Raw genomic sequence first — 115,343 nt, 5'->3', positions numbered from 1 at the left:
TGTAAAGTTCTAATAATTTTTGGCTTACCAATTGCTCTGAAATACGACGTGCCTCATCTTGGTTTGACAATACACGGGCCGCAATATCATCCAATTCTTTATCAGAAGGATTCATTTGGCCGAACTGCGCCATTTGGGCTTTAATCATTTCACGGGCATGGTTTTTAATATCGTCCATGGTTACTTTGATGTCGTTCTCCTCAATCAACTTGCCTTCAATCAATTGGTAACGTAAGCTTTTTTCAGACTTCTCGTATTCTTCTCTAGCTTGATCGGAATCCAATTCCTTTTCTCCGGCAGTTTGCAACCACTTGGTTAAGAATTCGGCCGGCAAATCGAATTTGGTGTTTTCTACCAAGTATTCAGTAACGTCGTTCAATAATTTTTGATCGGCTTGCTGAACGAATTGCTTCTCGGCATCTTCTTTTATTTTCGCTTTCATTTCGGTTACTGAAGTTACTTCTCCCTCCCCGAATAGTTTATCGAACAATTCTTGGTCTAAATCGGCCAATTGACGCTCGTTGATTTCAGTGATTTCAAAAGTCACTTCAATATCCAATCCGTGCACATCGTCATGACCTAATTTTAAGGCATGCATCAATTCGTGCTCGTCGTCATAAAGTCCTTTGGTTTGTAAAGTGATAACATCACCAACTTTAGCCCCGATGAATTGTTTTTCGGTAGCGTTGCCTTTAAATTTATCTAAAGTTAAAGTCACCGTGTTTTCAATTTCTTTTTCTTCGTTTTTGAAGGTTCCGGTAATCTCACTTTCTTTTTCAACGGCGTCTTGAGGAACTAGTTTACCGTATTGTTTCTGGATACGCTCTACTTGCTCATCAATCATTTTATCATCAGCAACAATATTGTATTGCGTGATAGCGTCTTTACCTTTTAATTCCACTTCGAATTCCGGGGCCAATCCTAATTCAAACTCAAAAGAAAATTTCTCTGCATCCCAATCAATTTCTTCTTGAGTTTTTGGAAGCGGTTGCCCTAAAACATCCAATTTTTCCTCGGTTAAATATTTGTTCAAGGCATCTTGCAACAATTTATTCACCTCATCAACCAAAACGGCTTTACCGTATTGTTTTTTTACCATGCCCATTGGCACGTGCCCTTTTCTAAACCCAGGAATGTTTGCTGTTTTACGGTAATCTGATAGGATTTTTTCTACCTTATCGCTGTAATCTTCTTTAGCGATATCTACTTTCACAACAGCATTTAATGCATCAACGTTTTCTCTTGTAATATTCATTTTCAAATGATATAAAGCCTTTTAGGCAATTAACACTAATAGGTTTTTGTGAAACCTAAAAATTATGTAACTAAAATTGGGTGGCAAAAGTACAATATTTTTACCACCCAACAAAGTTTTTAAACCCTTGATTTTTAGAGCCTGTTTAAGTTTTTATCAATTATTTTCTACGCCCCTTTTTGCGCATAATTTTGTTAAAACTTCACCAAGCAGCCCAGCTATTATCTTCAATTTTAACTCATTCTGCATCAAAAATGAACAATACAAAACTTAATCATAAAAATTTAAACAGGCTCTTGGCTATTTTTTATCTTCTTTAAACAAAGAATGAAGAATGGATTGCAGAATGGAAAGTAGAATACTAAAAAACAATGCCCACCAAAAATTATTGACCGAAAAACCGCTTATTAATTGATCGGCCAGCAGAATAATTATGGCATTGATTACCAAAAGGAACAAGCCTAAAGTTAAGATGGTGGCCGGCAAGGTGAATATAACCAAAATAGGCTTTACCAGTAAATTGAGTATCGCCAAAACTAGCGCCACCACAATAGCCGTTAAGTAATTATCAACATTTACGCCCGATAGCGCATAAGCTAAAATAAATACGGCTGCAGCGTTTAATAGAAGTCTTAAAATGAGATTCATATATTTTGTTTTTAAGGAAATATACGAAATTTATTATTTCACAAACCGCTCTACAGCCTCAAAAAAGTCTTTGGGGTTTTCGGCATGCAGCCAATGCCCTGAGTTGGCAATGGTAACAATTTCTGAATTTGGGAAATGGCTTTTTATGATATTCTCGTCGTCAACACCAATGTATTCCGAACGATCGCCTCGAAGGAATAAGGTATCTTTTTCGAAAGTAGCATGTGCGGGAAGTGACTCTCCAACTTCGGCCACTTCGTTTTTCAAAACCTCTAAGTTAATGCGCAGTCCCAATTGACCTTTTTCAACCCAATACAGATTTTTTAAAAGGAATTGACGTGTACCAAAATCGGACACATATTCACTCAACACTTTATCAGCTTGGCCGCGACTTTTTATTTCACTAAAATCCAATTGGCTCAATCCGTTTAAAATAGTGTCGTGGTGCACGGGATAGAATCGTGGTGAGATATCGGCCACCAATAATTTAGACACCAATTCAGGATACAATGCAGAAAATAACATCGCGGTTTTTCCGCCCATGGAATGCCCGAGCAATACAATATCTTCCAGTTTATTGGTCTCACAGTAATTCTTTAAATCTTCAGCTAAAAGCTCGTAACTAAATTGGTCGCTGTGGAAACTCCGCCCATGGTTACGCTGATCCACCAAATGTACCTCGAAACCCAATTCACTGAACTGTCCGCCCAAAGTTTTCCAATTATCGCTCATGCCCAAAAAACCATGCAGAATTACAAATGGTTTTCCTTCACCTATGATGTTTGAATGTAATACCATGAATTTGATTTACGATTTTTGATTAATAATTTCCGATTTTCAAACAATCTGCAACTAACGAAGTTTACGCAAATACATCTGAATAACATTTTCTACGCCCAAGTACAAACTTTCGGCCACTAAAGCATGCCCAATAGACACCTCCAACAAACCGGGGATATTCTTTTTGAAAAACTCAATGTTATCTAACGACAAATCGTGCCCTGCATTCAGTCCCAACCCGAGTTCATTAGCCAGCTTAGCACTTTCAGCATAGGGCTTAACACCTTCTAAATTCCCCAAACCGTATTGATGCGCAAAACCTTCGGTGTACAACTCTACTCTATCTGTTCCGGTTGCTTTGGCACCTTCAATTTGCTTTAAAACTGGATCGACAAAAATGGACGTTCGAATGCCGTTTTGTTGAAATTCCTTAATCACATCAACCAAAAAATCTTTATGCTTTAAAGTATCCCATCCGGCGTTGCTGGTAATGGCATCTTCGGCATCTGGCACCAAAGTCACCTGTGTAGGTTTCACCTCCAAAACCAAATCCATAAACGACTTTATAGGGTTGCCCTCAATATTATATTCGGTGTAAACTACCGGTTTTAAATCGCGCGCATCTTGGTAGCGGATGTGCCGTTCGTCTGGCCTTGGATGAATGGTAACTCCTTCGGCACCAAAACGCTGTACATCTTTGGCAAATTGCACCACATTGGGCACATTGCCACCCCTTGAATTCCGCAACGTGGCAATCTTATTAATATTAACGCTTAACTTGGTCATAAATCGGTTTTATTCAGCAAAAATACAAAGTAGAACACGCCTACATAGTATTTTTTTGATTAATTTGCAGTACCATTAAACAAAGATTATGCGACTTTCGGAATACATAATTAACGATGTAAAACCCTTAAACATTAACAGTAAGGCTAGTGAGCTGCAACTCCTTTTTAACCAGCTTACGTTTTCGCACATTCCGGTGAAGGACGATAATGGCGCGTACCTCGGCTGTTTTTCTGAAACCGACGCCCATTGCTTTGATGGTGAAAAACCGCTAAAAGAATATGTGTACGCCCTTGAGGATTTTTATGTTCGAGACAATACCGTTTGGTTGGATATTTTAGAAGAATTTGCCGTACACTCCAACAACATCATGCCCGTTCTGGACGCTAAAAACCGCTATTTGGGTTACTATGAACTTAATGACGTTATCAGCCTGTTCAGTGAATCGCCTTTCTTCTCTGAAGCAGGAGGCATTTTGGTGATTGAAAAAGGTATTAATGATTATTCGTTTAGCGAAATTAGCCAAATTGTAGAATCGAACGACGGTAAACTTTTGGGCGCATTTGTTTCTAAGATGAACAGCGACCTGATACAAATCACTTTAAAAATAGGCAATACCGGCCTAAACGAAATCATTCAAACATTCAGAAGATACAGCTACAACATTGTTTCTGGCCACGAAGAAGATGGCTATTTAGAAACCTTGAAAGAACGCTCTAATTACTTAAAAAGATATTTAAACATATGATGAAGGTTGCCATTTTCGGACGTTTTTACAACAAAACCACATCAGCTTCCGTCGAAACCCTGTTTCAATATTTACTAAAAAAAGATATTGACGCTTATATTGAAAGTCATTTTTTCGAAATCATAAGCGATAATTCGCCGAACATAAAAGATTTTAATTCGTTTAAAACCTTCGACACACTCGACACCTCTTTCGATTTGCTGGTAAGTGTGGGCGGCGATGGTACCATTTTACGCGCCATTACTTTTGTAAAGGATATCAACATACCCATTATTGGCATCAACACCGGAAGGCTCGGTTTCCTGGCCACCATTCAGGTGGACGATATCGAGCGTGCCATGCAAAGCATTATTGATGGCAAATACAACATTTCGGAACGCAGTTTGCTTTCGGTGGAAACATCGCCTGAAAACCCAGATATCAAATCGCTCAATTTTGCACTCAACGAAATTGCCGTAAGCAGAAAAAACACCACCTCGATGATTACCGTGGAAACGCATTTGGATGGCGAATACCTCACCTCGTATTGGAGTGACGGATTAATCGTATCAACGCCCACGGGTTCTACCGGCTATTCGCTGAGTTGTGGCGGCCCGGTAATTACACCAAGCACCAACAGTTTTGCCCTTACGCCCATTGCTCCTCATAACCTGAGTGCGCGTCCGTTAATCATCCCTGATTCTACTGTAATTGAGCTTCGGGTAGATGGTCGTGAAGAACAGCATTTGGTGTCTTTAGATTCCAGAATTGCTACTTTGGACAATGGCACGCTTATAAAAATCAAAAAGGCCGATTTTAAAATTAAAATGATTGACCTCCTGGACGAAAGCTTTCTGGACACCCTTCGAAAAAAACTCCTTTGGGGCGAAGACAAACGCAATTAAAACAATAATTTAAGAGATTTTCTGTTTTAAAACCAGACAATTTTGTTCATATTACCCAGAACACATCTTATTTATTATATTTGCAAACTTTCGAACATTTATGAGGCATTTAACCCTGTTGATTATTAGCATTTTAAGCATTCAATTAAGCTACTCCCAAATTTTTGAAATTGGTGGTTTTGCAGGCGGAAGCAATTTAATTGGTGATGTTGGTGCCACAGACTACATAAAACCTAACGCACCTGCACTAGGGCTGCTATTTAAATGGAACCGAAGCAAAAGGCACTCTTGGCGAGCATCGTTAACCTATTCCGATTTAAAAGCTTATGATAGCAAATCGGACGACCCAAGAAGAATCCAACGGGATTATGATTTCGATTCCAACTTATTGGAAATATCGGCAGGCATGGAATTTACGTTCATGGATTTCAATCTGCACTCCGGCAAAACAGTAGCTACACCCTACCTCTATTCTGGAATTAGCGTAGCAAAACACGATAATTTTTATTACCTAAATGGCGTACAATCCCCCGAAAACACCTCCAGTTGGGCTTACGGCATACCTATGGCATTAGGGTTTAAAACCAACGTGTTAGGCAATTTTATTCTGGGCCTTGAAGTGGGTGCGCGTTATACGTTTTCAGATGAAATTGACGGCAGTATGCCAGACGACCAATGGAGAAACCAATACCGTTTTGGAAACATAAACAACAACGATTGGTATGTGTTCTCAGGAATTACCTTAACTTACACCTTTGGTGAAAACCCTTGCTATTGTGTAGAATAAAATGGATTTAAAAAGCAACATAAACGAAAAAAGATTACCCAAACATATCGCCGTAATTATGGATGGCAACGGGCGTTGGGCCAAACAACAAGGTATGGCTCGTGCTTTTGGCCACGAAAACGGCACCAAATCGGTTAGGGAAACCGTTGAAGCCTGTGCCGAATTGGGCATTGAAAACTTAACGCTTTATGCCTTCTCCACCGAAAACTGGAAACGCCCCAAATTAGAAGTGCAAACCCTTATGAAGCTTTTGGTGTCTTCATTGAAAAAAGAAATCAAAACCCTTCAGGACAACAACATTAGGTTAAACGCCATTGGAGCTTTAAGTACATTACCCAAAAAAGTGCACAAAGAGCTTTTTGAGGTTATAAAAAGTACCGAAAACAATAGCAGAATGACTTTAACGCTGGCTTTAAGCTACGGATCGAGGGAAGAATTGATAAACTCCGTAAAAGAAATTAGCATTAAAGTTAAAAATAATATAATTTCGCCCGATAAAATTGATGAATCAATTATAAATGAGCATCTTTACACGCATAATTTACCAGATGTAGATTTGCTTATTAGAACTAGCGGAGAGCAGCGCATAAGCAACTTTTTACTATGGCAAATAGCTTATGCTGAATTATTTTTTGCAAGTGTACTGTGGCCAGACTTTAAAAGACAACATTTGTACGAAGCTATTATTGAATATCAAAAAAGAGAACGAAGATTTGGGAAAACAAGTGAACAACTTAGTTAAGTTACCTGCAACAACATATTTAAAGTACTTTTTTACTATAGCCTTTTTTGCAGGGTGCATGGCCGTTCAAGCACAAGATGTTAATTACATAAAAGGCAAAAAATACATTTTGGAAGATATTTCGGTTTTGGGAAACACCTCGTTTGGCGACCAAACCATTATCACTTATTCCGGGCTTAGAAAAGGTGAAGAAATTACCATTCCCGGTGAAGATATCGCCAACGCCATTAAAAAACTCTGGAACTCCAAACTCTTCAGCGATATTGAAGTTTACGTGACTAAAATTGAAGACGACAAAGCCTTTCTTCAAATTCAACTTTCCGATTTACCGCAACTTAACGACATAAAAATAAACGGTGTTAAAAAAGGAAAAGTTGAAGGTATTATTAACGACAACAAACTAAAAAAAGGTACTAAAGTTACCGAAAACCTGATTACCACAACCAAAAACCATTTGGTGAAAAAGTATAAAAAAGACGGTTATTACAACACCAAAGTGCACATCAACACTATCGATATAAAGGATTCCATTCAAACCGCTAGAGTGAATATGGTGGTTAATATCGACAAGGGTGAAAAGGTAAAAATTAAAGACATTGTGTTTTCTGGCAATGATGTTTTAAGTGACAAAAGGCTTAGAAAAGCTATGAAAAGCACTAAGAAAATCAACCGTCTGCGCATATTAAAGCGTTCAAAATATATCGATTCGGCCTACCAAGCCGATTTGGGCCACATTGTTGACACTTACAAAGAAAACGGTTATCGCGATGCCCGAATTGTATCCGACAGTTTAGTTGTTAACAACGATAAAACCATATCGCTTTTCATTGATGTTACCGAAGGCGAGCAGTACTCCTTTGGCGATATAAAGTTTATTGGAAACACTGTATATTCCAACGAATATTTAAGCAGATTACTGCGTATAAGAAAAGGTGACACCTACAACGGCGTTTTGCTTCAAAAACGTATTGCAGACAACTCTAAACCTGATGCTTTCGATATTACCAACGAATACCAAAACAACGGTTATTTGTTTTCCAGCATTAACCCTGTTGAGGTGAGTGCCGAAAACAATGTGATTGATATGGAAATTAGGATTTCCGAAGGGAAACCAGCCTATTTCAACACCGTTTCGGTAGTGGGTAACGACAAAACGAACGACCACGTTATTTACCGTGAATTACGCACGCGCCCTGGTCAATTGTACAGCAAAGCCAATGTAGTGCGTACCGTAAGGGAATTGGGGCAATTGGGCTTTTTTGATGCCCAGGAAATCTCGCCCGACTTTAAAAATGCCAACCCCATGGAAGGCACCATCGATATGGAGTACTCGGTAAAGGAAACCGGTTCTAGCCAAATCGAGTTACAGGGTGGCTACGGTGGTGGCGGTTTTATTGGAACTTTAGGCTTATCGTTCAACAACTTTTCAATTAAAGACATCTTTAAAAAGGAGGCCTATAAACCTATCCCTATGGGCGACGGACAAAAATTAGCGCTCCGTTTACAGGCCAGCCGCTTTTTCCAAACCTATAGTTTTTCGTTTTCAGAACCTTGGATGGGGGGCAAGCGTCCCGTACAGTTTTCAACATCAATATCGCACACCAAGCAATTTACGTATGGAGCAAATTTCCAACCAGATAGAAGCAGAAGTTTTAACATCACTGGAATCACTTTTGGTTTGGCCAAACGATTAACGGTTCCCGACGATTTCTTTACGCTTTCACAGGCCATCAGTTACCAACGTTATGATTTAAACAACTACAACACGGGATTATTTAGCTTTGGCGATGGGCATTCCAATAACTTATCCTACACCGTAGGTTTAAGCAGAAACAACACCAATGTCGATCCTATTTTCCCAACAGGAGGCTCGAAGTTTTCGGTAACCGGTAAATTCTCATTGCCGTACTCCCTTTTTAACGGCGTGGATTACGAACAACTTTCTGATGAATACGACGCCGCACAGCAACAGGCTGCTAATGCAGAAAGTACTTTATCTCCTGAATATATTGCTGCAAACGAAAAAATTACAGAAATAGACCAAAAACGTTTTAATTGGTTAGAGTTTTATAAAATCAACTTTAAAGGTGAATGGTACACCGAAATTACCAAAAACTTGGTGTTGCGTCCCCTTGTAGAATTCGGGTTTTTAGGAGCATACAACCAAGACCGTGGCGTGATTCCTTTTGAAAGATTCTTTGTAGGTGGTGATGGATTGGGCAATTACAGTTTAGATGGCCGTGAAGCCATACAACTGCGTGGTTACCCCAACCAATCGCTAACACCTCTTGACGAAAATACTGGCCGCGCTTCAAATGACGGTGGAACTATTTACAATAAATATTCATTGGAATTGCGTTACCCTATCACTTTAAAAGCATCTGCTAAAATTTATGCTTTGGCTTTTTTGGAAGCTGGTGGCTCGTATAACAATTTTAGGGACTTTAGTCCGTTTAACGTAAATCGTTCCGCAGGTTTAGGTATTCGTATTTTCATGCCAGCCTTTGGTTTATTGGGTATCGATTTTGGTCACGGATTCGATCCTTTACCTGGCGAATCTACCAAGCACGGTTGGGAAACCCACTTTATTATTGGACAACAATTTTAAGCGCTTAATTTATTTTGGCACGATATTTTCTATTTACACCATGATGATTTGCACGAGAATAAAATTTTTAAGATTAAAATTCGTTAATTTTGAAGACCGAATTCAACAAGGCAGCCAAACCATCTGCCTGATTTAGAATTTGCAATCCATAATTAAAAAAATTAAACCGATGCAAAACAACGTTCTTTTTTTACTGACATTAGTCGCTATGCTTAGCCTCTCTTCCCTCAACGCGCAGCGCGGGGTAAGGATTGCTTACATAGATACTGAATACATTTTAGAGAATGTTCCGGAATATCAAGAGGCCACACAACAATTAAATGCCAAAGCCCAAAAGTGGAAAAACGAAATCCAACAAAAACTGGCTGCGGTAGAACAAAAACGCGATGCTTTAAATAACGAAAAAGCCTTATTGACCACCGAACTGATTGAAGAACGCCAAGAAGATATCGATTTTGAAGAAGCCGAAATATTGGATTATCAACAAAAACGATTTGGACCCAACGGCGATTTGTTCATTCAGAAAAAACAATTGATGCAGCCGGTGCAAGATCAAATATTCGCAGCCGTTCAAGATTTGGCAGAAGGCAGAAAGTATGATTTTATTTTCGATAAATCTTCTGATGCCACCATGCTATTTTCGGCAAAACAGTACGATTTGAGCGAGCAGGTATTACGAAGCATTACCCGTACCGCCAAACGTACGCAAGCCCAAAACCGGGCTGAGCGAAAAGCTGCCGAGCAAGAAGAATTGATTCCTGAAGTAAACGAAGAATTAGACGCTCGCGAAAAAGCCCTGGAAGAAAAAAAGCAAGCCAGAGCCGATGCGGTTGAACAACGCCGACAGGAAATTCTTGCGGCACGCGAAGCCAAGAAAAAAGAAGCTGAAGAAAAACGCCAAAAAATATTGGAAGAAAGGGAAAAAGCTAAGCAAGCCAAATTAGATGCCAGAAACGGCACAAATACCGAAACTGATGAACCATCTGAAGAAGTAGAGAGCAGTGCAAAGTCAACAGAAACCGCTTCAGAAAAAACAGAAGAGGCACCAAAAACACAAGCCGAACTGATTGAAAAAAACAGACAACGCAAACTAGCAGAAAGAGCTGCGCGCCAAAAAGAACTTGAAGAAAGAAAACAAAAAATATTAGAAGAACGCCAAAGACGAAGAGATAGCATTATAAATGCTAGAAAAAATTAAACAAAAATAAATTTATAACACACTTAACATTAATTAAAAATGAAACAATTTAGAACTCTATTATTAGCAACCGCATTATGTCTCGTAACTGTAAGTTTTGCACAAGCGCAAAAGGTTGCCCATATAAACACGCAAGAATTGATTGCTGCCATGCCAGAAGCCAAGGCAGCACAAGCCGAAATTGAGGCCTTAGGCAAAACCTACCAAACCGATATTCAAGCGTCTATCACAGAGTACCAAAACACCGTGAAGCAATACGAATCTGAAGCAGGAACCAAAACCGACGAAGAAAACCAAAAAAGAGGATTAGAGCTTCAAGAAAAGCAACAGCGCATCCAACAATTTAGAGCTGATGCACAAAAGGATTTAGCTCAAAAAGAAGCTGAATTGTTTAAGCCTATCCAAGAAAAAGCCATGAACGCTATTAACGAAGTGGCCAAAGAACAAGGTTACGAATATGTTTTGGATAGAGCGACTTTAATTGTTGCCGATGGTAAAGACATTCTTGCCGATGTTAAAAAGAAAATGGGCATCTAAAAACAGTCGAAATAAAAATTTCAAAAGCTGTCTTTTTAAAAGGCAGCTTTTTTATTTTTGTGTAACTATGAGCGAACAACCTATTGGTATTTTTGATTCCGGTGTTGGCGGCACTTCCATCTGGAAAGAAATACATGCGCTAATGCCATATGAAAATTCTATTTATTTAGCCGATAGCAAAAATGCTCCCTACGGCCCCAAAGGCAAAAAGGCCATCACGGAACTCAGTATAAAAAACACCGAATATTTAATCAATCAAGGTTGTAAAATAATTGTAGTGGCCTGCAATACCGCCACGACCAATGCTATTGATTATTTGCGGAAAAACTATAATGTTCCGTTTATTGGTATCGAGCCAGCTATTAAACCGGCCGCCCTGCAAACACAAACCCATGCCGTAGGCATCTTAGCTACCGAAGGCACCCTGAGCAGCGAACTCTTCCATAAGACCTCATTATTATTTGCCAAAAACGTTACCGTTTTGGAACAAATTGGCGATGGTATTGTGGAGTTGATTGAAAGCGGACAATTGCATTCAGAGGAAATGAAAACGCTTTTAAAACTCTATTTACAACCAATGATTGATGCTAACATCGATTACTTGGTATTGGGCTGTACGCACTACCCCTATTTAATCCCCATTCTTATCGATTTGTTGCCTAAGCATGTAAAAATAATCGATTCTGGGCAAGCCGTAGCCAAACAGACCAAAGCCGTTTTGGAAAAACTCGAATTATTGAACCTTTCAACAACCCAGCCTAATTTACAGTTCTTCACTAACGGCAATCCACAAATCATGCAATCGCTACTTTCTAAAAAATTCAAGGTTAAAATTCTAGATTTTTAATTTCATTTTAGAGCACAAAAAAGCACAGTTAAAAAACTGTGCCCTTCAAACAAAAACTAACTAAAAAAACTCAATCTTCAATCAACTCTTTATTCTTTTGTTTTGCAATATTACTTTTTCAGGATAATCTGTTATGATGCCATCTACACCCAAATCAATTTGCTCCTTTATCGCTAAAGAATCATTTACGGTCCATGGTATCAATTTCATTTGTTTTGCTTTTACAGAATCTATAAATGCTTTGTTTTTTACTAATTTATAGTTAGGACTATAAATTGGGGGTGTAAAATTCAATAGTTTCAAATTATCTTCAACACCTCCTTTACTTACCAAATAGGCCAATTCAACCTCTGGATAAGATTTATGCATTTCGTTGAGAATTGCTGGGTCGAAAGATTGAATATTCCATTGTCCTGCTATGGCTTTGCTATTTAAAACCTGCATAACAAGCTCGACCATTTTATCGGGTTGCGGCTGATATTCTCCATATTGCGATGGCACCGATTTAATTTCGATATTGTACCCAACAGCTGGTAATTGTCGTTTTTTCAAAAAGGTTTCTACGCTGTCAATAACTTCAGACAACAAAGGTTTGTATGCTGAAATTCGCTTTTGCTGAGGAAATTTAACATTGCCTTTTAGTCCAACTTCAAAGGTTTTAATACTATCATACGTCATTTTATACAGATTAAACTGCTTTTCTTCGGCCTTAGAAATACTGTCGCCCGTTGGGGCCAACACATATAGTGATGACATGTAAGGCTCGTGGGAAACAACCACTTGATTATCTTTTGAAACCACTACATCCAATTCAATAACATCCACGCCTTTTAAGATGGCATTTTTAAAGCCAACAATGGTATTTTCGGGGCTGTGCCCACGTTCACCCCTGTGACCCTGTACCTGAACTCGTTTCGCTTCAGCCTTTTCTTCTTTTTGGATTGAGGTTTTAGCCTGTTCTTTGCATCCTAAAATCACTACAAACAGTAGCAAGAACTTTAAATACTTCATTTTATTTAAATTATTATTTTAAAATTTAGGTTCTTCAACCCGATACTTTTTACTGGCAAAATGTTCTTTGCCAAACATATCTTTTGCTTTTACTTCTATGGTATGCACACCCGCTTCGAGATTTGAAAGCACCTTCCCTCGCCATAAATGTGTACTATCAATTGGGTTTGAACCACGCTTGCCTGGTATTAAAGTTTCAGATTCATCCCAATTAATTATTTGGGAAACATACGATGGATCAACTTCATTAACGTATTCCATGGTTTTCCAATCGCCATTATCAATACGGTATAGCACCTCATCGTTTTGGCTTCCCATGAAAAAATTCACATAAATACCCGACTTGGTTCGTTTGGCTTTTGCGACTACTTTGGGAGCGAAAATTTCCATTTGATAGGTCTTTGGTTTCCCCGCCACTTTATAATCTATACTATACGAATTACCGTTAAAGTTTATAAACGCATAACCTTTTGGCGTGCCGTCGCGCATGGTTGAAACAGGAATTTTATTTTCATCCAATCTGCCCGAATACCAATCGCCACTTGTTGTGCCTACATTGTAATGATGGTGGGGTTTTTCTTGGTGCCAACCGTCGCTTTTTGTAAAGAAATCTTGACGTTGTATATGTGTGTGCGCCGATAACGACAACGTATTTTGGAACGGTTTCAGTAAGTCGAACAATCGTTTACGGTCTTCATCTCTAAACGTATCTTCGTTTACGGGTTCGCTCAATGGAATATGCATGGCCAACACAATTAAATAATCTTTGGCAACGTGTTTTAAATCGTTTTCAATAAACTGAAGCTGGTCTTCCCTAAAACCACCCCAGTATTTTGTTTCGTTTCGCGGATCGGGATACAGCACATCATCCAAAACAATAAAGTGTACTTTACCGTAATTGAAAGCATAATTTGCAGGCCCAAAATGCGCTTCATAAGTTTCATCGGAAAGCTCATCGGTTTTGGCATCAAAATTAATATCGTGGTTGCCCAACACGTTATACCAAGGTATTCCTGCTTTTTTTGTCGCTTGAATGTACGGATTGAACAAGTCCAAATCATTTCCAACCAAATCGCCAAGACTTAAACCGAACGGCACATTTTCAATATTGGCCACTTCTTCTACAACGCCTTTTGCGAAATAGTCAACCTCTTCTTGTGTATATGGTTGTGGATCGCCAAAAATCAAGGCGGTAAAAACGTCTTTTTCTTCGGAAGGCATTAAAGGAAAATTAAGCAGTCGCGGTAATTTGCCCGTTGCTTCAACACCTTTGAATTTTAATTTTGGCGATCCTTTTGGTTTATGATTATAAAAAAACTGTGGTAAATTATCGGTGTTTGATGCAACGGCATAGTCACTTGGTTTTATCACAGAAATGATGTTATCGTCTCCCAAAGGCAATTCGTACTTTCCTTTTTTATCGGTAAGCACAACATCAACGCCGTTTGTTACGGCAACATTAGCAATTCCTTTTTCTCTCGACTCTTTTTTGCCATTTTTATTGGCATCGCTAAACACATAACCAGCTACTTTTTCTTGTGCTAAAGCTTGAAAACTTATAGTTGCAAAAAGTACTAGCGTTAACGATTGTTTTATGTATAATGATTTCATTTTTATTAATATTTTTTATTTCATATCTAAGGTTAGCGCTTTGGGGCGCACCATATTTTCGGTGTAAACATTGCCAAATCTATCAGTTACTTTTATACTTAAAGTGGCATCTGGCGTAGCTGCCGTTACTTTAAAAAAGTGAGCCGTTTTATTCGTTACAAACGCACTGGTCGGGGTTGCTCCTGCATTTAAACGCAAAGCATCATAAGAAATAATATGTAACGGATCTTTAGCACTTACTCGTGAAATTTCTAAGGGCGTATTGCCTTCTAAAACTTCAATTTGCCATTGCGAATCGTAACCCCAAACGTTTATTAAAACATCGTTGTTTGCACTTGGACTGGCGTAGACATCGGCATAATCGGCTAAATCGGTATCATTTGAATTTGGGGCGTAATTGGCCGCTGTAATATGAATACTATTTAGATCGTAAGTTCTAAACTGGTAATCTTCATCATAACCAATCCCTTTAAAACGCCATTTTATATCGCGGTTATTCATCTCCCAAATACCATATCCGCCTGGGCTTCCATCTTTACAAATATGATTACCGGCATAACCGTTTCTACCGGTCCACCACCACGTTGCACACAATGCAGCTGTGTTATGCTCCATAATGTTATGCTCTTCAACCGAAAAATTAACATGTGTATGCCCAGATAAAACATGAACGGTTGCAAATTCGCTCAATGCATTTTTTAAGGTGCTTGCGTTTAACAAATCGGTTGTATTCACCTGACTTCCGTTAGCATCTAAGGACGGATGTTTGTGCAATGGTGTATGCATTGCCAGTACAATTGGCGTACTTTTATCTGTAATGGTTGCCAAATCCTTTTTTAACCATTCTATTTGATCGTTGGTTAAACGCTCGTTGTAATTTCTGCTGCCTACGGTTCCTTGGGAACCTCCAGAATTGATATACTCCACGCTATCCAATACCACATAATGCACTTTTCCTAAGTTGAAGGAATAGTACGTTGGCCCAATAATATCGCGGTATTTATTTTCGGCTTCCCAGTCGTTAGCATAATAAGGATCGTTATCGTGATTCCCGATTAAGTTGAATACCGGAGCATTTATTTTATTCATGTAAGGCACGTAATCGTTAAGTCCGAAATTATTGTTGTACCAATACGCATCCCAAGTTAAATCGCCCAAGGTTAACGCATAAACTTTTGTTCCGTTTGCGGAATATTTATCTATGGTATTGTTAATGTCCGGCAACACTTTAGATGTAAATTGCTCTAAATCGTTATTTCTATTTGCCAAATGCCAATCGGCCAAAGACAACACCACATGATTATCGTTATTCACTTGAATGAGCGAGAAGTCTTTTTGTTCAACCGTTTCGGTGCTGTTGCTAACGCGCTTAAAAAACTGAGGTGCGCTACCAACATTGGTAACTTCGTAATTTCCTGGAACGGAAATAAAAACAAATCCGGTTTTTTTAAGTGACGCTAAATAATATCGCCCTTCTGCATCGGTAACAGTTACTTCGTAACCATCGGAAACCGTTACATTAGCTATACCTTCGCCATTGCAATACACCACACCTTTTATGTTTTTGCCTGCAACATCAGGAATATTGGTATTCGCAATTACATTACACAAAATATTACCCAACAATAGTTTATTGGTATTACGCAAAACACTTACAGCGTAATTTCCTGATTCAAAATTAGACGGAATCGCAAAGGTGAATGTGCTATCTGAAACTTCAACAACTGTTCCTGAAAAGCTCTGTGAAGTAGTTGAAGATACAAACTCAATGGTATCTCCAACTTTAAATCCTTTTCCTGTTAATGTGGTTTGTCCATCTCTGCTAACATCTAACGACGAAGGAATTGAAACACCAGAAATATTTAAGTCGTTATTTTCATCAATTTCAACCTCATCATTACTTTCACAATTAAGCAAGGTAAAGCCTAAACCACTAACACTTGCAAGTGTTGTTAAACCACTTAGCTTAATAAATTTTCTTCGTGACTGATTATTCATTATTTATTTTTTTTAAACCTATTCATATTTGTAAAAATGAACTGCAAAAATGCATCGGTTAATTTGACTGCCATTGGCTGCTCCTGCATTAGGTTCCCATTCTGTTAAACTCCATAGATAATCATATTCTGCTTCATAATACAAAGATTCCGATCCATATGGCCAACGATAACGTACTGTATTTGAAGCACCGTCTGTATATCGTGCCAATCTTGCTTTTGACCCATATGACTCTGATGGAGCTCCTGAACAAGACAACCATATTCTATTTCCTTTTCTAAAAACACCCTGCATACCATGTGCATGATCGTCATCGAAAAGCGAATTTTTAGGAATTATTTCCTCAATACCAGAATTAAGAACTGTTCCGCCAGAATCTATTGGAAAACCATAAACCTTTGGAACGACACTAGCGCTCGAGCTACCAGAAGAATATTGAGCCGTCCAAAGTTCAGTGCCTTCATCATTAATTTGAACTGTTGAAAACGGATTAGCACCCCCATTAATATCATAATATTCTATTTGAGGCAAAATATACCTGTAGTTAAAGGCATATAAGTTTCCGCTAGAATCCTTACCACATTTTGTACTTGCGCCTGCTCCAGTTGACACTTCTATAATCTTGTTTAAATCAAATACCCTCATACCCAAATTTGTGCTTGCTATATATACTTTATCATTATAATAAGCTACACCTCCTGCATGAATATCTAAAGGTGCGTAAGTATTGTATTGCGTGTAACCACTAACAGTAGAAGGAACTGAAGAATGCACTAAAAGTATATGCCTGTATTTAAGATATGTACTTGAACTCGGACTGATATCAAGCAAAGTTATACGCGAACCTTTATGGTCTGAACCTTCTCGCCCATACCAAGTAATTAAAAGATATCTAACTCCATTTTTTTTAAAACCCGTTATTCCTTGTGGTCTCCATTCGTTTGTGGTTTCATCACCACTGTTCCATCGTATGCCCCTTGCCCTATTTTCTTCCGGCACGTTAAAACCATAAACTTCAGTATACGAACTTCCTCCTATGGCCTCTCTATTTTTATTTATTTGTGTAGGATTAAGAAAAGTAAAACCACTATTTACATAACTACTTACATCACTATAGTTAACACTAATACCCGTAGCAACGGCAGAATAACCAATAGGTTTTTGTTCTAAAATATTTTTATCGTCTTCAATTGTAGAATCACTGGTGCAGTTTGATAAAAAAACACAAACTATTAACAAAAAAGAATAGATTCTAACATTTGCAGTAACATATATTGATGGGCTAAAATTATTTTTTTTTAACATATCAACTGTCTTTTAAGGTATAATTTCAACTTTAATATCATCTAAGAAAATGCGGTTTTTACCTTTACCCACACCTTTAAGTTCAAAATCACCTCCAAGTAATTGTAATTGGGTTTCGGCAGTAGCACCAGTAATTGTAAAGGTGTAAGTTGCCGAAGCATCTTCCCAAATGGCTGTACAATCAGGATCGGCATCGTAATCTGGCCAATTGCTAATGGTAAACGCGTCTACACTTGTCGTTCCAGGGCCAATAACCCCAACATTTAAAGTATTATCGTCTTGTGTACCGCCTTTGGTTTGGTAAGGCACCGCCTTAAACGTAACCTTAACATTGGTTTCTTCGTCTAGAATTAAAAATTTTGGAGAAACCAAATCTCCACCGTAACCCGTTTTTCCTAGTTTTACAAAGCCTGTTCTGGCATACACCACTTGCTGATTGTTTGAACTTGTATTTGGTGTGCTTGTCCAGCCTCTATCCATTTCGTCTTGCGTCCAAGAATCCATACGCTTTTCGCCAGATGTGGTGTAAAAAATCGTGCTTCCGTAGGTTAACCAATCGAAATGTTCTTCCAAAACAATACTTCCATCCAATTGTGTAATGGTAACACTTTTGCTTAAAGCCGGATGATTTGCAGAACTCACGGTTAAAGTCGCCGAACGCTCTGTGCCTTTATTTTTTTCTGCGGAAAGTTTTATTGATGTTTCGGTGGTTTCAATGTCTTGAATCCAATCGCCATTGGTGATTTGGAAAGTCCACTCAACGTTGGTGCTTAAATTAATTTGAAAGTTGCCACCAGCAGAAGCAACACTAACACCTTCTTCGGCGTTTTGCACCGTAATAAATGGTACGTTGGCCTCTTGCTCTACTCGAAACAAAGCGGGCTGTTCTTTGCCATTTACCAAGAATGCAAAGTTCATAACTCGAGCATCAAACGTATTGTTTTCTTCAACAATAAATTTAAAGATGCCATCGTCGTCACCTTTATTCGGAAACGCTTTTACCCACTCACCTTCGCTTTGTGCTACGACTTCCCATGACTGATTGGAACGTACCACATAGCTTTGGGTAATTCCGTTGATATCTACCGACAATCCGGTTGGGTTTTCTTCAATTGTGAAATATGGATCACCCATGGTTTCCTCGTCATCATTACATGAAACTGACACCAATAACAGCGCTATTAATGCAAACAACCTCGATATTTTGTTTGTATGAATTTTATTTAGTGTATTCATTATTTTCAATGTTTTTTTTATTGTTTTTTAGTTTCCGCTTTCAATAGCTTGTTTACTCCACCAAACAGGAGTTTTCATATTGTTTTCACCACCCATTCGTACCAATGCCTCTTGTGCATTGGCGTTGTTTGTTGCCATTGTTGTATTGGGGTAAGCAAAACGCGTTGGCAATACATAATCGTTGAACACCGTACCACGACCAATGGTTAACTCTGGATATCCCGTACGTCGGTATTCGTGATAAGCTTCCATACCAATCCAGAATAGACTTAAGAATTTTTGATTTGCAATAAGTTCTGCCTTATTTGCAGCGTTATCCCAAGATGCCAAATCTGAAGCTAAAAATGCTTCAATATTTTCTGCTGAAATTTCCACTGGCGTTTCACTATACTGCCCCAATTCTGCCCATTTTTCAATGGAAGCGGTTACAGCATTTTCGTAGTATTGTTTTGCTGCCAATTCGCCACCAGCAATACTACCTTTTAAAGCAGCTTCGGCTAAAATGAATTGAACCTCGGCATAATCCATATAACTTGCTGGCATTTCGGCTCTACAAAAAACAGCAGCGTTTAACCACGATGTTCCAGCATCTGCAGCGCTTTGCTCAGTTTCGGTGCAACCTGCAATGGTTCCTTTCCAAGCATTTACACCATTTACCAAATAGTTTGGGTTTTTCTTTCCGTAGATAGCCAAACGGGGATCTTCATAGGTTTGATTTCCAAAATCATCGGCAATAACCGTCATTTTAATTAGCTGCTCGGTCAATTTTCTACCAGAACTTGTAAATCCGTTTTCGTTGGTATTTGCAAACTGACTGCGGTAAGGATCGGAACCAGAGAATTGAACCGTAGCATTATCTTCATTCGATTCGAATAATGGATATTTACTTGGGTTGTTTAACATCATTGTCATTTTAGCTGCTGTATTCATTTCGTCACGACCACTAACACGGCACAACAAACGTAGGTACAAAGCATTATTAAATTTTCTCCACTGTTGGATATTACCGCCATACATACCATCTAAAGCGGGTTTTATGAACACGGGGTTTTCCGCATATAGACTGTTTGCCGTTTCTAAATCGGCAAACATTTGCTCGTAAACTTCCTTTTGAGAATCGAACTTTGGCTCTGTTGTACCACCTTCGCGTGCTTGAAAGGCCTCAGAATATGGTACATCACCAAACATATCGGTCAAGTTAGACATGTAAAGCACCTTTAAAGTTAAGGCTACCGCTTGCAATGATTGGTCGTTTTGTGCTACACTTAAATCGTACATGTGCAGCGCATTGTTTGTGTAGCGAGCATAAGTATTCCATACGCTTTGCCAGTTTTGATCGCCAATAAAATAGCGATGTTCTTGGCGTGTGCCACCACCCGTAAATGCCGTAAACTGAATTAATTCGTTGTTCCAAAACCAAGTATAGTTTTGCCAAGCGTTAATACCGTTGTACAACAATGGTTCGAACAAACCGCTGGCCTTAATATCGCCAACATTGGTTCGGTTTGGGTTTGTATTTATATCTTCAAAATCGGAAGTACAAGCAAACAATAAGCTTACTAACCCGATGGTTAATAGTTTTCTTAAATAAGTCATAACAGTGTTTTTAGAATGAAAGTTTAACGTTTAATCCGTAAGTTCTTGTCATTGGGAAAGTCATCGACTCGATACCTTTGTAAATGTTAGAGCCGTTTAGCATACCCGTATCCGGATCGTACTGCGGAAAATCTGTAATACTGAATACATTGGTAGCGTAGGCCCCAAAACTTACATCTTTAAATGCCCCGATTTTGCTTATTAATTTTGCCGGTAATTGATAATCTAAACGTAATTCTCTTAGTTTTAAATAAGAAGTATCGAAGGTGTTCATTTCGGTATTGTTACGGTTCCAAACGTAGGTGTTGTAATAGGTTTGAATACTGTTGGTTACCGTGTTGTTTTTGGTGTAAGTGATAGAACCATCTGTGTTTTCAACGGCATTAACACCAGGGTGCACTATGCCATCGTAGCGCCCTTCAACTGAGTTATTAAGTTTACCTTGGTAAGACAAAGCAAAGTTGGTTACCGAAAATGCATTTCCGCCCAATTGTCCTGCAAAAGTTGCCGAAAGCATTAAGTTTTTATACTTAAAACGTTGCACCATTCCTGCTCGCCAATCTGGGTTTACGTTACCAATTCTTGTTTCTGGTGAATTATCCAATACCGGATAGCCTTCAGAATTTACAATGTGCATGCCCGAAGCATCTTGCTCTTCACCATTTTCATCAATGTAAGTAGCGCCTTCCGGTGCTCTTTGAAACCCACGACCGTAAATAACGTGCATCTCTTCACCTACATAAGAATACACATAAGTTCTGCTTCCAATAGTAGTTCCCATATCGGTTTGTAGTGGTACCGTAGGGTCCCAACCATCCTGTAAGCTCACTAACTTATTAATGTTTTTAGACCATGTGACATCAAAATCCCATTTAAAATCTTTGGTTCTTACAGGCACAAAATTCGCAGAAACTTCTAATCCTTTATTGGAAATTTCACCGGCATTAATGGTCATCCCCGTTGCACCGGTAATCTGATCCACATCAACAGAAACTATTTGGTTTGTGGTTGAAGAATGATAAGCCGTAACATCAAAAGATAGTCTGTTTTTAAACAGCTTGGCTTCAATTCCAGCCTCCCAGCTTTCTACATTTTCTGGTTGAATTAACGGATCTGGAATATTTCCTGGTAACGTGTAACCTCCCGGATATGAAGTTGTACCATACACTTGATCTAGAGAATACGCCGACGTATCGTTACCTACATTTGCCCAAGATGCACGAACTTTTAACATATCTACCCACGGCGCATTTTCTTGAAAGTTGAATGTTTTATCCAACAGAACACTTGCAGAAACCGATGGATAAAAATACGACCAATTACCTCTGGATAAAGTACTGGACCAATCGTTACGCGCGGTAACATCCAAAAAGTAGGCATCGTCCCAACTTAATGATAGCAAACCATACAAACTATTTACTACTTTCTCGCTACGGTAGTTATACGGGTCTGGATTTACTCCCGTTGGCAAGTTTGTAGTGTGGTAAATATCTTCTTCGCCCAACTCACTTAATGTAATCTTGCTGTTGTAATATTCGTTAACACGATTATTGCCACCAACCATAGCCGAAAGCCCAAAACGGCCATTACTAAACGTGTTGTTGTAGCGCAGCATAAAATCGTTGTTGTTTTCTAAAACTCTAACGGTTTGCTCTCGATAAAATCCGTTTTGATAACCCGCTGTGTAGTAAGGTTTACGTTGGGTTCTATATTCATCAGACCAATCTAAACCAGAACGCAAATCGAGTGTTAGGTTTTTAAGCAAATCGAAAGTTAAACCAATACTCCCGAAAACACGGTTTTTATCTTGCGTGTTCAACGCCTCATAAAGTGTACGATATGGGTTAAAGGAGTTTGCTGAAGGAAACACAAGCCCCATACCATTTTCGCCACCGGCACTCCAATTGGCGTAGTTGTAACGTCCGTTAAAATATTCGTCTTTCCAATCTTGAATACTATTAACATTGAATCCCCAAACCAAAGCGTACATTGGGTTGGTTTCGTCGTAACCACTAACCGGCATGTTATCACTTTTCTTTTTGTAATAATTAACCTTAGTGTTCAATTTTATCTTATCTGAAACAGGCGTATTTATAGCAAGGGAAACGGTGTTTCTATTAAAACCCGTGTTAGGCAAAATCCATTCGTTTTTAAAATCGGTTACCGAAAAACGTGTTGATGTTCCTTTGCCGTTATTTCCGTTAATACTAACCGTATTACTTGTTGTTACACCGGTTTGGAATAAGCCCGTGTACCAATCGTCTTGATATACCCATGGTAATTTGGTGTAGGTATCATTATCCCAATTTTTAGAGGCGTACAAATAACGCATTTTGTTTGCATCGAATGCCTCCCCAAATGTATAGCGCGAATAGTGCCTTGGTTGCTCTACGCCATCCGGAGCCATTTCTGACGTAAGGTTCCAAAGTGAATATTCACTAGCGCCCATGTCGGAACCATTACCAAATTGCGTTTGAAAATCCGGAAAAAAACCAGCCTGCTCGAAAGTTACCGAAGAGTTTACCGTAATACCCAAACCTTTATTTTTTTTGCCCGATTTGGTGGTAATCATAATGGCGCCATTGGCTGCACGCGAACCGTACAAGGCCGCAGCCGCTGGTCCTTTTAAAACTGAAACCGATTCGATATCATCTGGATTAATATCACTCATTCCATCACCGTAATCTACAGGTGCATCGGCCTGTGCATAATTACTAACACTTCGGGTAGCCGTTGCCCCAGAATTTACAGGCACACCATCAATAACAAATAGCGCTTCGTTATTACCGTAATTTAACGATTGGTCTCCTCTCAAAGTAACCCGGATGGAGCTACTGGGTCCTGAATTTGCCGAAGTAAACGTCAACCCCGCAACTTTACCGCCTAAACTGTTCAGCCAGTTTCCCGAAACGGTTTTGGTTATTTCGTCGCTTTCAATTTTGGCCACAGAATATCCCAAAGATTTTTCCTCACGAGTAATATTCAATGCCGTTACCACAACTTCATCCATGGCGACCACATCCTCTTGCATGGTGATATTGAACAGCCCCCCATTTCTGATTGAAGTTTCAACACTGTTCATTCCCATAAAAGAAAACAGAAGAGTACTATTTTCAGGTGCCTGCAGGTTATAGTTCCCGTCAAAATCGGTAAGCACTCCAACCTTGGTACCTTTCAAAATAACATTTACCCCAACTAAAGGCATGCCTTGCTCGTCTTTAACTTGACCGTAAACCTTTACCTTTTTTAAACCGCTTAGCGTAATGGTAGAACCGCTTACCAAGTAGTTTAATTCAGCATCTTTACTAATTTGGTCTAAAATGGTTTGTAATTTCTCGTTGGTGAAATTATAGGTGAATACCTTTTTGTTATTTAGTATATCGTCTGAATAACTAAACCGATACGGTGTGTTTTTCTCTAATTGATTGAATAACTGATTTAGAGTTACATTTTTTACTTTAAGGGTTGTGGTTTTTTCAAGATTGTTTTGTGCTGAAACACATTGGGTAGATAGCCCAAAAAGTGTAATGGTAGCGATAAATACCATCAAAACCTTGTCGGAAAAAAATTTCCTTTTTTGGTATAAATTTAATTTCATAATTTAGTGTTACTTTTTTAGTAAATAGGATTTTAAAAAATTCTGAGAAGCTGGAGCTGGTGACGCAGTTCCAGTTTTTTTTATTGTTTTCGATTGCGTTTTTATTCTTATAACTTATTTTATTATTATCGTATCGTTTTCAATTTCGTACTTTAAGCCTATCATGAATTCCAAACTTTTAAATACTTTTTCAAGAGGTTCATCACTGTAGGCTGCCCGTATTTTTCTATTTAAAATGGAATCAGCTTCACAATAAATTTTAACATTGTACCACTTTTCAATTTTGCTAAAAGCTTCTTTGGCGGTAATCGCATCGAAACGCAGCAAGTTTTTATGCCAATCGGTTACGTATTCGGAATTTACAGTAGATTTTTCCAGTTCCCCATCCTCAGCATTAAAAGCGACTTGGGTGTTTTTTATAAGTATGAATTGTTTTTTGGTGATATTGTTTTCAACCTTAACCTTTCCGGTTTTTACGACCACTTGAAAGTCGTTCTCGTCATTATTGCTCACACTGAATGAAGTTCCCAAAACGGTAGTTTTAAAATTCCCCGAAATAACCGTAAAAGGTTTATCAACGTTTCGTTTTACTTTAAAAAAGGCTTCGCCCTTCAATTCTACATCTCTCTGGTTGCTTAGAAATTTTTCAGGGTAACGGATAGTAGCTCCAGAATTTAAATACACGATTGAGCTATCGGGTAGAAGGATTTCTGTACGTTGGCCTGCCATACTGGTCACAGAAACATAGTTAACTGGTTTTGGCACAAAAAAATCATTGTTAAAAAGTATCCCCAGTCCCAACAGAACTACCAAAGACGCAGCAATGGCCATTATTTTTCTATTTGAAAAGAAATTATCGCTCTCGGCCTGCTTTATTTTATAACGTAGTTTTTTAAGCCCGCGATTAAGGTTGAATTCTTGAAAAGCTTCGGCAGGGTGATTTTTAAGCACATCGGCAAGTTCATCATACTTGGCTTGATATTCGGGAAGTAAAAGGTATCGTTTTAACTGCGCCCTCTCTTCTTCAGAAGATTCATTTGTTAAATTCTTTATAGCGATTTCGTAAAAAACTTCATCGTTCATATTATCTGATCTTTTACTATTAAGACCAGTATGAGGCGTTTAATCTACCATTGAAACTTGTTAACAAATCGTTATCTAAATGTCAATAAAACTCAAACAAAAAGAAATAACAAACGTTATAAATTGCGATTCGTATTGGGAAACATGTTTTATGGCTTCAATCATTTGCTTTTGCACAGTACTAACCGAAATACCTAACTTTTCGGCTATTTCTTTGTATTTAAGTCCGTCTATTCTATTAAGCTTAAAAATGATTTTTCGTTGCGGCGGGAGTTCTTCTATAATCTGGTCTATTTGTATTTTAACCTCATTATAGTGTAAAGATTCATCGGTATTAAGATGTGAAAAATCGGCACTAATTTCTGGAATCTCCTGTTTTAAATAATCGCTTTTTGCTTTATTGACAACATTGATGGACAGGTTTTTAGTCGCCACAAACAAATATGATTTTAACGACGTATTGATTTGGAGCGTCTTTCTGTTTTGCCAAATTTTAAAGAACACATCGGCCACTACTTCTTCGGCCAAATCTGCACTCACCACATATTTTTTAGCATACAGACACAAGTTAAAATAATACTTTTGAAATAACTGTTCCAAAGCACGCTGGTTGTCCTTTTTAACACATTCAAAAAGTATTCTGTCTTCTTTCATCGAACTAAAATAGCTAAGATTTTTGCCGATAAAACTATTGCTTCTACAATGGTTGACTGTTATAAAAAAATTAAATTAATATTATTTTTAATAGACAGGCCCCAACTTAAAACATTCCTCAAAAACAAACTGTTTAATAAATATGTAGTAACTAAAAGTGGTTAACTAACGAAGATATTGCATTAAAACAAAAAAAGCCTCTCAAATCTGAGAAGCTTTTTCGAGGTGCGGGCGGAGAGACTCGAACTCTCACACCTCGCGGCACTAGATCCTAAGTCTAGCGTGTCTACCAATTCCACCACGCCCGCAATATGTCCTATCCCGATTACTATCGGGAATTGGGATGCAAATATAAACAAGATTTTTAAATTGCAAACACCAAAGCCCTAAAAACATTCTTTTTTTATACTTTTGAAAAGAAAGATTATCCTTTTTATGAAAAACATTCCATCATATATAAAAGAACACAAAGAGCGATTTTTAAACGAACTTATCGAATTACTTAAAATTCCGTCGATAAGTGCCGACTCCGCATACAAATCCGATGTTTTAAAAACTGCCGAAGCTATTAAATCCAGCTTAGAAAAAGCAGGATGCGATACGGTTGAAATATGCCCTACAGCAGGCTACCCCATTGTATATGGTGAAAAAATCATCGACAAAAACCTTCCTACTGTTTTAGTTTACGGGCATTACGACGTACAACCACCAGACCCATTAAATTTATGGAATTCCCCGCCTTTTGAACCGGTAATTAAAACTACGGAAAAACATCCCGACGGTGCCATTTTTGCACGTGGTGCTTGCGACGACAAAGGCCAAATGTACATGCACGTTAAGGCTTTCGAGCTTATGGTAAAAACTAACCAGCTGCCCTGCAACGTAAAATTTATGATTGAAGGCGAAGAGGAAGTGGGGAGCGCCAATCTGGGTGATTTTGTTAAAAGTAATCGCGAAAAACTAAAAAATGATGTGATCCTTATTTCCGACACTGGGATGATAGCTAACGACACCCCGTCAATAACTACCGGGCTTCGCGGCTTAAGCTACGTTGAGGTGGAAGTTACAGGCCCCAACCGCGATTTGCACTCCGGTTTGTACGGTGGCGCTGTAGCCAACCCCATCAACATTTTAACCAAAATGATTGCCTCATTGCATGACGAAAACAATCATATTACCATTCCTGGGTTTTACGATAAAGTTGAAGAACTTTCAGTCGAAGAACGCGCGGAAATGGCCAAAGCGCCTTTCAGTTTAGAAAACTATAAAAAAGCTTTGGATATTGATGCCGTTCATAGCGAAAAAGGATTCACCACCAACGAACGGAATTCCATCCGTCCAACACTCGATGTTAATGGCATTTGGGGAGGCTACATTGGTGAAGGGGCAAAAACCGTAATCCCTAGCAAAGCTTTTGCAAAAATATCAATGCGTTTGGTTCCCAACCAAGATTGGCAGGAAATCACAAAACTTTTCACCTCTCATTTCGAAAGTATCGCTCCTAAAAGCGTTAAAGTAAAAGTTACGCCCCACCACGGCGGACAAGGCTACGTTACCCCGATTAGCAGTATTGGGTATCAAGCCGCTAGCAAGGCTTACGAGCAAACTTTCGGAAAAAAACCCATTCCGCAGCGTAGTGGTGGTAGTATTCCCATTGTATCACTTTTCGAGCAAGAACTGGAAAGCAAAATTATACTTATGGGCTTCGGGCTAGATAGCGATGCCATACACTCCCCTAACGAGCATTTCGGCATTTGGAACTATTTAAAAGGCATTGAAACTATTCCATATTTTTATAAATATTTCACCGAACTATCAGAGTAACTGGATCGCTACCGCAAGGGGCGTACTGTAGTTTACCCTGAGCGCAGTCGAAGGGCTACAAGCCCTCGCTCCTTTGTCGATGTGGGCTTTTCTCTACTATCCTTAGCGCAAATCCACTAATGCCCATAATCATTAACATGAAAAACCAGCACAGCAACCATCTTCTTCAACTTATTCTTGCCACGCTTTTTATTAGTGCTTCGGGAGCTTTAGGCCGTTATATCGATATGCCCACGCCAGTAGTGGTCTGGTGGCGCAGTATTTTAGGCGGTTTGTTTTTATTGGGGTTCTGCCTTTATAAAAAGTTCAATTTAAAAATACTATCCCAACAAGATGGCGTTTCCATTGGCGTTAGTGCCCTTTTAATGGGCGGACATTGGCTGTTTTATTTCTATGCTCTTAAATTATCGAACGTGGCCATTGGGATGCTTTCCCTATTCGTATTCCCAATTTTCACCGCGTTTTTAGAACCATTATTTATAAAAATAAAATTCGACCCCATTTATATTCTCTTGGGGCTTATGGTTTTAGTTGGCATGTACATTATGGCTCCTGAATTCAACCTTGAAAACACCTATTTTAAAGGCATACTTTTTGGCTTGCTTTCGGCACTATGCTATGCCCTGCGTAATATTATTTCAAAAAAACTTACGAGCAGTTACAATCCTACCAGTATCATGTTTTATCAAGCCAGTATTTTAACGGCTGTGTTTTTGCCCGCTTTATTTTTTATGGACACTTCAAATATTGTTACGCAGTATCCCTACATTATTTTGTTAGCTGTTGTTGTAACGGCTATCGGGCATACCCTGTTAATTTACAGTTTAAAACACTTTTCGGCCAGTACGGCAAGTATTATAAATAGTATTCAACCAATCTTCGGAATTATCATTGCTTTTATTTTTTTAAACGAAATACCGAATAAAAATACCATGCTTGGTGGTTCGCTAATTTTAGCTACAGTTTTGATTGAAAGCGTTCGGTCTCGAAAAAAATAGAGCATTTTAAGCTGATTTATGTAACAAACAAACTGCTTTAACGTTCTAATAGTCAGACTGTGTTCTGCACAGCCTTAACATCAATCAAAAAAATCACTCATCATGTTAAAGCAATTTTTCATCATCTGCTCGGGCTCAGACACCCATATTTTAAATGATTGTTCTGTCGGCGAACAGAATAAATATGCCGGCATTGGAGCCACTGTATTCTTTACTGCCATCATGGCTTTTATTGCCTCCAGCTACACGCTATTCATCATTTTTGAAAACTTATACTCGGCAATATTTTTCGGGCTCATTTGGGGTTTGCTCATTTTCAATTTGGACCGCTACATTGTTTCTACCATAAAAAAAACAGGACAACCATTAAATGAATTTACTCAGGCTATACCACGAATTATTTTGGCAATTATAATTGCAGTGGTGATTTCAAAACCTTTGGAGTTGAAAATTTTTGAGAAAGAAATTAACCAAGTGCTTTTGGAGCAAAAAAATGAGTTGACCTTAGCCAATAAAAGTCAAATAGCCGAACAATTTAAACCCGAAATTAAAAATCTTCAAAATGAAATTTCCCAATTACAAAATCAAATAAACACCAAAGAAACGGAGGTGAATGCGCTTTACGATACGTACATAGCCGAAGCCGAAGGTACAGCCGGCACAAAACTTTTGGGAAAAGGCCCGGTTTACCAAGAAAAACGAGAAAAGCACGATGCCGCTTTAGCTGAATTCCAACAACTAAAAACCGTAAACAAAGCCAAAATTGTTTCGATTAAAAACCAAATAGAGCAGCTTCAAAGCAATTACAAGAACGAAGTGACCAACACACAGCCCATCATCAATAATTTTGATGGTTTGATGGCACGCGTTAATGCCTTGGGCAAATTGCCCCTACTGCCTTCATTGTTTATCTTTTTACTATTTCTGGCTATTGAAACGGCTCCTGTTTTTGTAAAACTCCTCGCGCCACAAGGCGCTTACGATTACAAACTTGAGGATCAAGAGGAAGCCATAAAAGCCCATACAGCTCAAAACAAAAGCCAAAGGAAATCCTTAATCAAAACCGATATTTCGATAAATAACAGGATTTATACCGACATTGAACAAGAAAACGAGCTCTACCAATATAAGCGCAAAAAAGCCAGGACGCTCATGCAATTACAGGCAGACGCCTTTTTCAATAAACAGAAAAATGCACTTTAAAGTTAAGCGGCCGTATTCGTTTGAAAATGGTCGTAAAGCTCTTTGCAACCAAACCCAACAATAGAGAATCTCTTATTTTTCACCAAGGCTTCATTGTGCAGTTTGGCTATAGCTTCAACACCAAATTTATCCATGCTATCAATGTCTTGAACACTGATAGTGACATCTTTGGCTCGGTCAAAAATGTTTTTGAATTCTTTGTTAAACAAACCAATATTGGCCTTGTTTAAGGTGCCTTTAATTTTAAAGAAGTTGTTACAATTAGTAATTTTTAAATCCATAATACACGAGTTTTTAAAGGTTAAAATTGTCAATTAAGGGAGGCCAATCGTTTGATTGTGATTTAAAAATAGGCAACAATTTAGGCATTCACACTATTTAATCGACAAATAGATTTTAACTTCAGTTAAAAACAAACTACTTGTTAATTTGATCGACAACCGACCTGTTTTACTAAGCATATTTTGCTACTTTTGAATACTTAAAACTAGAATTAAATGAAAAAACTCTTTTTTTCAATACTATTATTCAGTGGTCTTATTGGCTTTTCACAGTCTGACATTGAAGCTGATGTTAAAGCCATTAACAAGGTTTTAAAAAAACAACGCATAGCATGGTCAAACCACGACCTTGAAGGATATATGGATGCCTATTGGAAAAGCGATTCGTTAAAATTTTACAGTAGCCATGGTGTGATTGAGGGCTGGTACGACACGTTCGATCGTTACGAAAAAGCCTACCCCACTGAAAAACACACTGGCAAACTCAGCTATAAAATCAATGCTGTTACCCCTATTGGCAATGAATCTTATTATGTTTTAGGAGAATACCACATTAAGCGCGACATGGGCAATGCCGATGGTATTTTTATGCTGGTAGTTAAGAGCATCAATGGCGATTGGAAAATTATTGCCCACACCACTACTTAAAGTCAAGACTTATCCCGCTCATCATTTTATAAATGAAATACCATTACAAAATCGCCCTTATGGTTATTTTGGCTGCCATAACCATTTTCGGACTTATAACCGGCAGGTACCTTTTTCTGGTTTTTATGTTCCCATTGGGCTTAGGGTGGTTCAATAAAAAAGACAAAAACTAGGTTTTCTTTACGTATTGGGTAAGGATTACTATTTGCTGCCCATCAACCTTACCTTCAATATAAGTAGCGTTTTCATAATCCAAACGAATATTCCTTACAGCCGTACCTTGTTTGGCCACCATACTGGAACCTTTCACTTTTAGGTCTTTTATTAAAACAACATTGTCGCCGTTTTCTAAAATGACCCCGTTAGCATCGCGATGCACTATTTTTTCACTTTCGTCTTGATCTTCGCCTGTTGCCCGTGCCAGTGCCAGAGCGTCATCGCTAAGATACATCATGTCCAATAAGTCTTTTGGCCAACCTTCGTTACGTAACCGCTGCAGCATGCGCCAAGCCATAATTTGCACCGCTACGTGCTCGCTCCACATGCTGTCGTTAAGGCAGCGCCAATGGTTTGGATCCATTTCTGAATCGCCAATTATTTGATCCAGGCAGCTTTTACAAACCAAAACATCGTTGTCTACATTTTCATTTAAGGATGGTGGAATGGTATATTGACTTAAATGTTCTGCTGAGGCACAAAGTTCGCAAGCATTGTTGCTTCTGTCTTTCAAGGTTTGTAAAATACTCATGATTTATTTTTTGATGGTGCAATTATACGTTTAATTAACGTTTTAGCAAACTCGTACCTGTTTAATCATTGTACATACAAAAGCGGCCGACCAAAAGAAACATTTTGCCAGCCACTTTAAAACATTTATGCTTTTATGTTATTTTGAAAGTTCGTGTACATGCTTGTACATATAATCGCCATGCACTCCAGTAAAATACTTTCCCCATGCCTTACCGTCTTTTTTTCGCTGCTCTTCATCTGGCCAAGCTTCCTTCATTAATTCATCTGTTCGGTCGTACATTTTATCCAAATCGGCCCAGGATTCAATAAAAAAGGCTTCCATGTGCTCTGTCCTGTCCGACCCCCAAGCGTGTACATTAGGGTAATATCCCTTTATATATTCATTTTTATTGATTATTTTTTCGATAAACTCTTTTCTCATTTCCATAAATTCTTCTTGCGTACCATCTTCTGGAAAGGCAAAGTGTGTTTTTCTAACGTAGCACAACATATCTTTGGTGGGTGCTTCCTTCATCAGTTTTGCCCCAGGTAACGGCGCGTAAATTTCATCGGAATGCTCATCGGAATAATACGAAAACCGCTTATCAAAAAAAGCCTTTCTTGCGTCTTTATCGGGCCAAGCTTCTTTTTCCAATTCTGAATTCCTTTCGGCAAATTTTCCCATATCGTCCCAAGAGGCAAAGGTTTGCACATACATCAGCTCGGTATTATCTGGCGTAAATTCGTGCAAATACGTTGAAGCCCCCATAATAAATTCATTTTTTTTGGTGACTTTTTCCAAGTACTCTTTTTCAACGGACCTCCATTCGTCCATTTTAAAATCTTCATTGTCCATGTTCCAATGCATGGTGGTAATAGCGACGTACTCTGGTCTTTTTGGCGCGTCTTCCTGAGCTGAAATAATTGAGAAATTGAACAGCAGTAGCACAGCAGCTAATGCTGAAAATAATGGGTTGGTTGTTTTCATAATCTATTAAATATTAAAGTTAATAATGAATTTAAATTCTACTTTAAGATTTAAGGGCTTGATTATGCTATAAAAAAATTAAGGATTGAGAGATATTAAATATACAACAAAAACCACTATCAATCAGCATTTTAAACAGACAATAACTAAATAAGAGTATCGCGAATCTTTTTTGGAAGTCCTTTTACCACCATCTCGTAAGAATGGTCTATTAAATCTTTCACCAATTGTGCAGGCAGTTCACCCTCATGCAAATAGAGTGTGTTCCAGTGCTTTTTGCTCATGTGGTAACCGGGGCGGATGCTATTGTAATCGGCACGAAGTGTTTCGGAGTACTCGGGGTCGGCCTTTAAATTAATGGCTGCTTCGCCCTTCTCCCACCATTTTAGCGATGCTGCGGCAAACATTTTGCCCGTCACTTTAAACACCAACGTATCTTCATCAAAAGGAAAGTCTTCGGTAGTGCCCTTTTTGTTTAAACAATAAGTTCGTATTTGCTCGATATTCATGGCAGTTGTTTTTGTTGCGTTTCAGGAATTTCCAAAGCTGAATAATCCAATTTCCAACCAATGGTCTCCACAATGGTTTCAATAAGCGAAATGGTTTCCAACACTTCTTGTTGTGCCACTTTAAGCAATCCGCTTTCTGGAATTTTTTCTTCGATGTGGATTTTGGCATCGTTGTGCAGCCCAGTTAAATCGGTAGCTTCAAACCTATTGAAATACCCTTCCGATTTATCGTAATAATTCAAATTGGTTTCAATGGAAAGCACTTCGGGCTGTGGAAAATGCTCCAATAAAATTTTCTTCTTTTCGGTATCGGCTTTCAATTCAATTTTAGACAAATCGTAACCCACATGAGCCTTGGCATTGATGACTACCAAAGCTTTTTTTCGACTCGACACCAGTTTTAAAAAACGCTGTTTTACATCTTCGTAATGGTAAATTTCGGCAAAGTCGCCCTCAACGGTAATGAATTTACAAACCCGTTTTATTTTATCCAAAAGAATCGTGGATTGCGCATGCGCCAACTGCTTTTTCTTGACAGATTTTAAAAACGTAACCACGCCCAAACATACCAAAGCACCGATAATTATACCTAAAAATATTTCCATTTATTCCAATATTTTATACAAAATGGGTTTGCTTGGTGTGGCATCATTCTCAAAGGGCGCTATTTGTAAATTTAAAAAATATTCGCCATCCTGCACACGGTTTGGCACATAAATAAGTTCGGTAATGGTAGCATCTTTGCGTATTTTTCCTTTGGTATTCCAAAAAGCATTATGGCTTAATAGTTGGCAATCGTCTTTTTCTTTATCAACGCTGGGCAAATCTATCAACAAATGATTTATGCCTTTTTCTCGTAAATAAACGGCGGCATCTTCCAATAAATAAGTGGGGTTGGTATTAGAATATTGCATTGATAATTTTGATGCTGTATTGGGAATGGTACGTATCACCACCGCATCGCGTTTTTTATTACCCAAAGCAAACTGGATCTGCTTTTTCGAAATCACCGCATCGCCATTTAACTGTTCGGGTGCTACGGTAACCACTTCGGCCAAAAAGAAAAACTGTTTTAAATTCTCGTTTATGGAATGTGGCTTTTCGGTAATGTGCCCCACACATTCGGTGTGCGTGCCGTGTCCATGCGGATTAAACTCAATATTGTTAAAATTGATGCAGGCACCATCTTTAACGCTGGCCACCCACTCACCGTCTTTTACTGGTTCAATTTTCGGGGCGTCAACGTACCAAGCGGTAACGTTGTCTTTCGAGGCCCTAATGGGCATGGAGATATCTAAAGGTTGGGTTAAATCTATTTTAAGTTTTCTGGAGTTATACTGAATGGTTGCGATCAAAATCAATTAATTTTAAAAAGGCGCGATGCTATACCGTCGCATAAAAACTTCCCTTTTTTTGTGGTTAAAATTCTGTTATCTTCAATATACAACAAATCTTGGTTAATATAAATTTCAGATTGTTTTAAAAGATAATTTTTTAAATTTTCACCAAATCGATTTCCAACTTGAACCAATGAAACACCCCAAATGGTACGCAAGCCCGTCATTACATATTCGTTATATTTATCGGTTATCGAGAGTGTTTCCGTTTCAATAGGCAATTGATTTTGCTGGATGCTTTTGATGTATTTGGAATTGTTGCTCACATTCCAACTTCTGTTGATGCCATTGAAGGAATGTGCCGAGGGCCCTATGCCCAAATAAGGTTTGCCCTGCCAATAGGCCGAATTGTTTTTACTGAAATAATTGGGCTTGCCAAAGTTTGAAAGTTCGTAATGCACAAACCCCGAAGCCTCCAATTTTTCCAATAATATATTAAAATGCTGTTGAGCCATTTCGTCATCCACATTTTCTATTTTGCCTTTTTTAATCAGAGTTTCCAAAGCTGTTTTAGGCTCTACGGTTAGGGCGTAACACGAAATGTGCGGCACGTTAAACGCTAACGCTGTTTCAATATTTTCCTGCAACTGTTCATTTGTAAGCCCGGGGATGCCATAAATTAAATCGATGGATATATTATCGAAATATTGGGTAGCTTCGGCCAAACACTGCTTAGCTTCTTCAGCATTGTGCGCCCGGTTCATGAGTTTTAAATCGGATTCAAAAAACGACTGGATACCGATACTTAAACGGTTGATACCGATGTTTCGATAAGTTTGAAAAAGGGAATTTGGCACTTCGACTTCGCTCAGTGACCACTCTTCGGTTCCACTGAACGACCGCTGTTCGTCTTCACTTCGGCTACGCTCAGTGACCGTGGATGCCATCAAATCGTCGGGATTGGCCTCTAAAGTGATTTCTGGTTGCTCTGTCACCGTGTAATTTTGGTAAACCGTATCAATTAAAAATTGTAATTCGTCAACCGATAACAAGGAAGGTGTACCACCTCCAAAGTAAATGGTTTCAATGGTTGCTCCGTTCAATTCGTTTTTCCGAAGTACCAGTTCTTTTGCCAAACAAACAACCAACTCATCCTTTTTCTTTATCGCTGTAGAAAAATGAAAATCGCAATAATGGCAAGCCTGCTTGCAAAATGGGATATGAATGTAAATACCAGCCATTATTAAATTTTAACAAAATATTCTTCATCAAAAACACGATTGCTTTGATTCTCTCTCATCTTCGAGTGATTTATCACATAACCATTAAATTTTACTTTTTTTAGAATTAGTTTTGATATAAGAGTAAACAATCTCTGTGTTAAAGAATAATATTCTAACTCTAGTTCAACATAATTATCCTCATTTTTGATTAAAATATTTCTCGGAACTACTCGTCCATGAAAAAATTGATTTCTTTTATTGAGACATCTTTTATCTTCAAGATTTAACTCTAAATCAAAAACCTTGAATGCCTCCTCGTATTTCTTGTTGTTCTGAGCAAGCTTTTTATCAATTTCATTTATTGCGTTTTGCAACTCTTTGTAATCCCTATCCTCTATTTTAGACTTGTATTTACTAAGTAAATCTAAACTCTTCTGTTTAATTAAAACTTTCTCAACAAAAGGCTTTGATCCATTTTTCACTATTTCATCTACAATAATCTCAAGAACAACATAAAGTGTTGAAGGTCTATTAACAAAAGAAATATCACCAATTTCTAATAAAAGTTTAATAGCAACAAAATAGTTCCCATTAGCAGCTAATAAATCAATTAAATCTCCAATTTTTTCAGGTTCTAAATACGAAGCCTTACTTTCAAAATCGTAATCTTTGTTCGTGATAAAATTTGAGTATTGCGTTGGGGTACTTGTTATAGGTTGATAGCATTTAGAAACTTTCTTTAATTTTCGCCTAAAAAACCCATCACACAAATTCCAGCTTGCATCCTCACTTTGAAAAATCAACTCCTCTCCTTTTATCAAGTTTCCACTCAAAAAGCCCAACGTAAATAATATTGAATTTGCATAATGAATGAACTCCGTATAATTCAATTCACTTTTCGACTCAACAACTAAATACCTTTCATTATCGGAGTCAGTAGAATAGATGTGAATATTTGCCTTTTTCAGATTCAGATTGAACTCATCCGTATGCGCATGATTTAAATTGATGACATAAAATGAGCTTTTTATTGGGCACAGTAATCTATAAAAGCAATTTTTATTTCTATCAAAATTGTCACTTTCAAACATGTATACTCTCAAATCTCTAACCAAAAAGTCGCTACTCCAATCAATAGTGTAATTTTTAACTTTGATTATTATTTTTTCGCTAGATATAGCAAATCTAGATTCTTCAGAATATATTTTTTTATATAAAGGTGATGTGACGTGAATTGGAAAAACAAAACAATCAACATTTTCTTTTTGCTCTACTTCAAACTTTTCTCCTGAATTCAATTCAATTAGCGTAAAGCTTTTTTTTCCTTTATAGGTTTCCAGCCACAAAAGAGTTTCTATAAAATTCATTTTTTAACCCTGTCTTCATTCTGTTTTACAAAAGCGGCCCACCCCGAATAACTTTTACCCACCTCAACCCGGCCTGAATTATAAAAATGGCAAACGGCAGCGGCTAAACCATCGGTAGCATCGAGGTTTTTAGGTAGTGTTTTTAACCCCAACAAGCCTTGCAGCATTTTTGCGACTTGCTCTTTGCTCGCATTTCCGTTGCCGGTTATCGCCATTTTTATTTTTTTCGGCAGATATTCAGTTATGGGTATTTCACGACTTAAACCTGCCGCCATCGCCACACCCTGCGCCCTACCCAACTTCAACATACTTTGCACATTTTTCCCATAGAATGGCGCTTCAATGGCTATTTCATCGGGGTTGTGGGTATCGATTAATTCAATGGTGCGTTCAAAAATGAGTTTCAGTTTTAAATAATGATCGTCGTATTTTTTTAAATCGAGTTCGTTGAGTTGCATAAACTGCATGGTTTTACCTACCACTTTTATGAGTCCGAAGCCCATAATAGTCGTCCCGGGGTCAATTCCTAAAATAATACGTTCTTTCATCGGCCTCCACAATAATAACAACCGCTCAACGAAATCGATGCGCCAAAGGTTATGGTTAATACGTTGCCGTTAAAAGAGCCAAAACCGCTGGAAACGGGATTGAAATCATCAGCAAATCCAAAAATATACGAACCGTCCAAATACACCGAGAGTACATCCGAAATACCATAATGCAACTCCAACCCGCCCAAAGCGTTTAAAAACGAAGTTTTGTTTTCGCCGTAATTGCCCAAAGGCTTCACCATAGAATAGCCCGGGCCGGCATGTAAAAATAAGCCCATGCGCTTTGAAAAACTCAACATTTCGGAAGCGTCGAAAACCAATTGGGCATTAATTCGTGAATAATTTACTTTAAATTCGGGCGTATTCTCCCCATTGGAAAAACGGTTGTAACCAAAATCGAGTTTGGCTCCAAACTTCGGTTTGAACATATACTGCAGTCCCAAATTGATGCTTGGAAAGTTAATGGATTTAGATTCAATATTACTCACAAATCCTGCTTGTGACGGACTATTAACTCCCAACGCAAACTGCGCCTTTACGGTGCTGGTATCGCTTTGCGCCCATCCGAAAACAGCACAAAACAACGCCAACGCGGGAAGCAAAACTTGGGGTTTCAAATTAAAATTTGAAATCATAACATAATAATGGTTTAATTTGTAACCTCTATGATGCAAAGGCTACCACACAAAACTAAACAATTCTTTTTTGTGCTCATTAAATTAAGCATTGTGGTGGCTGCCTTTTACTTTATTTATGACAAGCTAACGAACAGTGGCGCATTAAAATTTTCTGATTTTTGGAATTTTATTGTAAAAAACGGCGTTTTTTCTACCAAAACCATCATTTTATTGACCTTTTTAAGCAGTTTTAACTGGCTTTTAGAAATTTTAAAGTGGAAGGTTTTGGCGAGTTCGGTTGAAAAAATTAAGATAAAACAAGCTTCCGAACAAACTTTAGGATCGCTAACGGCTTCACTTTTTACTCCAAACCGCATAGGCGAATACGGAGCGAAAGCTTTGTATTTTCATTTTGGAAAGCGAAATCAAGTGATGATGGCCAACCTAACGGGCAATATGCTTCAAATGATGGCAACCACTTTTTTTGGGGTTATTGGACTCTACTTTTTCATTAGCAGCTACCAAACAAAAATGCTTTTTTTAAAATCTGAAGGTTATCTAGTTTTTAGTTTTTTGGTTATAGCTTTACTTGGTTTTCTATTTTTCTTCCGAAAGAAACTAACTTTAAAAAAGTTTAAAATATCAAAAAATCAACTCGGATTTTGCGCTTTATTATCGGTGATTCGATACTTCATTTTTTCATTTCAATTTTTCGTTTTATTGCAACTTTTCGGTGTCAATTTGAATTATTTTGAAGCCATGACCATCATTTCATCCATGTATTTATTGGCTTCTGTAATCCCATCAATTTTTGTTTTTGATGTGCTTATAAAAGGCAGCGTGGCTGTATTTTTGTTTTTATTGACAGGCGTAAATGAAGTGATTGTATTAAGCGTTGTAACCATAATGTGGGTATTCAATTTTATGCTCCCTAGCCTTTTGGGTTGTTATTTTGTGCTTACTTTCCAACCAAAAAGAAATACGGTTTCGGCATGATTATCGTTTCCGCCTTTATAACCATTGCTTATTTGCTTTTAATTGGCGCTTTCATTTTCGGGCTTGAGCGTATTGCTTTATTTAATTTAGAAAATCTCGCATCAAAAACTAATTTTTCAATCGTGATTCCTTTTCGGAATGAAGCTGAAAACCTGCCGGGTTTGTTGGCATCGATTGAACGACTGAACTACCCAAAAGACCAATTTGAAACTCTTTTTATTGATGATGCCTCAGAAGACAATTCAGCCGAAATCATAAAACAATCGCTTTCAAAAAGTAATATCAATTTCAAGATCGTTAAGAACGAAAGAAGCACGGCTTCTCCAAAAAAGGACGCCATTGAAACCGCCATAAAACAGGCAAAACACGATTGGATAATCACTACCGATGCCGATTGTATTTTGCCCGAATATTGGCTGAATAGTTTTGATGAATTTATTCAAAAAAATGATGCTTTGTGTATTTCCGGCCCTGTGACCTATACCGAAAAAAACTCGTTTTTAAACCGCTTTCAAATACTGGATTTACTCAGTTTGCAAGGCGCTACAATTGGTGGTTTCGGGCTTAAAAAACCCTTTTTGTGCAACGGAGCCAATCTGGCTTACAAAAAAGAACTTTTTTTAAAACTCAACGGTTTTGAAGGAAATAGCAATATAGCCAGCGGCGACGATATTTTCCTTTTGGAAAAAGTAGCTAAAACGCACCCCAAACAACTTCACTATTTAAAGTGTAAACAGGCCATTGTTGAAACCTTGCCACAACCTAGCTGGAACCATTTATTTGAACAACGAAAACGTTGGGCAGCAAAAACCAGCAACTACAATAACGGTTTCGGAAAACTTACAGGACTTGTGGTTTTGCTCATGAACGCTTTAGTAGTTTTTGGTTTGGGGTTTTCCATTTTCGGCGCGTTAAATCCTAAATTTTGGATTTATATTTTCGCAGCAAAATTTTGTATTGATTTCGGTTTAATTTACAAATCGGCAATATTTTTCAATCAGAAATCAGCACTTAAAAGCTTTGTATTTGCGTTTTTAGTGTATCCGTTTTTTAGTGTTTTTGTGGCATTGACTTCCTTGGTTTCTGGCTACCAATGGAAAGGGCGGACGTTTAAAAAATAATTTATTCCACACTAATTACTAAAGGCAAACTGAACTCGGTAGTCACCTGCTGTCCGCGTTTTATAGCAGCAAAAATTTTAGGCAGCGAGTCCAAGCTGTTTTTAATAATACTATCTATTTTTGGAATTTCCTGCAAGGTCAAACTATCCATTTTTGCGCCCATCAATTTGAGTTCGCCTTGTTTGGACACTTGCATTTTTAGCAGTACCGTATCGTAAATATCTTGGCTCACCACAATTCTTTCGTTCTTCAAAAAATCGGTAATGTGGTTAGTTAGCGTATGCTGGAAGCACACTTTTTTTTCGGTTTTAGAAATGGACGATTCGCAGTTTTCAAAACTGGGGTATTCATCCACATCACTCCAATCGAAAGTTTGCAGTTCTTCTTTTAAAATAGCTTCGGAAGATGTTTTTTTTACTTTGAAATTCTCGCACGACGAGAGCATCAAAACCAATATTGAAACAATAAAAAACTTCATAGTTTACAACTGAAACCGAAAAGTACAATTTTAAATTAAAACAAAACCTACAACCTGCAGTATTTGTAACAAACAGCGCTATTTTCCGTCTAAAAACCAAGTAATATAAATTTATTTAATGGACATTATTCTAATAATCATTTCAGCATTTATAATGCTTTTGGGCATCTTAGGGAGTTTTTTGCCCGTACTGCCCGGGCCACTTACCAGTTGGCTTGGGCTTTTGGTGGTCCACTTTACCAAAGCCATCCCCATGGACAAACCATTTATAATCATCACGCTTTTGGTAGCGGGATTTATTTGGGTGTTGGATTATATTATTCCGGCAGTGGGCACCAAACGCTTTGGCGGTACTCGATACGGTATGATCGGCACTACCATTGGGCTAATAGTTGGTATTTTGGCCCCAATTCCCGGTGGAATAATTATTGGCCCTTTTGTTGGTGCATTAATCGGCGAGCTACTTAATAAAGCGGACTCCAAAACGGCCATTAGGGCAGCATTTGGTTCGTTTATTGGCTTTTTGGCTTCAACCTTTATAAAATTTGTGGTTGCGATTGTGTACCTGGGTCTTTACATTAGTTTGATTTGGGAATACAGAAACTCTATTTTCGATATATAAAAAGAATAGCCCTGTGGGTCTCTCACCTCCACAGGGCTTTGTAAATTGCTATTATCAACAAAAAAATTGAGGGATTAATTAATTTTTGAAGTGTTGATAGCACAAATATAGTGATAACAAATGTTATTGAACTGCGGGTTTCCCGCAGTTGACATATGCATATTCCGCAGAACACAGGTATAATGGTAATTTTCAGAACATAAAAAAATATGTTAAAATCCAGAAACCTGCATTATTTTGTAAGAAAACTAAACAAACCCTTTTTTTCGAGCTTCATTAAGCAGGGTTTCATCTTGGCCATCGTACACCTCAAAAATATCGCGTAATTGTTTTTTTCGTTTTTCAATGGCGCTTAACGAAATATCTAGATGTGAAGCCAAATTTTTGGTCTTTATACCTTGTGATAATAGGTACAAAATCTTTCTGTTTTTGTCGTCTATAACCACATCGCTGGTTATGGTTTTACGAATGTGGCTGTTTACCGTTCCGCTATAAAACGGCGGATTATTGAGTACCGCTTGGAAAGCACTGGCCAGCTCGTTGGAAGTTAAATCACTTTTTATTAAAAAACCTTCGGGATCAATCGTTTTTATAATATTATGGATTCTGAAGGATTCATTAAACATGGTTAAAATGATGATTTTGGCATCGGGAAGTGCTTTTCGTGCGTACTCAGCCAAATCTTCACCCGAATTCATTGTGCCATCGGCCGAAGGTGGTAAACTTATATCAACAAAAAGGACATTATACGGGCGTTCATTCTGCACCGAGCGGTTCATTAATTTAATGGCCTCATCGCAATTATTGGCAATGTCTATTTCTAATTCTTGATTGTCTTTTTTAGTAAAAAGCAAGGTGTTTTGATACCCCTCAATTATTATTGGGTGGTCATCAATCATTAATATTTTTATTTTTTCAGTCATGATTTTGGCGTTAGGGTATGGGTGCCTCTATTATTACTGTTGTTCCTGTATTTTTTTCAGAAGTTATATTTATTGTTCCATTAATTTCTTTTATCCTTGAATTGATGTTTTTTAGGCCAATTCCTGATTTGGCTTTGTTCACGTCAAACCCGTCGCCATCATCAATTATGCTCAGGCAAATTACATCATTTTTTTGTCTAAAACTAATATTTACATATGTGGCATTGGCGTGTTTGTAGATGTTATGAAGCGTTTCTTGGATTATCCTGTAAATGTGAATTTTCATCTTATTACCCGCCGAATCCCAATTAATATCATCGTCGTGTTCCAGATTATAGTTTAGTCCGTACAAAGCTGTTTGGGTTTCCACCAAAGTTTTTATGATATCAATAAACCCAGAGCCCGAAACGAAATCGGTGTTCAGTTCGTGCGATACTTTTCTAATATCGTCCTCAATATTTTTTAGTTCGCTAATGTACTGCCCTCTTGTTTTTATGGCCTCAACAGTGTTGTTCATATTTAAGCTGTCTAAACTTAATCGTGTCCCAAATAATCTCCCTAGTACCCCATCGTGCAATTCTTCAGAAATCCGCTTTTTTTCCAATGTTCTTGCCTCTTCGATACTTTCATTTTGCGACAACATTAAATTGTAGATTTCCTCGTTGGTTTCCTGTTGTTTTTGAATGAACTGAAGCTCTTTATTTTTATTTCTTTGGGCAACCACTACATAAAGAAGGAATGAGGCAATGATTATTACTATTGAAATAACCAACAACCAAGCACGCTCTTTGGCTATTTGGATGTTTTCTTTTTCAATTTGATCGGTTTCAAAACGGATTCGTGCCGACTTGTTGCGAATAGCCCTTTCGTTTTTCTTCAAACTGTCGCTTAGTTTTATATACGCTTTTAAATGACTCGTTGCATTCTCGCCTTCCTCAATTTCCGAGAGCAACAACAACGATTTCAACAAATCATCATTGTGGTATTGCTCTGAAATATTTTTAGCCCTATATGCATATTTTTTGGCTAAAGCCTTTTGCCCCCTGCCATTGTAGTATTCGGCTATGTATTGATTTATAATGATTGATACATATCCATTGGGGGCTTCCTCCTCAGCGAATTTCAGTGCTTTAAAATATAATTCTGGCAATTGCTCATTTTGTTTTGACAAGTAAAGTGTGTGTGCATAATTAGCAAGTGTTGTGGCATAGTACTCTGGGTTTTCATTCTTAATTTGTTTGTCTTTTAAAATGTCATTAAAATGCTCAAGAGCTAGCTCATACCTACCAATATTTTTATATACATACCCAATGTTGTTTAGGGAGTTATAAATTTTAAATTTATCAATACCCTCTAAATTTTGTTTTATTTCGAGTGCATTTTTATGGTACTTTATCGATTCATCATATTGTTCAAGCTCATTAAAAACGATACCTAGATTGTTATACAAAAACGATTTTAACTCTTTTACGTTAAAAGTCTGATCCAACTGTTCCAGCATTGCAATAGCCTCAATAGAGTTGACTTCACTCGATGTAAAATCCTTTTCATTTCTTTGAATATTTGCTATTCCATAAAGTGTTGATGCATGCCCAAACTTGTCTCCAAGCAAACTATAAAACTTTCTTGCCTTGTAATAATGGTAGTTTGCACTATCTGTTTTTGTAGTTGCTTTTCTATACCACTCACCAACATAATAGTGTGATGCGGCGAGATCTAAAGTATCTACCGTTTTTGAATTTAAAACGTTTCGCCTTAAAGAATCTACTTTCTTCTTAATATCCTTCTCTTGTGAAAATGAAAAGCCAACAGAAATAAAGTAAGCTATATATATTAAGAGATACTTCAATGCCTAAAAGATTGTTTTCTATTTCTTCAAATGTATTTATAATTTTTTGTTTTTTGGCACTAAAAAAAGCCCTTTATGCATTACACAAAGGGCTTTTTAAACATTTTGGTATTCTATTTTAGTCTTCTAATTGGCCTCCTGTAATTGGGGCTTCCACTTCTGGACTTTGCAATACATCGTCTTCTGTTAAATCTTGTTTAGTGCAAGACACTAATGATGCAAAAATTGCTGCTACTAATAAAGTAATTTTTAGGGATTTCATATTAATTCGATTTTAAGGTTAATACAGTTTTATATCGCACTTAAAAAACACAACATGAATCGCAAACCCTAAAGGATTGCCATGAAGAACAATGGACAATTAACTTATAACCGAAACATAGTGTACACGGTTTATTTAAAGAGGGATTTTAGACTAAAAAAGCCTTATAATGGATTAACTTGTAATTACTGAACTTAGGGAAAATTTGGCGCACAGCTTTACACCGCTAAAGTATGTTAATAAAATTTAATAACTTTTATTTTTTTTAACGAACCACTAAATATTCGACGAAATGCAGCGTATTTAATCGACAAAATGCAAAAAGGCTTGGTTTTAGAAATAATTACTTACAAGGTAGACTTATTTTTCACCAAGGAAGTTTTAACGATTTTGGTTTTTACATCTTCAACAGTGGAAGGATTTTGCAATCTACGGATTAACATTTGTGCCGCATGGGCTCCAATAATTTTTGCATGCTGACGGATAGTAGTCAATTTTGGAAGGGTATGATAGGAATCAGATTTACTGGCAAAAGCAATAACAGAAACATCCTTAGGTACTTTTAGCCCCAAATTAATTGCGGTGTTTAACGCAATAATTCCAGAAGAACTTTCGGCAGCAATAACACCATCAATATTTCTATTTTTTTTAAAAAATGCCTTTATTTTCTTTTGATGATCGTCTTTCTTCTTAACGGCCAACACCAAAGGCTCACATCTGCTTTCAAGCATAGCCTTGTTATACCCACGCTCCCTGAGTTTCCCAACACTCAAATCATTTATAGAACTAACAAAAGCGATTCGTTTTCTATTTTCATTCAACAAGCTTTTGGTAGCGTTGTAAGTAGCATCAAAATCATCAACTATCACTTTATCGCACATTACATCATGCGCCACCCTATCGAACATCACAATAGGCAAACCTTGGTTGATGGTATTTTTAAAATGAGCTATTTCATTATTTACTTGGGTTTCTTCAGCAACCGATAATACAAACCCATCCACACTACCGTTAGCCAAAAGCTTAAGTGCTTCCTTTTCCTTTTCCAACGACTCGTTGGATATACAGGTTATAATATTGTAACCATGCTTATTGGCCTCGCGCTCAATACCAAAAAGCACCTTGGCCAAAAACCGGTTGAGTATATTCGGAATAATTACCCCTATAGTCTTGGTTTTACTCTGCTTTAAACTCAAAGCCACTTTGTTTGGGGTGTAATTATATTGTTCAGCGAGTTGCTTAACACGCTTTACAGTTTCTTCCCCAATTTCCTCACTATTATTAAGTGCTTTGGAAACCGTTGAAATTGAAACCCCCAATTCTTTTGCCAGCTGTTTTAAAGTAACCATGTGCCACCTGATAAATTTGCATTTGCAATGTACAAAATTAGTTTTAGTCATTTCGCACTATTTATTACAGCTCTCCACAAGCCCGAAAACTTCCAAAAAGACACACCCCAAATTATATTAACCTTTAACCAACAGAATTTTAACCCAATAATGTTATTTTTGCCCTTTAATTTAATTTATGGATTTTTCGAAAGTAAAACTTGTAGTTTCAGATATGGACGGCACATTGCTAAACCCAAAAAACGAGGTTAGTCCCCGATTTTTCAATCAGTTTAAAGCACTAAAGCAACAAAACATTCACTTTACCGCTGCAAGCGGACGCCAATACCAAAGTATTCTGGACAAGCTGCACCCCATAAAAGACGACATTTCGATTATTGCTGAAAACGGAGGCATCATGAAGCACAACAACCAAGAGCAAATCTTGTTGCAACTTACCAGTGAAAACGTTAAAAATGCCGTTACGCTACTCAGAAACATTGAAGGTGCCTACTCTGTTTTATGCGGAAGGCAACGGGCTTACATTGAAACTACCGACGAAACATTTATTTCGCGATTCAATAATTATTACAAAGAATACACTATTGTTGAGGACTTAACCCAAGTTGAAAACGACGATTTCTTAAAAATCGCAGTATTCCACCACATATCTTCCGAAGCGCACATTCTCCCCACGGCCAAAGCCCTAAAAAAAGACCTGCAAGTTATCGTGTCTGGTGAAAACTGGCTAGATATTTCGCATGCCGAAGCCAATAAAAGCTACGCACTATCGCTTCTACAAAAAGAACTGGGCGTTACCAAGGAAGAAACCATGGTTTTTGGCGACTATAATAACGATTTACAAATGATGGATTTGGCCTATTTTAGTTACGCGATGGAAAATGCCCACGACGACGTAAAAAAAACAGCTCGATTTAAAACCAAAAGCAATGCAGAAGAAGGCGTTGAAACTGTTTTAGATGAGTTGCTGAAGCGAAGTTAGAAAAAACAAACACTACCCCAAAAGCCATATTTCACATCAATAACAAAAGGGCTTTCAATTCTTTCAAATGCAAAAATCGTCGTTAAAAAGAGTATTTAATCGACAAAGAACACATTTGAACACAAAAACTTACGCCTTTTATCGATAAAAATATTTTTATAGCATGTAAGTACACTATATTTACACGGTAGTCAGCCCTAAAATTGACTGAAGCAAACTAAAAGCGCCCTACTATGCTGTTTAACTCATTTGAGTTCCTTGTATTTTTACCCATTATCGTTATAGGATTCTATCTTATAAACCATAAATTCCGTTGGATGTGGCTTCTTGCCGGCAGTTACTTTTTCTACTCTTTTCACGAACCAGAATTACTTATTCTGCTATTGATATCAACAGTAACGGATTACTTATGTGGGTTAAAAATGGTAGGCGCAAGCCAAAAACTCAAAAAAATATGCTTAGCAATTAGCCTTGTCATCAATATAGGCATGTTGTTCATATTTAAATACCTTGCTTTTTTCAGCAATTCGGTTTATGAGCTACTCGCCTTTTTTGGGGTAGAAATAACTCCCTCGGAAAATTTAGGATCTTACACCTTCAGCAATATCATGCTTCCTGTCGGTATTAGTTTTTACACCTTTCAAACACTTAGCTACACGATAGATATTTACAGAGGCAATATAAAGCCTGAAAAACATTTTGGCATCTTTGCTTTGTATGTTGCGTTTTTCCCCCAATTGGTAGCTGGCCCCATTGAACGGGCCTCAAGGCTAATTCCACAATTAAAAGAAAACGTAAAAGTGAATTTGTTAAATATTAAAAAAGGATTGATTTTAATAGCTTGGGGCTTACTTTTAAAAGTAGTTGTTGCCGATCGATTGGGCGTTTATGTTGATAAAGCCTTTGCCAACCCAGATTCACCACATAGCCTTGCTTTAATTCTCGGAGCCTTTTTTTTTGTTTTTCAAATTTATTTCGATTTCTCAGCTTACACATCTATAGCCATTGGCACAGCCCAAACCATAGGTGTTAAACTGATGCAAAATTTTAATCGACCTATATTCTCCGTAAATATTTCTGAATTTTGGAGACGTTGGCATATATCCCTTATGCAATGGCTTCGAGATTATCTTTACAAACCACTCGGAGCATCTAAAGGCACCAAAGCTAAAACCATACGAAATCTTTTTATCCTGTTTATCATTGTTGGACTTTGGCATGGTGCCAGTTGGACCTTTGTTGCTTGGGGGTTCTTAAACGCTGTATTGATGGTAACGGAATACTCAACAACATCGTTTCGAAAGAAAACATTTAAAACCCTTAAAATGGGTAAAAAAACCACTAACTTTCTAGGATGGATTACAATTTTATGCTACAGCATGTTATCTCTGGTGTTTTTCCGTTCTCCTAGTTTCAAAGACGCATTGACTTACATTAACCACATGTTTCAGCTAAACAGTCTACACATAAATATATTGCACAACTATTTTGAACTAATATTAAGCTTCATACTTATTATAATCGTACAAACCATTCATTATTATAAAGGCAATGCTAAAATTTACGACCTAGTTATTGGCAAGCCCAAACATATACGTTGGTTGTTTTATATTGCATACATTTTCATTGTAACACTTTTTGCCATTAATAGGCAAAATACTTTTATATACTTTCAATTTTAAAGAATGAAACGGTTTTTAATTAAATTATCGCTCTTTACCCTATCACTAATATGTGTTTATGCTTTTTTGGTAAATAAGTTATCTGAGAGCTATGTCGATATTTACTATAAGAAGTTTACCCAAAAAGCAAGCGGATTAATCATCGGAATTTCTAAAGCAAGTAAAGGCATTAACCCCGCCATTATTGAAAAAAAACTTAAAGACCTTAATTACGATACCCCAATAATAAATTTCGCATTAAACGTAAACAATTCTCCTTTTGGCGAGGTATATTTCGAGGCCATAAAAAAGAAACTGAACCCAAAACAAAACAATCAACTTTTTATTATAGCAGTATCACCAGGCGCCTTTGCCGCACCACAAAAGATGAATCCGGAAGACATCTATAAAATGGACAAAAACAGAACTATTTTAGGAAAAGTAAGCCAAGTGGCTGCTAATCCAAATTACAACTATGTCCTAAACACCTACGAACAACCCTTATACAACGCACTGCACCCTTACGAGAAATGGACGTTTAACGAAATACACGATAATGGCTGGCTGGAAATCATGCCTGTCTCTAAAAAAGATACGATAAGGGAATCAGACACAAAGTTTTGGAAATCTAATATTTTACGCCTTTTCAGGGACCAATTAGGTTTTCAGGAGGTTTCGTCGTATCGCATTGATAGTTTCACCAAAATACTCGCTTACCTGAAAAGCAAAGGAGACACATTTATAGTTCATATTCCCGAAGACCAAGAGTTCTATGAACTGGAAAACAAATTTTGGCCCACCTTCGAAAGGGATATGGACAGTATTTCAAATCAACACAGCACACCGTTTTTAAACTACTCCAACTTTATTGGTCATTTCAAAACTTATGACGGCCTACATTTTAACAGCACAGGGGCTACGGAATTCACCAAAATGCTTAGTGAAGATATTTATAACTACTTGAAAAAAAACTAAAGCTTTTTTTAGAAGGCTTACATAAACAACAATAAATTGTCCCTAAAACAAAAAAGCATCCCCATTTTCTTCTCAGAAAAAAGGAAAGCTTTCCATTGGAACACCAAATAAACTTTGGCATTACTACACTCCCAAACTACATTGGGAACAACACAACTACTTTTCATTGCCAAAAAAAGCTCTAATTTCTTAGAGCTTTTAGCAATTTGGCGGTCTGGACGGGACTCGAACCCGCGACCTTCGCCGTGACAGGGCGACATTCTAACCAACTGAACTACCAGACCGTTGCTTTATTGCGGTTGCAAATATACATGGCTTTTTCAATATCTCAAATATTTTTTTTACTTTTTTTTGATATTTTTTTTCTTAAAAGCATTCAATCGACTCTAAAACCCCACAACACCCTGTAAAACAAACCAATAAAAATCAAGCAAACTTTTGTCGCTCCACCAAATACGTGGTTAAAATATTATCAAACCCCCTATTGATATCGGCCTCTACGTACTTAATTTTATACTGTGCACATTTTAGACGCAAAGCAGTAAAGTAATCGGCAACAGCCTTATTGTAATTTTCCTTTATTGAATCGGCGTACAAATTAATATACTCACCAGTTTCAACATCCACAAACCGTTTAGGCTTGTTATCAAAATTAAAATCCAGTTCTTTCGATTTATCAAACACATGAAACAAAATCACCTCATGCTTATTGTATTTTAAATGCCGAAGTGCCTCGAAAAGCTTACCCTCGTCACCACCCGTTTGAAACATATCAGTAAATAAAAAAATCATCGAGCGTCGATGTAACTTTTCGGCTATTTCGTGCAAATATTTAAACGTTTCTGTTTTCTTGCTAACTGGTTTAGCAACTGCGGCTTCACCCAGATGGTTCAACAACATTTGATGATGCCGCTCACTCCCCTTTTCAGGCGCATAATAATCGTAATCATCACTATAAATACTCAACCCCACCGCATCACGCTGCTTCTTTAAAATTTGCATCAATGCCGCTGAAGCCAATACCGAAAACCCAATTTTATTCAATCTATCAACAGAAAACGCATTCATTTTAGGATAGTGCATCGAGCTACTATTATCTAAAATAATGTGACAACGCAAATTCGTTTCATCGTCATAACGCTTCGTGTAAAGTTTATCAGTTTTGGCAAATAATTTCCAGTCTATGTGGCGGGTGCTTTCACCTTGATTATAAATTTTATGTTCGGCAAATTCGGCCGAAAAACCATGAAACGGGCTTTTATGCATGCCCGAAATAAATCCCTCTACCACCTGTTTGGCGAGCAGTTCGAGGTTTTTAAATCCTTCCGTTTTATTCAGTTCGTTTTGTAAATCTAATGCCATCGCCCTCTTAAAATTTTTCCTTTGTACACGCCGTCGGCAGCCTGTAACAACTTGTTTTTTAAAACCGTCGGAAAGTTAGGGTTTTCTTTTAAGAACGTTTCAACCACCTCAAATGCATAGTTCGAGTTATAATTCCCGATGGTTGCATTGAGCCATGACTTCGGAAAGAATATATCACCCGTTTTTTGAATCTCTTCCGTTAAGCCCAAACACATCTTTAAATGCTTTTTAGCTGAAGCCTGCCGTAACGGATGATTCGTATTATACAAAGCCGAAATGACCCAACTCTCCTTTTCTCTATTTTCGGCCTGTGCCAAAGATTGCATAAAATCATCCCTTACCTGCTCGTCATCAGACAAAGATGGCAATAAAAATTCGAACCGCTTTTTTCTATCCGAATTAGAAATATCCTTTAAAGCCTCGTGCAAAATGGTTTCAGCCTCCGGATGCCCATAAATGGCCAAAGTTGCCGCCAAACCGGTATAATCGTTTTCATTAAGGTTTAAGTTTTCAATTTTCAAAGATTTATCCCAGATTTTATAGAGCATATCGCGACCAGAAGACAAATAAGCCACCCCCCTGTAAAATCCGAAAATTGTTTTTTTCAATCCTGACGGAAGGGCTTTGTCCATCAATCGTTTTATCAACTTCGGTTCCATCATTTGTGCTAAATCATCCCATTTTTCAGGGTTGATGTATTTCCAAAAAATGGCTGAACCATACCCCGAAACCATACTTAAAACAAGTTCGTTCTTTTCGGTCAACAAACCTTGCACTAAGGTTCCCAAAGCTATTTCTGGCTTTAACTTGCCCAACAACACATTTTCATAAAGATTGATATAACTATACCCCCTAGCGACATCATCCTGAATATTGGGAATGGCCGAAGCTTCCAAATGTTTTATCGGGAATACGCCGTAACCAAACGCATCATAATTATAAATAATGGCCTGCGGCTTTTTAACGCCCTTAAGTTTGGCTATGTTTTGACTTTTTTGATTTAGACTCACCGGAACCACCTTTACGGAATCGGGATACACCAAGCCAATGGAAAAGCGTTGTGGCCAAAGATTATCGCTGCCATCCTCCGCTTGCTGCTCAATGCTGAAAGATTCAATTTTATCATCCTTATACACCACTTTATCAGTTATTATGGGTCGCCCGGGCTGGTACACCCATACTTCACTCCATTGTTTTAAATCGAGTTCGGTTTCTGCGTCCAACAATGCGACCAAATCATTCCAATCGGCATTACCATTAGCAAAATGCTTTATGTAATTCTGCATTCCTTTTCTAAAGCCTGTTTCGCCCACCAAAGCCTCCAATTGCCGCATCATTATGGGCGATTTGTGATAAATAATATTACCGTAAAGCGTACCGGCATTTTTTAAATTATCGAGCGGTTGCTTAATGGGTGTAGTTCCTTTGGTGCGGTCCTCACTATACGCGCTGGAATAATGTTCGCACATAAAATTCAGGCTATGGTTCACCTCCGGAAATGCAGGTTCTGAAATTTTATCGGCCAGAAAATTGGCAAATACTTCCTTCAGCCACACATCGTCAAACCATTTCATCGTCACCAAATCGCCAAACCACATGTGTGCCGTTTCGTGGGCAATTAAATGACAGCGGTTCAGTTTTTGGTTTTGCGTGGCATGCCTATCTAAAAACAACGACGACTCACGGTACTGAATAGCACCCGGATGCTCCATTCCTCCGTATTGATACCCCGGAATGGCCGCAAAATCCAATTTCTGGAACGGAAACGGATACTGTGTGTAATCTTCCAAAAACGAAAGCGATTGCTTATGGAATTTAAAAATCGGTTCCATACTGGCTTCAATTTTTTCTGTACCATTTTCCCTGTAAAGGAATTCCATGTTGAAACCGTCTAACATTTCACTTGTTTTTTCAAATTCACCGGCAACGAACGAGAACAAATAAGTACTCATCAAATCGGAAGTTTTAAATCTGTGCCTTATAGCATCTTCGAGTTCCTCTTCGACCTCCAATGCTGCGCCACTAAGCACCTTCCAATGTTTTGGCGCTGTAATATCTAGTAAGTAATAGGCCTTAATGTTGGGCTGATCAAAACACGGAAACAGGGTACTGGCACGATCGGGCACCAAAAGGGTGTACAGGTAATCGTCGTTTCGGTTCAAGGATTGTTCACCGGCATCAAAAAGGATATTAATTTGGTTTTTGCCAATTTTTAAATATTCTGAAGCTACAATAACATGTTCTTCTTCGTGGTTTATATCAATGGTTTTTCCGTTAACGGCAATCGTTTTCAAAAGCGAACTATCAGCATTAAAATCCAAATACAACGGATGCCTTAAATCGTTTATGGTTAAGCTTAAATCGAGTTCGGCATCGATGGGCTCGGACTTTTCTTCCGGAATACCAAAAGACAATGTATAAACCACATCGCTAACCTGTTGCTTTCGGTAATTGGCCAGCTCTAATGAAATGCCCGGACTCAACAATGATTTCGTTTCTTCTTTTGCACACGAAACCAACAAGAAAAACACCGAAATTAATGTTGCAATTTTTTTCATTCAAAAACTTTAGGGTTTTGTAAAAATACAAAAAGGCATAGTTTGCACCATGCCCCTTAAAGTTAAATTGATTTGCTGCTTATATTACTGCATCAACAATACCGTAAGCTACCGATTCATCGGCACCCATCCAATGGTCGCGATTAAAATCCTTCATTACTTTTTCAAAATCCTGCCCGCAATTGTCGGCCAATATTTTGGCACTCAATTCTTTGGTTTTCAAAATTTCCTGTGCTGTAATTTCAATATCACTGGCCTGCCCTCGAGCTCCGCCACTGGGCTGATGGATCATCACTCGGGCATGGGGCTGAATGAAACGTTTTCCTTTGGCACCCACGGAAAGTAAAATAGACCCCATGGAAGCTGCTAAGCCCGTACATATTGTTGACACATCGCTTTTTAATGATTTGATGCAATCGTACATGGCGAAGCCAGAAGTCACATAACCGCCCGGACTATTAATGTATAGGTGGATATCTTTCGTTTCGAGGGCATCTAAATAAAGTAGTCTATCGATAACGTGTTTGGCCGATTTATCATCTACTTGACCCCACAAAAACACTTTTCGTTCTTCCAGCAATTTACTGTCTATGGCGTCTTGAACTTTTATTGGTTTGCTCATAATATTCTTTATTTTGTTCTAAAATAAAAAAAGGTTCGCCATATTGGCAAACCTTTTTGGTTTTCTTTTTCACGTATGTTTTGAGCATCAAATTTTTTATGCATTAAAAACACAATCCAAATTGGTGTTGGTTTTTAAATTTAGATGCCTAGAGTCATTTTACAAAAGCGAATCGATAGCGTCTGTGTAAGCATTTTTAGGCGCTACACCTACCTGTCTTCCAACAACTTCTCCGTTTTGAAATACCAAAACCGTTGGAATGTTACGCACACCGTACTTAGCTGCAAACTCTTGGTTGGCGTCAACGTCTACCTTTCCTACAACGGCTTTACCATCGTATTCGTCGCTAATCTGTTCGATGATTGGACCTACCATTCTACATGGTCCGCACCAAGCTGCCCAAAAATCTACCAATACGGGTTTATCACTCTTTAATACTGTTTCTTCGAACGTTGCATCTGTTATCTCTAATGCCATGATATTTATACTTTAAATGTTTTCAACTTATTTTTATTTCACAAAATTAGTCAAAAAAAACTCTAAAGCTTACAAACCGACAATTTGTTTTCCTTATAGTTTTATCAATTCGTATTATTGTTCATCGTTCACTTAAACTCGCTTCAAATTACTTTTCTTCACAACAAAATAAAAACCAAAGAATAAACTACCTTTGTCTCTTTAAAAACCAAACCAGCCATTGCCATGACCAAGATAATGGTTATTATTCCTGCTTTTAACGAAGAAAGCTCCATTGCACATGTTATAAACGACATACCCAGTGTAGTGGATGAAGTTATTGTAGTAAGCAATAACTCTACCGACAATACGGAAACCAATGCCCAAAAAGCGGGCGCTACTGTTTTAAGCGAACCCCAAAAAGGCTATGGCTATGCTTGCTTAAAAGGATTGCAATATGTGGCTTCAAAAGCCGAAAAGCCCGATATTATTGTTTTTCTTGATGGTGATTATAGTGATTATCCCGAAGAACTTACCAAAATAGTTGCCCCGATAGTTGATAATAATATTGACTTTGTAATTGGAGCCAGAATCAAACGACTGAGAGAACCAGGATCCATGACTTTACCACAAATTTTTGGAAATTGGCTAGCCACCACCCTTATGACCCTATTTTTTAGATCTAAATTCACTGATTTGGGACCGTTTAGAGCCATAAAATATGAAAAACTGCTGCGTTTGAACATGGAAGACAAAACCTACGGATGGACCGTAGAAATGCAATTAAAAGCCTTAAAACAAAAATTGACATATACCGAAATACCAGTAAATTACAGAAACAGAATTGGGGTCTCAAAAGTTTCAGGCACAATAAAAGGCGCTATATTTGCAGGCGTAAAAATATTGGGTTGGATTTTCAAATACAGCTTTAAATCATGATTTTAGAAACAGTAATTATTACCATATACAGTATTTCACTTTTGTTGATTTTCATGTATGCTTTGGCGCAATTAAATTTGCTGTTCAATTACCTTTCTTCAAAGAAGAAAACCGAAAACTGTCCTAAATTCGATTTATCTAAGCCTGAAGAAATTCCCTCCGTTACCATCCAGCTACCCGTTTACAACGAAATGTACGTTATGGAGCGTTTACTGGACAACATGGCCAAAATAGACTATCCGAAAAACAAACTGGAAATTCAAGTGCTTGACGATTCTACCGATGAAACGGTTGAAAGCACCAGAAAACATGTCGAAAAACTACAAGCTACCGGACTTAACATTCAGCACATTACCCGTACCGATCGAAAAGGCTTTAAAGCAGGCGCCCTAAAGGAGGGATTAAAAATAGCCAAAGGTGAATTTATAGCTATTTTCGACTCTGATTTTTTGCCGAAGCCCGATTGGCTAAAACGCACCGTGCCTTATTTTAAGGATAAAAAAATTGGCGTGGTACAAACCCGCTGGGGGCATATAAACCGCAATTACTCGTTACTTACCAAAATTCAGGCGTTTGCACTCGATGCCCATTTTACTTTAGAACAGGTAGGCCGAAACAGCAAAGGGCACTTTATTAATTTTAACGGTACGGCCGGGCTTTGGCGCAAAACCTGCATCATTGACGCCGGAAACTGGGAGGGCGACACCCTAACCGAAGACCTCGACTTGAGCTACCGCGCCCAGTTAAAAAACTGGAAGTTCAAATATCTGGAAGATGTTGAAACACCTGCCGAACTTCCCGTTGTAATCAGTGCGGCGCGCTCACAGCAATTTAGATGGAACAAAGGCGGAGCTGAAAATTTCAGAAAAATGCTGGGTCGGATTATAAAAAACCACAACATTTCATTAAAAACTAAAGTACATGGTTTGTTACACCTACTAAATAGTACCATGTTTTTAAATGTTCTTATTGTTGGTGTTTTAAGCGTTCCGATGCTATACATAAAAAATGAGTACGCCCACTTGCATGCCTATTTTTATGTAATGAGCTTTTTCGTGATTAGTACCATTATCTTTTTTGTTTGTTTTTGGTTTATGTACAAAAACACTTATGGCAGCGGGCTGAAGAACTTCGTTAAATACGTAGGCATGTTTTTTACGTTTTTTTCCATAGCTATGGGGTTTTCGCTTCACAATTCCATTGCGGTTATTGAGGGCCATTTGGGAAAAAAATCAGAATTTGTGCGTACTCCAAAATTCAACCTCAGCAAATACAAAGACAACTGGAAGAACAACAAATACTTGAAGAAAAACCTATCAGTACACTTGATTTTTGAAGGTTTACTGATGCTATATTTTGGTTTTGGGATGTACAGTGCCTTTATTGTAGGCAATCAGGGCGGCGATTTTGGGCTTTTCCCGTTTCACCTCATGTTATTTGCTGGATTTGGGTATGTGTTTTTTAAATCGTTGGCTTCTAAGGTTTAATGTCTATCTGTATCGCTGAAGGGGTAAAAACAGTTAAAGTAAACAGCTTTATCCAACATTTCAAATTAGCCCTATATTTGGATTATGCAGCCTAACACAATATTTTTTAAACTGTACAAACTCCCCTTACTCCTGGCCTTATCCTGCGGGTTTCTCTATTGGGCTTTTGCTTATGATTTAGCCAGAACGGACTACATAAAACTTTTAACGCTTTATGTGGGCTTGTTCGTCTTGTTTTACAAACTGGTCCAAATTTTCAAAAATCAAATTGCTTTTTTAAGCTATTTGGCATTTGGGTTTCGAGCTATTTTTATTTTGGCCATTCCCAACCTTTCACAAGATTTTTACCGATTTATTTGGGACGGAAGAATGATTTTTGAAGGCATTAACCCCTATTTATTTACTCCCGAATCGTTTATAAGCACCGGCGAATTTCCTATCGCCCAAGCCCAAGAACTTCACAAAGGCATGGGCGCCCTCAACGCCAGTCACTTTAGTAACTATCCTCCTATCAACCAACTATGCTTTGCCATTGCCGCTTTGTTTTCCGAAAAGAATATTTTAGGTTCGGTAGTTGTTATGCGTTTAATCATTATTGCAGCTGATTTCGGAACGCTTTTCTTTGGAAAAAAACTGCTGAAAAAATTGAATATGCCTGCCCATCATATTTTTTGGTATGTTTTGAATCCGTTTATCATCATCGAGCTCACCGGAAACCTCCATTTTGAAGGGGTGATGATTTTCTTTTTAATTTGGAGTTTGTATTTGCTCCACTCCGGAAAGTGGCAATGGTCAGCCGTAGTATTGGCACTGTCTATCTCAACCAAACTCATTCCATTGTTGTTTTTGCCTTTGTTTTTTCAGTGGTTTGTTTCGATTACGCTCAACAACCATTCGGTCACGTTCAGAAACCTTAAAGGCATAAAAAATCTTTTAATGTTTTACGCCATTATTTTTACTGTTACGTTGCTACTTTTCACCCCGTTTTTTTCTTCAGAATTTATCAGCAACTACAGCCAAACCGTAGCATTGTGGTTTCAAAATTTTGAATTTAACGCCAGCCTGTATTACATTGCCCGAGCGATCGGATATACCTTTCGGGGTTACAATGAAATTGCCATTATTGGAAAATTTACGGCTATAATCGTGTTGGTTTTTGTTTTGGCTTTATCTTTTTTTAGAAAGAACAAAACCATGGCAAAACTGATCACTGCCATGTTGTTTGCTTTGTCCTTTTATTATTTTACAGCGACAACGGTGCATCCTTGGTACCTTGCCATGCTATTAGCTTTATCGGTATTTACGAACTATAAATTTCCTTTGGCGTGGACTTTTATGATTGTTGTAAGCTATCTCGCTTACCTTAACATTAATAGCGCCAACAAATCGGAGAACCTTTGGATTATCGCTTTGGAATACACCGTGGTTTATGCTGTTTTTATTGGGGAAGTTTTTATAAAAAAGGCCTCCAAAGTGGAAGCCTAAATTTTTACAAATAGAATAAATAGCAGAACCTTTAAAAAAAACTAACTTAACAATATTCAATATGATGAGATTTCTCGACATAAGTTTATCTTGAGCGGAGTCGAAAGGCTCGAAATGACTAACATACACTTTTTTTCAACCCCAAATTTCAAAAATAAACCGAAAGCTTTAATTTCTAAACTTTCTCCAAAAGCGTAATGGTATTTATTTCTTCTTCGTCCTCATTACCGTGCTCGTCTTTAGTCACTTTTACCACTTTATTAAAGGTGATTTTAAATTTGGTGCCCACCAATTTTTCAGAAGTTAAATCAAACGTTTTTAACACATTTTCATCTACTTCTTGAAATGTTAAGGTATGTTCCTCGCCATCTTTTCCTTTGGTGACAAAGTTATAACCGTAATCTTCTTTTCCGTCGTAAGTAGCGTAAACCACAAGCCCTTCCTGATCAAGCACATTGGAACATAAAGCTTTAAGATTGTTATTCGCAACAAAGCTTGTATTCATAAAAAATAAGGCGAACAGACCGCCCAGAATCAATATTGTTTTTGTCTTCATGATTTTTATAATTTTAGTTAAAACACGGTTTTCAGCTCCAAAACACACTAAAAACCAACCTATTAAATATACATATAATTCGATTATCTTTTTAAAACCAATTGAAAAGTTTTGCCACAAACATATCAATCACTTCTATAACAATTAATATGATAATGATCCACTCCAAACGACTACTTTCCTTATGATACATGATATCTTTAAAGAGTTCCAAATTCTCTTTTATGATTTCAATACGATCATGAATCAAACGGTAACGATCGGTTAAATCGAAACAACGTTTTAAATCTTGATTAAGTTTATTGAGTTGTTCATTTTCCCAAGTACTTTCCGGTGAATCGAAAATATACAGATTCTCTGAAATTTTATTTTTCACGTTGAGTGTTTTGCCAATAAACCGTTTCAACTTATTGCCCGAAATATCCAACTTTCCCTTATCTTCAAGGTATGCGGTGTGCGCTTTGGTTTCGTTGAGCAACTCCTCGGTAATTTCAGAATAACGATCTAATGCCACAGACTGCGAGGTGTTCAGCATCACCAAACGAATCATTTCTTCATCCAAACTTGGGAGCACAATACTATCAAACTGTACTTCCATCTTGCCAGGCTCTACAATAACCTCTGCCGATTCTGATAATTTTTGTGAAAAATAATTGTTGCAAAAAGGTTCTATTTTTTGCAAAATGGAGGCTATGGCCGCATCGTCTAAATTGAAAAAGCTAACCATGCCATATTGAAATAAGTAAACAAAAGCATCTCCAGACACTTTGTAATACAGCTCATCACTATCCTGAAAAAGCAACGGCCATGGCAAATGGCCCTTACTTTCTTTTATATTGATAGTGCTGGCTACTTGATAAGCAACCGTTGTGTACACAGACTAATTCTTAAAAATATCCTGCGATTTTTTAAAGCATTTAAACTCCAACATATAGCCGTTGGGATCTTCAACAAAAAAGGAGCGGTGCTCGCCCACTTTTTCTTTTAAAAATGTAGACTCTGTAACTAAATCGAGGTTTTGTCCCTTTAGTTTTTCGTACACGGTATTCCAGGCATCTTCTTCCAATACAATTCCGAAATGGAATGACGGTAGAATTTTACCTTCGAAAACATAATTAGGACTTTGAAAATTAAACTTTCCGGCCTTAGTGAACGTAATTTGGTGGCCGTACAAATTAACATCGACCCAGTTTTGAGCCTTTCGCCCCAAAGTGGCTCCTATACCAGTATAAAAACCACTGGTATCCCTAATGCTGCTACAAGGCAGCGACAAATGAAATGCCGTTTGCATAACACATAAATTAAAGGGGTTTTAAACTTTCTACTCTGTAAATAACATCGTCGCCATCTTCGTCTTCAACAAATGTTATTTTGAATTCTTTATCAACTAAGTTTTTATCGTTTTTTAAATCGAATTGTTTCAAAACGCGTGGGTGCACCTCTTCAAAGGCCAACTCTTCACCGTTTTCAAACCAAAACTTAAAGTAACCGTTTTTGTAGGACTTAAAAACAGCGGTTCTCATAGCACTCTATTTGTTTTTAATTAATTATCGTCGTCTGAGTCTTCATCCATCATATCGGGTTCCTGTACCGCTTCTGGATCGTTGTTATCATAATCTTCGTAATCGTCTTCGTCGTAATTTTCCATCGTCATAGCCAATTTGGTACTTACCTTTACCAAATATTTGGTATCGGCCGTAGTCACTTCAACAGCTTCAATGATTTCGTTATGCTGGTTTCTGAACGATATAATGTGGTCGTCATCGTAGCCATCAGGATATTTTTCAACCAATAATGCTAAAATTTCGGGTGTTAGTTTTTTAAAATCTACAATGACACGTTTTAAATTATCATTTCTATTTTTCATCAATTTGTTTTTTAGGGTAAGTTTTCGGTTTGTTGTTCTAAAGATAGTATTTATGATGATTTTTTTCGAATAACATCATAAAAATCTTTTCTTCGATCTTTCAGGTTTTTTACTGCTCCAAAAGAGTGCAGTTCGCGCAATAAACTAATATCGACATCGGCTACCAAAATCATTTCGGTATTAGGCGTAGCTTCTGCTTTTATGCCATTACTGGGGAACGAAAAATCGCAGGGCGTAAATACGGCCGATTGCGCATATTGTATATCCATATTGTTGACATTGGGCAGATTGCCAACACTTCCAGCAATGGCCACATAACATTCGTTTTCAACGGCACGCGCTTGGGCGCACAACCTTACACGAGAATAGCCATTTTGCGTATCGGTTAAAAAGGGCACAAACAGAATGTCCATGCCTTCGTCAGCCAATAATCGTGACAATTCAGGAAATTCGGAATCGTAACAAATTAATATACCTATTTTACCGCAATCGGTATCAAAAGCCTTTAGCTCGTTGCCTCGTTGCAAGCCCCATACTTTGGCTTCATCGGGCGTTACGTGAATTTTTTCATAACGCTCTACACTGCCATCACGCTTGCATAAATAGCCCACATTATACAACTTATCGTTTACCACTTCGGGCATACTCCCGGAAATGATATTGATGTTATACGAAATGGAAAACTCCTTCAGTTTATTTACAATGGTTTCAGTGAATTTTGCCAATTCCCTAATGGCATCGGGCTCGTGCAAATGATTGAACTCAGCCATTAATGGCGCATTGAAAAATTCTGGAAACATGGCAAAATCCGACCGGTACGCCGCAACGCTATCAATAAAATACTCGGCCTGCTGCATGAGATCGTCCAAACTTTTATAAGGGCGCATTTGCCATTGAATCAACCCCAAACGCACCACCGTTTTCACCGTACTTGCTTTTTTGCTTGGCTTGGTGTAATAAATATTGTCCCACTCCATTAGCACGGCATATTCATTCGACGCTGTATCGCCTTCCAAATAACCTTTTAAAATACGTACCGGGTGAAAATCGTTGGAAATCTGAAAATTCAAAACCGGGTCGTGAATTTCCTTTTGCTTTACTTTTTCTATGTATTGCTTGGGTGTAAGATCTTTGTGTTTATGGTAATTAGGCATACGTCCGCCAAAAACGATACTTTTCAAATTCAGTTTTTCACAAACTTCCTTTCGGTAATCGTAAAGCCGGCGGCCTAAACGCAATCCTCTATACTGTGGCTTAATGAACACATCGATACCATACAGTACATCGCCATCGGGATCGTGATTTTTAAACGATTCGCCTTCAATAATATCGTTGTACGTGTGGTCGTCGTCAATACTATCGAAATCTACAATAAGCGAAAGCGCACAACCCGCAATATCGCCATCCACCAAAATAACCACCTGCCCTTCCGGGAACATGGAGGTTAATTTTTCGATGTGGTGTTTTTTCCAATAGGAATTGAGCACCCCGCCGTACGATTCTAAAGTAGCTACTTTAAGTTCTTCAAAATCATCAACGGTTAAGTACCGAAGCTCAACGTTTTCTATGTTTTCAATTTTAGACATTACCAGCCCAATAAATATGCAAAAATTAACGGTGCTACAATGGTAGCATCACTCTCTACGATAAACTTCGGGGTATCGATATCCAACTTTCCCCAAGTTATTTTTTCGTTTGGAACAGCCCCGGAATACGACCCGTAACTGGTGGTACTGTCGCTAATTTGGCAAAAGTAGCTCCAGAACGGCGTATCGGTACGCTCCATATCTTGATATAACATAGGCACGACACAAATCGGGAAATCACCGGCAATGCCGCCACCTATTTGAAAGAATCCAATACCTTTTTCTGAATTATCGGTGTACCAATCGGCCAAAAAGGTCATGTATTCAATACCCGATTTCATGGTGCTAACCTTCAATTCGCCTTTCAACACATAGCTCGCGAAAATATTCCCCATGGTACTGTCTTCCCAACCTGGGCATACAATAGGCAAGTTTTTTTCGGCCGCAGCGTACATCCACGAATCTTTTATATCAATTTCGTAATATTCTTCCAACACGCCAGAAAGCAGCATTTTGTACATATATTCATGTGGCAGGTAACGCTCGCCTTTATCATCGGCTTCTTTCCAAATATCGAAAATATGTTTTTGTAAACGACGGAAGGCTTCTTCCTCTGGAATACAAGTATCGGTTACACGGTTCAATCCTTTTTCGAGCAAATCCCACTCTTCCTTCGGCGTTAAATCACGATAATTAGGCACACGTTTGTAATGCGAATGTGCTACCAAATTCATGATATCTTCTTCCAAATTGGCTCCGGTACAAGAAATAATCTGCACTTTATCCTGACGAATCATTTCTGCAAAGCTTTTGCCCAACTCGGCAGTACTCATGGCTCCCGCCAGCGACACTAACATTTTTGCACCGTTATTTAGTTGCGCCTCGTAACCTTTGGCGGCATCTACCAAAGCGGCAGAATTAAAATGCAAATAGTGTTTTTCTATAAATTGGGAAATCGGTCCTTTAGTAGTTGTCATCGTCATTAAATTTTAAGTTATTGTTTTTCTGCGCCGAGTTATCGTAAGTGTTGTTGTATTCATCGTCCACTTCTTCATCCAAAAATTTATAGCTCAACATTTTATAGTATAGTTTGGCTGCTAAAAAATCGGACGACTTTTCTTTTTTATTGGGGCAAAGCTCCACAATATCGAACCCTACAACATTCTTTTCTGCAAATACTTGCTTTAAAAATTCTAAAGTTTCGTACCAAAGTAATCCACCAGGTTCGGGTGTTCCGGTGCTTGGCATGATTGACGGATCAAAGGCATCCAAATCGAACGTGATAAAAACATTATCCGTCATTTGATCAATGGCCGAATCCATCCAAGTATCATCCACCGCCATATCATGGGCAAAATAGGTTTTCTCCTCGTCCATTACGGTTTTTTCCATAATATCCATAGAACGGATGCCCACTTGAATCAAGTTCGTGGTTTGGCTAGCTTCATAAACCGCACAGGCATGGTTACATGTAGTCCCTTCGTATTCTTTTCTCAAATCGGCATGCGCATCAATATGCAACACCGTTAAGTTCGGATACATCTCGTTGAAGGCACGAATGGTGCCAATAGAAATGGAATGTTCGCCACCAAAAACAGTCACGAATTTATTTTTTTTGATGTATTTTTTTGTGACTTGATGCACCGCTTCAACCATAGCCTCTGGCGAACTATTTTCAGTTACCGCATCGGCCAAAAACACACCTTGTTGATACACTTCGGTACCGGTTTCAATATCGTAAAGCTCCATATTCTCTGAAGCATTTAAAAAGGCATCTGGACCTTTATCAGCTCCCTTTTGCCAAGTACTCGTACCGTCATAAGGCACGGGAATTAAAACAATTTTTGCACGTTCTAATTTTGCAAATTCTTCTGGAATCCCAGCGTAAGTTTTCATCTAATTCGTAATTATTGTTTTTCGGAAGTTTCAAATTCGTCAACCTCAACTTCAGTTAATCCGTTTTGACCATTTTGATACCCTAATATTTTTAGTAAATCTTCACTTTTTTGTTGTTCGCTAAACAGCCTTGTGGTTAGCTTTCCGTTTTCGTCCCTATCGATTAAAATATGTTTGGGAGATGGAATTAAACAGTGTTGCAAACCGCCAAAACCACCAATGGTTTCTTGGTATGCGCCCGTATTGAAAAACCCAATGTACAAGGGTTTATCTTTGTTATACTTGGGTAAGTAAATGGCATTCATGTGCTGTTCGCTGTTGTAATAATCATCGCTATCGCAAGTCAATCCACCCAAAAGTACACGCTCGTAAGTGTCTTGCCAACGGTTAACCGACAACAAAATAAAGCGCTTATTAATCGCCCAAGTATCTGGTAAGGTGGTTATGAACGACGAGTTAATCATGTTCCATTTTTCGCGGTCGTTTTGCTGTTTTTGGTACAGCACCTCGTAAATAGCCCCGCCACTTTCACCAACGGTAAAGCTTCCAAACTCGGTAAAGATATGTGGCACATCAACTTCTTCCTCTTCGCAGGTGAGTTTAATTTGATTGATAATTTCATCAATCATGTATTCATAATCAAACTCGAACGCCAATGAATTTTTTATCGGGAAACCGCCACCAATGTTAAGGCTATCCAGCGACGGACAAATCTTTTTCAAACTGATGTACACCTTTAAACACTTCAGCAATTCGTTCCAATAATAAGCATTATCGCGAATACCGGTATTTATGAAAAAGTGAAGCATTTTAAGTTCAACTTTTTTATTTCCGGCAATCTGGTTTTTGTAAAACGGCACAATGTTTTTGTAACCAATACCCAAACGTGAGGTGTAAAACTCAAATTTTGGCTCTTCTTCCGAAGCAATGCGGATGCCTACTTTAAACTTGCCCTTTATTTCTTTTGAAAGCAAATCCATTTCCTCGTAATTATCAATAATGGGAATGGCATTTTTATGTCCGCTGTTAATCAAACGTGCAATGTTGGTAACATACTGCGCACGTTTAAAACCATTACTGATTACAAAAGTATCGTTGCTAATTTTGCCCTCCTTTTTCAGACTTTCCACAATGTCGATATCGAAAGCCGAAGAGGTTTCAATATGTATATCGTTCTTCAGCGCCTCGTCCATCACATGCTTAAAATGCGAGCTTTTGGTACAGTAGCAATAGTTGTATTTGCCTTTGTAATCGTGCTTTTTAATGGCATTGGCAAACCAAGTTTTGGCCCTGTTGATGTTGTTCGAAATTTGTGGCAGGTACGTAAATTTTAACGGTGCGCCATACTGTTTTGTAAGTTGCATTAAATCGATATCGTGAAAATGCAACTGTCCTTTATCAACCTTAAATTCTTCCTGGGGAAAATCGTAAGTTTGATTGATTAAATCAATATATTTTGTATTCAATTTATTTTTTATTTAGAAATTAAAGATGTAATTACTAGGTTAATTACAGGTTAAGTTAATAAAAAATAAACAATATCAAATTTGAATTTCGCGTTGGGTGGTAGGTACAAAGGCATATTGATGCTGTACAGCATATATTGGCGAAACGGAAGTTAGCTTTAAAATCCGGTTGCTTAAACGGTAAGCTGCTTTTGAATATGACTTCCTAATTTTCAAAAGCCCGAACGTAGAAACAGATTTCAATTTGTTCAGCTAAAAAAGTGCGACAAATGTAAATTATTTTTTAACATGTGAAACTTTTTTTAAAATTTTTTTAAAATTATGTTTAAACCTACTTCCCTTTAATTATCAACCTGTTACATATTCAAAATACTAAAACCAAATCTAAAATGGGCTGGCGGAGCGCTTATATTGGGCAAAGCAGAAGGAATAGGCACAAGCTGAAGTATTGTGGACGAATGTATTGATTGCCCCCATAGCTACCCGAGTCACTACAGTTCTTAATCCTACCCATTTCAAAAAATTTCAAAAAAAACTGCTCACATTTCCATTTTGGGCCGATGTACATTTATAACCATTAAAAACAAATACTATGTTACGAAAAACATTTAGCCTTTTCATTATTTTTTTAATTGCAGCAAGCGCCCAAGCCCAAGAACTAAATTTGGCCGCCACAGCAGGCTACCTGAACCTCAATTCAATATTTAAGGTAGATGGCGAAAAACGGGATTTAGATTTTGATAGCAGCGGATTTTATATTGGCGCCCAAAGCGAATTTGAACTTACCGACGAGATAAACCTAAAACCTGAACTACTCGTTGCCATAAACAACGAGGGCAACACCCTTTATCTTGGCCTTTTGGGCGGTTATGAAATTACAGATGAATTTAGCGTTTTAGCAGGGCCTTCTATTAATTACCTGCTGGAGGAAGTTGTTGACAATTACAGCAAACTTGGTGTTTTCATGACCTTTGGGGCAGAATATAGCTTTACCGAAAAAATCTATGCTCAAGCCAAGTACGGCGTGCAGCTGAACAATTTTTATACTGGCACCGCAGACCTTAGTTCAAAAATCAATTTTTTACTTTTTGGGGTGGGATATAAATTTTTATAGTTGTTTTTGTTAGTCAAGTTGAAAGGCATGTTTACGAATAAACTAAACATGCCTTTCTTTTTTAGCCTACAAAGTGCCTCTATTGGCCTGTTCGCGCTCAATGGCTTCAAAAAGCGCTTTAAAATTTCCTGCGCCAAAACCACGTGCACCCATCCGTTGGATGATTTCAAAAAACAAAGTCGGTCTATCCTCAACAGGTTTGGTGAAAATTTGCAACAAATAGCCCTCCTCGTCGGCATCAATCATAATGCCCAAATTTTTTAAGGTTTCAATATTTTCACGTAATTGGTGGCTGTGTTCTTCCAAACGCCCTGGGGTGGCTTTATAATATGCTTCGGGTGGTTTCGATAAAAATTCAACACCCCGCCGCCTTAATTGCGACACCGTGTTAATGATATCATCGGTTGCCACAGCGATATGCTGCACGCCTGCACCTTCGTAAAAATCGAGGTATTCTTCAATTTGCGATTTCTTTTTGCCTTTGGCAGGTTCGTTAATGGGGAATTTTATGCGTCCGTTACCATTGCTCATTACTTTACTCATTAATGCAGAGTATTCGGTGTGAATCTGTTTATCATCAAACGACAAAAAGTTTTCAAAACCCATCACATCTTCGTACCATTTTACCCATTTATTCATCTGCCCCCAACCCACATTACCAACCATATGGTCGATATATTTCAAGCCAACCGGCGAAGGATTATAGTCGGATTTCCACGCTCTGAATCCCGGTAAAAATGTGCCTTTGTAATTTTTTCGTTCTACAAACATATGCACCGTTTCTCCGTAGGTATAAATCCCTGAACGGACTACTTCGCCGTGTTCGTCTTCTTCAACGGTTGGCTTCATATACGATTTTGCACCTCGGCTTGTGGTTTCCTCGTAGGCTTTTCGTGCGTCTTCCACCCAAAGGGCGATGACTTTAACGCCATCGCCATGTTTTACAATATGCTCATTTATGGGCGATTTGCTATTCAACGGCGTAGTCAACACCAATTTGATTTTATCTTGCTTCAGCACATAGCTCACCGAGTCTTTCGAGCCCGTTTCGAGCCCTCTGTAGGCATACGACTGAAACCCAAAAGCCGTTTTATAAAAGTGCGCGGCTTGTTTGGCATTGCCCACGTAAAATTCAACGTAATCGGTTCCCAAAAGCGGCAGAAAGTCCTGTGCGCCTTCAAATATTTTTTCGAGTCCGTAGTTTACTGATTTTATGTCTTTACTCATTTGTTTTGATTTTCATTCCCGCGAAGGCGGGAATCTTATAGTTTAAAACTCAATTCCAATTCAATATAGAACCTATCTTCACAAGAAATTCAACTTATTCCAACCACGACTTAAAATAACTCTCATCGGCAATTTTCATGGCTTCTTCGGTTACTTTTAGCGGTTTAAAGGTATCGACCATCACGGCAAGCTCTTCGGTTTTTGTTTTCCCAATGCTGCGTTCGGTGGCTCCTGGATGTGGGCCGTGGGGAATGCCGGCGGGATGCAACGAAATATGCCCGGCCTCGATATCGTTTCGGCTCATAAAATCGCCATCTACATAGTACAGCACCTCGTCGCTATCAATGTTACTGTGGTTGTAGGGTGCTGGAATGGACTGTGGATGGTAATCGTAGAGCCGCGGCACAAAGCTGCACACCACAAAAGCATCGGTTTCAAATGTTTGGTGTACTGGTGGTGGCTGGTGGATGCGCCCCGTAATAGGCTCAAAATCGTGGATTGAAAACGCATACGGATAATTATAGCCATCATAACCCACCACGTCAAACGGATGGGATGCATACACCATCTCGATGATATCGTTTTGCTTTTTCACCTTGATTAAAAATTCGCCATTTTCGTTATGGGTTTCCAATTCCTGTGGGCAACGGATATCGCGCTCACAATACGGAGCGTGCTCTAACAACTGCCCAAACCAATTTCGGTATCGTTTTGGGGTGTAAATGGGGCGGTGGGATTCCACAATGAACAACCGGTTATCTTCCGTTTCAAAATCCATTTTATAAATAATTCCACGTGGCACCAATAGATAATCACCATATTTAAAATCGAGATTACCAAGATGTGTTCTTAATTTTCCCGAGCCTTTGTGGATAAAAATCAATTCGTCGGCATCGGTGTTTTTATAAAAATAATCGGTTATTGATTTTTTGGGTGCCGCCAATATGATTCCACAATCGCTGTTGAACAAAATGGTTTTTCGGCTGTCGAGATAATCGTTTTCGGGCTTTACCTGAAAGCCTTTGAATCGGTACGATTGAATGTTATTGGCCTTGGCAATTTTTGGAGCCACACTATACTGGTTTCTAATTTCCTTGACCTGCGTGGGGCGCTGCTCGTGGTAGCTGTTAGTAGACATACCATCGAAACCAATGGTACCGAACAACTGCTCGTAATACAAACTGCCGTCGGGCTTTCTGAATTGCGTGTGGCGCTTGTGCGGAATGTTTCCTAATTTATGATATATGGGCATTTTCGTTTAGTTTAGTTTAGATCTGCTCATCGTTCGGGAAAGCCTAAACTACGAGCAACAATAGATTAACAATCAACTATATAAAGATACTAAAATTAAGGAGACTCCTGTTTGATCATTTAGTTTAGCCGAAATACAAACAAGAACAACAAAATGCTGACTTATTCAGGATTTCTCTTGATAAGGAAATGAAGAAATTGCAATAAGTCTTTCCAAAAAGGTTTCATAACTTAACAAATATCGGAAAAAATTTTCATTCAATGAAACCACGAAATAAATTCAATTCAAAGCAAGTTCAGAAACCATCAAAACCAAAAACCAATATTAAAAAACCATTTGCCCTGGCCGTTTTCGGGCGAATAACTGTATTTGGCCTGAACGGGACCTAAAAAGGTTTCAATGGCGTAACCCAGCGCATAACCCCTATAATCGGGTAAGGTAAACCATTCCCCAGTATCGAAAATATTATCGTCAATATTCGCCCAATTGCCCTCTAAAGTAATGTGATGCTTTTTTATGATTTCGTAATCGGCCACCATCAGTGCCTTCACATAGCTGTTTCCTGTAAGTGAAATAAAATCGTACCCAAAAAAGGGCACAAAATTGTTTATTAAATTATTGCCATATCCGCCCAAAGCAAAATCTAAAGTTTGGGTAGATTTATCGCCCAATTTGAATCCGCCACTGGTTTGTAAGTTGAACGACAATTTATCTGAAACACTAAAAGCATAGCCCATATCGGCCTTGGCTATGGAGAAACTTTTAAAGTTTTCAACAAAATGAGAAGCATGAAAATAAATATTTAAGTGCCCATTAAAGTATAAGCCCTTTTTCGGAAAATATATATTATCGTAAGTATCGAGTTTTAGGTTTCCGAATAAACTGAAATAATCGGTATTTTCGAATAAAAATTCGTCATCAGGGTTATTGCCCGAAATAGTTTCCGAATCAATTTCCAAACGTTTGTGCTCGGCACCCATACTCAACGAAAAATCGCGTCTAAACAGTGTTTGCAAATAAAACTGATTGGTTTGATCTTTAAGCTTTACACCTATTTTATTCAATCCCGTTGCCGTTATTTCCTCTTCATTCAACAAAAGCTGGGCATTTATGTTTTTATTGAATTGATTGTACCGCGAACGCAAACCAATACTCCAATAAAACCCTTTGTCAATTAAATAATCAAAATTATAGCGCACGTTATCACCAAGAATAACATCAAGCGAAGCCACATCGTTTTTAAAGAATAAGCGTTTTTGGGTTAAATTTACCAAAGCGGCACTTTTGTACAACTCATCGTAGTGGATGCCCAATTTCAAAAAGGTATTCACCTGAGACTCTTTAATATTTGCCATAAAACTGTATTCTCCGGCATTTTCCGTACGCTTTAATTCGTACTGAAACACATCGAAATTATTGGTGGCCACCACATTGTAAATACCTTCGTTAAAATCTTTGTAGCTTATTTTTTCATCGGTTTTTAATTTCAGTTTTCCTAAAATATATGCCCGGGTGTAGTTTTCGTTCCCTGCAATTTCAAAATTTTTAATGCTTATGCTATCGATTGGTTTTTTGAGAAACGGTTGTTTATTTCCACTATTTTTGGATGCCAAGGTTCTCAATACATTCAACTTAAACCATGCTGCTTCTTGTCCTTCGTCTATTATTTTATCGCCCTCGTCAAACGAAATCACATTAAAATCTTTGATATTGGGCTTTATGTAAACATCGGTTTTTGGAGCCTTTTCCTTCATGGCGTTAATGGTACGAAAATTATTGATTTGAATCAGTACATCGGGCGCCGAAGCCAGTTCTTCCCTGTTGGACAAACCGTCCTGAACATCTACCCCAATAATAACATCCATGCCTTTGTTGCGCAGCTCATCAATAGGGTAATTGTTCACCACTCCGCCATCAATCAAAATTTTATCGTCGATAATCACCGGCTGAAATAGCGAAGGCAGCGCACCACTGGCCACCATCGATTGTGCCAGATTTCCTTTATCCAACACCACTTGTTCGCCCGTTTCCATGTTGGTAGCTATGCAGAAAAACGGAATGGGCAGTTTATCAAAATCTTGAATATGGCTAACGTTTAACGCCAATTTTAAAAGTAAACCATACACATTGTGGCCTCTCGACAAGGCCGAAGGCAACTTTACCTTAAACTTATTAAACGGCAAGGTAACGGCATAGCGTTCTGAATTATCGCGCTCGTAAAAGGCTTTCGATTCGCGGGGCAAATCGTCGTTTATAATATTATCGAAATCGACTTCCTGAAAAATGGAATCGAGCTGCTTGCCGGTGTACCCCGAAGCGTAAAGCCCACCAATTATTGCCCCCATACTGGTGCCCGCCACGTAATCGACCTTTATGCCCAAACTATCAATCACCTTTAAAACCCCAATATGTGCCAAGCCTTTTGCACCTCCACCACTTAACACCAAACCTACTTTAGGCTTAGTATTCTCTGGATTATTGTTTTGCGCTTTCGCGGAAAATAGCGTGAGAAGACTTAGAATTAATATGACAAAGTAGGTTTTCAATGTAACCGATTTTAAGTTTGCCCTATTTAAAATGAGCTCCGGGCAATTCGTGCTTTTCAATAATTTTGTTCAAACGAGTTAGCGATGTGTTTTCTATTACTTTTGTATCAATTCTCAACTCCGTGCTTTGGGCTTGTAATATATATTCCCCTGCAAATATTTTGAAATACTCAACCTCACTAAATTTTAGTGCTTTACCAAATACGCCATGCTTTTTGATAACATTGTTGTCAATAGTTAAATATTGGTTTATATACTCATAGATAAACTGCAGCAAATACATCAACGAGATAACACAATAACCATAGTCTGTCCAAGCTATTTTTTCTTCATTTGCCAAATGGAAAACCGCAAAAACCAACCATACAACACCAATTACTAAATTGGAATACAACCGCTTCTTTTTATATTTAATCTTTATCATTTGAGTTATTTTACTTCGTTCCCATGATAATAATCATAAACCTTTTTAGCACGCGACACCCCGACCACATCTTCCAATTCGTCTAGTTTGGCATGTGCTACGCGTTTGGCCGATTTAAACTTTTTGAGCAACTCCACTACCGTTTTTTCGCCCACCCCCGGAATGGTTTCCAACTCGGTATTCAACGCACTTTTACTCCGTTTGTTACGGTGGTGCTCAATACCAAAACGGTGCGCTTCGTTTCGCAACTGCTGGATCACTTTTAGCGTTTCGCTTTTCTTATCTAAATATAAGGGAATTGGATCATTTGGGTAAAATAATTCTTCCAAACGTTTGGCAATTCCGATAATGGCAATTTCACCTCTTAAATTGAGCGCATCGAGACTTTTTAAAGCCGATGACAACTGCCCTTTCCCACCATCAATAATGATGAGTTGCGGCAAGGGTTGCTCTTCGTCCAAAAGGCGTTTGTAACGGCGATACACCACCTCTTCCATCGAAGCGAAATCGTCTGGCCCTTCTACCGTTTTAATATTAAAATGGCGGTAGTCTTTTTTACTGGGTTTGCCGTTTTTAAAAACTACGCAAGCGGCCACGGGGTTGGTGCCCTGAATATTCGAATTGTCGAAACACTCGATATGCCGCGGCTCTTCACTAAGCCTTAAATCGGCTTTCATTTGCGACATAATACGGTTGGCGTGCCTATCGGGGTCTACAATCTTTATTTGTTTGAAGCGCTCCATCCTAAAATATTTGGCGTTACGGAGCGATAGATCCAAAATGTGTTTTTTATCGCCCAACTTCGGAACGGTGACTTTCAAATCCTCTCCCAAATCGACTTTAAAAGGCACATAAATTTCTTTCGATTTTGAATTAAAGCGTTGCCTGATTTCGGTAATGGCCAACTCCAACAATTCTTTGTCGGTTTCGTCGAGTTTCTTTTTAATTTCGAGTGTGTGCGCCCGAATGATGGAACCATAGGACAGTTGTAAAAAATTGATATAGCCATAACTTTCGTCGCTCACAATCGCAAACACATCGACATTGCTGATCTTTGGGTTTACCACGGTCGATTTGGCCTGGTAATTTTCCAGAACCTCCAGTTTTTCCTTTATTTTTTGGGCTTCCTCAAACTGCATGTTGTTAGCAAAATCGAGCATTTGCACTTTAAACTGCTGTAGCGAATCCTTAAAATTTCCTTTTAAAATTTCTTTAATCGCTTTTATGTTTTCGTTGTATTCGGTTTCAGATTCCAAGCCTTCGCACGGGCCTTTACAATTGCCCAAATGGTACTCCAAACACACTTTGTACTTTCCGGCATCCACTTTTTCTTCCGAAAGGTTATAATTGCAAGTGCGTAAACTGTACAGCCCTTTTATTAAATCGAGCAGTGTATGCACGGTTTTACCGCTGGTGTACGGACCAAAATATTCGCTACCGTCCTTAAAAACGCGACGGGTAGAAAATACCCGTGGGAAACGTTCGTTTTTTATGCAAACCCACGGATAGGACTTATCGTCCTTCAGCATTACATTGTAGCGCGGCTGGTACTTCTTTATAAAGTTATTTTCCAGCAGCAGCGCATCGGTTTCGGTATCGACCACAATGTGCTTTATTTTGGCTATTTTCTTAACCAGCACCCGCGTTTTTCCGCTATCGTGGGTTTTATTGAAATAAGAACTGACCCGTTTTTTTAAATTCTTGGCTTTACCAACGTAAATAATAGTGCCTTCTTTATCGTAATATTGGTACACTCCGGGCAGGCTGGGCAGGGTTTTTATCTGTATCTCTAAATTGGGGGTATCCATTGTTGTAAAGGTAATTATTTTAATTTTTCCATTCGTAAAATCAACTCCGAATAAATGCTTATATTTTATGAAAGTTTTTGGCCGATGGATTAATTATTTATCTACATTGCGCCACTTTTTGAAAAACCTAAACAAACAGGCAAAAAGTTTGAAGCCGCGCCGTAAAATGCGGGCTGGCGCGTTAGGGATAGAGGCATTGTTGGAGCTCTCCTTTTTTTGGGAAGCGACTGCCGAAAGCCCGGCCAACGCCAAAAAAAAATGAAAAAATTAAAATGAAAAAAATTATAGGACGTGTTGATATTGTTGATTTCCCGAAACTGGGACTCTTTAATATTGACGTAAAAATTGACACCGGGGCTTACACCTCGGCCATCCATTGCTCGAAAATTATCGAGGAAAACAATACGCTGCGCTGCATTTTTAACAGCAAAACCCATAAAAACTTCGGTAAGACCGAAATTGTTTTCGAGGAATTTTCGAGAACCGACGTGAAAAGCAGCAACGGATTTAAGGAAAACCGCTATAAAGTAAAATCTGAAGTGGTATTTTTTGGAAAAACGTACAAGATTAACTTAACTTTAAGCACTAGAGACGATATGAGGTTTCCTGTTTTGATTGGCAGGCAGTTTTTAAAACAAAAATTTTTGGTTGATGTAGATCAGGAAAACCTTTCGCACCTAACAAGCAAAGCATGAACATAGTTATTCTGTCTAGAAACAACCAACTGTATTCCACCGAAAGGCTTATTGAAGAAGGCGAAAAACGGGGACATAAAGTTGAAGTGATCGATCCGCTGAAATGCGATATCATCATCGAAAAGGAAAAACCTACCATTTATTACAAAGACCGTTATTTGGATTACGTTGACGCCATTATACCACGTATTGGCGCCTCGGTAACCTTTTATGGCTGTGCCGTGGTGCGGCAGTTTGAAATGATGGGGGTTTTTACCATTTGCACCTCTGATGCAATACAACGTTCGCGCGATAAACTACGCAGTTTACAGCGTTTGAGCAAAGCTGGAATTGGCATGCCTAAAACGGTATTTACCAATTACTCGCGCGATGTTGAGGAAGTGATTGAACATGTTGGCGGTACGCCCGTAATCATTAAATTATTGGAAGGCACACAAGGTTTGGGCGTGGTTTTGGCCGAAACGAAGAATGCGGCCGAATCGGTTTTGGAAGCCTTTAACGGACTCCAGGCCCGAGTTATCGTTCAGGAATTTATTAAAGAAGCTGGTGGTGCTGACTTGCGAGCTTTGGTTGTTGACGGACAAGTGGTAGGTGCGATGAAACGCCAAGGCAAGGAAGGCGAATTCCGTTCGAACTTGCACCGTGGCGGACAAGCCAACATCATCAAACTGAGTCATGATGAGCTGAAACTGGCCATGAATGCCTCGCGTGCTTTAAAACTACCAGTTTGTGGTGTGGATATGTTGCAATCGGCCAGAGGGCCTTTGTTATTGGAAGTGAATTCCACCCCAGGCTTGGAAGGCATTGAAGCTGCCACGGGCCGAAATATAGCCAAGGCCATTATAAGATATATTGAAAAAAACGTACCGCAAACCACCGAATAATTGAAAGCCAAAGCTTTGGAGCAATGTTCTAACCTTTAACATAACATTAAATGCCCGTAACACAAACTGAAGTCCTTCATATTTTAGGCGAACAGGTAAAGCCTGGAGAAAGCAAGGAAGTTAATTTTGATGTTGCTAATTTACATACCTCATCGCCCGTACACATTCCCGTAATTATTGAACGCGCTAAAAAACCGGGGCCAACGGTATTGTTTACGGCTGGTATTCACGGCGACGAGGTTAATGGTGTTGAAATTATCAGGCAACTCATCGCCAAAGGCATCAACAAGCCCAAATGCGGCACCATTATTTGCATGCCCGTCATCAATATTTTTGGGTTCATTAACCTGAAGCGTGAATTTCCTGATGGGCGCGATTTAAACCGTGTGTTTCCGGGGAGTCCGTCGGGATCATTAGCTGGGCGCGTGGCCTACAAACTGATGGACGAAGTGATTCCACACGCCGATTTGATCATCGATTTCCACACCGGTGGCTCAGGTCGATTTAATGCACCGCAACTGCGCTATGCCAAAGAGAAGAAAGACTTGGACGTCTTGGCCAAAGTATTCGGTGCACCGTTTGTACTGTATTCCAAAAACCTTTCCAAATCCTTTCGCACTACCTGTAACAAACTAGGCAAGCCTTTACTGCTTTTTGAAGGCGGCAAGTCGTTCCATATTGACGATGTGGTAACTAACTCGGGCGTTAACGGATCCAAACGTATTTTAAAACATTTCGGTATGTTGCGAACCGTTTTTAAATCGTCGAAACCCAAAACCGAATGCGTTTTTATAAACGACAGCAAGTGGCAACGCGCCAAATACTCAGGTATGTTTAAGGCCTCCATCACCATTGGATCTTATGTAAAAAAGGACGATATGCTGGGCAACATCACCGATCCTTATGGCAAGTTCAATTATTTTGTTCGAGCTTCGAACGCCGGTTATATTATCAATGTAAACGAATCGCCCATCGTTTATCAAGGTGATGCACTGTTCCATATTTCCACCAAACTAAAAAGGGCGGCAACATGACCAAAAATGAACTGCGAAAAAAATACAAAGCCTTTCGGAACGACCTTTCGTTAAACGAGGTGGAAGATTTCAGTTTGTCCATCGCCAACCAGGTTTTGAAACTACCCATTTGGGAAGCTTCGTTTTTCCATGTTTTTCTTTCCATTGAAGAACAAAAGGAAGTGAACACTGATTATATTCTGAATATTTTATCAGGCAAGGACAAAAATATTTTGGTATCCAAAAGTGATTTTAAAACGGGCGAAATGACCCATTTTTTACTTACCGACAATACCAAAATAAAAAAGAATGCCTATAACATCCCCGAACCGATTGATGGCATTGAAATAACCAACGACAAAGTTGATGTGGTTTTTATTCCGCTGTTAGCTTTCGATAAAACAGGCAATCGCGTAGGTTATGGCAAAGGCTTTTACGACCGGTTTTTAGCCAAATGCAAACCCGAAACCCTAAAAATTGGACTGTCTTTTTTTGAAGCTGAAACTGAAATTACCGATGTTTTTGAAGGTGATATTAAGTTGGATTTTTGTGTAACGCCAGAGCGGGTTTTTGAGTTTTAACAGTTTAACCCAATAAGCTTGTTCTATTTTACAATTTCAACAAACATATCTGGCACATTATTATTGTACAAGTCGTAATACTCATCTCGCGGGAAACCAGAAGACAAACTTACAATGTTTCCTTGCGCATCCTCAAAAACATATAAGGGATAGCCTTTAGTCGTGATTTTTTCTGAAGATTTTTTTTCTATATCGTAAACCACAATTTCTTTCGAAAAATCCTCATAAGAGCCAGTATATTTCTCATTTTTATCTACCCCGAAAATTTTTGTTCCTAATCTATTGAAATTAAACGTAACCCTAGGATTAGTGTAGCTATCTGTTTTCGAAAAATCTGTGATGGAATAAACTGAGTTCCTTTTCTTATTAAGCAACAGTTTAGATTCCATATTCACAGACAAATCGCTATTCAAAGCTGCCAACAACGGAATTTGTATAATACCTTTATTAGCAATAAAACCACCCTTATCAACACTATAATGTATAGCTCTTCCTTCGTTATTATGACTTAAAAGTACATTAGCATTATCTAATTTGGTAATTTCGTAGTTCCCACCCCCTTGATGCTTTGTAAAATGAAGTTTTTGATCAATCTTTTCCATAGTAGAGCCGGTACGCTTATACGTAAAAACATGGTCGTCATCTGAAAACACCCAAATACCATTTTTCAAATACGAGAAACTATCTCGTGGGCCTATAAAACCAAGATTTAATGAGTATTTAAACGTTAAGTCGGATGCGTCATACACCCAATACTCACCGCCTTGCTCAAAAATAAGTTCCTTCCCCTCATTTGATGTAATCAGCTTCATTTCCACGTCTGTTTGTACTGACGGCAACTTATAACCTTCAGCTAGAACATTGTGATTTATATAATCATATTTAATGAGTCTTCTAGTGTTGTCGGGGTTAACTCCATAAAAGAAAAGAGCTTGTTCATCGGGATCAAAACTTAAAAACCTTATATAATCAAAGCTCAACAACTCGGGCCTGCTAAAGTTCGTTGTAATCATGTTCCCATCTTGATTTAATTGGCTTATGTTTCCAAAAATATTGTGCACATAAATTGAATAAATTGGATTGTTCACATAGGGCGGGTTTATATCAGTATATAACGTCGTATTTACATCTTCAATTATGGCTACCGTTTCGATATGCGGCATTGAATTTTCATTTTGATCTTGCACTCTAACCTCATAATGTGAAAAATAATACCCTTTATATTTCTCCCAAGAAAGAGCAACAGAACTTTCAGTATCTGTAGCATTAATAACCTTTACACTTTCTGGAAAAATGAATTCCGTTGCCACATAACGGGGATTGCTAATGCCTAACAAGCCTTTATCGGTATAAATCTTCAAAAAATAACAAATTTCTTCAGTCGTAGGTGGGTTATAGTCAATGAAGCGTGACACATTCACATCTTCAATTGTTTGAACTAATTCGGCTGAGGTGATATCGCACTCCTCAGTACTTCTATAAATTTCGTACCGTAAAAACGTGTTATACCCAGTGTAAATATCCCAACGAAATGCTATATGGTCTTCAAACGGGGGCTCTGTTCTTCTCGAAAAGGAATCTGTGTAAATATCCATTTCATTCGGCGGGTTGTATTTTAATGCAGTTAGCTTATAAACCTCTAAACTCCCATCACCATTTAAATCCATACGCGTGGTAAAAATAAAAGTGGTTGCATTTAAACTATTGATTTCTATTAATTGGGATTCGCTTCCGTTGACTGTTGACAATTCAATTACCCCCCTATTTAAGCTCCATTTCAATTGAAATTCTGAAGGCTGACAGGTTGACGATTCTAGAAATTGGAATTCTGAATACGAATAGTCTTCGTTATAAATAAAAAAATCTCTACCGCAAGTCTCAAAATTGACAGGCACCTCAGCTTTTACAGCACCCGACTCAACAGAATATATTGTCCATACTCCTAATAAGTCTTCTTTTTTGACATCCGTTTGTATGTTGCTACTTTCACTAGAATTATCATCGGTTGAGCAGGAAAGAACAAACACTACCAACAAATAACACAGAAATCTTAATTTTTTAAATGACATAGATTGAAGCTTCTTTTCATATTTCTTAATTTCAAACTTTCGAAAACGCCTTTTTATTAAACACTATAAGCATAATAAAGCCCGTGCTTATGGCCACATCGGCAATATTGAAAACCGGTTCGAAGAAATTAAAGCGCTTACCGCCGTAAAACGGCACCCATTGTGGCAAGTCGATTTCAATTAAAGGAAAATAGAGCATATCCACCACACGACCGTGCAGCAAGCTATCGTAACCGCCGTTTTCGGGCAAAAAGGTGGCCACTTGGCTGATGCTGTCTTCAAACAACACACCGTAAAATACTGAATCGATAATATTTCCAAGAGCACCGGCAAAAATTAAGGCAATAGCCAAAATAAGTATGCGCGACCCCTTACTTTTTGTGGCGCTGTACAACCAATAGCCAATACCAAAAATGGCCACAACCCTAAAGAGCGTTAAAGCCACTTTGGCGGTCCTATCGGAAATAAATGAGGCAAAGTCACTAATTTTGGTACCCCAAGCCATACCATCATTTTCAATAAAATAGATTTTAAACCAACTAAACACATCCACACTTTCGTGGAGCACAAAGTGGGTTTTGATGTAAATTTTACTGATTTGATCGATCAGTAAAACAACAATAATGAGAATGATGGATTTTTTTAGTGACATTAAAATTCTTAAAATGATGTTCAATTTGGGGCTATTCCAAACAAAAAACGTCCCAAATATTATTTTTGAGACGTTTTAAACCTATTATTTTAAACGCTTATTGCTGCATGTTTTTGGCTTCGATACTTAAAGTAGCATGCGGCACTAATTTTAAGCGCTCTTTATTAATCAATTTTCCGGTAACACGACAAATGCCATAGGTTTTATTTTCAATCCTAATTAGGGCATTTTTAAGGTCGCGGATAAACTTTTCTTGACGAATAGCCAATTGCGAGTTAGACTCTTTGCTCATCACCTCACTACCTTCATCAAAAGCCTTGAATGTAGGCGACGTATCGTCAGTACCATTATTATGGTCGTTCATATAGGCACTTTTAATAAGATCTAAATCATGTTGTGCCTTTTGGATTTTATCCTGTATTATTTCTTTAAATTCAGCTAAATCCTTGTCTGAATATCTTACTGTATCTGCCATAGTCTTAATGTTTTTGGATAAATAGCTTGGTATTTACATCATCAAAAGCAATTTCTATACCATCGTCTAATTTATCGATAATTTCCAATTCATTTGTTAACGTTTCCGACTTAATATAAGTGATATTTGCATCAACGGCACTTACCACCTGCTCGTCTTTTTGAAGCCTAACGTCTATCCTGTCAGTCACTTCAAAACCAGAATCCTTACGTAAATTCTGAATGCGGTTAACCAATTCGCGAGCAATGCCTTCTCTACGTAAATCATCTGTAATGGTAACATCCAAAGCCACGGTAAACGCACCTTCTTTGGCTACCAACCACCCTTCAATATCCTGAGAGGTGATTTCTACATCCGAGCGTTCTAATGTAATATTTTTTCCATTAACATCAACCTCTAAACTGCCATTTTGCTCAATTTTGTTAATATCTTCAGGTGAAAAGTTAATTACTGCGTTGGCAATGGCTTTCATATCCTTTCCAAAGCGTGGCCCTAGGGTTTTAAAATTCGGTTTTATCTGTTTTACCAAAACACCCGAAGCATCATCCAACAACTCAATCTCCTTAACGTTAACCTCGTGTTTTATCAAATTCTGAACCGCCAAAATCTCCTCTTTTTGCTGCTCGCTATCAATCGGAATCATTATTTTTTGCAGCGGTTGGCGCACTTTGATTTTCTCTTTAGCCCTTAACGACAACACCAAAGAAGATATGGTTTGCGCGGCTTCCATTTTACGCTCCAAAGCTTTATCAACAAAACTTTCGTCGAACACAGGGAAATCGGCCAAATGCACACTAGCAAAGGCTTCTTTTTGAGTAACGGCGTTTAAATCCAAATACAAGCGATCCATAAAGAACGGCGCAATGGGCGCCCCCAACTTGGCAATAGTCACCATACAAGTGTATAGCGTTTGGTAGGCCGAAATTTTATCCTGCCCGTAATCGCCTTTCCAGTAACGTCTTCTACTTAAACGCACAAACCAGTTACTCAAATAATCTTGAGTGAAGTCTGAAATCGCTCTTGCTGCCCTTGTTGGCTCGTAATCGGCATAAAAGGCATCCACTTTTTTAATGAGCGTGTGCAGTTCTGAAAGGATCCAACGGTCTATTTCCGGTCTGTCTTCAATAGCAATATCGGATTTGCTATAATTGAAATTATCCAAATTGGCATACAATTGGAAGAACGAATAGGTATTGTAAAGCGTGCCGAAGAATTTACGCTTCACTTCCTCAACACCTTCTAAATCAAACTTTAAGTTATCCCAAGGGTTGGCGTTACTAATCATGTACCAACGTGTAGCATCGGCACCGTAATTCCCAAGGGTTTCAAACGGATCGACGGCATTGCCCAAACGTTTCGACATTTTTTGTCCGTTTTTATCCAACACCAATCCGTTAGACACTACATTTTTATAGGCCACAGAATCGAAAACCATGGTTCCGATAGCGTGCAAAGTATAGAACCAACCACGGGTTTGGTCCACACCTTCTGCGATAAAATCGGCCGGATAGGTTGTACCTTTATCAATTAAATCTTTGTTTTCGAACGGATAGTGCCACTGCGCATAAGGCATGGAGCCCGAATCGAACCATACATCGATTAAATCGCTTTCGCGGAACATTTTTTGCCCCGATGGCGACACCAAAACGATATCGTCAACGATGTTTTTATGCAAATCGATTTTAGCGTAGTTGTCTTCGGAGTTATTTCCGACTTCAAAATCTTCAAAAATATCTTTTGAAAGCACACCAGCTTCAACCGCTTTGGCCATCTCATTTTTCAATTCTTCCACCGAACCAATGCAGATTTCTTCTTTTCCATCTTCGGTTCTCCAGATTGGCAACGGAATACCCCAGTAGCGCGAGCGCGACAAGTTCCAGTCGTTGGCATTGGCCAGCCAGTTACCAAAACGTCCGGTTCCGGTGGCTTTTGGCTTCCAATTGATGGTTTCGTTGTGCGCCACCATCTTGTCTTTTATGTCGGTTACTTTGATGAACCAAGAATCTAACGGATAGTAAAGAATGGGCTTATCAGTTCTCCAGCAATTCGGGTAGCTGTGCTTATATTTTTCAACCTTAAAGGCCTTGTTTTCTTCTTTTAATTTGATAGCTATTTCAACATCTACAGACTTCTCAGGTGCTTCGCCATCATTGTAATATTCATTTTTTACGTACTTACCAGCGTGCTCGCCCATTTCTGGTCTGAACTTCCCTTGCAAGTCTACCAAAGGCACCAAGTTTCCGTTTTCATCTTTCACCAACATAGGTGGCACCTCAGGTATGGCTTGTTTGGCCACCAAGGCATCATCAGCACCAAAAGTAGGCGCAGTATGTACAATTCCCGTACCGTCTTCGGTAGTTACAAAATCTCCGGAAATGACTCTAAAGGCATTTTCAGGGTTGTCGTTTGGCTGTACGTACGGCAACAATTGTTCGTACTTAATGCCCACCAAATCCTTACCAACAAATTCTTTTACAACATAAAACGGAATTTTTTTATCGCCCGATTTGTAGGTCAACAACTCTGATTTATCCTCAACTTGCTTAAACTTCCCAGAAAACTGATAGCTCACCAGTTTTTTGGCCAACACTACATTGATAGGCTCAAAAGTGTATTGATTGAAAGTTTCTACCAATACATAATCGATTTTTGGCCCCACGGTCAATGCCGTGTTACTTGGCAGGGTCCAAGGGGTGGTCGTCCAAGCTAAAAAGTGAATATCGCCTTCGTTCTGTAAAAATTCCGGAAGGGTTTCTTCAACAGCCTTAAACTGAGCCACGATGGTTGTATCAGTAACATCTTGGTACGTTCCTGGCTGGTTCAACTCATGCGAACTCAATCCCGTTCCCGCTTTCGGCGAATACGGCTGAATGGTGTAACCTTTATACAGTAAATCTTTGTTGTAAATTTGTTTGAGCAACCACCAAACACTTTCCATGTATTTGGGTTCGTAGGTAATGTACGGATCGTCCATATCTACCCAGTAGCCCATTTTTTCAGTAAGGTCGTTCCAAATATCAGTATAGCGCATTACCGCTTTTCGGCAGGCTTTGTTGTAATCTTCAACCGAAATGGTCTTGCCAATATCTTCTTTGGTAATGCCCAGTTCTTTTTCAACACCTAATTCAATAGGTAATCCGTGGGTATCCCATCCGGCTTTACGCTTAACCTGGTATCCTTTTTGGGTTTTATATCGGCAAAAAATATCTTTTATGGCCCGGGCCATCACGTGGTGAATGCCTGGCAAACCGTTTGCAGAAGGCGGCCCTTCAAAAAACACATAGGTTTCGTTGCCTTCTCTTGTCGATATACTTTTTTCAAATATGTTGTTTTCCTGCCAATAGCTCAGAATTTCTTCTGCTACTTTTGGCAAGTCAAGTCCTTTATATTCAGGAAATTTAGCGCTCATTTACTGGTAATTCTGTTAAGTTCGCGAATTTAATGAATTTTGATAAAACAGCCGTGGTTTTGCCCGATAATCGGGGTTTGAAATTTTGCAAATGAACCCATCGGACTAAAAACTTTGAAGATTCAATGTTTCTATCTATATATTTTCTTTCAAATATTTCAAAAATTCAAACAAAAAAGCCACAGAAAACGAATTTCTATGGCTTGAAATATTTTCAAAAAAAAGGATGCTTTAATCTCTAGCCCCAAACACTTGGAAACCCCAATACACAAGGTTAGCCAAGGCACCAATGGCTGCTACCAAATAGGTTCGGGCAGCCCATTTCAAAGCATCTTCAGAACCTTTGTATTCTTCGGGCGTTACCATATTTTTATTTTTCAACCAAGCCAAAGCGCGGTTACTGGCATCGTACTCCACAGGAAGGGTAATAAAACTGAATAGCGTAGCAAAGCCCATCATGACCAATCCAGCAACGGCTACCCAATAGCCCATGCCCACACCAGCGGCGGCACCCAATACCAAACCACCAATCACCAACCATTGCGACATACCCGAAGTCACACTAACTACAGGCACCAATGCCGAGCGCATTTTTAAATAATCGTAAGCTTGGGCGTGCTGTACGGCATGACCACATTCGTGGGCAGCTACAGCAGCAGCGGCAGCGTTACGCTGATGATAAACGGCTTCACTTAAATTTACGGTTTTATTTTTTGGGTTGTAGTGGTCGGTCAATCGGCCGGGAGTAGAAATCACCTCAACATCGTAAATGCCATTATCGGCCAACATTTTCTCAGCAATTTCGGCACCACTCATACCGTTTCGAAGCTGTACCTTAGAGTATTTTTCAAACTTTCGTTTTAAGGTACTGCTCACCAACCAGCTTACTAATGCTATACCTCCTAATAATATATAATATCCAATCATTGTTCTATTTTAAATTGATTATAACAAAATAAAGATAGCAAAAATAACGCCAATTTTATGGATATGATATTCTGTCAGTCATTAAAATTCTGTTAAAAATAGGGCATAAAAAAAGCCCTCGTAAGAAGGCTGTATAAACATCAATATCATTTTTTATGATACTGCGTACTCCAAATCGAATGCTTCTGCTATTTCCTTGTAAACAATATTGCCCTTAACAATATTCAATCCTTTTGCTAAAGATTTATTTTCTTCACAAGCTTTTTCCCAACCTAAATTTGCCAACTTAATCACGTATGGCAAGGTTACGTTGGTTAATGCCATGGTCGACGTGTAAGGCACAGCGCCAGGCATATTGGCCACACTATAGTGCACCACTTCATCAATAATATATGTGGGATCCTGGTGCGTAGTAGGTTTTGTAGTTTCGAAACAACCGCCTTGATCTACCGCCACATCTACCATAACAGTACCGGGACGCATGTCCTTCAACATATCTTTCGTGATTAATTTTGGCGCCTTCGCTCCTTTAATCAACACCCCGCCGATGATTAAATCGGAATCCTTAATATGTTTTCTGATGTTATATTCACTTGAAAACTCACTAATTACGTTATTCGGCATCGTTTCACTCACATGCCGAAGGGCTTTCATATTAATATCTAAAATGAACACGTTGGCGCCCAAACCTGATGCCATTCGTGCGGCTTGAATACCCACCACTCCGGCACCTAAAATCAATACTTTTGCTGGTGGCACCCCAGGAACACCGCCTAATAAAATACCACGACCTTTAATGGGTTTTTCCAAATATTTGGCACCTTGCTGAACAGACATTCTTCCTGCCACTTCAGACATTGGAATTAACAAGGGCAGTGTACCATCGGTATCCTCAACCGTTTCGTAAGCAATACAAACCGATTTACTGTCAATCATGGCATGTGTTAACGCTTCGCTCGATGCAAAATGGAAATAAGTAAACACTACCTGATCGGGCTTAATTAAACCATATTCGGGCTCAATGGGCTCCTTTACTTTTACAATCATTTCGGCAGTTTGGTAAACCTCCTCGATAGTTTCAAGAATGGTTGCCCCTGCATCCACATAATCTTCATCCAAAAAGCCACTGTTAAAACCAGCGTTTTTTTGCACGAATACCTCGTGGTTTCTTTTGGTTAATTCGAATACACCAGAAGGCGTCATACCTACTCGGTTTTCGTTGTTTTTCAATTCAATAGGAACTCCAATTTTCATCGGCACAATTATTAAAGTTAGTCAAAATACAATGCAATATTACAATACTCCATTTAAAAAAAACACAAAAACACAGACTTTATTAAAAAATCAATATCGATTTTAACCTTTTTATAACAATTATATAAAACACATCGATTTTGTAGGGTTTTAACAAATCCTCGAAAACTAGCATTTATGCACTTTAGTTTTTCCGGAAACCCAAATTTTTGCAACTACAATTTGAGGAAAACAAAAAAAGCATCCGTTTTGGATGCTTTTTGATATTAAAACTGTTTAAAATAAAAAAACAGGGTTTTTAAGATGAGATTGCCGCGTCGTCCCAATTCCTATTGGGACTTCTCGCAATGACATTAGCCCACAATATTCACGATTTTACCCGGAACCACAATTACTTTTTTAGGCGTGCGGCCCTGTAATTGATCTTGGGTTTTTTCGTGTGCCAAAACGGTTTTTTCAATTTCGCCTTTTGGCATATCCAACGGTAATTCTAGCGTAAAACGCATTTTTCCGTTGAAGGAAATCGGGTAGTTTTTACTGCTTTCTACCAAATGGCTTTCATCAAATTTTGGGAACGGCGCCGTTGAAATAGACTCGCTATGCCCCAACTGACTCCACAACTCTTCAGCAATATGCGGCGCGTACGGCGAAATCAAAACCAACAAAGGTTCTAAAATCGCTTTTGAAGTACATTTTTGAGCCGTTAACTCGTTTACCGCAATCATAAATGTAGACACCGACGTGTTGAATGAAAAATTCTCGATGTCCTCCTGAACCTTTTTAATGGTTTTATGCAGTGTTTTTAAATGGTCTTTTGTTGGTTCGACATCGGTAACTTTTATTCCATTGTCGCCCACATACAATTTCCATAATTTTTTAAGGAAGGAATGCACACCCGTAATTCCAGCGGTATTCCAAGGTTTGTATTGCTCTAAAGGCCCAAGGAACATTTCGTAAAGGCGTAAACTGTCGGCGCCGTATTCTGCACAAATGTTGTCTGGATTGACCACGTTGTATTTGGACTTGGACATTTTTTCGACTTCACGTTTGCAGATGTATTTGTTTTCTTTATTTGTTATAAACTCTGCATTCTCATATTGATTATCTTCCTCTCTAAGCTTTTCCCAATTTAACTCATTTTTAGTATTTACATACTCTACTGAAACGTGAGTCTTAAAATAGTTCATCATCATAGTATTAACCATGACTTTACCTTCTAAATTAAGTTTTGAAATTTCCTCATCGATAGGTTTCAAAAGATATGAAATCAAACTTCTTCTGAAATTCATATGCTCAATTTCATCTTCACTTTCGGGTTTATTGAAAGTTTTTCTCAGGTATGTAGTAACATCATTACTGATATAAACATCTTTAACGATTGAATATTTATCTCTTAAATATGTAATGTTTTTTATGTCATCCTCGGAAAAATCACTTTTAGAATCTACAACTTTTCCAAAATTAAACCCTACCCTATGAACAAATGCACTTTCTCCCAAAATCATCCCTTGGTTAATCAGTTTTTTTGCAAACTCATCAACGGGCACTTGGCCTTTATCAAACAGGAATTTTTGCCAAAAACGCGAGTACAGTAAATGTCCGGTAGCGTGTTCGCTTCCACCAATGTACAAATCGACGTCTTTCCAATAGTTAAGCGCCTCTTGGCCGGCAAAAGCATCGTTGTTATTGGCATCCATATAGCGGTTAAAATACCACGAACTGCCCGCCCAACCTGGCATGGTATTTAATTCTAAGGGGTAAATGGTTTCATTATCAATTAAATTGTTGGAAACCACTTCATTTTTATTGGTATCCCAAGCCCAAACCGTGGCGTTACCCAATGGCGGCTCACCGGTTTCGGTGGGTAAATATTTCTCCACTTCGGGCAATTGAATTGGTAAATGTTGCTCATCAATCATTTGCGGCATACCATTTACGTAATACACCGGAAATGGCTCGCCCCAATAACGTTGACGACTAAATACGGCGTCGCGCAAACGGTAATTGGTTTTTCCTTCGCCCTGCCCCAATTTTTCCAATTCGAAAATAACGCGCTTGGTAGCTTTTTTATAATTCAAACCGTTAAGGAAATCACTATTCGCAATAACGGTGTTTTCTTTATCTGAAAAGGCTTCTTTTGAAATATCTACGCCTTCAAAGATATTCGGAATCGGAATATTAAAATGTTTAGCAAAATCGTAATCGCGCTGGTCGCCACAAGGCACACTCATTACTGCCCCCGTTCCGTAGCCCGCCAACACGTAATCACCAATCCAGATTGGGATGGGTTCTTTGGTAAACGGATGCTCGGCGTAAGCACCAGTAAAAGCGCCTGTAATGGTTTTTACATCGGCCATACGGTCGCGCTCGCTGCGTTTAGCAGTGGCCTCAATGTAGGCTTCCACCTCCGCTTTTTGCTCGGGCGTGGTTATTTTTGAAACCAATTCGTGCTCGGGTGCCAGGGTCATGAACGACACACCGAAAATGGTATCGGGCCTCGTTGTAAAAACTTCAATTTGATAAGCCCCTTCGACTCCGTTCAGGGTGACATCTCCGTTTTCTGATTCAACAGATGGCCTCGCTTCGCTCGCAATGACGTTGAAAGAGACAGCCGCCCCAACCGATTTTCCAATCCAGTTGCGCTGGCTCTCTTTTAGTGAATCTGTCCAATCTATTTTATCCAAACCTTGCAGCAAACGCTCAGCATAAGCCGAAATACGCATGCTCCATTGGGTCATTTTTTTTCTAACTACAGGGTGCCCTCCACGTTCGGACACGCCATTTACAATTTCATCGTTTGCCAATACCGTTCCCAAAGCCGGACACCAGTTTACTTCGGTTTCCGCCAAGTAAGTCAATCGGTATTGCAGTAATATTTCCTGCTTTTTTACATCGTCGAAACCGTTCCAATCGGATGCTGTAAACGCTTCCACGTCCTCATCGCAAGCAGCATTAACATTGGCATTGCCTTCCGCTTCAAAAATTCTGATAAGTTCAGAAATATCTTCGGCCTTATCGGTGTCTTTATTGTACCACGAATTGAACAGCTGAATGAAAATCCACTGCGTCCATTTGTAATAACTTGGGTCTGAAGTACGCACCTCACGGCTCCAATCGAACGAAAAACCAATTTGGTCGAGCTGGCGGCGGTAGGTTTTTATGTTTTCGGCCGTAGTAATCGCTGGATGCTGCCCCGTTTGAATGGCGTATTGTTCGGCCGGTAAACCGAAACTATCGTAACCCTGCGGATGCAAAACATTAAACCCTTGGTGGCGTTTGTAGCGGGCATAAATATCGGAAGCGATATACCCTAGCGGATGCCCCACGTGCAGCCCAGCACCACTGGGATACGGAAACATATCCAACACGTAATATTTCGGTTTATCGCTCTGGTTTTCCGCTTTAAACGTTTGATTTTCTGCCCAATACTTTTGCCATTTGGCTTCTATGTCGTTGAAATTGTAATTCATCGTATTTTTTTAAAAATAATGACGTCATTGCGAAGGAGGTACGACCGCGGCAATCTTTTGGATAAATAACTTCATTCAATAAATTTCCACGATTCACTTCGACTGCGCTCAGTGTGACATGCTCCGAATAACGAATTAAAAGCGCAAATTTACGGTTTCTACCGAAAAACAGAATAGGTTTAGTCCATAATATGCCATCATTTTTAAAAGACTCCGAATAATGAGGCTAAAACTTAATGTATTCGAATCAAACTCGTCAATTCGAGTGAATTTTTCGACTGAAAAGAGAAAAATTTGTACTTCGACTGCGCTCAGCAGAGCTATCGAGAATTAAAATTTTAGTCACACAAAAGTTCTCGATACGATTTTTCGCTCCTCAAAATCACTCGAACTGACGACCAAACTATGAGTCTACCTTCAAAACACAATAGTTTTAGCTTTTATTTAAAGTTCTATTTGAGCGGCAATTTGTAATTTCGCAGCATAAAATTCCCTGCTTTGATAAAAGATACCACAAAAGCCCACCTTGCCCTTTTGGGCGCTAACATCATTTACGGTGCTAATTACATTATTGCCAAAGGCGTGATGCCCAATAAAATTGGCCCGACGGCTTTTGTTTTCATCCGTTTGATGGGTTGCGTTCTACTTTTTTGGACGCTGAAATTGCTTTTCGTTAAAGAAAAAGTAGAAAAGAAAGATTTTTTAATGCTCGCCCTTTGCGGATTATTTGGCGGTGCCGCCAACCAAATGCTGTTCTTCCACGGCATTAATTTAACCTCGCCCATTGATGCCTCCATCATCACCACGGCCACACCCGTGATTGTATTAATTTTTAGTTATTTCATTTTGAAGGAGCGCATCACAAAAAATAAAGTAATTGGCATTGCCATGGCGGGTGCCGGTGCCATATTTTTAATTTTATACGGTAACAAAACCGACGGCACCAGCTCGTTTTTGGGCAACCTATTTGTTTTGCTCAATGCGAGTAGCTACGGACTCTACCTAGTCTTGGCACGAACTTTAATGAAAAAATACCATGCAATAACCGTAGTAAGCTGGATATTTTTATTTGGTTTTATTTACGTACTCCCTTTTGGAATAAGCGATTTTTTGAACACCAATTTCGAAGCGTTTACAATAAACACTTATTTAACCATTGGCTATGTGGTACTGTTCACCACCTTTTTTGCCTACCTGTTCAATATTTTTGCACTTAAACATTTACCGCCATCCATAACGAGTAGCTACGTGTATCTACAACCCGTGGTAAGTTTTATTTTAGTGAGCTTGGTAGCCTTTGTGTTTATGAATTCGGCTTACGCCCAAGACATCAATCTCATTAAAATTTTGAGTTGTGTTGTGGTTGCCGCTGGCGTATATATTATTAGCAAGCCCGAAAAAAAACCAACACCAAAGAAACTATAATTATTGTTTAACCGTTGTAGCTTATAGCAATACTTTATTATTTTTACAACCACAACCCAAAACACTTTTATGAGTTCATCTTTTGAAAAACACCAAAAACGCAGACTAATTTCTTCCTATTTTTCGGTAGTGCTCAGTATTGCCTTGGTACTGTTTTTATTGGGACTCTTGGGCATGTTGGTGTTGAACGCCAAAAAAGTATCGGATCATTTTAAGGAACAAGTGGTTTTGACCATTTATTTGAAAGATGCCGCCAAAGAAGTGGAAATCAACCAACTTGAAAAAAGTTTGGCGATGGCCGAATATGTAAAATCTACCGAGTACGTTTCGAAAGAAAAGGCGGCCGAATTTATGAAAGTCGAAACTGGTGAGGATTTCATGGATTTTGTGGGCTACAATCCGTTGCAAAATTCCATCGATGTACATTTGAAAGCCGATTTTGTAACCTCGGAACATTTGGAAAAAATTTCGGCGGAAGCCACATCAAAAAACTTTGTGGACGAGGTCACCTATGATAACGATTTGGTGAATTTGATGAACGACAACGTTCGGAAAATCAGTTTTTGGGTATTGGTTATCAGTGGTATTTTTACGCTCATCGCTGTACTTTTAATCAACAGTTCCATCAGATTGTCGGTTTACTCGAAACGGTTTACCATAAAAACCATGCAAATGGTGGGCGCCACCAAACAGTTTATTCGTCGCCCATTCGTTTGGAAAAGTGTTCGTTTGGGCATTATCGGAGCCATTTTGGCCTTAATTGGCATGGCCATAGTGCTGTATTACGTCAACAAAACGTTCCCGGAACTCGGACTGCTCAATACGCCCATTTTAGTGGTTGGTCTCTTTGTTTTTGTGTTCGCCTTGGGTATTGTCATCACTTGGATTAGTACCCATTTTGCCACCCAGCGCTTTTTGAATTTGCGAACGGATGAACTTTACTACTAACTGTTGACTGTTGACTGTTGACTGTTGACTGTTGACTGTTGAAAATTATATTTTACAATCACATTAACAATGCTTTTTAAATATTTCCGTTAATTTGCAGCACTAGCATTAAAACCATGGGAGAAAAAAAACGAAAAGAAGACGCAAAACCCACATTTGTTTTTGGGAAGAAAAACTATAAATTTATGTTTATTGGTTTGGCGGTTATTGCCCTTGGTTTTATTTTGATGACCGGTGGCGGCAGCGACGACCCCAATGTGTTTAGCCCAGAAATTTTTAGCTGGCGACGCATCCGATTGGCGCCTATGTTGGTGCTTTTAGGTTTTGGCATAGAGATGTATGCCATTCTTTTAAATCCGGATAAATAATTTATGTCATTCCTGCGTAAGCAGGAATCCACATCGCCATCTTACAAATGCAGTTTTAAAACAACAGATTCTCACGTCGTTCCTTTCTTCACTCCTCAGAATGACGACAATTTTTCAGCAAATACTTTCGCCATTTTTATAACGCAAGCATAGCTGTTTTCCATTGCATCCTCTAAATTTTCCGAGTAGTTTAAAACCGAATCGACATAGTCAATTCCAAAGTCTTTAATATCCTTTTCGCTTAAATCGTTGCTCCCGCAAAAGGCTGCCACTTTTTTGTTTTGCGCTTTCGCGGAAGCCACTACGCCCTTGATTGTTTTCCCCGACAAGGTTTGCTTATCCAGCTTGCCTTCACCGGTGATTACCCAATCGGCATCCGAAATTTTTGAATCGAAAACCGCCAATTTTTTTATTAAGTCAATTCCAGGTTTCAAATCCCCACTTAAAAACACTTTTGACGCCAATCCCATACCGCCAGCTGCACCAGCTCCTTTTATATTTTGAGAATTTACACCAAATTGGGCTTCAATAATTTTTGAAAAACTTCGCAAACCATGGTCGAGCATTTTTACATCTTCGGCCGAAGCTCCTTTTTGCTCCGCATACACATAAGCAGCACCATTTTCACCAAACAACGGATTATCAACATCACAAGCAATTTTGAAATCGACATCAAATAGTTTTGGATGTACTTTAGAATCGTCAATAGAAACAATCTGGGATAAACGGGCACCAATGGGTTTTACTTCATCTCCTTTTTTTTCCAAAAACCGATAGCCCAACGCCGTAGCCATACCAATACCGCAATCGTTGGTGGCGCTACCGCCAATACCCAAAATGATGGTTTTGGCACCCTTTTCTATGGCATCAACAATCATTTCGCCCGTACCCAACGTGGTAGCGTTTTTGCAATCGAATTCCTCGGGTTTCAGCAGTTTCAACCCCGAAGCTTCGGCCATTTCAATAAAAGCCGTTTTTGAATGTTTGGCATACAGATATTTTGCTATTATCGATTGAAAAAAGGGATTGTTCACTTCAACCTCTATCATTTTTCCTTTTAAACAATAATTGACCACCTCCAAAGTACCATCGCCACCATCGGCCAATGGCATTTTCAGGATTTCAAAATTCGGATTTACCGAAAGTAATCCTGCTTCAACGGCTTCACAAAACTGTAATCCTGACAGTGAATTTTTAAATTTATCGGGCGCAAGAACAATCTTCATGTTTCTAAAATAAGGTAATTTCTTAAAGTTTAATACCGAAAAAGTGTTTTGAAGCACTATTTTAATATTTTTGCCCCATGGAAATTATAGACGCAATAATTCTGGGCATTATTCAAGGTTTAACCGAGTTTTTACCTGTATCGTCCAGCGGACATTTAGAGTTGGGCAAAGCTATTTTGGGTGACAACTCTGTGCCCGAAGAAAGCCTGTTGTTTACCGTGGTGCTCCACTTCGCCACGGCATTGAGTACCATGGTAGTTTTCAGAAAAGATATTTTCAATTTAGTAAAAGGCGCATTGAAATTTCAATGGAACGAAGATTTACAATTTATTGCAAAAATAGCCGTATCTATGATTCCTGCTGTGGTTGTTGGCCTATTTTTTGAGGAACAATTAGAAGCTCTTTTTGGCGGAAACATTTTTTTAGTGGGCTGCATGCTTTTGGTTACCGCAGTGCTTCTTTTTTTGGCCGACAAAGCCAAGGACACCAATAAAAAAGTATCGTTTTCCAATGCTTTTGTTATCGGTATTTCGCAGGCCATTGCCATGTTGCCCGGTATTTCGCGTTCAGGGGCAACTATTTCTACTTCGGTTTTATTGGGTAACGACAAAACCAAGGCTGCTCGTTTTTCGTTTTTAATGGTGGTTCCTCTTATTTTCGGAAAAATTGCAAAAGATATTTTAAGTGGCGATTTGAGTTATGACAGCGGAAATTTCACTGCCTTGTCCATAGGCTTTATTGCGGCATTTGTAGCAGGGTTGTTTGCCTGCACTTGGATGATTGCTTTGGTAAAGAAAAGTAAACTTACCTATTTTGCCGTTTATTGCGCCATTGTTGGACTGATTGCTATAACTTTCACTTTTTTCAATTAATATGTTGACTGCTGAAGATTATCTTTCTGGACAGGTTTTGTTGATAGACAAACCCTTGCATTGGACCTCGTTCCAAGTGGTTAACAAACTACGCTGGGAGATTAGGCAAGCCTTCAAACTGAAAAAAATAAAGGTTGGGCATGCCGGTACTTTAGACCCCTTGGCCACCGGGCTGTTGGTAATTTGCACGGGAAAAATGACCAAACAAATCGATAGTTTTCAAGCGCAAATTAAGGAATACACGGGTACCTTTGTTTTAGGAAGCACCACACCTTCGTACGATTTGGAAACCGAAATAAACGATACCTTCCCTACGGAACACATTTCCGAAACGCTAATCCGCAACAACACCAAACAGTTTTTAGGCGATATTGAGCAGTTTCCACCTGTATTTTCAGCCATAAAAAAAGATGGCAAACGCCTTTATGAATTTGCCCGAGCCGGCGAAAGTGTTGAAGTAAAGCCACGAACGGTAAGCATTTCAGAATTTGAAATAACTAATATTTCTGGATTGAATATCGATTTTAGAGTGGTGTGTGGCAAAGGCACTTACATCCGTTCTTTGGCTCACGATTTTGGAAAATCCCTAAATTCGGGCGCGCACCTGTCGGCACTCAGAAGAACCAAAATTGGAGATTTCAACGTTGATGATGCAGTTTCCATTGAAGGGTTTACAGCCAACCTGAAGAACTAAACTCCTTATTTTTTCGTATATTTACTGTACCCCAATTGTAATTTTAACGATTTGCACCTAACAAATCAACATAGAGCCTTATTGATTACGTTTCTAATTTCTGGAACGGTAATCCTTTCTGTTTTTAATCTCGGACTTAAAAAACAAAGCGAATTCATTTCTGAAAGCTACTACGAATTGGAACCTGAAAAGGAACCCGAAGAAAAGCTAGAGGAATTGAAAGACTTAAAGGAAGGCAATAAAACTAAGGCCGAAACCAATAGCGCTTTTAACGAAACCCAAAAGGAAAAGCACTTTGCCCAAGCTTTTAAACGCATTGCACCACCAGAAGACTACGTACCCAAAAGCAGCGATTTTTCAGAAAATAGCCATGTTGCAAAAAGGGACTATAAAATACCCGACGATTCGAAATTAAACCCAGACGAGCTTTCAAAGTTCAATAAGGCAAACGAGGTGCTTAAAAAGCAATTGGCCGAAAACAATAACCACAAAAGCACCATTAGCTATTCGCTCTCAAATCGAAAAAAGGTGTACATCCCCATTCCGGTTTATCTTTGCGAAGTCGATGGTAAAATAGTGGTGAACATTACCGTAAACGCCAACGGAAAAGTGACCGATGCGTACCTGAACTCTTCGTCGAATTCTTCCAACGAATGTTTGATTGAACATGCTTTGGAGTACGCCAAAAAATCGAAATTCAATGCCGACCCATCGAAAAGCAGCCAGATAGGCTCCATTACTTTTAATTTTATTGGCAAACGCTAGGCTCCAATTTGCAGAGCATTTCGGTAACATCTTCCAGTACGTTTTGTCCTTTGTTTTTATTATACCAGTGCTGTAAATCTTCTTTAAATTCGGGAGTTAATTTGCCGTATTTCGCTTTATATCTATTCACATAAACCGTGGCTTCGCTAGGGCGCGGACCATAAGTAGTCAAAACATCACCCGTTTTGTCGTCAATCATAATAACCTTCGGGATAGACCGCGACCCCTCTGTTAAAAAGGCATCCATTAATTCAAGGTTATCGTCGCGAAGTACGATTTTCATTTTAAGGTTCTCGTTTAACTCCACTATTTTATGGAGCGCTGGCAGCACATGGGCAGCATCGCCACACCAACTTTCGGTAATGACCAACCAAGTTACAGGATGGCTGAAGTCAGCTATCTTTTCCTTTAAATCATCCGATACTTTAATGGTTTTATCCCAACGCTTCATTCGGCGGTCGTTCAACTTTGTGTAATTCACCAAAGCTTCTGATTTTTCCAAGCCTGTGGTATTGTTATTTTCTGCTAGTTGATTCACTAATTCCCGATAAGACGGGTAAGACACACCACGCTCTAAACTCGATTTTAATATTGATTTCATAAATAAGATTTTTAAACAGATACAATGAAGCTTTCAAAATTAAAGGCTTCCTATTTCAATTAAGATGATATTTGTCATACTTTTACCTTAAACCTTACTTTTGCAGAATCATGAGCAAAAAAGAACGATGCGGCTGGTGTGAAGGCGATGCACTTTATGAAGCCTACCACGACGAAGAATGGGGCGTTCCTGTGTATGACGATGACACCCTTTTCGAATTTTTAACCTTAGAAACCTTTCAGGCCGGGTTAAGTTGGATTACCGTGCTACGGAAGCGTGAAAATTTCAGAAAAGCATTCGATGATTTTAATTATATAAAGATTGCCCGTTACAATCAGGATAAAATGGACGAGCTACTGCAAGACCCTGGAATTATTAGAAACAAATTAAAAGTAAAGGCTACCGTTACCAATGCCCAAGCTTTTATGAAAATACAGGAAGAGTTTGGCAGTTTCAGCAAATACATATGGGGGTTTGTGGATGGCAAGCCCATAAAAAACTCGATAAAAAACTACAAAGAAGCTCCCGCAAATACACCGTTAAGCGATACCATAAGTAAAGATTTAAAAAAACGCGGTTTTAAGTTTGTGGGCACCACGGTAGTTTATGCACACATTCAAGCCACTGGTATGGTTAACGACCATGAAACAAGTTGTTTTAGGTACAATCAAGTTTAAAAAAACAATTCCACCTGTGAACATTCGACACTTCCGTTTTAGCTTATTTTTATTGGTCATACTTTGGGGCTGTAATTCTGCCAATGCCCAAAAGAGCTTTAGTAGTTTAGGCGAATCGGCCATTGGCATTAATCACCGAATTTCTAAAAAATACAATTTAAATATCACCCTTCGCAGCAGATATTTTCTTTACAATAATGACCATTTTGGTTATGAACAGCAGCAATTTGACATCTACCATTTATCGTCTTTTAAATGGAAAAAAAATAAAACTTTTGCCATTGGTATTTATTACCGTGATAGAGACTGGTTTGATTCCGGAAGCGACGAATTACGTTTTATGCAGCAGTTTGTTAGAAAAAAACAATTGTTAACCACCAACATAAGTCATCGTTTTAGAGCAGAGCAACGCTTATTCGATACCTCAACGATTTACAGGCAACGCTATAAACTCAGCATGGATTTCCCTTTAAAAACCGTAAAAAACAAATCGATAAAAACCTATTTGAGCACTGCACTTGAAGCGTTGTGGAGTTTAAGCAAACAGATAAAAGGCGAAACCGATTTTAGAGTAACCGCTCAAATGGTTTGGCCAATTTTAAACAAACTGCGCTTAAAAGCTGGATTGGAGCATCGCATGGAAGCTTTTAACCTGAAAGCAAAACATTATTTATTTGTACTGACTTCGGCGAGCTTAAAAATTTAGACAACGGGAGGGTTATCGATAAATAAAATGGCAAATAAAGTTTCGCTTCACCCCACTTTTTTCTTTAAAGCTTCAATTTTATTTGATACACTGCCCCACTCGGTAAATCGGATAATTTTAAACAGAATTTTTTCCAATTTCCCTTTTGAAACCACTCGACCGGACAATGCTTTTATTTTTTCATCCCTTAGCAGAATGCAATTTTTGTCATTCAAATGTTCAATTTCCAAAATCAGTTCGTTGGCAAATTTCCAAGCCCCATCGCGCGCTATGCCCATACTGAAATTCACAAGAAAGTTATCGACGTTTTTCAACTTTTTTAAAATCCAAACCAACGGACGCCAAATAACACTTAAATTACTTTTCACCTCATCAACCAGTTCGCCCAATATATCGTTGATTTTATTGAAATCGGATTCTAACAAATGAATATTTGAAGGCGTTGATATTTGTGCGGCCGCAATACCCAAATCGAGATTGATGTGAGCATTCATTCCGAGAATTAAATGCTGAAGCACTATTAAATCGTTGTTTTTTGAAAGACTGAAAGCCACTTCCCAAGATTTGGTATTGGATTTGTTTGCCTTATAATTAGCATAGGCCAACAAATACCGATTGGCAAAAACAACATCTAATAGTTCCATTCGGGCGTCATCATCAAAATATCCTGTGCCCAACTTTTCCTTTACGGAAATGGTCACTTTTTGATATAGTGCTGCAAAATAACCCAACGGGCTTTTCTCTTTTTTTGAGGTTTGGATAATCTCTTCCAACAGCACGGTAACTTCATCAATGGTTTTTGCTTCCATGTTTTCAATTGGTTTTTAGACTTAATTTGATATAAAATCCACAATTATTACAACACATTTATGACATACGCACCTATCACTTCGAGCCTTACGACTTGAGCCTGTATCGAGCGCAGTCGAGATGCTCAAGATAAACTTAAGTCGAGAAGTCTTAAAATTAATTATAGGGTTGATAGATTTCGACTCCGCTCAATCTGACAAAAGTGGTTTATTCATTTAAGTTGTTAACTATAAAACTACTTTAAAAATTCCATAAATTGCTTCCGGGTGATGTCTTCCGCACCTAAACTCGCCAAATGATTGGTGTACACCTGGCAATCAATCAACTTGTAATTGCTTTTGTTAACAAAAGTGATAAAGCCCACTTTACTGGCATTGCTCACTTTGGCAAACATACTTTCGCCACAAAACACACCATTGTGTAAATCGACACCATAAAGGCCTCCCACCAATGTTTCGTTTTGCCAAACCTCAACCGATTTGGCATAGCCCATGTCGTGTAACTTTTGGTAGGCTGCTACCATTTCGTTGGTGATCCAAGTGTCTTCCTGGCCCTTGCGTTTTATTTTAGAGCATTCTAAAATCACTTGTCCAAATGCTTTGTTTTCGGTAACCTTAAACGATTTATTTCGAAGCACCTGCTTCATACTTTTTGATACTTTTAATTTCTGTGGAAACAGTACAAATCGCGGATTGGGTGACCACCATAAAATGGGACTTTCTGCATCGAACCATGGAAATATCCCTGACCGATAAGCTAACAACAACCTCTCAACCGATAAATCGCCACCAACCGCAAGTAGTCCTTCGCTTGTTGCTTCTTCTATTTTCGGAAACCATAATTTTTCGGCTAGGTAATGCATGCCTTTAAAAGTAAAAAGTTTCAACAAAAAAACCTCAATGTTTATGCTAAACATTGAGGTTCTATTATATAAGCTTTCTTTTATTTAAACCACCAAGACCTCTTGGCAATTAAATTTGTTTAGAAAGGTAAATCGTCGTGCTCATCTTGATTTAAATCGCCTGCTGGCTCAAAAGCATCAGCTGGTGGCACTGGTGGCACGTTTCCTGAAGCTGCTTCTGCTTGTACTGCCTCAATTCTCCACCCTTGTATAGAGTTGAAGTATTTAGTCTCACCTTGAGGATTTACCCACTCTCTACCACGTAAGTTGATGTTAATTTTTACTTGTTGCCCCACTTGAAAGCTGTTCAACAAATCGGTTTTATCCTGAACAAATTCCACCATAATGTGTTGTGGATATTGCTCTTCTGTAGTTACTACAATCTCTCTTTTTCTGAATCCGTTGTTCCCAAAAGTTTGGGTTTCACCAATCATTTTTACTCTTCCTTGAACTTCCATTTACTCTAATTTATACTTAATTAATATTCTTTTTTATGACAACAATATTTTCCAAGCGCTCTCAACATCGCCAAAGCTTAAATAGTTTCGTGCCAGTTTATGCTTTTCGCGATGGGTTGCCGTTTTAATGTTAGGATACCGCTCGCCCAAATCTTCAATAAAAGCATTAACGCTTGCTTCACTTGGCAAGGCTTCCACATTTCCCAACATGCCCAAATCGTTTCCGGTAAGCACCATACTGTGCTTTACATGCTCGGGAAAACCATCCACTCCAATACCCAACGTCGTCAGTGGTTTTGGTATTTGGAAAAACCCTTTTTTTGCTCGGCTGTAATAGCTTCCGCCAGCTCTCGCTACCAAATCCAATTTCACTTGATCGATGGCTTCGTCCTTATCCAAAACCTCTTCATCAATGTGCAACCATACTACTTCACAAATTATCAAATTTCCGGCTCCGCCTTCTTTCCCCAATTTGATAATCTCGTTCACTTTACACTCAAACTGAACGGGCGATTCGCCCACCCGAAAGGGTTTTACAATATCCGATTTCAGCATCGTCAGCCCCGATTTTTCAAATTCGTTTACCCCAACAGGATATTCGGTACTGCTCAACGACATTTGATGGACCATATCGTAATTCACCACGTTAATAACCACTTCTTTGGTTATTTCAATATTTTCCAAAGTGTGCTTCGTGGTGTTATCGCGTACCCGTCTCGCTGGCGAAAATACCATAATAGGCGGGTTAGCACTAAACACATTAAAAAAGCTAAATGGCGACAAATTTGGGTTTCCGCTGGCATCAACCGTACTTGCAAAAGCTATGGGTCTGGGCGCCACGGCACTCAACAAATAACTGTGTAATTTACTGGTTGATAACTGTTTTGGATCTATTGAAGCCATTACACTTTTAAATGAACAACAAATGTAACCAAACTATAACTCATGTAAAAACCGATTTACTAACAACTCGCACAATAATATTAACAGATTTGCATTATATTACCAGTTATAAAATTAATTTCCATGTTTTTTACCAAGCATAGCAATGCCTTTAGATGGATAATAATTGCATCTTCTTTTATAATTGTTTCCCTTATTTTATGGAAAACTTACGAGTTTTTTCAGCATTTTAAGGAAGAAGAGCGTACAAAAATGGAAAATTGGTCGTTTGCACAAACCGAATTCGTTAATTCTGAAACCAACACCAATTTAAACCTTACCCTAAAAATTTTAAACAGTAACACTACTACCCCCATGTTGGTAATTGACCAAGATGGCAACTTAAGCAGTTCAAATAATATTGACGAAAGGAAACTGGAAAATAAACGCTCCATCGACAAACTTATCGAAACTTTTAAAAGTGAAAACAAACCTATCGATATAAAATATCAAGGTGAAGTGTTTTCTACCATTTATTACGGAAACTCCCCGTTATTGAACAAATTGAAATACTATCCTTTAGCTTTGTTGCTGATTGTTTTTCTATTCGGCGCCGTTATTTTCTTCTTTTACCGAAGCAACAAAAACGCCACACAAAACAAGCTGTGGTCGGGCATGGCCAAGGAAACCGCACACCAAATTGGCACGCCACTATCCTCATTAATTGGTTGGACCGAAATTTTAAAGACTGAAAACGTTAGTGCCGATTATATTTCTGAAATGGAAAAAGACATCGACCGACTGAAAACCATTACCGAGCGCTTCAGTAAAATAGGCTCGTTACCCACTTTGGAGAAAGCCGACATCATAAAGGAAACCATTGAATCTTACGATTATTTAAAAGCACGGTCGTCAAAACTAATTGAGTTTGAAATCATCACTCCCGATGATGAGATTCCGGTGGAACTGAACAAACAACTCTACAGTTGGTGCATTGAAAATTTGGTAAAAAATGCCATTGATGCCATGAAAGGCCGCGGAAAATTAACCATTGAAATTTCGCAACTGGAAAATGATATTAAGATTAGGGTAACCGACACCGGAAAAGGCATTAGCAAAAAAGATTTCCATAAAATTTTCGAGCCTGGGTTTACCACAAAAAAACGCGGTTGGGGTCTTGGTTTGTCGTTAACCAAACGGATTATCGAAGATTTCCACAACGGAAAGATTGGCGTGCTGGAATCTGAAAAAGGAAAAGGCACCACGATACAGATTAACCTGAAACGCGCCCACAATTATGCCTGAAAAATTTATAGAATTTAAAGCCCTCGTTTTAAAAAACAACTGTCCACAATGCTACAGCAAAGACGGGTTGCGATTAACTTTTAAACAAAAGATTGTAGAAACGGGCCTTTACAAATCCATAACTTCTGAAATTCAGGACGAACTAGCTTGCGAAACCTGTAATTCCATCATTTATCCCGTGCAATGGACAGACGACATTGAGCGCGTAGTGGATTATCAGAAAAAAGCGTTTAGTCCCAAAAAGCCTTCCACCTATCTTAAAAAAGCCACTTGGCTAATTATCGCAGCGGTTATTTTGGCTGTAGTCGCTATTCTGTCTTTAATGTTTTTTAGTGAATTATAAATGCGCCCTAATCTCTTCGGCCACGACCTCAAAATCTTCGGGAGTCAGTTTTTCCTTTTTAATGAATCGGGCATCGTCCATGTTGTGCAACGGAATTAAATGCACATGCACATGCGGCACTTCCAAACCAATTACCGACACGCCCACACGCTTGCACGGCACAGCTTTTTCAATGGCCAAGGCTACTTTTCGGGAAAAAGCCATAAGCCCCATATAGGTAGCCTCATCTAAATCGAAAATTTTATCGACTTCTTTCTTCGGAATGCACAAGGTATGCCCTTTTGCATTGGGGTTGATGTCTAAAAACGCAAAAAACTCGTCGGTTTCAGCTATTTTGTAACACGGAATTTCACCATTGATTATTTTTGTGAATAGGGATGCCATATCTCTTCTTTAGTTTAGTTTGTAACCTTTATAAAGATAAAAGATTCCTAATGAAATTCATCAGGAATCTTTTAATCGTTTTTTGGAATTGTATTTTATCTGGTAATTTCTACAATATCGAATTTCATTACACCATTGGGCACTTGTATTTCGGCTACATCGCCAACCGATTTACCCAGCAATCCTTTTCCAATAGGTGAGTTCACCGAAATTTTTCCCGATTTTAAATCGGCTTCACTCTCGGCCACCAACGTATAGCTCATTTCCATACCATTGGTTTGGTTCTTTATTTTTACGGTGGAAAGCACCAACGCTTTCGAGGTGTCCAACTGCGACTCGTCAATCAATCTGGCATTGGCAAGGGTGGCTTCTAATTTAGAAATTTTCATTTCCAAAAGCCCCTGTGCTTCTTTGGCCGCATCGTATTCTGCATTTTCACTCAAATCGCCTTTGTCTCTTGCCTCTGCAATAGCCTGCGACGCCTTTGGCCGCTCCACATCTTTTAATTGATTTAATTCGGCTCTTAATTTTTTTAACCCCTCTGCTGTGTAGTAAGATACTTTACTCATAACTTCATCGTTTATTAATAACAAAGATGCTGAACTGGGTTCAGCATAAAAAAAATCCCGCATAGACGAGATTTCATTTTCAAATATACAAAATTTTTATCTGAGTTTGCTTTTTATCGTAAATTGCACTTCTAAATTTTTCATTGCATTATGAAGCCCATTTTCTATTTAACCTGTTTCATTTTTTTATGGTCTTGTAGCGGAAATCAGGTGGACGACAAAAACTGCCGTTTCTTACTGGATATAGTGGTACACCATGAAATAAACTTGAGCTTACCGGCTTATAGCCAATTGCAATTTGCTGGCAATTCGGTTTATATTCCTAACATTGGAAACGGCGGCGTTATTGTTGCTTCCACAGGTGTTGACTTCTATGCATGGGACGCCAGCGACCCTAACCACGCACCGAAAGAATGTGCACCTATAATTCCCGATGGGCTCAATGGTACTTCTGGATGCGGCAACACCTACAATTTTGTTACTGGTATTATCGATAAAAATGACGGCCTTAGCTGTCCGCTAAAAAATTACCGTATTCAACAAAATGGCAATATTCTAACCATTTACAATTAATTAAAAAAGCCTTTCCGAACTGGAAAGGCTTTTTATTTTTTTTTAGAACAAGCTGTTTTTAGAATTTTAAAGTAGCTCCCAATAAAAAGTTTATAGTTGCCTGTGGGTAGTAAAAATTTTCGGTTATTGGTGCATCAGATGATCCTTCAGGTCTGTAGTAATAGCTATATGTATACCCATTAGATACATATTCAGAATCAAACAAATTATTAACTAATAAGTTTAGAGCTATTTCTTTAATCCATGTTGGTTGAAATTTGTATGACAGGTTTAAGTTATTTACAAAATAGGCATCAATACTTTTACTGTTACTCGATGTATTATCTAAATATTGTTTTCCAACGTATTTAGACAATAAAGCAATATTTCCGTTTTTAATAGGAGTAAAAGTTAAGTTGTTTCCAAAAATAACATTTGGTGAAAAAGAAATATCTGTATCCTCATACTCTGTAACAATAGGCTCGTAAGATACGGTATCAAATGAGTTAGGGTCGTATTGCGTATCGTAAACCACATAATCAAAAGCCTTAATCTTATTCTGGCTAAAAGTTGCATTAGCATCAGTTCTTAACCATTCTGACACTTTATATCCTATCTGTAATTCAATACCAGTCCTAAAACTTTTATCTACATTTTGTCTAATAGGGTCGCCAACATCATCTAAATCACCTGTCAAAACCAATTGGTCCTCATAATTCATGTAATACAAATTGGCAATGGTATAGAAATTAGGAGTTCTTAACTTATATCCAAATTCAAAATCGTATAACCTTTCAGGCTTTGGTTCAAGTGGGTTTTTAGTTAAATCATCTCTATTAGGCTCTCTGTTAGCAACTGCAAAAGAACCGTACACAGTATTGTAATTATCGAATTTATACGTTAACCCAAATTTAGGATTGAAAAAACTATAGGATTCTGCTACATCAATATCTATTAAATCTGAGCTAGTTCCTACCGATTCATAATCTACTTTTCTAAATTGTAAATCTAATAATGCAAAGAGATTAGAACTGATATTATATTCCGCTTTCACATATGTATTGTAATCTTTTTTATCTCCATAACTAAAATAATAGTTGCTATTTATTGGAATTTCAGAAGAAAATGAATCCCAAATTATTTCACCAAAATGATCGCCCTTATAGGTGTTATAACCTCCTCCAAGGTATAAGCTTAAATCGTTCTTTTTGTAATTAAGCGAATATACTATTGCTATAAAATCATTATCCAACCAGCGTCTTCTAATAACATCTCCTTCGTCTGCAGCATTGGGGCTATTTGGAAAATAACCGCCTAGCTCTTCACCTTCTTTATACTGCTCAAAATAGCCTTTACCCCTAGTATAGTTTCCTGAAATATTAGCTGAAAAATTAGTGTTAAATTGATGCGAAGCATGTAATTGATAATGTGTTTGCTCGTAATCATCTACTTCATTTTCATAAGTGTAATAATTATAGGTTCGTCCAGAATTTAAAAGATTTTCAGCTTCAGATTCCGAAGGGAAATTTCTGTCAATAAATGCCTGAATACCCGCTCTATCATTATTTACAACAGCTTCAGGTGTGCCATACCAAGATTGGTATGTTTCTTCTTTACCTCCAAAAACAATGGCTTTAACTGATGTTTTTCCATTTAAAAATCCTGTTTCTACATAATACGAACTTAGATCTGCTCTTGCTCTATCAATATATCCATCACTTTGAATGTTTGACAATCGTCCTTCAGCATAAAAGTTATTTTTAATTCCAGAACCAATGCTAATATTGTGTTTTCTAGTCCCAAAACTTCCAACCGTATGGGTTGTAGTTGCGTAACCTTCGGTTGATGGGTTTAATGTTTTCAAATTTAAGCTTGCACCAAAAGCGGCAGAGCCATTAGTTGAAGTTCCTACTCCCCGTTGAAGCTGAATATCTTCGACCGATGACACAAAATCGGGCATGTTAACCCAAAATGTTCCTTGACTTTCGGCGTCATTATACGGAATTCCATTAATGGTCACATTCACACGTGTTGCATCCGTACCACGCACCCGAATCCCCGTATAACCTACTCCTGCGCCTGCATCACTTGTGGTAACTACCGATGGTAGCTGGTCCAATAAAATTGGTAAGTCTTGGCCTAAATTTGTAGACTCCAACTCATCCTTAGTAATGTTTGTAAAAGCAACTGGCGTTTTATCCTTAGCCCTTGTTGCTGAGAGCAATACTTCATCCAAATTTTCTGTTTTTGTTGAATCTTGCGTGGTTTGGTTTTGTTGTGCCGCAGCGTTGACTGATAACACGAAAAGCGTTAAAAAAAGAAAACTATTTTTCATCTCGATTACGAATTTATAATCGAATAAAAAGAGGTAATTATTCTTTAATGGTTAAAATTGATTTTTTTGAATTTACTCTGAAACATTGCCCCGTTTTTTTTGTTAAACTACTAGCAATAACTTTATAAATTCACCTCCCTAAACAGCATTATCTGTTCTAGGTTCTATGGGTATGATCTCAGCCTAAATGATTTTAGATTTCAAATTTTAGATTTTAGATTTTTGAACTGAACAGTTCAGAAATCGTCAATCATCAATCGTCAATCATCAATCAAAAAGCACCCCTTTATGAGAACGCTGCAAAGATACTACCCAATTACCGAACTTCAATTATTATTGGCAATATTTTAATCGATATCAGGCTTCTTTCGGTTGGCTTTTTTTTCAGATTGGGTGCGTTTGCTTTTTAAACGCTTACGGATGGCCGATTTCGGAATTTTTGTTGGTTTTCTTGGTTTGGGTTTAACCAAATTCGACTTTATCAAACTTAAAAATCGGGCAATCACCAAGTTTTTATTTTGGTGCTGACTTCGGCTTTCACCGCATTGTAAAATCAAAACACCTTCTTTGGTCAGTCTATGTCCCAACTTGCTCAAAAGTCGTTCTTTTTGAGCATCTTTAAGCACTAACGAATCTTTTATACTGAAAGTCAATTCTACCTTCGTGGACGTTTTATTTACGTGTTGCCCTCCACTGCCCGAACTTCTAACAGCTTTAAAAGTCAATTCATTTATTAATGCTTCCGAATCAATCATGTTTAAGCTTGGTGCGCCGGCTTCAACAAGTCGTTTACCGTTTTTACCGGATTGAAAGTTTCAATGGGCACTTCCACAAAAATGGAGTTCCAATGCGCCATGCTGCCATTCCAAAGTCCTGGCAATTCCAACGCTTGTATGTCGGTGCCATTTTGGGTTTTCATGGTGATGAATGCCGCTTCGGGATCTACAAAATCGGTGAGGTTGAATTTTTCTCCTTTGTAGTTTTTAATGCCACAAACCAAATCGGTGGGGTTAAAATGGGTCGCCTTGTACACCAATTCCTGTTGGCGGGTTTTACTAAAATTGATTTGGGCAAACTCAACAATTTGCAACGAAATATCTCCGTTTTTGCCCTTTACCCAAAACGGTCCGCCTCCGGGCTCTCCTTCATTTTTTACCATCCCACAAACACGGATGGGGCGGTTAAGTTTCCCCCTTAAAAAGGCAATTTTTTCTTCTTTTGAGCTGTTTTCTATTTCTGCAGGAATTGAAATATTTAATCGGTAACGCAAAAACAGCAACATGATTTTGAGGTCGGTTTCTTCCAACTGACCTTCATCTAACTTATGCAAATACGAAAACACGGTTTCTTGTGCTTCTAATAGCACTCCCGCAAGTAGCTTTTTATATTTTGAAACCTCAACATTTCTATTGGCTACCACAATATTGTCGATGTTTTTTATAAAAACGAGGTCGCTTTTTAAATCGTTCAAATTTTCCAAAAGCGCACCATGCCCAGCCGGACGGAATAAAATAGAGCCATCTTCTTTTCTATAAACCTCGTCTTTTGTAGTTAAGGCAATGGTTTCGGTAGCTTCCTTTTGATAGGAAAACGATACGTTGAAAACGGTATTGGTTTGCTCCTCTAAGTTTTTCTTAATGCTGTTGAATTCTTTCGAAAAGTACTCGTGATGTTTTTCAGATACGGTAAAATGCAGATTGGCATTACCATTTGAGGAAGCATATAACGTTGATTCGAACAAATGCTCCTGAAAAGCCGTTACCACATCATCGCCATATTTATGAAAAGGCAACAATCCTTTTGGCAAAAAACTGTAATTCAACCCCTCTTCGTCGAGCATGATTTTTACAAATTCATAGTGCTTTTCGGAATCGCTTAAACTATCGTACTGAGGGTTGGTTTCTTTCAATTTTGAAATGACCTCATTATAAAACGGAAAACTTTCCAGATTGGAAAAGAATGTTAAAATTAAGCTATCGTTTTGTTTTTCGGCATAGGTTTTCAGCGTGTCTGTCTTCGGATTGAATTTTTTCAAAAACTGAAACAAAAACTTGAACATACGAGTCGCCGCTCCAGAAGCTGGGACGAATTTCAACAAATGTAAATCGTTCTTTTTTTCTTCAAAAGCCTTAACAAATCCATCAACATCAGAATCGCCATAACTTTCAATGCCTTTGCCAATAGTGGCTGCCGACAACAAATTGGAATACGACATACCATTTTTAATACGATTTACCTGTGCATTAACGCCATCTACCGTTATTCCCTTAGACTGAATTTGTTGGATATCTTTATCTGAAAACATGATTTTGTATTTTGTACGTAAATATAGCACTCTAAAATGAAGCAATAAAAAACCAATGTAACTTTTAGACTAAGAAATCATTAATTCGGTTAATGGTTCTTTATGGCGTCAAAAAAAGATGTGTCTTCTTCAAAAGCTGTACCAATCACTACCAAGTCGGCTCCTGCTTTGTAGGCAACATCCAATTGGTTTTTTTTGCGAATACCCCCACCAACAATCAAGGGGATATTCAACTCACGCTTAACGGATTGAATAATTTCAGCAGTCACGGGGTGAAGCGCACCGCTACCGGCTTCCAAATAAATTAATTTCATCCCCAAAAGCTGACCGGCCACAGCGGTATCGACAATAAATTGGGTATTATTTCTTGGCATGGGTTCTGTTCCGGTGATACGCTGTACAGCGGTTTCCTTTCCGTTTTGAACTAAGATATAGCCCGTTGGGATAATTTCCAATTGAGTCTTTCTAAGTTTTGAAACCGACTCCACATGCTTCCCGATAAGGTACTCCGGATTTCTTCCTGAAATCAAACTTAAAAACAACAGTGCATCGGCCTTGTCGGTAATTTGGGTAACATCGCCCGGAAAAAGCACCACGGGCAACTCGGTGTGTGTTTTTATTTCGGCCACCAAAAAATCAGTAACATGTTCTGCAACGGAACTTCCGCCAATAAAAATGTGGGTAGCGACCGATTGGTTTACCTTTTCGATAAAGTTTTTGGCGTTGGAAAGTTCAAATTTATCGGGGTCTATTAAAACTGCTAAGAGTTTTTTCCCTTTTTCGGATGCTTCGCAGATACTTTTGTAAAGATTATTTTTCATTAGGCAATAGCATAGGCGCAAGTAAAGCCTTCAAACTCTAAAAATTCAATATTATATCGGCATTTTTTACCTTCATAATCAATCCAAGCTACAGTTTCGTTTTCACCATCCGATATAGGAATCACCAAACAATGTTGCTTAAAACTCAGCCCCGGTGTGGCAAACAGTTTGTACAACGACTCTTTTACGCACCAAATCATGGTTAGTTTTTGAATATAATCGTCAGCCGTTTTATCCAAATAATCACTTTCGTAGTCAATAAATTTATGGGCGATGATTTGTATTTTATCGCGCTGTTTTTCAATATCAATTCCAATAACGGAATCACTGATTATTACTGCCGAAAAATGGAATGAATGCGTTATCGAAATTTGCTTGCCGTCTCTTAAATGCGGTTTGCCATTTTCGTCGTAAAACAAATCAACATCAGCATAACCAAACTCCTGTAACAATCGGCGTACACTTAAAAAACCACGTTGGTGCAGTTCACTTTTCATGCCCATAACCCGCTGTAAACTTTCGGACTTTAAATTCACAGACGCCATCAAATCATCAAACCCCTCTGTTATTTTCCAGATTTTAACAGTAGTTTGTGAGTTTGGCCTAATGGTTTTGTAAAGTGGCATTTAGTATTCTGAAACTTATTGATTATCTTTGCACCGCCTAATAAAGCTCTTGCTTTTTGTTGTAGCGAATTTAAGTATTTTAAAAGCTATTAGCAATCAAGTTAGGGTTTAAAAACTAAAGAAAAATACTATGAGTACAAAAACAGTTCCTTTCGTAGCCAATAAAGTAAAAGACCTATCGCTTGCCGATTGGGGAAGAAAAGAAATTGAGTTGGCCGAGGCCGAAATGCCAGGCTTGATGAGCCTTCGCGAGGAGTATAAAAACGAACAGCCTTTGAAAGGTGCTCGTATTGCGGGATGTTTGCACATGACCATCCAAACCGCAGTGTTAATTGAAACCCTTCAAGCTTTGGGTGCTGAGGTGACTTGGAGTTCTTGCAATATTTTCTCTACGCAAGACCAAGCTGCTGCTGCTATTGCTGCTGCCGGAACTGCCGTTTATGCATGGAAAGATATGACCGAAGAGGAATTCGATTGGTGTATCGAGCAAACCTTATTCTTTGGTGAGGACCGAAAGCCATTAAACATGATTTTGGATGATGGTGGCGATTTAACCAACATGGTTTTAGACAAATACCCAGAATTGGTGCCGGGCATAAAAGGATTAAGCGAAGAAACCACTACCGGTGTTCACCGTTTGTACGAACGTATGCAAAAAGGCACCTTGCCTATGCCGGCCATTAACGTAAACGATTCGGTTACTAAATCGAAATTCGATAACAAATACGGTTGCCGTGAGAGTGCTGTTGATGCCATCCGTCGTGCTACCGATGTGATGTTGGCTGGAAAACGCGTTGTAGTTTGTGGCTATGGCGATGTGGGTAAAGGAACTGCCGCTTCGTTTAGAGGTGCCGGAAGTATTGTAACGGTAACTGAAATCGACCCGATTTGTGCATTGCAAGCTGCCATGGACGGTTACGAAGTTAAAAAACTGGAAACCGTAATTGGAAAAGCCGATATTGTAATCACTACCACAGGAAACAAAGATATTGTTCGTGGTGAGCATTTTGAAGCCATGAAAGACAAAACCATAGTTTGTAACATTGGGCATTTCGATAATGAAATCGATATGGCATGGTTGAACAAAAACTACGGAAACACCAAAAATGTTATCAAGCCACAGGTTGATAAATATACCCTTAACGGAAAAGATGTTATTATTTTGGCACAAGGTCGTTTAGTGAATTTAGGTTGCGCAACAGGCCACCCAAGTTTTGTAATGAGTAACTCGTTTACCAACCAAACCTTGGCACAAATCGAGCTTTGGAACCACAGCGACAAATACGAAAACAAAGTATATATGCTGCCAAAACACCTCGATGAAAAAGTAGCCAAATTGCACTTAGAAAAAATTGGTGTGGAGTTAACCGAGTTAAAGCAAGACCAAGCTGAATATATCGGTGTAAAAGTAGAAGGCCCTTATAAGCCTGAGTATTACAGATACTAAGTTTATGTCATTCCTGCGAAGGCAGGAATCTCATCAATAAAACTTTTTAGATATTTAGAAACCCTTACATCCCGATAGCTATCGGGATGTAAGGGTTTTAATTGCAGCAAGAAAAACCGTTGAACAATTAAAATTCCATATAGTACTTCCCTTCTTCAAATTTGTAAAAAGTCAACTTATCATTTCCATATTCTTCAAGTGTTTCCAAAGTCACAGGTTCGTATTTTTTCAACACTCCATTTTGTTCTAATTTTCCTTTTAGCCAAATTCCGAATATTTGTAAACTTCCTTTTGAACGAATATTTTTACAATAATCTCCTTGTGTTCTCATTGGTATTATAAGCCCATCATCTGTGTAAGCTAAAAAATCACCTTTTGGATAAAACTGTTGAGAATTCAGGTCATTACTAGCAATTAATTCTATTTCATACCAAGGTCTTGGCTTTATCTTTCCAGTTGAACGGCTCCATCTTCCTTTTCCGAAATAAACATTTAAATTTGACTTTTCTTTTTCAGCCACTCTATCTAATGGGAATACAAATTTGGGTAGTCCTTCGACAGAGACTTTTGTTGTATCATATGTTTTTAGACTAGCCCAGATTCTTTGAACTTTATTCAGTACAATTTTCTTTTTCCCAGGAACAGTTATTTCCGCTTTATCGATAGAAATAGAATATGAAGGCGAATAGAGGTCATTTAGAAAAGCTACTAAATCTACTTTTTGATTTTCATTTAAAATAGGTACTGTACATTCAATATTCCCCTTTGTTCCACTAGCCGAAAAATTTGATGAACCGACATAGAGGTTTGAGACGTCATCTTTGTCAAATTGATAAACTTTTCCGTGATACCTTCTGCCATTTGTTACGAAAACACCTGAGTTGTTCCCAAATGTTTTTAATGTACTGTGCAACTTAGTCACTGCATCAAGCTTTTTTTGGCTCAAGCCTTCATAAAATGCCATACCTAATAGCAATCGAGAAGTACCACCTTTTTTAGCAATATCAACAAATGGTTTTTCAAAAGCATTTATTACATCCAAAGAAGCATAACCTGATGCAACTGTTACATTTTTTGAAGTGGTAAACTCTTTGTCTAGAACATTACGAAAATCACCACCATATTTTTGAATATTAGTGTACATTGGCTTTGATGCTTTCTAAAAAAACTTTAATCTGTTTTGCGAATGGTAAAATTCCTGAAGGTGGAACAGAGTTGCCTATTTGTTTTCGTACTTCTGTAATTGTTCCTTCAAATACAAAATCATCAGGATAACCAAAAAGTCTTGCCCTTTCACGATTAGTCAAAGGTCTCGGTTCGTCATAATGATAACCCCAAGTGCCACCACCGCCAGCAGCAATTATTGTTGTCGATGGCTTGTCAGGATGAAGTCTACGATAAACGTGTGAAATCATACCTTTCACATAATGAGGTGAATCTTTTGGTATATCTGTGAAATTTCCACCTGGTGGAATGAGTTTTAACTTTTCAATTGTTTTAGGTTGTATATTTTGATGTTCATTATTGTGTTTCACTTTTTTAACACCTTTTAGAGCCTCTTTTGATGACAAGTAGTTATCAGAATCCCTTACAGGTGAAGGAATATCAAAAAATGTGTCTAAATCTTTCCTAACACCAATAATTAAAACTCTCTCGCGAAGTTGAGCAACACCATAATCTGCAAAATTTATTAAATGTGCAGTCGTATTGTAACCGTAATCTCCAGTTTCTGAAAAATCTTTGATTATTTGCTTGATTGCTTTTTTCTTATTCGCGGTTAAAATTCCTTTTACATTTTCAGCAACAAACATTAAAGGTTGCTTTTGGGAAACAATTTCTACAAAATTTTGATAAAGATTACCACGATCAGTTGTTATTCCACCTCTTTTCCAAATCATAGAAAAATCTTGACAGGGAAATCCTCCAAGAATTAAATCTGCATCTGGAATCTGAGAATAGTCTAATTGAGTAATATCTCCACAAACAATATGATTTCCTATATTCTTTGCGTAAGTTTCGCAAGCTCTTTGCTCAATATCATTTGCCCATTTTATATTAAAACCTGCTTGATGAAAACCTAAATCCATTCCGCCACAACCTGAAAAAAGAGATATGACATCATTTTTTTTATTTGTTTCTAGGGTTTGAGTATTAAATTTATCTGGCGAATAAATTCGCAATTGAGGTTCTTTTACTTCCATATTAAAATTTGAATTCACCTTGTTTAGCCTTTTTAAGTTTTAAATAGTTTGATGTTTCTTCCGCAGCTGAAAAAATTGATTCTGAACATTTATACTGATTTGCTTCTCTAGCAAACTTGTCAGCAAAATATAAATCGACAATTTTTTGTTTTTCTATATTAAAGAGTTTTGCCAACAACTCCAATTTACTCTTACTGAATGCCTGCGTTCCATTTTCAATTCTACTCACTGCACTGGAATTAACTCCAACTTTTGCCCCAAAATCGGTTTGTGTCCATTCTCTCAATTCTCTCTCTTTTTTTATGAAATCACCAAAACTTGTCATTATCAATTAGCGTTTGATACAATAATAGCAAATATAAAAATGTTATGCGATATTACTATCAAGTCGTTGGAGATATTTTATTATTGATTATTAATAAAGTAATTTGACACCAAAACAGCTAGGCTTCAGCTTTACCATCGGAACTAACGGCATCAGCATTGAAACTCTTATCTATTTGGTTATTGAGCCCAAACAAAACAGGAACGTGTATTTTAGATTCCTTCGATTTGCCTTTTTCAACTTTAAAGCCTATATTTTCAAGAGGTTTCCTTAAAAACTCAAGTACTTCGTTACTACTGTAAGTAAAGGTTCTTGATGATATTTTATCCTCACAATCAATAAAACAATCAATAACGTCCTGCATCTGTTTTGTTATGCCTTGTGAGCGTGGAAAAAATTGAAACCGAATCATAATTAAATAAATGTCCTACGAAGATAATAAAATAAAAGTCCCACGCTTTAACGAAGCTTCCGGTTTTTACACCACCAAAAAGCGCTCAAAAATCATGGGCAAAATACGGGGCAAAAACACCAAACCCGAATTACTTTTTCGGCGTGCACTTTGGGCACGTGGCGTTCGGTTTCGTGTGGACAACAAAACACTACCGGGCAAACCCGATGTATCCATAAAAAAATACCGATTGGCCATTTTTATTGACGGAGAATTTTGGCACGGCTACAATTGGGACGAACGCCAACAGACCATAAAAAGCAACCGTGCATTTTGGATACCGAAAATTGAACGCAATATTCAGCGCGATAAAGAAGTGAACCAACAACTAGCCGATATGGATTATACCGTTTTTAGATTTTGGAGTCGAGAGATAAAACAGAACCTCAACCAATGCATCAACGATGTTATGGTTTATATATCTACGGGGTATAATTTTTAGCTTTTAAGAATATGCGCATGAGGCCCCGAAATAAATTCGGAATGACAATAGACCATTCATTCATCCACCAAATCTTCTTCAAAATACCACCACAGGCTTGAGTCTATAGCTTGTTTCATTTTATCAAGGTCGGCATCTTCATTTAAAAACACAGTAATATTTTCATTGGCACGGTTTTGCCCAACGCTTTCCCGTATTTCAATCGATTCAACTTCCTTAAAATGCTCCAAATGCTTTTTAATTCGTTCGTCTAAAGACTCATCACTTAAAAAAATCTTGATGGTTGGTTGGCTTGGGGAGTTTCTAATTTCTGATCTAAACGGTAGCATATCTATACAATTTTCAAGTGAAACAATACAGCTTTTGCAAAAGCAATTCCTTAAAGTTAAACATTTAATTTATATCTTTTGAAGAAATTT

111 protein-coding genes and 2 tRNA genes (1 of these 113 cut by a window edge) are annotated in these 115,343 nt (G+C 38.3%); 40 read left to right on the top strand and 73 right to left on the bottom strand.

Annotated elements, in window-relative coordinates:
* From tig to ABI125_03345, 4 genes are all read right to left on the bottom strand, one after another.
* Positions 1 to 1,255, bottom strand: the 5' portion of a protein-coding gene (tig, locus tag ABI125_03360) for a trigger factor (GenBank protein XCF06905.1). The gene continues 74 nt to the left of window position 1, outside the view; 1,255 of the gene's 1,329 nt are visible here — the first part of the coding sequence; it begins with the start codon at positions 1,253 to 1,255; its stop codon lies beyond the left edge, outside the window.
* 300 nt (positions 1,256 to 1,555) lie between these two features.
* Positions 1,556 to 1,903 (bottom strand): phage holin family protein, encoded by a 348-nt coding sequence (locus tag ABI125_03355; GenBank protein XCF06904.1) that lies wholly within the window; start codon positions 1,901 to 1,903, stop codon positions 1,556 to 1,558.
* A gap of 33 nt (positions 1,904 to 1,936) precedes the next feature.
* Positions 1,937 to 2,701, bottom strand: a complete 765-nt coding sequence (locus tag ABI125_03350) for an alpha/beta fold hydrolase (GenBank protein ID XCF06903.1) — start codon at positions 2,699 to 2,701, stop codon at positions 1,937 to 1,939.
* Positions 2,702 to 2,755: 54 nt separating this feature from the next.
* Positions 2,756 to 3,469, bottom strand: coding sequence for a pyridoxine 5'-phosphate synthase (locus tag ABI125_03345; GenBank protein XCF06902.1), 714 nt, complete (start codon positions 3,467 to 3,469; stop codon positions 2,756 to 2,758).
* Between the two features lie 88 nt (positions 3,470 to 3,557).
* Between ABI125_03345 and ABI125_03340 the strand changes: the two genes are divergently transcribed.
* The 8 genes from ABI125_03340 (at position 3,558) to murI (ending at position 11,820) form a co-directional block, all read left to right on the top strand.
* On the top strand, positions 3,558 to 4,217 hold the full coding sequence (locus ABI125_03340; GenBank protein ID XCF06901.1) for an acetoin utilization protein acuB: 660 nt from the start codon (positions 3,558 to 3,560) through the stop codon (positions 4,215 to 4,217).
* Positions 4,217 to 5,101, top strand: a complete 885-nt coding sequence (locus tag ABI125_03335; protein ID XCF07869.1) for an NAD kinase — start codon at positions 4,217 to 4,219, stop codon at positions 5,099 to 5,101. The genes ABI125_03340 and ABI125_03335 overlap by 1 nt, the downstream gene beginning before the upstream one ends.
* Before the next feature lie 100 nt (positions 5,102 to 5,201).
* Positions 5,202 to 5,888 carry a DUF6089 family protein gene (locus ABI125_03330; protein ID XCF06900.1) on the top strand — a complete coding sequence of 229 codons (687 nt, stop codon included), beginning with the start codon at positions 5,202 to 5,204 and terminating at the stop codon, positions 5,886 to 5,888.
* 1 nt (position 5,889) lies between these two features.
* Positions 5,890 to 6,630, top strand: a complete 741-nt coding sequence (locus ABI125_03325) for an isoprenyl transferase (protein ID XCF06899.1) — start codon at positions 5,890 to 5,892, stop codon at positions 6,628 to 6,630.
* 58 nt (positions 6,631 to 6,688) lie between these two features.
* Positions 6,689 to 9,238, top strand: coding sequence for a POTRA domain-containing protein (locus tag ABI125_03320; protein XCF07868.1), 2,550 nt, complete (start codon positions 6,689 to 6,691; stop codon positions 9,236 to 9,238).
* A 169-nt stretch (positions 9,239 to 9,407) separates the two neighbouring features.
* Entirely contained in the window at positions 9,408 to 10,436 is a 1,029-nt protein-coding gene (locus tag ABI125_03315; protein ID XCF06898.1) for an OmpH family outer membrane protein, read from the top strand.
* Positions 10,437 to 10,475: 39 nt separating this feature from the next.
* Complete coding sequence (locus tag ABI125_03310) at positions 10,476 to 10,973, top strand: OmpH family outer membrane protein (GenBank protein XCF06897.1); 498 nt, start codon at positions 10,476 to 10,478, stop codon at positions 10,971 to 10,973.
* 67 nt (positions 10,974 to 11,040) lie between these two features.
* On the top strand, positions 11,041 to 11,820 hold the full coding sequence (gene murI, locus ABI125_03305; protein XCF06896.1) for a glutamate racemase: 780 nt from the start codon (positions 11,041 to 11,043) through the stop codon (positions 11,818 to 11,820).
* An 81-nt stretch (positions 11,821 to 11,901) separates the two neighbouring features.
* Here murI and ABI125_03300 read toward each other — a convergent pair whose 3' ends face one another.
* The 10 genes from ABI125_03300 to ABI125_03255 all read right to left on the bottom strand — a co-directional run bounded on the left by ABI125_03300 (position 11,902) and on the right by ABI125_03255 (position 26,220).
* Positions 11,902 to 12,831 carry a glycerophosphodiester phosphodiesterase family protein gene (locus ABI125_03300; GenBank protein XCF06895.1) on the bottom strand — a complete coding sequence of 310 codons (930 nt, stop codon included), beginning with the start codon at positions 12,829 to 12,831 and terminating at the stop codon, positions 11,902 to 11,904.
* 18 nt (positions 12,832 to 12,849) lie between these two features.
* Positions 12,850 to 14,442: a calcineurin-like phosphoesterase family protein gene (locus ABI125_03295; GenBank protein ID XCF06894.1), complete on the bottom strand. Its 1,593-nt coding sequence runs from the start codon at positions 14,440 to 14,442 to the stop codon at positions 12,850 to 12,852.
* Between the two features lie 15 nt (positions 14,443 to 14,457).
* On the bottom strand, positions 14,458 to 16,440 hold the full coding sequence (locus tag ABI125_03290) for a calcineurin-like phosphoesterase family protein (protein XCF06893.1): 1,983 nt from the start codon (positions 16,438 to 16,440) through the stop codon (positions 14,458 to 14,460).
* An 18-nt stretch (positions 16,441 to 16,458) separates the two neighbouring features.
* Positions 16,459 to 17,745 carry a hypothetical protein gene (locus tag ABI125_03285; protein ID XCF06892.1) on the bottom strand — a complete coding sequence of 429 codons (1,287 nt, stop codon included), beginning with the start codon at positions 17,743 to 17,745 and terminating at the stop codon, positions 16,459 to 16,461.
* A gap of 12 nt (positions 17,746 to 17,757) precedes the next feature.
* A complete protein-coding gene (locus ABI125_03280; protein ID XCF06891.1) occupies positions 17,758 to 18,981 on the bottom strand; it encodes a BACON domain-containing protein in 1,224 nt (407 codons plus the stop codon).
* 27 nt (positions 18,982 to 19,008) lie between these two features.
* The gene (locus ABI125_03275; GenBank protein XCF06890.1) at positions 19,009 to 20,577 is read right to left on the bottom strand and encodes a SusD/RagB family nutrient-binding outer membrane lipoprotein; all 1,569 of its coding nucleotides are present in this window, start codon (positions 20,575 to 20,577) and stop codon (positions 19,009 to 19,011) included.
* 10 nt (positions 20,578 to 20,587) lie between these two features.
* A complete protein-coding gene (locus ABI125_03270) occupies positions 20,588 to 24,175 on the bottom strand; it encodes a SusC/RagA family TonB-linked outer membrane protein (GenBank protein XCF06889.1) in 3,588 nt (1,195 codons plus the stop codon).
* Between the two features lie 114 nt (positions 24,176 to 24,289).
* Positions 24,290 to 25,258: a FecR family protein gene (locus ABI125_03265; GenBank protein XCF06888.1), complete on the bottom strand. Its 969-nt coding sequence runs from the start codon at positions 25,256 to 25,258 to the stop codon at positions 24,290 to 24,292.
* 75 nt (positions 25,259 to 25,333) lie between these two features.
* The gene (locus ABI125_03260; GenBank protein XCF06887.1) at positions 25,334 to 25,912 is read right to left on the bottom strand and encodes an RNA polymerase sigma-70 factor; all 579 of its coding nucleotides are present in this window, start codon (positions 25,910 to 25,912) and stop codon (positions 25,334 to 25,336) included.
* A 226-nt stretch (positions 25,913 to 26,138) separates the two neighbouring features.
* Positions 26,139 to 26,220, bottom strand: a tRNA-Leu gene (locus ABI125_03255).
* 127 nt (positions 26,221 to 26,347) lie between these two features.
* Between ABI125_03255 and ABI125_03250 the strand changes: the two genes are divergently transcribed.
* From ABI125_03250 to ABI125_03240, 3 genes are all read left to right on the top strand, one after another.
* Positions 26,348 to 27,736, top strand: coding sequence for a dipeptidase (locus tag ABI125_03250; GenBank protein ID XCF06886.1), 1,389 nt, complete (start codon positions 26,348 to 26,350; stop codon positions 27,734 to 27,736).
* A 137-nt stretch (positions 27,737 to 27,873) separates the two neighbouring features.
* A complete protein-coding gene (locus ABI125_03245) occupies positions 27,874 to 28,734 on the top strand; it encodes a DMT family transporter (GenBank protein XCF06885.1) in 861 nt (286 codons plus the stop codon).
* Positions 28,735 to 28,836: 102 nt separating this feature from the next.
* Positions 28,837 to 29,937 carry a DUF4407 domain-containing protein gene (locus ABI125_03240; protein ID XCF06884.1) on the top strand — a complete coding sequence of 367 codons (1,101 nt, stop codon included), beginning with the start codon at positions 28,837 to 28,839 and terminating at the stop codon, positions 29,935 to 29,937.
* A gap of 2 nt (positions 29,938 to 29,939) precedes the next feature.
* Here ABI125_03240 and ABI125_03235 read toward each other — a convergent pair whose 3' ends face one another.
* Complete coding sequence (locus ABI125_03235; GenBank protein XCF06883.1) at positions 29,940 to 30,218, bottom strand: STAS domain-containing protein; 279 nt, start codon at positions 30,216 to 30,218, stop codon at positions 29,940 to 29,942.
* Positions 30,219 to 30,434: 216 nt separating this feature from the next.
* On the opposite strand from ABI125_03235, the gene ABI125_03230 reads away from it, so the two are divergent.
* The gene (locus tag ABI125_03230) at positions 30,435 to 30,866 is read left to right on the top strand and encodes a DUF4440 domain-containing protein (GenBank protein XCF06882.1); all 432 of its coding nucleotides are present in this window, start codon (positions 30,435 to 30,437) and stop codon (positions 30,864 to 30,866) included.
* A gap of 169 nt (positions 30,867 to 31,035) precedes the next feature.
* Here the strand turns inward: ABI125_03230 and ABI125_03225 are convergent, their stop codons facing one another.
* The 9 genes from ABI125_03225 to ABI125_03185 form a co-directional block, all read right to left on the bottom strand.
* On the bottom strand, positions 31,036 to 31,614 hold the full coding sequence (locus tag ABI125_03225) for a PhnA domain-containing protein (protein ID XCF06881.1): 579 nt from the start codon (positions 31,612 to 31,614) through the stop codon (positions 31,036 to 31,038).
* 138 nt (positions 31,615 to 31,752) lie between these two features.
* The gene (locus ABI125_03220; GenBank protein ID XCF06880.1) at positions 31,753 to 32,583 is read right to left on the bottom strand and encodes a hypothetical protein; all 831 of its coding nucleotides are present in this window, start codon (positions 32,581 to 32,583) and stop codon (positions 31,753 to 31,755) included.
* Positions 32,584 to 32,729: 146 nt separating this feature from the next.
* The gene (locus ABI125_03215; protein XCF06879.1) at positions 32,730 to 33,092 is read right to left on the bottom strand and encodes an MmcQ/YjbR family DNA-binding protein; all 363 of its coding nucleotides are present in this window, start codon (positions 33,090 to 33,092) and stop codon (positions 32,730 to 32,732) included.
* Positions 33,089 to 33,697 carry a DUF4230 domain-containing protein gene (locus ABI125_03210; GenBank protein XCF06878.1) on the bottom strand — a complete coding sequence of 203 codons (609 nt, stop codon included), beginning with the start codon at positions 33,695 to 33,697 and terminating at the stop codon, positions 33,089 to 33,091. Before ABI125_03210 ends, ABI125_03215 begins: the two co-directional genes overlap by 4 nt.
* Positions 33,698 to 34,447 (bottom strand): cyclase family protein, encoded by a 750-nt coding sequence (locus tag ABI125_03205; GenBank protein ID XCF06877.1) that lies wholly within the window; start codon positions 34,445 to 34,447, stop codon positions 33,698 to 33,700. It lies immediately after the preceding gene.
* A gap of 2 nt (positions 34,448 to 34,449) precedes the next feature.
* A complete protein-coding gene (locus ABI125_03200) occupies positions 34,450 to 35,670 on the bottom strand; it encodes a coproporphyrinogen-III oxidase family protein (GenBank protein XCF06876.1) in 1,221 nt (406 codons plus the stop codon).
* 2 nt (positions 35,671 to 35,672) lie between these two features.
* Entirely contained in the window at positions 35,673 to 37,019 is a 1,347-nt protein-coding gene (locus ABI125_03195) for a hypothetical protein (protein XCF06875.1), read from the bottom strand.
* Positions 37,016 to 37,567: a crossover junction endodeoxyribonuclease RuvC gene (gene ruvC, locus ABI125_03190; GenBank protein ID XCF06874.1), complete on the bottom strand. Its 552-nt coding sequence runs from the start codon at positions 37,565 to 37,567 to the stop codon at positions 37,016 to 37,018. Before ruvC ends, ABI125_03195 begins: the two co-directional genes overlap by 4 nt.
* Entirely contained in the window at positions 37,564 to 38,205 is a 642-nt protein-coding gene (locus ABI125_03185; protein ID XCF06873.1) for a cell envelope biogenesis protein OmpA, read from the bottom strand. The genes ruvC and ABI125_03185 overlap by 4 nt, the downstream gene beginning before the upstream one ends.
* A 72-nt stretch (positions 38,206 to 38,277) precedes the next feature.
* Here ABI125_03185 and ABI125_03180 point away from each other — a divergent pair, with 72 nt between their 5' ends.
* Both ABI125_03180 and ABI125_03175 read left to right on the top strand, forming a co-directional pair.
* Positions 38,278 to 39,183, top strand: coding sequence for a hypothetical protein (locus tag ABI125_03180; protein XCF06872.1), 906 nt, complete (start codon positions 38,278 to 38,280; stop codon positions 39,181 to 39,183).
* Positions 39,180 to 40,304 carry a glycosyltransferase gene (locus ABI125_03175; protein XCF06871.1) on the top strand — a complete coding sequence of 375 codons (1,125 nt, stop codon included), beginning with the start codon at positions 39,180 to 39,182 and terminating at the stop codon, positions 40,302 to 40,304. Before ABI125_03180 ends, ABI125_03175 begins: the two co-directional genes overlap by 4 nt.
* Position 40,305: 1 nt before the next feature.
* Here the strand turns inward: ABI125_03175 and ABI125_03170 are convergent, their stop codons facing one another.
* Positions 40,306 to 40,782 (bottom strand): hypothetical protein, encoded by a 477-nt coding sequence (locus ABI125_03170; protein XCF06870.1) that lies wholly within the window; start codon positions 40,780 to 40,782, stop codon positions 40,306 to 40,308.
* Positions 40,783 to 40,900: 118 nt separating this feature from the next.
* On the opposite strand from ABI125_03170, the gene ABI125_03165 reads away from it, so the two are divergent.
* Positions 40,901 to 41,404: a DUF456 domain-containing protein gene (locus ABI125_03165; GenBank protein ID XCF06869.1), complete on the top strand. Its 504-nt coding sequence runs from the start codon at positions 40,901 to 40,903 to the stop codon at positions 41,402 to 41,404.
* 248 nt (positions 41,405 to 41,652) lie between these two features.
* Here the strand turns inward: ABI125_03165 and ABI125_03160 are convergent, their stop codons facing one another.
* From ABI125_03160 to ABI125_03145, 4 genes are all read right to left on the bottom strand, one after another.
* The gene (locus tag ABI125_03160; GenBank protein XCF06868.1) at positions 41,653 to 42,327 is read right to left on the bottom strand and encodes a response regulator; all 675 of its coding nucleotides are present in this window, start codon (positions 42,325 to 42,327) and stop codon (positions 41,653 to 41,655) included.
* A gap of 10 nt (positions 42,328 to 42,337) precedes the next feature.
* Positions 42,338 to 44,176 (bottom strand): sensor histidine kinase, encoded by a 1,839-nt coding sequence (locus tag ABI125_03155; protein XCF06867.1) that lies wholly within the window; start codon positions 44,174 to 44,176, stop codon positions 42,338 to 42,340.
* A gap of 118 nt (positions 44,177 to 44,294) precedes the next feature.
* Positions 44,295 to 44,438 carry a hypothetical protein gene (locus tag ABI125_03150; GenBank protein XCF06866.1) on the bottom strand — a complete coding sequence of 48 codons (144 nt, stop codon included), beginning with the start codon at positions 44,436 to 44,438 and terminating at the stop codon, positions 44,295 to 44,297.
* Between the two features lie 347 nt (positions 44,439 to 44,785).
* Positions 44,786 to 45,787, bottom strand: a complete 1,002-nt coding sequence (locus ABI125_03145; GenBank protein ID XCF06865.1) for a LacI family DNA-binding transcriptional regulator — start codon at positions 45,785 to 45,787, stop codon at positions 44,786 to 44,788.
* 178 nt (positions 45,788 to 45,965) lie between these two features.
* On the opposite strand from ABI125_03145, the gene ABI125_03140 reads away from it, so the two are divergent.
* From ABI125_03140 to ABI125_03130, 3 genes are all read left to right on the top strand, one after another.
* Positions 45,966 to 46,769, top strand: a complete 804-nt coding sequence (locus ABI125_03140) for an HAD family hydrolase (GenBank protein XCF06864.1) — start codon at positions 45,966 to 45,968, stop codon at positions 46,767 to 46,769.
* Positions 46,770 to 47,002: 233 nt separating this feature from the next.
* A complete protein-coding gene (locus ABI125_03135) occupies positions 47,003 to 48,451 on the top strand; it encodes an MBOAT family O-acyltransferase (protein XCF06863.1) in 1,449 nt (482 codons plus the stop codon).
* Positions 48,452 to 48,454: 3 nt separating this feature from the next.
* Positions 48,455 to 49,405 carry a hypothetical protein gene (locus ABI125_03130; protein XCF06862.1) on the top strand — a complete coding sequence of 317 codons (951 nt, stop codon included), beginning with the start codon at positions 48,455 to 48,457 and terminating at the stop codon, positions 49,403 to 49,405.
* Positions 49,406 to 49,612: 207 nt separating this feature from the next.
* On the opposite strand, the gene ABI125_03125 is transcribed toward ABI125_03130, so the two are convergent.
* The 5 genes from ABI125_03125 to trxA all read right to left on the bottom strand — a co-directional run bounded on the left by ABI125_03125 (position 49,613) and on the right by trxA (position 54,424).
* Positions 49,613 to 49,689: transfer RNA gene (locus tag ABI125_03125), tRNA-Asp, on the bottom strand.
* Between the two features lie 142 nt (positions 49,690 to 49,831).
* Positions 49,832 to 50,767 (bottom strand): DUF58 domain-containing protein, encoded by a 936-nt coding sequence (locus tag ABI125_03120; protein XCF06861.1) that lies wholly within the window; start codon positions 50,765 to 50,767, stop codon positions 49,832 to 49,834.
* Positions 50,758 to 53,325, bottom strand: a complete 2,568-nt coding sequence (locus ABI125_03115; GenBank protein XCF06860.1) for a M1 family aminopeptidase — start codon at positions 53,323 to 53,325, stop codon at positions 50,758 to 50,760. Before ABI125_03115 ends, ABI125_03120 begins: the two co-directional genes overlap by 10 nt.
* Positions 53,326 to 53,404: 79 nt before the next feature.
* Entirely contained in the window at positions 53,405 to 53,947 is a 543-nt protein-coding gene (locus tag ABI125_03110; GenBank protein ID XCF06859.1) for an ATP-dependent Clp protease proteolytic subunit, read from the bottom strand.
* A 159-nt stretch (positions 53,948 to 54,106) separates the two neighbouring features.
* Positions 54,107 to 54,424, bottom strand: coding sequence for a thioredoxin (gene trxA / locus ABI125_03105; GenBank protein XCF06858.1), 318 nt, complete (start codon positions 54,422 to 54,424; stop codon positions 54,107 to 54,109).
* 225 nt (positions 54,425 to 54,649) lie between these two features.
* On the opposite strand from trxA, the gene ABI125_03100 reads away from it, so the two are divergent.
* The 3 genes from ABI125_03100 to ABI125_03090 all read left to right on the top strand — a co-directional run bounded on the left by ABI125_03100 (position 54,650) and on the right by ABI125_03090 (position 58,314).
* The gene (locus ABI125_03100; GenBank protein XCF06857.1) at positions 54,650 to 55,342 is read left to right on the top strand and encodes a glycosyltransferase family 2 protein; all 693 of its coding nucleotides are present in this window, start codon (positions 54,650 to 54,652) and stop codon (positions 55,340 to 55,342) included.
* Positions 55,339 to 56,829: a cellulose synthase family protein gene (locus tag ABI125_03095; GenBank protein ID XCF06856.1), complete on the top strand. Its 1,491-nt coding sequence runs from the start codon at positions 55,339 to 55,341 to the stop codon at positions 56,827 to 56,829. The genes ABI125_03100 and ABI125_03095 overlap by 4 nt, the downstream gene beginning before the upstream one ends.
* Positions 56,830 to 56,913: 84 nt before the next feature.
* A complete protein-coding gene (locus tag ABI125_03090; GenBank protein ID XCF06855.1) occupies positions 56,914 to 58,314 on the top strand; it encodes a mannosyltransferase in 1,401 nt (466 codons plus the stop codon).
* A 175-nt stretch (positions 58,315 to 58,489) separates the two neighbouring features.
* Here ABI125_03090 and ABI125_03085 read toward each other — a convergent pair whose 3' ends face one another.
* From ABI125_03085 to ABI125_03045, 9 genes are all read right to left on the bottom strand, one after another.
* Complete coding sequence (locus ABI125_03085) at positions 58,490 to 58,870, bottom strand: hypothetical protein (GenBank protein ID XCF06854.1); 381 nt, start codon at positions 58,868 to 58,870, stop codon at positions 58,490 to 58,492.
* Between the two features lie 91 nt (positions 58,871 to 58,961).
* On the bottom strand, positions 58,962 to 59,747 hold the full coding sequence (locus tag ABI125_03080) for an RMD1 family protein (protein XCF06853.1): 786 nt from the start codon (positions 59,745 to 59,747) through the stop codon (positions 58,962 to 58,964).
* Between the two features lie 3 nt (positions 59,748 to 59,750).
* On the bottom strand, positions 59,751 to 60,161 hold the full coding sequence (locus tag ABI125_03075) for a bleomycin resistance protein (GenBank protein ID XCF06852.1): 411 nt from the start codon (positions 60,159 to 60,161) through the stop codon (positions 59,751 to 59,753).
* Positions 60,162 to 60,171: 10 nt separating this feature from the next.
* Positions 60,172 to 60,393, bottom strand: a complete 222-nt coding sequence (locus ABI125_03070; protein ID XCF06851.1) for a hypothetical protein — start codon at positions 60,391 to 60,393, stop codon at positions 60,172 to 60,174.
* A gap of 20 nt (positions 60,394 to 60,413) precedes the next feature.
* Complete coding sequence (locus tag ABI125_03065; GenBank protein ID XCF06850.1) at positions 60,414 to 60,737, bottom strand: hypothetical protein; 324 nt, start codon at positions 60,735 to 60,737, stop codon at positions 60,414 to 60,416.
* 50 nt (positions 60,738 to 60,787) lie between these two features.
* Positions 60,788 to 62,323: a bifunctional GNAT family N-acetyltransferase/carbon-nitrogen hydrolase family protein gene (locus ABI125_03060; GenBank protein XCF06849.1), complete on the bottom strand. Its 1,536-nt coding sequence runs from the start codon at positions 62,321 to 62,323 to the stop codon at positions 60,788 to 60,790.
* Positions 62,323 to 63,300 (bottom strand): deoxyhypusine synthase family protein, encoded by a 978-nt coding sequence (locus ABI125_03055; GenBank protein ID XCF06848.1) that lies wholly within the window; start codon positions 63,298 to 63,300, stop codon positions 62,323 to 62,325. The genes ABI125_03060 and ABI125_03055 overlap by 1 nt, the downstream gene beginning before the upstream one ends.
* On the bottom strand, positions 63,287 to 64,219 hold the full coding sequence (gene speB / locus ABI125_03050; protein ID XCF06847.1) for an agmatinase: 933 nt from the start codon (positions 64,217 to 64,219) through the stop codon (positions 63,287 to 63,289). The genes ABI125_03055 and speB overlap by 14 nt, the downstream gene beginning before the upstream one ends.
* A gap of 11 nt (positions 64,220 to 64,230) precedes the next feature.
* Positions 64,231 to 65,685 carry an arginine decarboxylase gene (locus tag ABI125_03045; GenBank protein XCF06846.1) on the bottom strand — a complete coding sequence of 485 codons (1,455 nt, stop codon included), beginning with the start codon at positions 65,683 to 65,685 and terminating at the stop codon, positions 64,231 to 64,233.
* Positions 65,686 to 66,277: 592 nt separating this feature from the next.
* On the opposite strand from ABI125_03045, the gene ABI125_03040 reads away from it, so the two are divergent.
* On the top strand, positions 66,278 to 66,799 hold the full coding sequence (locus ABI125_03040) for an outer membrane beta-barrel protein (GenBank protein ID XCF06845.1): 522 nt from the start codon (positions 66,278 to 66,280) through the stop codon (positions 66,797 to 66,799).
* A gap of 66 nt (positions 66,800 to 66,865) precedes the next feature.
* Here ABI125_03040 and hppD read toward each other — a convergent pair whose 3' ends face one another.
* The 5 genes from hppD to uvrC form a co-directional block, all read right to left on the bottom strand.
* A complete protein-coding gene (gene hppD / locus ABI125_03035) occupies positions 66,866 to 68,026 on the bottom strand; it encodes a 4-hydroxyphenylpyruvate dioxygenase (protein ID XCF06844.1) in 1,161 nt (386 codons plus the stop codon).
* A 94-nt stretch (positions 68,027 to 68,120) separates the two neighbouring features.
* Positions 68,121 to 69,278, bottom strand: coding sequence for a homogentisate 1,2-dioxygenase (locus ABI125_03030; GenBank protein XCF06843.1), 1,158 nt, complete (start codon positions 69,276 to 69,278; stop codon positions 68,121 to 68,123).
* Positions 69,279 to 69,583: 305 nt separating this feature from the next.
* Positions 69,584 to 71,824, bottom strand: a complete 2,241-nt coding sequence (locus ABI125_03025; protein XCF06842.1) for a patatin-like phospholipase family protein — start codon at positions 71,822 to 71,824, stop codon at positions 69,584 to 69,586.
* 22 nt (positions 71,825 to 71,846) lie between these two features.
* Positions 71,847 to 72,248, bottom strand: a complete 402-nt coding sequence (locus tag ABI125_03020) for a hypothetical protein (GenBank protein XCF06841.1) — start codon at positions 72,246 to 72,248, stop codon at positions 71,847 to 71,849.
* 5 nt (positions 72,249 to 72,253) lie between these two features.
* Positions 72,254 to 74,056, bottom strand: coding sequence for an excinuclease ABC subunit UvrC (uvrC, locus tag ABI125_03015; GenBank protein ID XCF06840.1), 1,803 nt, complete (start codon positions 74,054 to 74,056; stop codon positions 72,254 to 72,256).
* Between the two features lie 67 nt (positions 74,057 to 74,123).
* Between uvrC and ABI125_03010 the strand changes: the two genes are divergently transcribed.
* From ABI125_03010 to ABI125_02990, 5 genes are read left to right on the top strand one after another with little or no spacing between them, the layout of a single operon-like run.
* Entirely contained in the window at positions 74,124 to 74,318 is a 195-nt protein-coding gene (locus ABI125_03010) for a hypothetical protein (GenBank protein XCF06839.1), read from the top strand.
* 10 nt (positions 74,319 to 74,328) lie between these two features.
* Positions 74,329 to 74,751, top strand: a complete 423-nt coding sequence (locus ABI125_03005) for a RimK/LysX family protein (GenBank protein XCF06838.1) — start codon at positions 74,329 to 74,331, stop codon at positions 74,749 to 74,751.
* Positions 74,748 to 75,635: a 30S ribosomal protein S6--L-glutamate ligase gene (rimK, locus tag ABI125_03000; GenBank protein XCF06837.1), complete on the top strand. Its 888-nt coding sequence runs from the start codon at positions 74,748 to 74,750 to the stop codon at positions 75,633 to 75,635. The genes ABI125_03005 and rimK overlap by 4 nt, the downstream gene beginning before the upstream one ends.
* Before the next feature lie 50 nt (positions 75,636 to 75,685).
* A complete protein-coding gene (locus ABI125_02995) occupies positions 75,686 to 76,669 on the top strand; it encodes a succinylglutamate desuccinylase/aspartoacylase family protein (protein ID XCF06836.1) in 984 nt (327 codons plus the stop codon).
* Positions 76,666 to 77,229 carry a 5-formyltetrahydrofolate cyclo-ligase gene (locus ABI125_02990; protein ID XCF06835.1) on the top strand — a complete coding sequence of 188 codons (564 nt, stop codon included), beginning with the start codon at positions 76,666 to 76,668 and terminating at the stop codon, positions 77,227 to 77,229. Before ABI125_02995 ends, ABI125_02990 begins: the two co-directional genes overlap by 4 nt.
* Before the next feature lie 23 nt (positions 77,230 to 77,252).
* On the opposite strand, the gene ABI125_02985 is transcribed toward ABI125_02990, so the two are convergent.
* From ABI125_02985 to ABI125_02955, 7 genes are all read right to left on the bottom strand, one after another.
* On the bottom strand, positions 77,253 to 79,298 hold the full coding sequence (locus ABI125_02985) for a hypothetical protein (GenBank protein ID XCF06834.1): 2,046 nt from the start codon (positions 79,296 to 79,298) through the stop codon (positions 77,253 to 77,255).
* A 31-nt stretch (positions 79,299 to 79,329) separates the two neighbouring features.
* The gene (locus tag ABI125_02980; GenBank protein ID XCF06833.1) at positions 79,330 to 79,950 is read right to left on the bottom strand and encodes a lipoprotein signal peptidase; all 621 of its coding nucleotides are present in this window, start codon (positions 79,948 to 79,950) and stop codon (positions 79,330 to 79,332) included.
* Positions 79,951 to 80,047: 97 nt separating this feature from the next.
* A complete protein-coding gene (locus ABI125_02975; GenBank protein ID XCF06832.1) occupies positions 80,048 to 80,425 on the bottom strand; it encodes a TraR/DksA C4-type zinc finger protein in 378 nt (125 codons plus the stop codon).
* Positions 80,426 to 80,429: 4 nt separating this feature from the next.
* Positions 80,430 to 83,834: an isoleucine--tRNA ligase gene (ileS, locus tag ABI125_02970; protein ID XCF06831.1), complete on the bottom strand. Its 3,405-nt coding sequence runs from the start codon at positions 83,832 to 83,834 to the stop codon at positions 80,430 to 80,432.
* 231 nt (positions 83,835 to 84,065) lie between these two features.
* The gene (locus ABI125_02965) at positions 84,066 to 84,761 is read right to left on the bottom strand and encodes a zinc metallopeptidase (protein XCF06830.1); all 696 of its coding nucleotides are present in this window, start codon (positions 84,759 to 84,761) and stop codon (positions 84,066 to 84,068) included.
* Positions 84,762 to 84,914: 153 nt separating this feature from the next.
* Positions 84,915 to 86,015 carry an alanine dehydrogenase gene (gene ald, locus ABI125_02960; GenBank protein ID XCF06829.1) on the bottom strand — a complete coding sequence of 367 codons (1,101 nt, stop codon included), beginning with the start codon at positions 86,013 to 86,015 and terminating at the stop codon, positions 84,915 to 84,917.
* A 353-nt stretch (positions 86,016 to 86,368) separates the two neighbouring features.
* Complete coding sequence (locus tag ABI125_02955; protein XCF06828.1) at positions 86,369 to 89,485, bottom strand: class I tRNA ligase family protein; 3,117 nt, start codon at positions 89,483 to 89,485, stop codon at positions 86,369 to 86,371.
* A gap of 498 nt (positions 89,486 to 89,983) precedes the next feature.
* On the opposite strand from ABI125_02955, the gene ABI125_02950 reads away from it, so the two are divergent.
* From ABI125_02950 to ABI125_02940, 3 genes are all read left to right on the top strand, one after another.
* Positions 89,984 to 90,910, top strand: a complete 927-nt coding sequence (locus ABI125_02950; protein ID XCF06827.1) for a DMT family transporter — start codon at positions 89,984 to 89,986, stop codon at positions 90,908 to 90,910.
* Positions 90,911 to 90,979: 69 nt separating this feature from the next.
* The gene (locus ABI125_02945) at positions 90,980 to 91,858 is read left to right on the top strand and encodes a permease-like cell division protein FtsX (GenBank protein XCF06826.1); all 879 of its coding nucleotides are present in this window, start codon (positions 90,980 to 90,982) and stop codon (positions 91,856 to 91,858) included.
* Between the two features lie 116 nt (positions 91,859 to 91,974).
* Complete coding sequence (locus tag ABI125_02940; protein ID XCF06825.1) at positions 91,975 to 92,226, top strand: DUF3098 domain-containing protein; 252 nt, start codon at positions 91,975 to 91,977, stop codon at positions 92,224 to 92,226.
* A gap of 95 nt (positions 92,227 to 92,321) precedes the next feature.
* Here ABI125_02940 and ABI125_02935 read toward each other — a convergent pair whose 3' ends face one another.
* The gene (locus ABI125_02935; protein ID XCF06824.1) at positions 92,322 to 93,452 is read right to left on the bottom strand and encodes a glycerate kinase; all 1,131 of its coding nucleotides are present in this window, start codon (positions 93,450 to 93,452) and stop codon (positions 92,322 to 92,324) included.
* Between the two features lie 77 nt (positions 93,453 to 93,529).
* Between ABI125_02935 and ABI125_02930 the strand changes: the two genes are divergently transcribed.
* From ABI125_02930 to ABI125_02920, 3 genes are all read left to right on the top strand, one after another.
* Positions 93,530 to 94,324, top strand: a complete 795-nt coding sequence (locus tag ABI125_02930; protein ID XCF06823.1) for an undecaprenyl-diphosphate phosphatase — start codon at positions 93,530 to 93,532, stop codon at positions 94,322 to 94,324.
* A gap of 1 nt (position 94,325) precedes the next feature.
* On the top strand, positions 94,326 to 95,018 hold the full coding sequence (gene truB, locus ABI125_02925; GenBank protein XCF06822.1) for a tRNA pseudouridine(55) synthase TruB: 693 nt from the start codon (positions 94,326 to 94,328) through the stop codon (positions 95,016 to 95,018).
* Between the two features lie 81 nt (positions 95,019 to 95,099).
* Entirely contained in the window at positions 95,100 to 95,783 is a 684-nt protein-coding gene (locus tag ABI125_02920; GenBank protein ID XCF06821.1) for a TonB family protein, read from the top strand.
* Here the strand turns inward: ABI125_02920 and ABI125_02915 are convergent.
* Complete coding sequence (locus ABI125_02915; protein ID XCF06820.1) at positions 95,767 to 96,384, bottom strand: thioredoxin family protein; 618 nt, start codon at positions 96,382 to 96,384, stop codon at positions 95,767 to 95,769. The genes ABI125_02920 and ABI125_02915 overlap by 17 nt on opposite strands.
* 110 nt (positions 96,385 to 96,494) lie before the next feature.
* Between ABI125_02915 and ABI125_02910 the strand changes: the two genes are divergently transcribed.
* Both ABI125_02910 and ABI125_02905 read left to right on the top strand, forming a co-directional pair.
* A complete protein-coding gene (locus tag ABI125_02910) occupies positions 96,495 to 97,061 on the top strand; it encodes a DNA-3-methyladenine glycosylase I (GenBank protein ID XCF06819.1) in 567 nt (188 codons plus the stop codon).
* 16 nt (positions 97,062 to 97,077) lie between these two features.
* Positions 97,078 to 97,767: a DUF2490 domain-containing protein gene (locus ABI125_02905; protein ID XCF06818.1), complete on the top strand. Its 690-nt coding sequence runs from the start codon at positions 97,078 to 97,080 to the stop codon at positions 97,765 to 97,767.
* Positions 97,768 to 97,814: 47 nt separating this feature from the next.
* Here ABI125_02905 and ABI125_02900 read toward each other — a convergent pair whose 3' ends face one another.
* The 4 genes from ABI125_02900 to ABI125_02885 all read right to left on the bottom strand — a co-directional run bounded on the left by ABI125_02900 (position 97,815) and on the right by ABI125_02885 (position 100,839).
* Complete coding sequence (locus tag ABI125_02900; GenBank protein ID XCF06817.1) at positions 97,815 to 98,576, bottom strand: DUF5995 family protein; 762 nt, start codon at positions 98,574 to 98,576, stop codon at positions 97,815 to 97,817.
* 236 nt (positions 98,577 to 98,812) lie between these two features.
* Positions 98,813 to 99,439 carry a leucyl/phenylalanyl-tRNA--protein transferase gene (gene aat / locus ABI125_02895; GenBank protein ID XCF07867.1) on the bottom strand — a complete coding sequence of 209 codons (627 nt, stop codon included), beginning with the start codon at positions 99,437 to 99,439 and terminating at the stop codon, positions 98,813 to 98,815.
* 119 nt (positions 99,440 to 99,558) lie between these two features.
* On the bottom strand, positions 99,559 to 99,936 hold the full coding sequence (locus ABI125_02890) for a DUF3127 domain-containing protein (protein ID XCF06816.1): 378 nt from the start codon (positions 99,934 to 99,936) through the stop codon (positions 99,559 to 99,561).
* Positions 99,937 to 99,969: 33 nt separating this feature from the next.
* A complete protein-coding gene (locus ABI125_02885) occupies positions 99,970 to 100,839 on the bottom strand; it encodes a flavin reductase family protein (GenBank protein ID XCF06815.1) in 870 nt (289 codons plus the stop codon).
* Between the two features lie 123 nt (positions 100,840 to 100,962).
* Here ABI125_02885 and ABI125_02880 point away from each other — a divergent pair, with 123 nt between their 5' ends.
* A complete protein-coding gene (locus ABI125_02880) occupies positions 100,963 to 102,123 on the top strand; it encodes a HAMP domain-containing sensor histidine kinase (protein ID XCF06814.1) in 1,161 nt (386 codons plus the stop codon).
* A complete protein-coding gene (locus ABI125_02875) occupies positions 102,116 to 102,466 on the top strand; it encodes a hypothetical protein (protein ID XCF06813.1) in 351 nt (116 codons plus the stop codon). Before ABI125_02880 ends, ABI125_02875 begins: the two co-directional genes overlap by 8 nt.
* Here the strand turns inward: ABI125_02875 and ABI125_02870 are convergent.
* Together ABI125_02870 and greA are read right to left on the bottom strand one after the other, a co-directional pair.
* Complete coding sequence (locus ABI125_02870) at positions 102,461 to 102,850, bottom strand: HIT family protein (GenBank protein XCF06812.1); 390 nt, start codon at positions 102,848 to 102,850, stop codon at positions 102,461 to 102,463. The genes ABI125_02875 and ABI125_02870 overlap by 6 nt on opposite strands.
* 95 nt (positions 102,851 to 102,945) lie before the next feature.
* The gene (greA, locus tag ABI125_02865; protein ID XCF06811.1) at positions 102,946 to 103,419 is read right to left on the bottom strand and encodes a transcription elongation factor GreA; all 474 of its coding nucleotides are present in this window, start codon (positions 103,417 to 103,419) and stop codon (positions 102,946 to 102,948) included.
* Positions 103,420 to 103,569: 150 nt separating this feature from the next.
* On the opposite strand from greA, the gene ABI125_02860 reads away from it, so the two are divergent.
* Positions 103,570 to 103,992 (top strand): hypothetical protein, encoded by a 423-nt coding sequence (locus tag ABI125_02860; protein ID XCF06810.1) that lies wholly within the window; start codon positions 103,570 to 103,572, stop codon positions 103,990 to 103,992.
* Between the two features lie 58 nt (positions 103,993 to 104,050).
* On the opposite strand, the gene ABI125_02855 is transcribed toward ABI125_02860, so the two are convergent.
* The 5 genes from ABI125_02855 to ABI125_02835 all read right to left on the bottom strand — a co-directional run bounded on the left by ABI125_02855 (position 104,051) and on the right by ABI125_02835 (position 110,058).
* Positions 104,051 to 106,306, bottom strand: coding sequence for a TonB-dependent receptor (locus ABI125_02855; protein ID XCF06809.1), 2,256 nt, complete (start codon positions 106,304 to 106,306; stop codon positions 104,051 to 104,053).
* A gap of 347 nt (positions 106,307 to 106,653) precedes the next feature.
* Positions 106,654 to 107,061, bottom strand: a complete 408-nt coding sequence (gene arfB / locus ABI125_02850) for an alternative ribosome rescue aminoacyl-tRNA hydrolase ArfB (protein XCF06808.1) — start codon at positions 107,059 to 107,061, stop codon at positions 106,654 to 106,656.
* Between the two features lie 2 nt (positions 107,062 to 107,063).
* The gene (locus ABI125_02845) at positions 107,064 to 108,611 is read right to left on the bottom strand and encodes a DUF4301 family protein (protein ID XCF06807.1); all 1,548 of its coding nucleotides are present in this window, start codon (positions 108,609 to 108,611) and stop codon (positions 107,064 to 107,066) included.
* Between the two features lie 89 nt (positions 108,612 to 108,700).
* A complete protein-coding gene (locus tag ABI125_02840; GenBank protein XCF06806.1) occupies positions 108,701 to 109,432 on the bottom strand; it encodes a geranylgeranylglyceryl/heptaprenylglyceryl phosphate synthase in 732 nt (243 codons plus the stop codon).
* On the bottom strand, positions 109,432 to 110,058 hold the full coding sequence (locus tag ABI125_02835; protein XCF06805.1) for a 4'-phosphopantetheinyl transferase superfamily protein: 627 nt from the start codon (positions 110,056 to 110,058) through the stop codon (positions 109,432 to 109,434). The genes ABI125_02840 and ABI125_02835 overlap by 1 nt, the downstream gene beginning before the upstream one ends.
* A gap of 130 nt (positions 110,059 to 110,188) precedes the next feature.
* On the opposite strand from ABI125_02835, the gene ahcY reads away from it, so the two are divergent.
* Positions 110,189 to 111,505 (top strand): adenosylhomocysteinase, encoded by a 1,317-nt coding sequence (ahcY, locus tag ABI125_02830; GenBank protein XCF06804.1) that lies wholly within the window; start codon positions 110,189 to 110,191, stop codon positions 111,503 to 111,505.
* 127 nt (positions 111,506 to 111,632) lie between these two features.
* Here ahcY and ABI125_02825 read toward each other — a convergent pair whose 3' ends face one another.
* The 4 genes from ABI125_02825 to ABI125_02810 form a co-directional block, all read right to left on the bottom strand.
* Positions 111,633 to 112,649 (bottom strand): restriction endonuclease PLD domain-containing protein, encoded by a 1,017-nt coding sequence (locus ABI125_02825; protein XCF06803.1) that lies wholly within the window; start codon positions 112,647 to 112,649, stop codon positions 111,633 to 111,635.
* Complete coding sequence (locus ABI125_02820) at positions 112,639 to 113,706, bottom strand: DNA cytosine methyltransferase (GenBank protein XCF06802.1); 1,068 nt, start codon at positions 113,704 to 113,706, stop codon at positions 112,639 to 112,641. Before ABI125_02820 ends, ABI125_02825 begins: the two co-directional genes overlap by 11 nt.
* A 1-nt stretch (position 113,707) precedes the next feature.
* Positions 113,708 to 114,031 carry a helix-turn-helix transcriptional regulator gene (locus ABI125_02815; protein ID XCF06801.1) on the bottom strand — a complete coding sequence of 108 codons (324 nt, stop codon included), beginning with the start codon at positions 114,029 to 114,031 and terminating at the stop codon, positions 113,708 to 113,710.
* Between the two features lie 118 nt (positions 114,032 to 114,149).
* The gene (locus ABI125_02810) at positions 114,150 to 114,395 is read right to left on the bottom strand and encodes a hypothetical protein (GenBank protein XCF06800.1); all 246 of its coding nucleotides are present in this window, start codon (positions 114,393 to 114,395) and stop codon (positions 114,150 to 114,152) included.
* A gap of 58 nt (positions 114,396 to 114,453) precedes the next feature.
* Here ABI125_02810 and ABI125_02805 point away from each other — a divergent pair, with 58 nt between their 5' ends.
* Positions 114,454 to 114,924, top strand: coding sequence for a very short patch repair endonuclease (locus ABI125_02805; protein XCF06799.1), 471 nt, complete (start codon positions 114,454 to 114,456; stop codon positions 114,922 to 114,924).
* A gap of 56 nt (positions 114,925 to 114,980) precedes the next feature.
* Here the strand turns inward: ABI125_02805 and ABI125_02800 are convergent, their stop codons facing one another.
* The gene (locus ABI125_02800) at positions 114,981 to 115,253 is read right to left on the bottom strand and encodes a hypothetical protein (protein XCF06798.1); all 273 of its coding nucleotides are present in this window, start codon (positions 115,251 to 115,253) and stop codon (positions 114,981 to 114,983) included.
* Between the last annotated feature and the right edge of the window lie 90 nt (positions 115,254 to 115,343).

This window comes from Tamlana crocina, from assembly GCA_040429635.1.
GTDB classification, from domain to species: domain Bacteria; phylum Bacteroidota; class Bacteroidia; order Flavobacteriales; family Flavobacteriaceae; genus Flavisericum; species Flavisericum crocinum.
This window is presented reverse-complemented; position numbering and strand designations above follow the sequence as displayed.

Bases quoted from the DNA above. Each gene is read 5' to 3' on its own strand.
- ABI125_02940 (XCF06825.1), top strand. From the start codon at position 91,975: ATGGGAGAAAAAAAACGAAAAGAAGACGCAAAACCCACATTTGTTTTT.
- ABI125_03335 (XCF07869.1), top strand. From the start codon at position 4,217: ATGAAGGTTGCCATTTTCGGACGTTTTTACAACAAAACCACATCAGCT.
- ABI125_02935 (XCF06824.1), bottom strand. From the start codon at position 93,452: ATGAAGATTGTTCTTGCGCCCGATAAATTTAAAAATTCACTGTCAGGA.
- ABI125_03140 (XCF06864.1), top strand. From the start codon at position 45,966: ATGGATTTTTCGAAAGTAAAACTTGTAGTTTCAGATATGGACGGCACA.
- ABI125_03145 (XCF06865.1), bottom strand. From the start codon at position 45,787: ATGGTTACTTTAAAACAGCTGGCAAAAGAATTGGGGGTTTCAATTTCA.
- ABI125_02820 (XCF06802.1), bottom strand. From the start codon at position 113,706: ATGGAAGTAAAAGAACCTCAATTGCGAATTTATTCGCCAGATAAATTT.
- ABI125_03310 (XCF06897.1), top strand. From the start codon at position 10,476: ATGAAACAATTTAGAACTCTATTATTAGCAACCGCATTATGTCTCGTA.
- ABI125_03210 (XCF06878.1), bottom strand. From the start codon at position 33,697: ATGGAAATATTTTTAGGTATAATTATCGGTGCTTTGGTATGTTTGGGC.
- ABI125_02870 (XCF06812.1), bottom strand. From the start codon at position 102,850: ATGGCATCCCTATTCACAAAAATAATCAATGGTGAAATTCCGTGTTAC.
- ABI125_03095 (XCF06856.1), top strand. From the start codon at position 55,339: ATGATTTTAGAAACAGTAATTATTACCATATACAGTATTTCACTTTTG.
- ABI125_02985 (XCF06834.1), bottom strand. From the start codon at position 79,298: ATGTCATTTAAAAAATTAAGATTTCTGTGTTATTTGTTGGTAGTGTTT.
- ABI125_03300 (XCF06895.1), bottom strand. From the start codon at position 12,831: ATGAAGTATTTAAAGTTCTTGCTACTGTTTGTAGTGATTTTAGGATGC.
- ABI125_03325 (XCF06899.1), top strand. From the start codon at position 5,890: ATGGATTTAAAAAGCAACATAAACGAAAAAAGATTACCCAAACATATC.
- ABI125_03170 (XCF06870.1), bottom strand. From the start codon at position 40,782: ATGAAGTTTTTTATTGTTTCAATATTGGTTTTGATGCTCTCGTCGTGC.
- ABI125_02800 (XCF06798.1), bottom strand. From the start codon at position 115,253: ATGCTACCGTTTAGATCAGAAATTAGAAACTCCCCAAGCCAACCAACC.
- ABI125_03165 (XCF06869.1), top strand. From the start codon at position 40,901: ATGGACATTATTCTAATAATCATTTCAGCATTTATAATGCTTTTGGGC.
- ABI125_03280 (XCF06891.1), bottom strand. From the start codon at position 18,981: ATGAATACACTAAATAAAATTCATACAAACAAAATATCGAGGTTGTTT.
- ABI125_03160 (XCF06868.1), bottom strand. From the start codon at position 42,327: ATGACTGAAAAAATAAAAATATTAATGATTGATGACCACCCAATAATA.
- ABI125_02930 (XCF06823.1), top strand. From the start codon at position 93,530: ATGGAAATTATAGACGCAATAATTCTGGGCATTATTCAAGGTTTAACC.
- ABI125_03100 (XCF06857.1), top strand. From the start codon at position 54,650: ATGACCAAGATAATGGTTATTATTCCTGCTTTTAACGAAGAAAGCTCC.
- ABI125_03315 (XCF06898.1), top strand. From the start codon at position 9,408: ATGCAAAACAACGTTCTTTTTTTACTGACATTAGTCGCTATGCTTAGC.
- ABI125_03290 (XCF06893.1), bottom strand. From the start codon at position 16,440: ATGAATAATCAGTCACGAAGAAAATTTATTAAGCTAAGTGGTTTAACA.
- ABI125_03285 (XCF06892.1), bottom strand. From the start codon at position 17,745: ATGTTAAAAAAAAATAATTTTAGCCCATCAATATATGTTACTGCAAAT.
- truB (XCF06822.1), top strand. From the start codon at position 94,326: ATGTTGACTGCTGAAGATTATCTTTCTGGACAGGTTTTGTTGATAGAC.
- ABI125_03235 (XCF06883.1), bottom strand. From the start codon at position 30,218: ATGGATTTAAAAATTACTAATTGTAACAACTTCTTTAAAATTAAAGGC.
- ABI125_02980 (XCF06833.1), bottom strand. From the start codon at position 79,950: ATGTCACTAAAAAAATCCATCATTCTCATTATTGTTGTTTTACTGATC.
- ABI125_02910 (XCF06819.1), top strand. From the start codon at position 96,495: ATGAGCAAAAAAGAACGATGCGGCTGGTGTGAAGGCGATGCACTTTAT.
- ABI125_03130 (XCF06862.1), top strand. From the start codon at position 48,455: ATGAAACGGTTTTTAATTAAATTATCGCTCTTTACCCTATCACTAATA.
- ABI125_03240 (XCF06884.1), top strand. From the start codon at position 28,837: ATGTTAAAGCAATTTTTCATCATCTGCTCGGGCTCAGACACCCATATT.
- ABI125_03200 (XCF06876.1), bottom strand. From the start codon at position 35,670: ATGGCTGGTATTTACATTCATATCCCATTTTGCAAGCAGGCTTGCCAT.
- ABI125_02835 (XCF06805.1), bottom strand. From the start codon at position 110,058: ATGCCACTTTACAAAACCATTAGGCCAAACTCACAAACTACTGTTAAA.
- ABI125_03275 (XCF06890.1), bottom strand. From the start codon at position 20,577: ATGACTTATTTAAGAAAACTATTAACCATCGGGTTAGTAAGCTTATTG.
- ABI125_02995 (XCF06836.1), top strand. From the start codon at position 75,686: ATGCCCGTAACACAAACTGAAGTCCTTCATATTTTAGGCGAACAGGTA.
- ahcY (XCF06804.1), top strand. From the start codon at position 110,189: ATGAGTACAAAAACAGTTCCTTTCGTAGCCAATAAAGTAAAAGACCTA.
- ABI125_03350 (XCF06903.1), bottom strand. From the start codon at position 2,701: ATGGTATTACATTCAAACATCATAGGTGAAGGAAAACCATTTGTAATT.
- ABI125_02825 (XCF06803.1), bottom strand. From the start codon at position 112,649: ATGTACACTAATATTCAAAAATATGGTGGTGATTTTCGTAATGTTCTA.
- uvrC (XCF06840.1), bottom strand. From the start codon at position 74,056: ATGGATACCCCCAATTTAGAGATACAGATAAAAACCCTGCCCAGCCTG.
- ABI125_02840 (XCF06806.1), bottom strand. From the start codon at position 109,432: ATGAAAAATAATCTTTACAAAAGTATCTGCGAAGCATCCGAAAAAGGG.
- ABI125_02880 (XCF06814.1), top strand. From the start codon at position 100,963: ATGTTTTTTACCAAGCATAGCAATGCCTTTAGATGGATAATAATTGCA.
- ABI125_02900 (XCF06817.1), bottom strand. From the start codon at position 98,576: ATGGAAGCAAAAACCATTGATGAAGTTACCGTGCTGTTGGAAGAGATT.
- ABI125_03070 (XCF06851.1), bottom strand. From the start codon at position 60,393: ATGAGAACCGCTGTTTTTAAGTCCTACAAAAACGGTTACTTTAAGTTT.
- ABI125_03135 (XCF06863.1), top strand. From the start codon at position 47,003: ATGCTGTTTAACTCATTTGAGTTCCTTGTATTTTTACCCATTATCGTT.
- ABI125_02885 (XCF06815.1), bottom strand. From the start codon at position 100,839: ATGGCTTCAATAGATCCAAAACAGTTATCAACCAGTAAATTACACAGT.
- ABI125_02945 (XCF06826.1), top strand. From the start codon at position 90,980: ATGAGTTCATCTTTTGAAAAACACCAAAAACGCAGACTAATTTCTTCC.
- ABI125_03005 (XCF06838.1), top strand. From the start codon at position 74,329: ATGAAAAAAATTATAGGACGTGTTGATATTGTTGATTTCCCGAAACTG.
- ABI125_03250 (XCF06886.1), top strand. From the start codon at position 26,348: ATGAAAAACATTCCATCATATATAAAAGAACACAAAGAGCGATTTTTA.
- ABI125_03345 (XCF06902.1), bottom strand. From the start codon at position 3,469: ATGACCAAGTTAAGCGTTAATATTAATAAGATTGCCACGTTGCGGAAT.
- ABI125_03065 (XCF06850.1), bottom strand. From the start codon at position 60,737: ATGAAAAATAGAAATGATAATTTAAAACGTGTCATTGTAGATTTTAAA.
- ABI125_03055 (XCF06848.1), bottom strand. From the start codon at position 63,300: ATGACAACTACTAAAGGACCGATTTCCCAATTTATAGAAAAACACTAT.
- trxA (XCF06858.1), bottom strand. From the start codon at position 54,424: ATGGCATTAGAGATAACAGATGCAACGTTCGAAGAAACAGTATTAAAG.
- ABI125_03085 (XCF06854.1), bottom strand. From the start codon at position 58,870: ATGAAGACAAAAACAATATTGATTCTGGGCGGTCTGTTCGCCTTATTT.
- ABI125_02875 (XCF06813.1), top strand. From the start codon at position 102,116: ATGCCTGAAAAATTTATAGAATTTAAAGCCCTCGTTTTAAAAAACAAC.
- ileS (XCF06831.1), bottom strand. From the start codon at position 83,834: ATGAGCGCTAAATTTCCTGAATATAAAGGACTTGACTTGCCAAAAGTA.
- ABI125_02890 (XCF06816.1), bottom strand. From the start codon at position 99,936: ATGGAAGTTCAAGGAAGAGTAAAAATGATTGGTGAAACCCAAACTTTT.
- ABI125_03115 (XCF06860.1), bottom strand. From the start codon at position 53,325: ATGAAAAAAATTGCAACATTAATTTCGGTGTTTTTCTTGTTGGTTTCG.
- ABI125_02860 (XCF06810.1), top strand. From the start codon at position 103,570: ATGAAGCCCATTTTCTATTTAACCTGTTTCATTTTTTTATGGTCTTGT.
- ABI125_03185 (XCF06873.1), bottom strand. From the start codon at position 38,205: ATGATTTCAAATTTTAATTTGAAACCCCAAGTTTTGCTTCCCGCGTTG.
- hppD (XCF06844.1), bottom strand. From the start codon at position 68,026: ATGAGTAAAGACATAAAATCAGTAAACTACGGACTCGAAAAAATATTT.
- ABI125_02855 (XCF06809.1), bottom strand. From the start codon at position 106,306: ATGAAAAATAGTTTTCTTTTTTTAACGCTTTTCGTGTTATCAGTCAAC.
- ABI125_03150 (XCF06866.1), bottom strand. From the start codon at position 44,438: ATGAAATCCCTAAAAATTACTTTATTAGTAGCAGCAATTTTTGCATCA.
- ABI125_02805 (XCF06799.1), top strand. From the start codon at position 114,454: ATGTCCTACGAAGATAATAAAATAAAAGTCCCACGCTTTAACGAAGCT.
- ABI125_02975 (XCF06832.1), bottom strand. From the start codon at position 80,425: ATGGCAGATACAGTAAGATATTCAGACAAGGATTTAGCTGAATTTAAA.
- ABI125_03270 (XCF06889.1), bottom strand. From the start codon at position 24,175: ATGAAATTAAATTTATACCAAAAAAGGAAATTTTTTTCCGACAAGGTT.
- ruvC (XCF06874.1), bottom strand. From the start codon at position 37,567: ATGAAAGAACGTATTATTTTAGGAATTGACCCCGGGACGACTATTATG.
- ABI125_03220 (XCF06880.1), bottom strand. From the start codon at position 32,583: ATGAAAACAACCAACCCATTATTTTCAGCATTAGCTGCTGTGCTACTG.
- ABI125_03020 (XCF06841.1), bottom strand. From the start codon at position 72,248: ATGATAAAGATTAAATATAAAAAGAAGCGGTTGTATTCCAATTTAGTA.
- ABI125_03090 (XCF06855.1), top strand. From the start codon at position 56,914: ATGCAGCCTAACACAATATTTTTTAAACTGTACAAACTCCCCTTACTC.
- ABI125_03060 (XCF06849.1), bottom strand. From the start codon at position 62,323: ATGTCTAAAATTGAAAACATAGAAAACGTTGAGCTTCGGTACTTAACC.
- ABI125_03040 (XCF06845.1), top strand. From the start codon at position 66,278: ATGTTACGAAAAACATTTAGCCTTTTCATTATTTTTTTAATTGCAGCA.
- aat (XCF07867.1), bottom strand. From the start codon at position 99,439: ATGCATTACCTAGCCGAAAAATTATGGTTTCCGAAAATAGAAGAAGCA.
- ABI125_02815 (XCF06801.1), bottom strand. From the start codon at position 114,031: ATGACAAGTTTTGGTGATTTCATAAAAAAAGAGAGAGAATTGAGAGAA.
- ABI125_03030 (XCF06843.1), bottom strand. From the start codon at position 69,278: ATGCCCATATATCATAAATTAGGAAACATTCCGCACAAGCGCCACACG.
- ABI125_03195 (XCF06875.1), bottom strand. From the start codon at position 37,019: ATGAATTTTATAGAAACTCTTTTGTGGCTGGAAACCTATAAAGGAAAA.
- ABI125_02915 (XCF06820.1), bottom strand. From the start codon at position 96,384: ATGAAATCAATATTAAAATCGAGTTTAGAGCGTGGTGTGTCTTACCCG.
- ABI125_03330 (XCF06900.1), top strand. From the start codon at position 5,202: ATGAGGCATTTAACCCTGTTGATTATTAGCATTTTAAGCATTCAATTA.
- ABI125_03010 (XCF06839.1), top strand. From the start codon at position 74,124: ATGAAAGTTTTTGGCCGATGGATTAATTATTTATCTACATTGCGCCAC.
- ABI125_03225 (XCF06881.1), bottom strand. From the start codon at position 31,614: ATGAGTATTTTACAAACCTTGAAAGACAGAAGCAACAATGCTTGCGAA.
- ald (XCF06829.1), bottom strand. From the start codon at position 86,015: ATGAAAATTGGAGTTCCTATTGAATTGAAAAACAACGAAAACCGAGTA.
- ABI125_03175 (XCF06871.1), top strand. From the start codon at position 39,180: ATGATTATCGTTTCCGCCTTTATAACCATTGCTTATTTGCTTTTAATT.
- ABI125_03230 (XCF06882.1), top strand. From the start codon at position 30,435: ATGAAAAAACTCTTTTTTTCAATACTATTATTCAGTGGTCTTATTGGC.
- ABI125_03265 (XCF06888.1), bottom strand. From the start codon at position 25,258: ATGAACGATGAAGTTTTTTACGAAATCGCTATAAAGAATTTAACAAAT.
- ABI125_03355 (XCF06904.1), bottom strand. From the start codon at position 1,903: ATGAATCTCATTTTAAGACTTCTATTAAACGCTGCAGCCGTATTTATT.
- rimK (XCF06837.1), top strand. From the start codon at position 74,748: ATGAACATAGTTATTCTGTCTAGAAACAACCAACTGTATTCCACCGAA.
- ABI125_02990 (XCF06835.1), top strand. From the start codon at position 76,666: ATGACCAAAAATGAACTGCGAAAAAAATACAAAGCCTTTCGGAACGAC.
- ABI125_03075 (XCF06852.1), bottom strand. From the start codon at position 60,161: ATGCAAACGGCATTTCATTTGTCGCTGCCTTGTAGCAGCATTAGGGAT.
- ABI125_03320 (XCF07868.1), top strand. From the start codon at position 6,689: ATGGCCGTTCAAGCACAAGATGTTAATTACATAAAAGGCAAAAAATAC.
- ABI125_03260 (XCF06887.1), bottom strand. From the start codon at position 25,912: ATGAAAGAAGACAGAATACTTTTTGAATGTGTTAAAAAGGACAACCAG.
- speB (XCF06847.1), bottom strand. From the start codon at position 64,219: ATGAAAACTTACGCTGGGATTCCAGAAGAATTTGCAAAATTAGAACGT.
- ABI125_03340 (XCF06901.1), top strand. From the start codon at position 3,558: ATGCGACTTTCGGAATACATAATTAACGATGTAAAACCCTTAAACATT.
- arfB (XCF06808.1), bottom strand. From the start codon at position 107,061: ATGATTGATTCGGAAGCATTAATAAATGAATTGACTTTTAAAGCTGTT.
- ABI125_03215 (XCF06879.1), bottom strand. From the start codon at position 33,092: ATGAATATCGAGCAAATACGAACTTATTGTTTAAACAAAAAGGGCACT.
- ABI125_03120 (XCF06861.1), bottom strand. From the start codon at position 50,767: ATGGCATTAGATTTACAAAACGAACTGAATAAAACGGAAGGATTTAAA.
- ABI125_03295 (XCF06894.1), bottom strand. From the start codon at position 14,442: ATGAAATCATTATACATAAAACAATCGTTAACGCTAGTACTTTTTGCA.
- ABI125_02845 (XCF06807.1), bottom strand. From the start codon at position 108,611: ATGTTTTCAGATAAAGATATCCAACAAATTCAGTCTAAGGGAATAACG.
- murI (XCF06896.1), top strand. From the start codon at position 11,041: ATGAGCGAACAACCTATTGGTATTTTTGATTCCGGTGTTGGCGGCACT.
- ABI125_03110 (XCF06859.1), bottom strand. From the start codon at position 53,947: ATGAGCAAACCAATAAAAGTTCAAGACGCCATAGACAGTAAATTGCTG.
- greA (XCF06811.1), bottom strand. From the start codon at position 103,419: ATGAGTAAAGTATCTTACTACACAGCAGAGGGGTTAAAAAAATTAAGA.
- ABI125_02955 (XCF06828.1), bottom strand. From the start codon at position 89,485: ATGAATTACAATTTCAACGACATAGAAGCCAAATGGCAAAAGTATTGG.
- ABI125_02965 (XCF06830.1), bottom strand. From the start codon at position 84,761: ATGATTGGATATTATATATTATTAGGAGGTATAGCATTAGTAAGCTGG.
- ABI125_03245 (XCF06885.1), top strand. From the start codon at position 27,874: ATGAAAAACCAGCACAGCAACCATCTTCTTCAACTTATTCTTGCCACG.
- ABI125_02810 (XCF06800.1), bottom strand. From the start codon at position 114,395: ATGCAGGACGTTATTGATTGTTTTATTGATTGTGAGGATAAAATATCA.